The organism is Ensifer sp. VA4, assembly GCF_055710065.1.
Window position 1 is genome coordinate 111,906 of sequence record NZ_JBVQPO010000006.1, and the last position, 113,422, is coordinate 225,327.

Consider the following 113,422-nt stretch of genomic DNA (forward strand, 5'->3'; position numbering starts at 1 on the left):
AGCCGGCCTTCCTGAAGGCCTGCTACCAGGCGGTCGAAAAGCTGGCGACCGAGACGGTCGACGGCGGCCCGGGCGTCATCATCGGCTTCCCGCGGCAGGCCAAGACCGGACGGCACAATTCGGTGGCAGTGCTCGACGACGGCAAGATCATCGCGGTCCGCGACAAGGTCGATCTGCCGAACTATGGCGAGTTCGATGAAAAGCGCGTCTTCGACCAGGGCGAGATGCCGGGGCCGGTGAATTTCCGCGGCGTGCGCATCGGTATTCCGATCTGCGAGGACATCTGGGGCGATCTCGGCGTTTGCGAGACGCTGGCCGAAAGCGGCGCGGAAATCCTGCTGTCGCCAAACGGCTCGCCCTACTATCGCGGCAAGGTGGACGTGCGGCATCAGGTGGTGCTGAAGCAGGTCATCGAGACCGGCCTGCCGATGATCTATGCCAACCAGCTCGGCGGCCAGGACGAACTGGTGTTCGACGGCGCGAGCTTCGCCTTCAATTCCGACAAGTCGCTGGCCTTGCAGATGAGCCAGTTCGAAGACGCCATCAGCATCGTCGAGTGGAAGAAGGGCGAAAACGGCTGGCACTGCGACAGCGGGCTGAAGTCGCGCCTGCCGGAGCGGGAGGAGGCGGACTACCGTGCCTGCATGCTCGGCTTCCGTGACTACGTCAACAAGAACGGCTTCAAGAATGTCGTGCTCGGTCTTTCCGGCGGCATCGATTCGGCGATCTGCGCCGCGCTGGCGGTCGATGCGCTCGGCGAGGAGCGCGTGCGCACCGTCATGCTGCCCTATCGCTACACCTCGCAGGAATCGCTGAAGGACGCCAAGGAATGCGCCGCCGCGCTCGGCTGCCGCTACGACATCGTACCGATCTCAGAACCGGTCGAAGGCTTCCTCAGCGCACTCTCCGACATGTTCGAGGGAACCGAATCCGGCATTACCGAGGAGAACCTCCAGAGCCGTACGCGCGGCACGATCCTGATGGCGATCTCCAACAAGTTCGGCTCGATGGTGGTGACGACGGGCAACAAGTCGGAAATGTCGGTCGGCTATGCCACGCTCTATGGCGACATGAATGGCGGCTTCAATCCGATCAAGGACCTCTACAAGATGCAGGTCTACGCGCTTTCGAGCTGGCGCAACACGACGGTTCCGCCGGGCGCGCTGGGTCCTTCGGGCATCGTCATTCCTGAGAATATCATCGACAAGGCGCCGTCGGCAGAACTTCGCCCCAACCAGACGGACCAGGATTCGCTGCCGCCCTATCCGGTGCTCGACGATATTCTCGAATGCCTGGTCGAAAAGGAGATGGGAACCGACGAGATCGTGGCCCGCGGCCACGAAGAAGCGACGGTTCACCGGGTCGAACACCTGCTCTACATCGCGGAATACAAGCGGCGGCAGTCGGCGCCGGGCGTCAAGATCACCAAGAAGAATTTTGGCCGCGACCGCCGCTACCCGATCACCAACCGCTTCCGCGACCGGGGATAGGCGGTGAGGCCCTCGGTGGGCGGGAGGGCAAGCACGGCGGTCCCGCGTTCACGGATGACGAAATCCGGCTGATCCGGCTGTGGTCGGGAAGCGACGTTTCCGCTGCCAGGCAGCCTTCGGCGCAGATCGCCTACTTCGCGACGCCGCCGGTCTTCGGCGTCTATGGTCGTCATCGTCGGCGTTGCTTTCGTCTGCATCCTGCTGCTGTTGGCCCGGGGCACCGTCTCGATCTGGCGGGAGCAGCGCCATTCCATCTTGATGCAGTCGCTCTGCGGCAAGGTCCTGGCGGCGCGGGCGAAAGAACGCAAACAGCTGCTTGACTGCGGCGGGAGAACGGTATGCGCAGTTCCATCGAAACCTATGACATCGTTACCGGCGAAACGCGTGTCGTCTGGCAGACGGATCGGCTGGTCGAGGCGCCCAACTGGTCGCGGGATGGCGCGCATCTCGTCATCAACGGCGATGGCCGCCTTTATCGCCTCGGCTTCGACGGTTCGGAGCCGACGGAGATCGACACCGGCTTTGCCACGCTCTGCAACAACGATCACGGCATCTCGCCCGATGGCGGCACGATCGCGATCAGCGACAAAACCGAGTTCGGCAAATCGGCGATCTACCTGCTGCCGGCCGAAGGCGGAACGCCGCGGCTGATCACCGGCAACCTGCCATCCTATTGGCATGGCTGGTCGCCCGATGGGCAAGCGGTGACCTATTGCGGCATCCGCGACCAGGTCTTCGACATCTACACGATTTCGGTGGATGGCGGCGAGGAGAGGCGCTTGACCCACGGCGAAGGGCGCAATGACGGGCCCGACTGGTCGGCGGACGGGGAATGGATCTATTTCAACTCGAGCCGCACCGGCCGCATGCAGATCTGGCGCGTCCGTCCCGATGGCAGTGATGTCACGCGGATCACCGACAGCCCCTATGGCGACTGGTTCCCGCATCCGTCGCCGGATGGGAAGCATCTGCTGGTGCTCTCCTATGACGGCGACGTCTTCGATCATCCGCGCGACCTCGATGTCCGCCTGCGGCTGATGGACATGGATGGCGGCAATGCGCGCGTGCTGTTCGAGCTCTTCGGCGGGCAGGGAACGATGAACGTGCCCAACTGGTCTCCCGCCGGCGACCGCTTCGCCTTCGTGCGTTATCAACCGGAAAGCTGAGACGAGGCGGCACTAGGCAGCAATGTCGATATGGCGAAGCTGTTGCTCGATCACGCGCCAACGCAAAACGGCACGCGATCCCTACCGTCGTGCGCCGATCGATAGGCGATCGCGAATATGGGTGAATGCGGCGTCGGCTGGTGCCTGCGCCCCCTTTTGGTTTCGCCTGCGACTGCTGATTGTCAGTCGAATTGTCGATCGATTCAGGCGGTTGAAATCGTTAAGTATTTCAACACCAGCTTATTTAAGCCAAACTTCTAATTTGGTCGCTAGGGTGCCGGCATATTCGGCTGCCGAGCATCGCGCTTGCAGGAGTGCCAAAATGCTCGCCGTGGCCGGTGCGGGTGAGGGGGACTGGCGTGGTGGACAAGACGTTGCGGTTGGCGAAGCGGAGCAGAACGGTTTGGGCGATTCATGCCGCCTGCACTCTGGTCGCCGTCCTGATCATCGCGAGCCTCATCTTCGTTCTTGATCGTTCGGTCGCCGAGGCCGATCGCTTCGGCCTTTCGGCGGAGCGGCGGCTGGTGGCAAACGAACTGCGCCACCAGATGGATGCCGTCGTTCAATTCCAGGCGCAGCTCTCCTTCTGGGACAAAACCTACCAGGAACTCGCCAAAGGGCACGTCAGCGACGCCTTCGTTGCGGACGAACTGGCGGGGTGGCTGTGGAAAGACTACGGTTTCTCCTGGCTGATCTTCACGGACCTCGACCACAACGTTTCGACGGTGTTGAAGGACGGCGTTGCGGTGTCGAGCGAGGCTGCCCGCGTTCCGCTCGAGGAGGTGGACGATCTGCTCGACGAAGCCCGGCGCCGCTACGACAACGCGCTCAGAAACAATCACGGCTCCTATGTGCTGGATTTGGTGACACCGGACCCGCAGTCGGTGATGCCGGCCGTGCCCGGAATTCACGCCGTGGACTTGCGTGAGATCGACGGACGCATGAGCGTCGCGGTCGTGCAGGCGGTCATCCCGGAAACGCTGGCGATACCTGCGGAGCGTCGCGCGCCCGTGCTCATGGTTTCGGTGCGGCCGGTGACGGCGAAGGTGATGCGCGAGATCGCGGCGCGGCTGGGTATCGGTGGACTTGCCTTCGTGCCGCTCACCGCGCGGCCGGAGGGGAGCGTCTACGCGTCGGTCGGGCGCTGCTCCGACGCATCCTGCCTCGTGGCGGCGTGGATGCCGAAGTCACCAGGCGGGTTCGTCCGGGCCGAGCTGTTGCCGAGCGTCATCGTGATGGCGATCGTGGCGGCGCTGCTGATGGCCTTCGTCGCCCTGCGTTTCTCGACGCTCTTTGCCGCCTTGCAGCAGAGCGAGGCGCTCAACCGTCATCTTGCCAAGCACGACCGGCTGACGGGGCTGCTCAACCGGAGCGGTTTCGACGACATGCTGGCGGCGGCGTTGTTGAAGGCAAAGACGCACCCGTTCACGCTCGTCTATGCCGACCTCGACGCGTTCAAGGCGGTCAACGACCGCCATGGTCATGCGGCGGGCGACGCCGTTCTGGTCGCCATGGCCGAGCGCTTCCGGAACCGTGCCGGCCCCAAGGGTACCGTCGCACGGCTCGGCGGTGACGAGTTCGCCATCATTCTCGGCGATTGCAGCGAGGCCGAGGCTCGCGGACTTGCAGCCGGTCTTGTCGCCGATGCGCAGACACCGGTCGCGTTCAACAGCCAGTTGCTCACTGTCGGCGGCAGCGCCGGCATAGCCTTTGCGCCGCGCCACGGGCTGACCGCACGCGCCCTGCTGCTGGCTGCCGACGAAGCGCTCTATCTCGCCAAGCGGCGCGGCCGCAATCGCGTCGAAACGGCTGACGATACGGTCCTGCCGGGCGGAACCTCCGGCAACCGGCTCGTCCCCGGACCGAGTGGCGCCGGCGATCGTCCTACTCCGGCACGTTATAGGGCGTGATGACGACGACCGCCGAAAGCTGAGGGCCGACCGCGCCCGACGGCGCGCGGCCGTGCAGCATGATCGTGCGAAATGCCGTGCGCGCATCGGTCTTCAGATCATGGTGCAGGACGAAATGAACGCGCCGCTCGCGCAGCAGCGCCAGATTGTCCTCGTCGAGGTCGCGAGCCACTGGCCGCGGGAACGAGAGAGCAGGACTTTCATGCGGCACTCGATGCGCAGGCGCGGCGCAAGCTGAGCTGACGGTTCCGTCTCACATTTGACGGTCTCCCGATGCGTTGTGGTTGGGGGCCGTACCTGTTTCACACGATCATTTCCGAGGGAGGAATTCGATGAACGGACAGATGCAAGGCAAGATCACCATCGTCACCGGCGGCACGCAGGGACTGGGCGCCACGATTGCCGGCCTTTTCGCCGAACGCGGTGCCGCCGGCATCGTCATTTGCGGGCGCAATACCGCCAAGGGGCGCGCGAAGGCGGAAGAAATCGGCAAGGCCAGCGGCGCGAAAGTGGTCTATGTCGAGGCCGACCTAGAGAAGGTAGAAGACGCCTGCAAGGTCGTTGCCGCCTGCGATGCCGAGTTCGGCCGGGTTGATGCGCTGGTCAACGCTGCCGCCATTACCGATCGCGGCACGATTCTCGACACGACGCCGGAACTCTTCGACCGGATGTTCGCCATCAATGTAAGGGCGCCTTTCTTCCTAATGCAGGAGACCGTGAAGGTGATGCGGCGCGAGCGGACCGAAGGGACGATCGTCAACATCGGTTCCATGTCGGCGATGGCCGGGCAGCCCTTCATCGCGGCCTATTGCGCGTCGAAAGGGGCTCTCGAAACGTTGACCAAGAACACGGCCTACGCGCTCTTGCGCAACCGCATCCGCGTCAACGGCCTGAATATCGGCTGGATGGCATCCGAGGGCGAAGATCGCATCCAGCGCGAGTTTCACGGGGCTGCCGCGGATTGGCTCGAAAAGGCGGCCGCCAGCCAGCCGTTCGGCAGGCTCGTCGATCCGGCGGAGGTGGCGCGCGCCTGCGCCTATCTATCTTCGGCGGAATCCGGGCTGATGACCGGATCGGTGATCTGCTTCGATCAGTCGGTCTGGGGCGCCTATGACGGTTCGCCGCATCCGATGGCACCCCTCTGACAAGTACTTGTCTTTCCCTGACGGCTGTGCCCTTATGGCGCCGTCAGGTGCCCGCGTGAGCGGGAGAATCGGGAATCCGGTGTCATTCCGGAACGTGCCCAACGCTGTGACGGGGACGGTCGCTTCTCGAAATACCTTGAATTGATTCAAGGTTTTGCCACTGGATCTTCAATCGATCTGGGAAGGTGGGGCGACCGGTTGAACCGAAGTCAGAAGACCGGCCTGGCGAGATAGACCGAACCCCGCGTGGACGGCGGGAGGTTTTCGCATTGTTGGGGATCGAACGATGCTGACTGAACCGAAGGGTGGCCTTGCGGCTGCCGGTGCCTTTTCGCTGCAAGAGCGGGAGGCCGTCTACCGCGCCATCGAAACACGCCGCGACGTGCGTGACGAATTCCTGGACAAGCCTTTGCCTGAGGAACTGGTGAAGCGGCTGCTGACAGCGGCGCACAGCGCGCCGTCCGTGGGCTTCATGCAGCCCTGGAACTTCGTGCTGGTGCGGGCGCCGGAAACGCGCGAACGCGTCTGGCAGGCCTTTCGCCGTGCCAATGACGAGGCGGCGCTGATGTTTGCGGAGGAGCAACAGGCCAAGTACCGCTCGCTGAAGCTCGAAGGCATTCGCAAGGCGCCGCTCAGCATCTGCGTCACCTGTGATCGCACGCGTGGTGGCGCCGTCGTTCTCGGCCGCACGCACAATCCGCAGATGGATGTCTATTCAACGGTTTGCGCCGTGCAGAACCTGTGGCTTGCGGCCCGCGCCGAAGGGGTGGGCGTCGGCTGGGTCAGCATCTTCCACGAGGCGGAAATCAAGGCGATCCTCGGCATCCCCGATCATATCGAGATCGTTGCCTGGCTCTGCCTCGGCTATGTCGATCGCCTCTATCAGCAGCCCGAACTGGCGGTGAAGGGATGGCGCCAGCGCCTGCCGCTTGAAGAACTGGTGTTTGAGGAAGGCTGGGGAACGGCAGCGACGGATCGTACCGCGCTCAATTCTGGACCGGTTGATAGGCCGGTCCCTTCGGGTGCTTGAGGTCGATCGAGGTTTCTTCGTTGGGCAGGAAGGTCGGGCCGACGACGCGCACCTTGCTCTTGGACGGATCGTAGGGGCGCTCCTCGGGGGGCGCCTTTGCGGTCGTGGCATCTGCGGGCTTCTTGGTTTCGATCACCACGATCGACGACTGATCGTCGCCGGTCATCGTACCGGTTGCTTTCGGCGAGGTCGCGGCGGTCCGCGGTATCTGGCAGCCGCACATGCCGGGTTTGCTGATGCCGCGGGTGCGATAGGCGAAAGCATTGGGCATTTCAGTATAGGGCAGGCCGGTCACGGCCGAGACCATCTGCTCGCTCTCCTCCGTGTTGAGATCGTGGAAGTAGAGCTCGGTCTCGGCGCCGGGGCAGCGCGCCCGGCAGGCCTGTTCGTCACGCGGGAAGTCGGCGGGCGTCGCATCCGAAGAGATCGGGAAGAAGGCGCCGTCGCAGGTGCGCACACACATGGTCCGCAGGGTTCCGCGATAGTAGCCGTCCTGCGGCGCATAGCCGTCTTCGCCATGCCCAAGCATCGGCCCGTACGCGTCGTCAGGCGGCAGGTCGGCGATGATGTTGCGGTGCGTCTCCGGCTCTTCGGGTTCGACGCTCGCAAAATAGTCGCGGTCGCTGTAGCAGCCATTGATCTCGAGCGCGGCGACGATACGGCGACGGGTCTCTTCGCTGCCGCCGGCGACGATCTGCTCACGCTCCGATTTCAGCATGCGCAGATTGTCTTCCATCTCGGCGATGAGGCTGTTGAGCTCGCCGCAGGTGTCGGGGTCGCCGCCATCGAAGGTGGCGACGCTGCCGCCACCGCAGCCCGCGCGCCGGCGATCGTTCTTCGCCCGGCGCAGTTCGATATTCTGGCGCGAGATGGCGCTGGCATAGTCGCGGGCATCGGCATTGGTGGCGACCATGTCGGACATTTGCGCAAGCCGGGTATTCAGCCGGTCGCACACGGTCGATGCCAGCGAAGGATCGGCACCGACCAGAGCCAACGGCACAAGCGCCGCAGCGACGTGTTTCAAGCGAGGGAACACGGGCGAAGTCTCTTCCTGCTGCCGCACGATGCCAAGCTTCTGGTGTGGGCGGCTGCCGGCGGCAATTCCTTTTTCACCTCCATCATAGAGCTTGTCGGTGATCGTGCAACAACAAGCGGCGGTTTGCGTTAACGGGTCCGGCCGGCCGAAGCGCTCAGGCGGCGCGGGCGGTTTCCAGCGACATCGGGCGTTCCAGAACGGTGCCTTCGATGGCGGCAACAGCCTTCATGCGCTGAAGCAGGCTTTCGGTCACTTCCCAGGCGACGGCAACGGCGAAGACCGAGCCGATGCGATGCGGTTCGGCGATGCGCTCTCCCGGGCATCCCATGCGGCGGAACATGCGTTCCAGGAACACGTCGGTGACCGTGACGATATGGCTGATGCCGGAGGCGAGGCCGAGTTCGCCAACGCCGCACATCAACTCGGCGGCCGCGACGGTGACCTGGTTCGAGGCGCGGTCCTGCGAAATATCGGGCTCGATGCAGAAGCGACTCGATTCCCAGACCGAAGCGCTGCGGATTTCCGGGTTGTCGCCGAGCAGGATCGGGAAGGTATCGTCCAGCATGTTGGGGCCGAGCGTCGGCAGCAGCCGGAGCGAGCCGCGCAGGCGACCGGTGTCGGGGGCGTAGGACAGCACGTAGAGCGGGTTCGCCTTGTCGTAGTTGTCGATCTCCCACTCGCCGTCGGTCTGAACATCCCATTTCAGGAAATCGTGAAAGACGCGCTTGCGCAGCCGGAACATCTCGTCGACGGCCTGCGGGTGCTGTGCGCGGGTCTTTCCGTTCAGAATCCTGATCATCTTTTTCTCCATCCTTGTTTTGGGATGGGCGGATGCTGTCAGGCTGGCGACGGTCGCGTAACTGTCGGTAGTGACAGTTTAAATCAGTGATATTGTCCACTAGATTTCGAGGGGTTTTGGGAGAGAGCCTACTGCATGTCTCCTTAAGTCGACCTCGATTTAAGGACAAAGACATGCAGCAAATCAAAGTGCTACAGCGACCTTTGCGCGTCTGATAAGACGCTCGGCGCTGTAGGCGCGGCCGGCGTCAAACAGTGGGGATCAGCGCATGGCGCACAGCCTGGGCAACGGCCTGCGTATTGGAGACGACATTCAGCTTGCGTCGCGCATTGGTCATGAAGAAGCGCACGGTGCGTTCGGAAATGCCGAGAATCGTGGCGATTTCCCAATAGCTCTTGCCGGCGGCGGCCCAGGTCAGAACCTCGGTTTCGCGGCCGGTGAGGCGCTCGCGCGCCGAAAACGCTCCGGGCATTGCCGCGTGCTCGAGCATTGCGGCATGGAAGAGGTTGGCCGCGAGCTGGAAATCGCGCAGATGCTGGCGCCGATAGGCCGTCCATTCGTCGGCCGACATGTTGACGTTGAGGGCAAGCAGTGCCATGCGGCCGGCAGGCGAAGGCAGCGGCAAGGCGACGCCTTCGGTCGAAAGGCCGATCTCCTGCGCCGCCTCAAACAGGGGCTCGCAATCCGGAAAGCGATGCCGCGCCATCGTCCACTCCACCGGGCGGACGCCGCCAAGTGCGAGCTTCAGGATGGGATCGATTCTGTGAAGGTTGCGCGACCGGTAGATTTCGGCCGCATAGGCGCCGAAGGTGTGATGCAGGCGGCAGATCTTGAGCTCGTCGGCGTAGGGCTCGGCTTCAAGGTACAGAAGATGAGCGATGCGGAAGGTCCGGCGCATCAGCGTAAAGAAATGAGCGGGCTCGACACAGCCCCCGCATTCCAGGATTTCCAGCATGTCGAGGACAGCCTGTTGCTCAGTCATGCCACAACACCGAATCTCGTCCGAGGTTGCAGCATGGTTAGGGGTTCACCTTTTGTCCAGCGCAAACTTACCCGTTTGGGGTATAATACCAGCTCTGCAATTTTCGGTTGCTGCTGATGGCGGCAGGCGTACGCGCGCAGAACGCGAATGGTGATTCCGCTGCAATCCCCGGGACTTGGAGCGCCGCGCGCGACGATTGCGCGACGCCTGGATATGGCATTGGGGGCGCCGGTCTGGCGCCCGGTATCCGCGAAGATCGATGGCGATCTCCGCGGCTTCATATCAGCCCGGATGGCTGGCTTCGACGACCGCAAGCGCCGCCATGTTGACGACACCGCGCGACGTGACCGAAGGCGAAAGGATGTGTGCGGGCAGCGCCGAGCCGAGCAGGATCGGGCCGACATGCAGGCTGTCGGTCATGGTCTTGACGACGCCGAGCGTGATGTTGGCGGCATCGAGATTGGGGAAGACCAGCAGGTTGGCTTCGCCCGGCAGGCTGCTGTCCGGCATGACACGCTGGCGCAGCGCTTCCGAGATCGCTGCATCGCCGTGCATTTCACCGTCGACTTCGAGGTCGGGCGCGAGTTCCCGCACGAGCTGGAGCGCCTTGCGCATCTTGGTGGCGCTCTCCGAATCGCGCGAGCCGAAGTTCGAATGCGAGACGAGGGCTGCACGCGGCGTGATGCCGAAGCGGCGGATTTCCTGTGCCGCCATGACGGTCGTCTGGGCGATCTCCTCGGCGCTCGGGCAGTAGCTCACATAAGTATCGGTGAAGAAAGTGGCGCCGCGCTGCGAAATCAGCAGGCTGAGCGCGGAGAAGTCGAGCACGCCCTCGCGCTTGCCGATGATCTGCGAAACGTCACGCATGTGGCGGGAATAGCGGCCCTCGACGCCGCAGATCAGCGCATCCGCTTCGCCGCGCTTGACGGCAAGCGCGCCGATCACGGTCGTGTTGGTGCGCACGATCGTACGGGCAGCCTCCGGGATCACGCCCAGGCGGCCGACGAGCGAGAAATAGTCCTCGACATAGTCGCGATAGCGTGGATCGCCTTCGGGGTTGACCACTTCAAAATCGACATCGGGACGGATGCGCAGGCCGTAACGGCGCAGGCGCGTCTCGATGATCTGCGGACGGCCGATCAGGATCGGGCGGGCCGTGCCTTCTTCGAGCAGGACCTGGGCGGCGCGCAGCACCCGTTCGTCTTCGCCTTCGGCAAAGATCACGCGGTTCTTGTGGGCATTCTTCGCCGCGGCGAAGACCGGCTTCATGATGAAGCCGGAGCGGAAGACGAAGCGGTTCAGCTTGTCGAGATAGGCGTCATAGTCCTGGATCGGACGGGTGGCGACGCGGCTTTCCTCGGCCGCCTTGGCGACCGCGGGCGCGATGCGCAGGATGAGGCGCTGATCGAAGGGCGAGGGGATCAGGTAATCCGGGCCGAAGACCGGGGTCTCGCCGGAATAGGCGCGGGCAGCGACATCGGACGGTTCCTCGCGGGCAAGGCCGGCGATGGCGCGGACTGCCGCCATCTTCATTTCTTCGTTGATCGTGCTCGCGCCGCAATCGAGCGCGCCGCGGAAGATGTGCGGGAAGCAGAGAACGTTGTTGACCTGGTTCGGGAAATCCGAGCGGCCGGTGCAGATCATGGCATCCGGGCGGGCGGCACGGGCAGCCTCCGGCATGATTTCCGGCGTCGGGTTGGCCAGCGCCATGATCAGCGGCTTCTCGGCCATCTGCACCAGCAGTTCCGGCTTCAGCACGCCGGCGGCGGAAAGCCCGAGGAACACGTCTGCGCCACCGATGCTGTCGGCGAGAACACGGTTGTCGCTCTCCTGTGCGTAGACGGACTTCCACTCATCCATCAGCACTTCGCGGCCCTTGTAGACGAGGCCTTCGAGGTCGTGCACCCAGATGTTCTCGCGCTTGGCGCCAAGCGTCACCAGCAGGTTGAGACAGGCGAGTGCGGCGGCACCGGCGCCCGACGTGACGATCTTCGCCGTGGCGATATCCTTGCCGGCGAGTTCGAGGCCGTTGAGGATGGCGGCTGCGACGATGATGGCGGTTCCGTGCTGGTCGTCATGGAAGACCGGGATCTGCATCTTTTCGCGCAGGCGACGCTCGACCTCGAAGCACTCGGGCGCCTTGATGTCTTCGAGGTTGATGCCGCCGAAGGTCGGTTCGAGCGCCGAGATGACATCGACCATGCGGTCGATGCTCGAGGCATCGATCTCGATGTCGAAAACGTCGATACCGGCAAACTTCTTAAAGAGAACCGCCTTGCCTTCCATGACCGGCTTCGAAGCCAGCGGCCCGATATTGCCGAGGCCGAGCACGGCGGTGCCGTTGGAGATGACGGCGACCAGGTTGGCGCGGGCGGTGAAATCCGCCGCCGTTTCCGGGTTGTCGCGGATGGCGATGCAGGGGGCGGCGACACCGGGCGAATAGGCGAGCGCCAGGTCGCGCTGGTTGCCGAGCGGCTTGGTGGGTTGGATTTCGAGCTTTCCCGGGCGAGGGTAACGGTGGAAGAAAAGCGCCTGCTGATCGATATCGCCGCTGGCCGGACCGGTTTGGGATTTCGTTTTATCGCCCGTATTCATGCTCTCACATTCCTCATTCGTGGTCGTGCCTTTTGGCATGAATTCGGAGCAAGGTACAGTTTTGCCGTGCCGATTTCGGCGGTCAGATGGGCGGCAAGACGCTCATGTCATCTTCCTGAAACACGAGTCTGGTTTTCACGGGGGCAGAAAGCGTAACTGAAGACGAGGCTGGCATGACGGCGCAGCAAGACAACTCCGTACGAAGGCTCAGGACGTTGTTCATCTCCGACGTCCATCTCGGGTCGAAGGCCGCCAAGACGGACTTCCTGCTCGATTTCCTGCGGCATCATGAAGCGGAGACGATCGTGCTCGTCGGCGACATCGTCGATGGCTGGCGGCTGAAGCGCAGCTGGTACTGGCCGCAGAACTGCAACGACGTTGTGCAGAAGCTGCTGCGAAAGGCGCGCAAAGGCGCCCGCATCGTCTATGTCCCCGGCAATCACGACGAGTTCCTGCGTGATTTTCCGGGCGTGCATTTCGGCGGCATCGAGGTGGCGCAGCGCTACCTTCACGAGGCCGCCGACGGCCGGAACTATCTGGTGCTCCACGGCGACGAGTTCGATGTCGTGGTGCGCAATGCCCGCATGCTCGCCTATCTCGGCGACTGGGCCTACGACACGGCGATCGCCATCAACATCGGCCTGGCGGCAATCCGCCGTCGCCTCGGCATGCCCTATTGGTCATTCTCCTCCTGGGCCAAGCTTCAGGTGAAGCACGCCGTCAACTTCATCGGCGAGTTCCAGAAGGTAGTTGCCGAGGAGGCGCGCCGCCACGACGCGCAGGGCGTGATCTGCGGGCACATCCACCACGCGGTCATCGAGGACATCGGCGACATCCGCTACATCAATACCGGCGACTGGGTGGAAAGCTGCACGGCGATTGCCGAGCATCATGACGGGACGATGGAACTAATCACCTGGCACCAGACGCGTGGCGGCGCCGTTGAAAGCGAAGCCTCCGGTGAAGCCGACAAGCTGCTTGCCCAATTGCTGACCCAGCGCGCCGCCTGACCGGAGTGCGACAGTCCGGCTCCTGTCGCGAAAACTAGGTTATGGCGAGGCCTGCCGGGGCTGTGCTAGAGATCGGGTACAGCCATCAGGTCAGCCGATGATTCCCACCCCAGCGCCCGCATCCGTGGGCCCTCCGCCGCGCCATTTCGCGCTTCGCATCGCCTTGCTCTTCTGCGCGCCGCTGATCGTCAACGGCTTCGCCATGCCGTATTTTCCGATGTGGCTGAGCACGCTGTCGATGACCGACTTCGAGATCGGCGTCGTTCTGGCGTTGCCGATGTTCGTGCGCGTCATCACGGCACCGATCGCGGGCGTCATCGCCGACCGCCTCGGCGAGCGGACGATCGTGCTGATCTGGTCCGGCTTCCTGTCGCTCGCGACCGCACTGGTGCTGTTCTATTTCCGCGACTTCTGGCCGGTGCTGGTCATCTACACGCTGCAATCGGCGGTCTATTCGCCCTACGTGCCGATCGTCGAGGCGATTGCGCTCTCCGGCGTCCGGCGCTGGGGCTTCGACTACGCCCATATGCGGCTCTGGGGCTCGGTCGCCTTCATCGGTGCGACGATGCTCGGCGGCTGGATGGTCGGCATTTTCGGCAGCGACATGGTGCTGCCGGCGATGGCGATCGGCTTCGGCCTCACGATCGCCATGGCCTATGCGGCGCCGCGCGTCGGCAAGCCGCGCCGGCCGTCGCCGATCACCGCGCTCACCGAGCCGCCGCCGAAGTCGCTCAAGCAGCTCGACCTGCAACTGCTGCTGATCGGGGTGACGCTGGTGAACGCCAGCCACGCGATGCTGTTCGCCTTCTCGGCGATCTATTGGCAGCAGATCGGCTACAGCGGCACCGAGATCGGCCTGCTCTGGAGCGCGGGCGTGGCGGCCGAAGTCACGATGTTCATCTTCGCCAAGGCGATCAGCCGCCGCTTCAGCGTGTGGGTGATGATCCTGTCTGGCTGTTCGCTTGCGGTGGTGCGCTGGATCATCTTCCCGATGAATCTCGGCTTCGGCGGCTATTTCATCCTTCAGTGCTTCCACGCCTTCACCTACGCGATCATGCACACCGGCATGCAGCACAAGCTCGTCGAGCGAGTGGTGGAATCCCAGGAAGCGTCCGCCCAGGGGCTCTATTTCTTCTATACCGGCATCTTCACCGCGATTTTCACGTTCCTGTCTGGCTATTTCTACGCCTGGTTCGGGGTAAGCGGTTTCTATTCGATGTCGGTCGTCGCTTTGGCCGGTTGCTGCTTCGCGGTTGCCGCCTGGTATCTTCAGCCCCAGAGACGGGGCTCCGGGGGGAAGACGAGCGAAGCCTCGTAGCGCAGGCCGGGTGTACGATCTTCGGCGAGCAGCAGCGGCCCGTCGAGGTCGACGAAGTCAGCGCCCTGAGCGACGAGGATCGCCGGCGCCATCGCCAGCGAACTGCCGACCATGCAGCCGACCATGACCTTGAGGCCGAGGGCTGCTGCCTGATCGCGCATGCGCAGCGCCTCGGTGAGGCCGCCGGTCTTGTCGAGCTTGATGTTGACCGCGTCATAGCGGCCGACGAGGCCTGCGAGGTCCTCGGTCGCGTGCACGCTTTCATCCGCGCAAATGGGGACGGGGCGGGCGATCGTCGCCAGCGCCTCGTCGCGCCCGGCCGGCAGCGGCTGCTCGATCAGGTCGATCCGTTCCTCGGCGCAGATCGCGAAGTGGTAGGCGAGCGTGTCGGGCGTCCAGCCTTCATTGGCATCGAGGATGATGCGGCTCTCGGGCGCGCCGGCCCGGACAGCGCGGATGCGCCCGGCATCATCCAGTGTACCGACCTTGACCTTGAGGAGCGCACGATGGGCGTATTTCGCCGCCTGTTCGCGCATGGCATCCGGCTCGGCGAGCGACAGCGTGTAGGCGGTCGTCAGTGCCTGAGGTGAAGAAAGTGCCGCAAGCATATGAACGGGCGTATTTTTCTGTTTCGATTCCAGATCCCAGAGCGCACAATCGACGGCGTTGCGAGCCGCGCCCGGCTTCATTTCGCGCTGGAGTTCGGCGCGCGTCAGACCGGCCTCGATGCGTGGGCGAATGTCGGCAATCTCGGCGAGAACCGAATCGATCGTTTCGCCGTAGCGGCCGTAGGGCACGCACTCGCCGGAACCGGTGTGGGCGCCGTCGCTGATTCGGCAGGTAACGACGCTTGCCGTCGTCTTGGAGCCGCGCGAGATCGTGAAGGTGCCTGCAATCGGGAAATGTTCCACTACGGCATCGAGGGAAAGTGACATGAAAGCGTCTCCGGCGCGCAATCTGAGGGTCCGACATAGCCGCCAACCGAACGTGCGGGTGACAGCTACGGTGCGAGCCGTTATGACGGTGTAAGGATTTACGAATCTTTACAGCGCCGCGCGCCGGTCGGACACGCAAAGGTCGCTGTAACACTTTAGGTCCGCTGCATAATTTTGTCCTCAAATCGATTCCGGTTTAAGGAATTATGCAGTCGCAATTCAGGAAACCCGGAGCCACGTGTCGCCATCCGCCCGCAAGCTTACCGCCGACGTTGCGCTGGCCGAAAGTGCCGGCGGGCGAAGCTATGTCTTCACCGGCGCCTGGCGGCATGAAACCGCCGAGGCGATGGCAGCGAAGCTCGACGGTCTTGCAAGCAAAGGCGATGGGGCCGCCCAGTTCGATCTCTCCGGCGTGACGGCAATGGACACGGCCGGTGCGTGGATCATCCGGCGGTTCATGACCCGTATCGCTGGTCCGTCCCGGGATGACATCCATTTCGCCGACGGCGGACAACGCTATGTCGAGCTGATCGATGCCTTGCCGGCGGAATTGCGCGCGCCCGAGAAAGGCAGCGAGCGGCTGCCGTTGTTCCAACGCATTTTCGCTCCGGTCGGCGAGGTGATGGTTGCGACCTGGGACGACGTCGTCGCGGCGATGTACATCCTCGGTTCCGCGGTACGTGGCGCCCAGCTCAAGCTTGGGCGACACAGCGGCGTCTCGCCGGCGGCGATCGTTCATCAGATCGACCGGATGGGCGTGATGGCGGTGCCGATCATCACGCTGATGTCGTTCCTGATCGGTGCGATCATTGCGCAGCAGGGGGCGTTCCAGCTCCGCTACTTCGGCGCGGAAGTCTTCGTCGTCGATCTCGTCGGTATCCTGCAATTGCGCGAGATCGGTGTACTCCTGACGGCGATCATGATCGCCGGTCGCTCCGGCAGCGCCATCACCGCCGAAATCGGCTCGATGAAGATGCGCGAGGAAGTGGACGCGCTGAAGGTGATGGGACTGAGCCCGATCGGCGTTCTCGTCTTTCCGCGCCTCGTCGCGCTGACCGTGGCGCTGCCGCTGCTGACGATCATCGCGAATTTCGCCGCCTTGATCGGCGCCGCGCTCGTCGCCTGGGGCTATTCGGGGATCACGATCCCGACCTTCCTTGCGCGCCTGCAGGAGGCGATCGACTTTTCCTCTGTCGCCGCCGGCATGATCAAGGCACCGTTCATGGCGCTGATCATCGGCGTGGTGGCGGCGGTCGAGGGGCTGAAGGTCGGCGGCAGTGCCGAATCGCTCGGACGTCACGTGACCTCTTCGGTGGTCAAATCGATCTTCGTCGTGATTCTGATCGACGGGCTCTTCGCCATGTTCTACGCGGCAATCGATTTCTGAGGCGAGGAACAGCGTGAGCGCAATCGAGAAGCGACATGAGGAAGATCAGGCAACGGAGGCGAACGGTCGCGAGTCCGTGCTTTCCGTCCGTGACCTGACGGTGGGCTTCGGTTCGAACATCGTGCTCGACAAGCTGAACCTCGAAATCTACCGCGGCGAGATCCTCGGTTTCGTCGGTGCTTCCGGCACGGGCAAGTCGGTGCTGATGCGCACCGTGCTGAGGCTGCTGGCGAAACGAGCCGGCAAGATCGAGATCCTGGGCGCGGATTACGACAAGATCACCGAAACCGAGCGCATAGCGCTCGACATGCGCCTCGGCGTTCTCTTCCAGCATGGCGCGCTCTTTTCGGCGCTGACGGTGCGCGAGAACATCCAGGTGCCGATGCGGGAATATCTCGACCTGCCGCAAAGGCTGATGGACGAACTGGCGCGGGTGAAGATCGAGCTCGTGGGCCTGGCACCGGAAGCGGCGGAAAAATACCCCTCCGAGCTTTCGGGCGGCATGATCAAGCGCGCCGCCCTGGCCCGGGCGCTGGCGCTCGATCCCGACCTGGTTTTCCTTGACGAGCCGACCTCAGGCCTCGACCCGATCGGGGCTGCGGAGTTCGACGAGTTGATCGCCAAGCTGCGCGACACGCTGGGATTGACCGTGTATATGGTGACTCACGACCTCGATAGCCTCTTTTCCGTCTGTGACCGCATTGCGGTTCTCGGCAAGAAACGGGTTCTGGTCGAGGGGACCGTCGAAGACATGCTGGCCTGCGATGATCCCTGGGTGCAGTCCTATTTCCGCGGCAAACGGGCTCGATCGATCGTGCGCCACGATCAATGACCGGAGCATGCCGCGCCCGAGCGAATGGCTTGATGCGGAACATGCGCCTGAAACGAAGTGCTGGAGCGTCCTTCGTGCGTCATTGAACGCACGGCGCTCGAAATGAATGCGGTTTTGGCGCCAAGGCGTCGAGATCGGAGGAAGAGCCGGTGAAGCGGCCACGAAGGTAGTCGGTACGAATGGAAACGAAAGCGAACTACGCCATTGTCGGTTTCTTCACGGTGTTCGTGATCGCGGCCGCCTTCGGCTTCGTCTACTGGATGTCGCAGTACGGGCGCAGTGGCGAGATGGTCGAACTGGTGGTCAACATTCCGGGTTCCGCGAACGGCCTCTCCGTCGGCTCGCCGGTGCGCTTCAACGGCATTGCCGTCGGTACGGTGCGCAATCTTGCGATCGACGCCAATGATCCGCGCTATTCGATTGCCGTTACCGAAGTTTCGGTCGATGCGCCGGTGATGAGATCGACCAAGGCGACGCTGGAAGTGCAGGGGCTGACGGGCGCCGCCTATATCGAACTCAGCGGCGGCCGCAAGGGCGACGAGAACATCCTGAAGACGGCGATCGAAAAGGGCACGCAGGCGCGCATCCTTGCGGATCAGTCGAGCGTCACCAGCCTGCTGGCGACCGCCGACCAGATCATGGACCGGGCCAACAATGCGATCACCGACATCCAGGGCTTCGTGACCGACGTGCGCGGCCCGCTGACGAAAACGATCCGCAATGCGGAGACGTTTTCGACGGCGCTCGCCAACAATTCCGGCGCGATCGATGACTTCCTGCAGAGCGTGACGGAACTCTCCGGCTCGGTGAGTGCCGCTTCGAAGAAACTCGATTCGACCTTGGCGTCCGCCGAGTCCCTGGTGAAGTCCGTCGATCCGGCGAAGATCGATCACATCGTCTCCAACGTCGAGCAGATCAGCAACGATCTGAAGGCGGCCTCAGGCGGCGTATCCGAAACGATCGCCGCCTTCCGGCGCACGGTCGAAACCTACGATCAGTTCGGCAAGAACGCCCAGAAGACGCTGGAGCGGGTCGATACGCTGGTGGCCTCGGTGGACAAGAACAAGGTCGAACTCGTCGTCAACGACATCACCGCAGCGACGGCCGATGCTCGCAGGACCGTCGCCGACATCTCGCAGTTCGCGTCGAAGATTACCGCGCGGCAGGCCGACATCGACCGCACGATCACCAACGTCACAGAGCTCGCGAGCAAGCTCAACAACGCCTCCAATCGCGTCGACAGCATTCTCGTCAAGGTCGATGGTTTCCTCGGCGATGCGGATGCGCCTTCGCTTTCGGCCGAAGCGCGCGCGACGCTCGAATCCTTCCGCAAGGTTGCCAACAATCTCAACGCGCAGATCGGGCCGATCGCCGAAAACCTTCGGCGCTTCTCGGGCTCGGGCTTGCGCGATGTCGAGGCGCTCGTCACCGATACGCGGCGCACGGTCCAGAGCCTGGAAAACACGATCTCTACCTTCGACAAGGACCCGCAGCGTCTTCTTTTTGGCGGCGAAACAGTAAAACAATATGATGGCCGCACGCGGCGCTGAGTCGGGGCGGCAGGAGCGGTGTGGGGCCAGGCGGCGTGCTTTCGATCAAGGGCGCGCCAAGGTGTGTGGGACAAAGGTATTGGCAGTATGAATTTTCCGGGGCTGGTTGGTATGCGAGTAGCGGGAGCGCGGCGCTCCGCCCTGATTTTCATGCTGGCAGCCGGACTTGCCGGATGCGGCACGCGTGCCGCCGTCAACGACACTTTCAGCCTTTCGGCTTCGCCCGTTGTCGAAGGACGCGCGTCAACCGGCAAGCAGATCCTCGTGCCGGAGCCGACGGCGCTGAAGGCGCTCGACGGCGACCAGATCGTCGTCCGTCTGTCCGCTTCCGAGCTGCAATATCTCTCCAAGGCACAATGGAGCGACCGGCTGCCGAAGCTGGTGCAGGCGAAGCTCGTGCAAGCCTTCGAAGACACCGGCAAGATCGGCGGCGTCGGCAAGCCGGGCCAGGGGCTGGCGATCGACTATCAGATCATCACCGAAATCCGCGCCTTCGAGGTTTCGACGGAGGGTGCCGATACGGCCGTCGTGGAAATCTTCGCGAAAATCCTCAACGACCGCAACGGCACGGTGCGGGCGCAAAAGGCGTTTCGCGCCACGGCCGGCGTCAAGGGCGCAGGCAATCCGGCCTTCATCAAGGCGATCGACCAGGCCTTTGCCGGCGTTTCCGCCGAGATCGTCAGCTGGACGCTGGGTACTATCTGACGCCTTCTATTCCACGCCGGCCGTCTCGATCCGGTTGATCACTTCCGCAACGCCTTGCATGCGCCTTGCCGCCTCTTCGGCGCGGGCAATTTCGGCCGCGGTTGCCACGAATCCAGCGAGTATGATCGTGTTGCCCTTGGCGGTCACCGTGATGTCGGCGGCATCGAGACCGGGTGCCACCGCCAGAAAATGGGCAACGCGGCGCTCCAGCTCCGCCGGGTTGTCCGCAGCCTGCCGTTCCGGCTCGTCGCCGAAGAATGTTCGCTTCTTGAAGATCATCGCATCCACCTTGCTCAACGCAGGGGAAACGTCGGATGTCACGCTTTGTTCGCCTGTTTCATCCGAAACAGCGGGAAATTTTCAGCCGTGCCATGTGTCTCTGCAAGCGACGGGATCTGTCGCGGTCACGAACGGCAGGCAGGGGACGCATTCGATGCGCGGCTCTTTTTTCGCCACGGCTCTGGCGATAGCGATGACACTTGCCTTGCGCATGCCGGCCCAGGCCGAAAACTACAGCTATGGCGCCAAGCAGAGCTGCGTCGTCAAAACCGTGAAGACCTACGGCGCCTATGGCAGGGTCATCCTGAAGAAGATGCGGATCTGCAGTTAGCGCGGCGAGAGCCGATCGCGCGTGGCGAACCGCTCTCAAATCTTGCCTTTACGGCCAGCGCACTACAGGCGGCAGAGACGACAGGATCGACTCGACGTTGCCGCCGGTTTTCAGGCCGAAGATGGTGCCGCGGTCGTAGAGCAGGTTGAACTCGACATAGCGACCGCGCCGCACGAGCTGCTCGTCCCGGTCTTCTTCGGTCCAGGGCATGTTGAAGTTGGTGCGGACGATCTTGGGGTAGACGAGGGCAAAGGCCTTGCCGACGTCGCGGGTGAAGGCAAAGTCCGCATCCCAGCCGCCCTGTTCCTCCGACGAATGCAGCCAGTCGTAGAAGATGCCGCCGGTGCCTCGCGGCTCGTTGCGATGCGGCAGGAAGAAGTAATCGTCGCACCACTTCTTGAACTTGGCGTGGTCGGCGACCTGATGACGGCTGCAGGTGATTTCCATGGCGCGATGGAAGAGTTGGGTGTCCGCGTCGGTCATGACGCGGCGGCGGTCGAGCACCGGCGTCAGGTCGGCACCGCCGCCAAACCAGTTGCTCGTCGTCACCACCATGCGCGTGTTCATATGCACGGCGGGCACGTTGGGGTTCACGGGATGGGCGATCAGCGAAATGCCCGATGCCCAGAAGCGAGGATCCTCCGCAGCACCCGGGATCTGGTTGCGGAATTCAGGCGAGAACTCGCCATAGACGGTCGAGGTGTGAACCCCGACCTTTTCGAAGACGCGGCCCTCCATCATCGACATGCGGCCGCCGCCGCCCTTGCCTTCGTCGCGGCTCCAGTCCTTGGCGACGAAACGCCCGGGCGCTTGATCGGAGAGAGGACCGGTCAGTTCATCCTCGATCGCCTCGAAGGCAGCGCAGATGGTGTCGCGCAGCCCTTCGAACCAGGCACGCGCCTCCGCCTTCTTCTTTTCGATATCTGCAGGGAGGCCTGGGGGGAGTTGCGGTCGTTCCATGGAAAATTGCGTCCTGTTGGCGGGTTTCCCGATGAAATTCCGCCGATTCGATTGAAGTCGCCACAGTTCATACTTTCGCGCCGATGGCAACGCCGGTCCAGCGCCTCGGGCGGTCTGTCGCACCACGGCGCCGTGAGTCTGCCAGGACGTGCGAGGGCCGCCATCACGGTCAAGATTGGTGCACGTGTCGGTGCCAATCTATGGAATACATGCAGCGACAGTTTGGCTGTACGACGAAGGCCGCCGCCGAACAAAGCTCTGGCAAAGCTCAAGCGCCGTCACTATCTTAGCGCTTAGAGGTATAGCCCATGGCAAGAATACCTGCAGGCCCGCCGCTCGATGGTTTGCGACGGCAGATCGCCCGGCATCGCCGGGACAATCCGACACGAGGCGATAGCCTTTTCGTGCGGGAGACCTTTCGGCTCAATCGCAGCGCTGCCCGAGCGAAGGCACGGGAATGGTTCGATACCTGGCCGAAGGCCGCCTATTGGACCGAGGTCGAAAGCTGGCGGCAGCTCGAGGGCGACGAGATCGAGTTTACCATGCGCCGCCTGCCGTCTGCGGATTAGCCGGGTTCGGCCCCGCTCTCAACCGTGGCCGTCTTCATCCATCAGGCGTGGTCCGGCGCCTTCCATCGACAGCACGTCGTGCGGGTTGCGCAGCGGGCATTCATGCAGCGACAGGCAGCCGCAGCCGATGCAGCCCGTCAGGTGATCGCGCAGGGCCATCAGGCTGGCAATGCGTTCGTTCAGCTGTTCGCGCCAATTTTCGGACAATCTGCCCCAATCTTCCACCGTCAGCGGACGATCGTCCGGTAGAACCGACAAGGCGTCCTGGATCTCCGACAGGGGGATGCCGGTGCGCTGCGCCACCTTGATCACCGCGACGCGCCGGAGCACGCTGCGCGGATAACGGCGCTGATTGCCGCGGGTGCGGTTGCTGCGGATCAGGCCCTTGGCCTCGTAGAAATGCAAGGTGGAGACGGCGACGCCGCTGCGTTCCGCCACTTCGCCGACCGTCAGTTCGCGGCGCAATTCGCTGCTCTTCACAATTGTCATGATGGCTATTGACCTAAACTATTGTTGAGGTTTTATAGCATTGGCTCCATGATCCAGACAACAGGAGCCAGACCCCATGACTGAGAAAATGACCCTCGCCGTGATCTATGGCAGTGCGCGCCAGGGTCGCTTCTGCGATACGGTCGCCAACTGGCTGATCCGCGAGCTTTCGGATTCCGAGACCTTTAGCCTGACGATCATCGACCCGGCGCGGTTGAGAACCTCGCGCGGCCTGGGTGCCGCGGTCAATCCGGGCGAGTGGCTCGAACGCAAGATCGCCGAGGCTGACGCCTTCATCATCGTCACCCCCGAATACAATCACGGTTACCCGGCTGCGCTGAAGGAGCTGATCGATTCGGTCTACGAGCCCTGGCACGCCAAGCCGGTCTCCTTCGTCTCCTATGGCGGGGCCTCGGGTGGCATTCGCGCCGTCGAGCAGTTGCGCCAGGTTTTCGGCGAGTTGCATACGGTGACGCTGCGCGATGGGATCGCGCTCGCCAAGGCCTGGTCGAAGTTCGACGCCGCCGGCAACCTCTACAAGCCCGAGGAACTGCGCGCGCCGCTGTTCCTGATGATGGACCGGCTGACCTGGTGGGCGCGTGTTCTGAAACAGGCGCGCAAGCGCGCACCGTACAACGAAGTGGCGGCGTAATGCGCCGATCATCCACGGTGGGAGGTACCGCTTCAGCGGCGCCCGCCGGACGCCGATAGCCAGGGAGGCAGCGATGCTTACGCCGTCAGGCTGGAGAGACCTGCCGGATCGCTTCGCCGGCAATCATCGCCGCGGAGATCGCGATGTTCAGCGAGCGCTGGCCCTCGGCCATCGGAATGAGCACGCGGCCGTCGGCACACTCGTGCACGTGGTCCGGCACGCCGGCGCTTTCCCGGCCAAAGAGCAGGATGTCGTCGGGACGGAACGCGAAGCGCGTATAGGGCAGGGCGGCCTTGGTCGAGGCAAGCACGAGCCTTCGGCCGCTTTCCGCTCGCCACGCCTCGAACCGCTCCCAGTTGACATGGCGGGTGAGTGCGACCGAAGCGATATAGTCCATTCCGGCGCGCTTCAGGTTTCGATCGGAAAGGTCGAAACCGGCCGGCTCGATCACGTCGACGGAAAGCCCAAGGCAGGCGGCGAGACGCAGGATCGTGCCGGTATTGCCGGGAATGTCGGGCTGGTAGAGGGCGATGCGCAGATTGCTCACGTCAAGTCACTCGTTTTCGGGGGCATCGTGCCGCGCATCAAACTCCGCAGCCAGGATGCCCATCATGATGTCGTCGTGCCATTCACCGTCGATCAGCGCCGACTCGCGTTCGCGACCCTCGATCGAGAATCCGGACTTGAGATAGGCGGCGATCGCCCGCTCGTTGAAGGCGAGAACCCTCAGCGAGACCCGATGAAGGGCAAGTTCATCGAAGGCATAGGCCAATACCCGCTTGGTGACCGCAGTGCCAAGACCCTTGCCAAGGCGCCCCGGATCGAAAATGGCGATGGCGAAGCTCGCGCGTCGATCAGCGTGATTGATGTTGTCGAGCCTGACTTCACCGACAAGGCCGTCCTGGTCGATGATCCAGGCGGCCGGGTGTGCCGCGATCCGTGCGATCCAGGCGGCTGCTTCGCCGTGACCGAAGAGGCCGGGGAACGACCTGCCCGCACCGAACATCCGGTAGATTTCCGGATCGCGGCCGAGCCTCAGGCGCGCATCCACATCACCGTCACGAGGGCGCCGAAGCACAAAGCCGACACCTTGAAGGTCAGGAGGCGTATCCGATGAAGCGTTCATCCCTGTTCTCCGCTGCGAAAGGTCCGCCACTGCTTGCTTTTGCGGTCGCTGATTTTGCCGGCGCTAATCTGTGCCGAAACGGCAACAGATACGCGAACGATGAAATATTGTGCAAGAAACAGCCTGCGACAATCTGGCATGCCGGCGCGAATAGGGGTAGAGATCAAGCCTCTTCAACGCGAACCGACGGAGGCAAACATGAATGTCTTGATGTTGACACGCCTTCCAGGAGTAGTGGGCCACCGTTTGGCCTGACCGGTTCCGCGACCTATCTTTTGCGAGATCGACGCGCTTCCGGGACTCCGGAAGACGAGGCCCTCTTTCGGGCTGCATTTCCGGACTGGCTTTTTCATCCTAAGAACGCGGGGAAACCCGCTTTCCTTCAAAATACTCTGAAGGAGCAATGCAATGTTTGGCTGGTTTGAATCCCGCCTCAATCCCTATCCGACGGAAGAGCCGACGCTCCCGCCGAAAAGCCTTTTCGGCTTCTGCTGGCATTATTCCAAGCCGGCCGTGCCGTGGCTTCTCATCATGTCCGTCTGCACGATGCTGATTGCCATCGGCGAAGTGGCGCTGTTCCAGTTCCTCGGCAACATGGTCGACTGGCTGTCGAGCGCCAACCGCGAGACTTTCCTTCAGGCCGAGGGCGGCAGGCTCTTCTGGATGGGTGCGCTGGTGCTCATCGGCCTGCCGGGTCTCGTCGCGCTCGACTCGCTGATCATGCACCAGGTGCTGCTCGGCAATTATCCGATGATCGCGCGCTGGCAGATGCACCGCTATCTCTTGCGCCAGAGCATGACCTTCTTTGCCAACGAGTTTGCCGGACGCGTGGCGACGAAGGTGATGCAGACCTCGCTTGCGGTGCGCGAAACGGTGATGAAGATCCTCGACGTCTTCGTCTATGTCGTCAGCTACTTCGTCACCATGCTCGCGGTGGTGGCGACCGCCGACTGGCGGCTGGTGATCCCGCTCGCCATCTGGCTCGCGATCTATATCTGCATCGTCGGCTATTTCGTGCCGCGCCTGCAGAAGATCTCGAAGGAGCAGGCCGATGCGCGCTCGATGATGACCGGCCGGATCGTCGACAGCTATACCAATATCGGCACGGTCAAGCTCTTCTCGCATGCGGGCCGCGAGGAAGGCTATGCGCGGGATGGCATGGACAGCTTCCTCGAAACCGTGCATCGCCAGATGCGCAAGGTGACGCTGTTCCACGTGCTGGTTTACGCCAACAACAGCATTGCGCTCTTCGCCATCAGCGCGCTTGGCATCCATCTGTGGCTGACGAGTGCCATCTCCGTCGGCGCGATTGCGATCGCCGTCGGCCTCGCCATGCGCATCAACGGCATGTCGCAGTGGATCATGTGGGAAGTCTCGGCGCTGTTCGAGAATATCGGCACGGTCTATGACGGCATCGGCATGATGACCAAGGCGCACGACATCGTCGACGAACCGGATGCCAAGGCGCTGAAGGCGGACAAGGGGGCGATCGCCTTCGACAACATCCGCTTCCACTACGGCAAGGCCAAGGGCGTCATCGATCACCTGTCGCTCGACATCAAGCCGGGCGAGAAGATCGGTCTGGTCGGCCGCTCGGGTGCCGGCAAGACGACGCTGATGAACCTGCTGCTGCGCTTTTACGATCTCGAAGAGGGCGCGATCCGGATCGACGACAAGGATATTTCCAGCGTCACCCAGGACAGCCTGCGCGCCCAGATCGGTGTTGTGACGCAGGATACCTCGCTGCTGCACCGTTCCATTCGCGACAACATCGCCTATGGCCATCCGGAAGCGGACGACGAGGCGATCATCGCGGCGGCGAAGAAGGCGAACGCCTGGGAGTTCATCCAGGGCCTCGAGGACAACCAGGGCCGCAAGGGACTGGACGCGCAGGTCGGCGAACGCGGCGTCAAGCTCTCCGGCGGTCAGCGCCAGCGCATCGCGATCGCACGCGTATTCCTCAAGGACGCGCCGATCCTGATCCTCGACGAGGCGACCTCGGCGCTCGATTCGGAAGTCGAAGCGGCGATCCAGGAAAACCTCTTCGCGCTCATGGCCGGCAAGACGGTGATCGCGATCGCCCACCGCCTGTCGACGCTGACGGAGATGGATCGCCTGGTGATTCTCGAAGCGGGCCGGATCGTCGAGACGGGTTCACACGGCGAACTCGTCACCAAGGGCGGCCTCTATGCCGATCTCTGGTCGCGCCAATCCGGCGGCTTCATCGCCGACGACATCGAGAAGGAAGAGGCGGCAGAGTAGGATACCCATCGGCCCATCGTTCGAAAGAGCGGCGGGCTGCGGTCCTGGCCGTTACGTATTTGTAATCAGCAATTGCGTCAAAACCGATTGCTGTTGCCGCCGAACCGCCTATATCGGAACAATGCTCAGCGCCATCGTCAGCCTTTTCGAGAACTGGATCAAGCCCTTCGCGCCGCGCGAGCGCCTGCAGCCGCCCAAATCGCTCTGGGGTTTCGCCTGGTTCTATGCCCGCCAGGCGAAGGGGCCGTTCCTTGCCATGGCGGTGCTCGGCGGTCTCGTCGCCATGCTCGAAGCCGGCCTGTTCTATTTCGTCGGGCGGCTCGTCGACGTTCTCGACACGGTGAAGCCCGAGGCCGGCTGGAGCGGCCTGATCGCCGCCAACGGGCCGGAACTCCTGTTCATGCTGCTGACGGTCATGGTGTTCCGCTTTGTCGCGGTGTCGCTGGCAGCGCTCGTCGAAGAGCAGTCGATCATCACCGGCTTTCTCAACCTGGTGCGCTGGCAGTCCTATGTGCATGTTGCGCGCCAGTCGCTCACCTTCTTCCAGAACGATTTCTCCGGCCGCATCGTCACCAAGGTCTGGGCCGGCGCCCAGGCGACGAGCGATCTCATCGTCTCGCTCCTGCAAGTCGTCTGGTTCATCGTCATCTACACCGCCTCCACCATGGCGCTGGTGGCGCAGCTCGACTGGCGTCTTGCGGCGATGGTCGCCTTCTGGATCGTCGTCTTCCTGTCGCTTGCACGCTACTTCGTTCCGCGCATCCGCAAACATGCCCGTGACACGGCCGAAATGGCATCGATGCTGAATGGCCGCATGGTCGATGCCTATTCCAACATCCAGACGCTGAAGCTCTTCGGTCGCGACGAGGAGAACGATCGCTATATCCGCTCCGGCTTCGACCGGTTCCAGGGAGCGGTCATTCCGTTCACGCGGCTGCTGACGGCGGTGCGCGCGTCGCTGGCGCTGCTTTCCGGCCTGATGATCACGGCCATCGCCGTCTATTCGATCCACCTTTGGCTCGGCGGCGCGATCAGTTCCGGCGCCGTCGCCTTCACGCTGGCGCTGGTGCTCCGGCTCAACATGCTGCTCGGCCGCATGATGACCCAGTTCAATGCGATCATGCGCAACATCGGCACGATCCAGAACTCGGCCGAACTCGTGTCGCAGCCGATCGGTCTCGTCGACCGGCCCGGTGCCGCGGAGCTTGCCGTCAGCCGGCCGGAGATCCGCTTCGAACACGTGCGCTTCCACTACGGCAAGGGTGAGCGCGTCATCGACGATTTTTCGCTGACCGTCCGTCCGGGTGAGAAGGTGGGTATCGTCGGGCGCTCCGGCGCCGGAAAGTCGACCCTGGTCAATCTGCTGCTGCGCTTCTACGACCTCGAGGGCGGGCGGATCCTGATCGATGGGCAGGATATCGCAGCGGTCAAGCAGGAGTCCCTGCGTGCCCAGGTCGGCATGGTCAGCCAGGACACCTCGCTGCTGCACCGCTCGATCCGCGACAACATCCTGTTCGGACGGCCGGATGCGAGCGAGGAGCAACTGATTGCCGCCGCGCGCAAGGCCGAGGCCCACGACTTCATTCTCGGCCTGCAGGACCAGCGCGGCCGCAAGGGGTTCGATGCCCATGTCGGCGAGCGTGGCGTCAAGCTTTCCGGCGGTCAGCGCCAGCGCATCGCCATTGCCCGGGTGATGCTGAAGGACGCGCCGATCCTCGTGCTCGACGAGGCGACGTCGGCGCTCGATTCAGAAGTCGAGGCGGCGATCCAGTCCAACCTCGACCGGTTGATGCAGGGCAAGACCGTGCTCGCGATCGCGCACCGGCTTTCGACGATTGCGGCGCTCGACCGGCTCGTCGTCATGGACAAGGGGCGGATCGTCGAGGAGGGAACCCACGCGGAGCTCGTCGCCCGCGGCGGGCTTTACGCCGGGCTCTGGTCGCGCCAATCGGGCGGATTCCTCGCCCGCGACGAAGCGGCGGAGTAGGGCGCCCCAAGAGCGCTTCGACGCCCACCCGTCCAGCCTGAATTCACCCCAACTGGCGACCGTCAAGTCCTTGTGCCGATTGGCCGCGCTTTTCCCCGCGACAATCTGCCCACATCCCCTTGTCAAGGCTGGACATAATTTGCGATCAAGCATAGAACGCGCCGGATTGACGGGGAATCTGTGTGCCGTGCGCGCGCAGAATTTTTCCGGATTCTGGTGCCGAAGTCGTGTTTGCAGCCGCAAATCGACGGGGGCGACAGCACTATGAATAGGGCGTGGTTCCTTGACCTGGATCAAGTCGCCAGGGGCAGGAATTTCGCCGGGGGCGGATGCGGTTTCCGCAATATTGCGTGAGAGGATGGTTTAGCCGTGAGCGAACACGACACTTCAAGCGAGGCCTTGGGCGAGCCCACTCGCCGCGATTTCCTTTATCTGGCTACCGGTATGGCAGGCGTCGTCGGCGCCGGTGCTGTCGCTTGGCCGTTCATCGACCAGATGCGTCCGGATGCATCGACGCTCGCGCTCGCCTCGATCGAGGTTGACGTTTCGAGCCTGCAGCCCGGCATGTCGCTGACGGCGAAATGGCGCGGCAAGCCGATCTTCATCCGCAACCGTACGGAGAAGGAAGTCGAAGAGGCAAAGGCCGTCAAGCTCGACGAGCTGAAGGACCCGGTTGCGCGCAATGCCAACCTTCCGGCCGAAGCACAGGCAAGCGACGTCGATCGCTCTGCCGGCGAGGGCAAGGAAAACTGGATCGTCATGATCGGTTCCTGCACCCATCTCGGCTGCGTGCCGCTTGGCCAGGCCGGTGACTTCGGTGGCTGGTTCTGTCCCTGCCACGGTTCGCACTACGATACGGCCGGCCGCATCCGCAAGGGTCCGGCGCCGGAGAACCTTCACGTGCCGACCTTCGCGTTCGTTTCCGACACAGTTATCAAGATCGGTTGAGGGGACTACTGATAATGAGTGCTGAACATTCAACCTACACGCCGACGACTGGCATTGAGAAATGGGTTGATTCCCGTCTGCCGTTGCCGCGTCTCGTTCACGATAGCTTCATCAGCTATCCGGTTCCCCGGAACCTGAATTACGCCTACACCTTCGGTGCCATGCTTTCGGTCATGCTGGTCGTGCAGATCCTGACCGGTATCGTGCTGGCGATGCACTACGGCGCCGACACGGGCGTTGCCTTCAACTCCGTCGAAAAGATCATGCGCGACGTCAACCACGGCTGGCTGCTGCGCTACCTGCATGCCAACGGCGCATCCTTCTTCTTCATCGCCGTCTACCTGCACATTGCCCGCGGTCTCTATTACGGCTCCTACAAGGCGCCGCGCGAAATCCTCTGGATCCTCGGCGTGGTCATCTATCTGCTGATGATGGCGACCGGCTTCATGGGCTACGTTCTGCCCTGGGGCCAGATGTCCTTCTGGGGTGCGACCGTCATCACCGGCTTCTTCACCGCGTTTCCGCTGGTGGGTGAGTGGATCCAGCAGTTCCTGCTCGGCGGCTTCGCGGTCGACAACCCGACGCTGAACCGTTTCTTCTCGCTGCACTATCTGCTGCCCTTCATGATCGCCGGCGTCGTCGTCCTGCACATCTGGGCGCTGCACGTCACCGGCCAGACCAACCCGACCGGCGTCGAAGTCAAGTCCAAGACCGACACCGTTCCCTTCACGCCCTATGCGACGCTGAAGGATGCGCTCGGCGTTTCCGTCTTCCTGATCGTCTATGCCTGGTTCGTCTTCTACCAGCCGAACTTCCTCGGCCACCCGGACAACTATATCCCGGCTGACGCCCTGAAGACGCCTGCCCACATCGTTCCGGAATGGTACTACCTGCCATTCTACGCGATGCTGCGCGCCATCACCTTCAACATCGGCCCGATCGACTCCAAGCTCGGCGGCGTTCTGGTGATGTTCGGCTCGATCCTCGTCCTGTTCTTCCTGCCCTGGCTCGACACGTCCAAGGTCCGCTCGGCCGTCTACCGTCCGTGGTACAAGCTGTTCTTCTGGATCTTCGTCGCCAACGCCATCATGCTCGGCTGGCTCGGCTCGCGCCCGGCAGAAGGCCTCTACGTCGTGATGTCGCAGATCGGCACGCTGTACTACTTCGGCTTCTTCCTCGTCATCATGCCGGTTCTCGGCCTGATCGAAACGCCGAAGCGCATTCCGAACTCCATCACCGAAGCGGTCTTGGAAAAGAAGAATGCCAAGGCGCAGCCGGCCGCCGCACGCGCCTGATCAGAACAGCGATTGATAAGGAACCCACAACAATGAAAAAGCTTGTTACAGGCATTCTGTCACTCGCTGTCGTCGCTGGTCTCGGTCTCGGTGCAGCTGTCGCCGAAGAGGCGAAGGGCGGCGAGGAGCATGGCGGCGGTACGCCTCACTATCCGATCCACAAGCCGGAACAGCAGGAATGGAGCTTTGCCGGCCCCTTCGGTCACTATGACAAGGGCCAGCTTCAGCGCGGCCTGAAGGTCTACACCGAAGTCTGTTCGGCTTGCCACTCGATGAACCTGGTGGCCTTCCGTACGCTCGAAGACCTCGGCTACTCGGAAGCGCAGGTGAAGGCGTTTGCGGCGAACTACGAAGTTCAGGACGGCCCGAATGCCGACGGTGAGATGTTCACCCGCAAGGCCCTGCCGTCCGACCACTTCCCGTCGCCCTATCCGAACAAGGAAGCGGCTGCGGCATCGAACAACGGTGCAGCGCCGCCGGACTTCTCGCTGATCGCCAAGGCACGCGGTATCGAGCGCGGCTTCCCGCAGTTCATATTCGACATGTTCTGGCCCTACCAGGAAGGCGGCCCGGACTACATCCACGCGCTGCTGACCGGCTACCAGGATCCGCCGCAGGGCGTCGAAGTCGCGGAAGGCACCCACTACAACCCGTATTTCGCGAACGCTGCCGCTCTGGCGATGGCCCAGCCGATCTCCAACGACCAGGTCACCTACGACGATGGCACGCCGCAGACGGTCGATCAGTACGCCAAGGACGTTGCCTCGTTCCTGATGTGGGCGGCCGAGCCGCACCTCGAAGAGCGCAAGCGCACCGGCTTCATGGTCATGGTGTTCCTGCTGATCTTCACCGGCCTCGTCTACCTCACGAAGAAATCGGTCTACGCCAACAAGGAACATTGACCAGATGCCGGATTAAGCCGGCTCTGATCGAGATCCAGCAAGGGGCCCCGGTTCGTCCGGGGCCCTTTTTCGTTGGGTTGGGCCCGGCGTTCTCTTGACCGGGTGCACCGCGGGCAACAGCGTTGCCGCTGATCCCGAGCCAACTCAGGGGTGATCGCATTTAATTGGCCACGGCTGCAATCTGTACGGACATAGGGTTTGCGTCTGTTCCCGTCTTGGTGAACCAAAGTTCGCCATCGCCAATTATGACGCCTTTCCAGTTGGTAAACAGTGTTTTCGCACTTCTGTTTGGCTTTGAAATTCAGAAGAAAGCTGGAGCGCAGAAGAAAAGTAGACTCGGTCCGGCAGCGGTCTTCCAATGCACCTAACCTATGCTCCTTCCACAAACATTCCCATCAAGGCGTCACGCCATCGGCTATTGGCAGCTTCCGTCGCATTCACTTCGCCGGCAGGACAACGATGTTTGCCATCATGCCATTATCCTCATGCTCCAGGATGTGGCAGTGATAGACAAACTTTCCGGCGATGTTCGGACGCAGGAAGGGGACGATGATTTTCACCTCTCCGGGCTTTCCGTTTCGTTGCTGCGGAATATCAATGACGTCCCGAAGGCCCTTGTAGTCGAGGGCGGCGCCTTCCTGTTCCGTCACGAGGAAATCGGTTTGATGGATGTGGAAGACGTGCCGTTCGCCCGTTACGTTCCTCAACGTCCACTCCTCGACGTCGCCTATTGTCACAGTGGTATCGATGCGGCCCTGGTCGAACATCTTGTTATTAAGGAAGAAGGTCTTTCCGTCGGCCGTTTCTGAAAAGGTGATCGTCCTTCGGTTGGTGATGGGAAGCTTCCTGACTTCCCTGGCGGTTATGTCGCCACTGTCGAGGGCGACCGCCGGCTTCGAAAGATCTGCGCTAGTCGACCCACCATTGACCGGCCCACCTTCGACGATGACCGTTCCTAACTCCACCTGGGGGTTGGGATCTCCCTGCGGACCAGTATCCACTTTCAGCGAGCGCAGTGGATAATGGCCGGCCTTGGCACTCTGTACAAGAACCTCCGCCCGTGCCCCCGGCGAAAGGTACAGGGTCTGTTCCTTGACCGGCAGTTCTGTCGGATTTCCGTCACGACCGAGAACCCAGAACGAGTGGCCGTCGAGCTCAAGGTCGAAATAGGAGTCCGCGCCGAGATTGCCAATTTCCCAGATCTGGAATTCGCCGGGCCTCATTCGAATGGCTGGGTGCTTCTGGCCGTTGATTGTCTTCGTTTTCGGGTCACCATCCTTTGCGCCGGGCAGATCGATGTCACGGAGGATCAGCGTCTGGCGCTGCAGGTCGGCAAATTGCGGATAATGTGTCTCGGTCATGCTCTCAACGACGAGCAGGCCGGAGAGGCCGCTAAGCACCTGATCCTCCACACGCCCGTGGACATGCGGATGATACCAGTGCAGACCCAGCGCATGATCTTCCGGCACGCGCCAGGCATATTCGTAGACGTTGCTGTGATGCCCCACATGTTCATGACCTTTGGGGTGAACTTCGACGAAGATGTCGTCGGCCGGCTCCGTCGGGGGGATGGCCATGCCGTGATAATGAAGATTCGTGGGTTCGGGCTTGCTGATCTCGTTGTCCGCCTTGGCGATTTCGTTGACGAGATGAATCTTGACGAGATCCCCCCGTCTAACCCGTAGCACCGGCGAGAGGTACTTGCCGTTGAACACGTTGGAGCTGAACGAAACGCCCGCTACGTTGATCTTGGCAGGCGCGGCGGTGAGGGCAAGGGTGAGTTCGCCATTGCGACTGTGCACTTCCTCGGGCCTTACAAGCTCCTCGGCCGCCTGCTGAGCGCTGGCAGCGCCTGGTAGTAGCTCGGCGAGACATATGAGTCCGGCCGCAAGTAAGGCATGTCTAGGAACGAAACAACCTTCGGACTGATAGGTCATGCAAAGCTCCTCTTTGATTTGAGAATTGAGGAAGCTGCGTTAAGCCCGAGTTGGGCCACGCTTGCACTCATAATTAGCGATTAAATTTCTGGTAGCAACCGTGTTGGAACGGATCAGGACGGAGAGCGTGCTTGGGATGACAAGGGGATGATGTTGCCGCTGAGAGGCTTGCGTTTTGCATTGGGACTGATGGCGCGCACGGTGGAGAAATCCGCACGCTCTGGTTCATATCCGGAGAGATGGGCGGTAAGGGCAACGTCGTCCTATTGACTTGATCGAGCTCCAAAACAAAGGCTCTGGTCCGTCCGGGCCTTTTGCGTTTGGGGAGCATAGGATCTGTTGGCAGCAGATAAGACTAGCGCCGTTCGCGCATTCAATCCGCGACAGTCCAGTGCGGATTCCAGGCGATCTCCCAAAGGTGGCCGTCGGGGTCGTGGAAGTAGCCAGAATAGCCGCCCCAGAAACGTTCGTGTGGGCGATCGGTAATGATCGCGCCAGCATCTTCGGCCTGTTTCATGACCGCATCGACCTCCTGCCTCGAATTGACGATATGTCCGATTGAGACGGCGCCAAGCCGCGCCTGCGTCGGGGATATCTTTGCGTCTTTGGCAAGCGAAGGCGCGGGAAAGAGCGCCAGTATCAAGTCGTCGCCCATGTGGAAAAAGACCACTGCGCCGTCCTCGAATTCCTGGCCGATAATTCCCTGCGTCGGCAGCCCCATGCCGTCGCGATAGAAGGCCAGTGACCTTTCAAGGTCGTTTACCGCGAGCGTGAGGACTTTCAGCCGTGGTTTCATATCCGCCTCCCGATTTGCTGCAGCGACCTTTGCGCGTCTGACAAGACGCTCGGCGCTGTAGGCGAAGGCGTTGCCACATAGGCCACACCAACCCCTTCCGGGACATTATAGCGGAGGATGGTTGGCTTTTCGCCGGTGGTAGCGCCGGCGGGATCGAGTTCGAGTGCAATTGAAGGGCTTGGCCGTTCCGATCAGTATTGCCGGTCGTGGGCATGCGAAAACGGCCCCGTCAAAAACGGGGCCGTTCGCGAGATTCCTTTGATTTCCGCCGCTTAGCTGAAGCGGCCGGCGGCGTGGGCGAGCATCGTGTAGACCTTGCCGGTATCCGACGTCAGGTAGGTCTGGGTGATGCGCTTGTCCGGGTCGTTGCGGGCAACGTCGGCGAGCAGCTTCTCGAAGTCGGCGATGTAGCGGTCGACGGCGGTGCGGAACTCCGGCTCGCGGTCGTACTTGCGCTTGATCTCGTCAAAGGTCTGCTGGCCCTTCAGCGTGTAGAGGCGACGGGTGAAGACGTCGCGCTCGCCGCGCTGGTAACGGCGCCACAGTTCGACCGAGGCATCGTGATCGATGGCGCGGGCGATGTCGACCGAGAGCGAGTTCAGCGACTCGACGACGTGGCGCGGATTGCGGCTGTCGCCGGTGCGGGCCGCAGGCTGCGCTTCGGCCGGGCGCTGCGGCGCCGGCGAGGGGGCCTCTTCGCGCGATGCCGCACGCAGCAGATCGCGCATCCAGCCACCACCTTCTGCAACCTCGCTGGTCACCGCCTGCGACGGAGCGGGCTGGCGAATGGCCGGCTGCTCGATGCCGAGGCTACCGCGCAGTGCCGGGGCCGGTTCCTGCCGGGCTGGCTGCTGCACGACGGGCTGTTGAGCGACCGGCTGAGGCTGAGCGACCGGCTGCTGCGGCTGCGGCGCAGGCTGCTGCTGCACCGGACGAGAGACCGGAGCGGCGGGCTGCTGGCGCAGCGGCTGAGCCACTTCGAGCTGCGTCGATGACTTGCCGATGATGTCGGACAGTTCCTGCAGCGCCTTGATCTGTTCGCCGACGGCGCGACGCATGACCGCCGCGTTTTCCTTCGCCTCTTCCGGCAGGTCGAAGGCACCGCGCTTCAGTTCTTCGCGGGTCATGTCGAGTTCCTTGCGGATCTCGCCGGCCGAGCGACGGATTTCGTCGGTGGCACCGCTGAAGCGGCCAATCGCCTCGTCGATCGCCACGCGAACCGCGTCGCGCAGTTGGCCTGCCACGCCGTCGGACTTCTTGCCGCTCTCGGCGAGCATGCGCTCAATGTCGGACACCGAGGCCGCGACGCTGCCGCGCAGGCGCGAGGCCACTTCCTTGGAGCGTTCCTCGGCATTGGCGAAGGCGCCTTCGATCGACGCACCGGCATCTTCGCCGATCTTGGCGATCGCCTGGCGCAGGGCTTCCGAAGCGCCGAGCGCACGGCCCTCGACCGAAGAGAGCGTCTTGTTGACGTCGGCAAACGAGGTCTCGACGCCGGAGCGAAGCGTATCGGCGATCTGGCGCGAGCGCTCCTCGGCTCGGCTGAAGACCTGCTCGACCGACGCACCGGCTTCGTCACCTGCCTGGGCGAGCGTGTTGCGCATCGCTTCGGCCGCTTCGGCGGCGCGCTGTTCGGCGCTGGTCAGCAGGCGACCGACATCCGAGAAGGATTGCTGGATACCGCTGCGCAGGTTGCCGGCAACGAGGCCCGAACGCTCTTCTGCGCGCTGGAAGGCGCCATCGACGAAGCCTTCGAGCGCACGCATGGTCCGTTCGATCTCTTCCGAGCGCTGGACGAGGCCCACCGAAAGGGTGCGCAGCGCATCCTGACGTTCCTCGAGCGTGCTGACGAGGTTCGACTGGGCAGCGCCAAGCAGGTCGGAGGCCTGGCTCAGCACCTTCGAGTGATCCTCGAAGCGGCCGACGATGCCGCCGATCTGCGACAGGGTTGAGGCGGACATGTCGGACAGCTTGTCGACCTTGCCTTCGATGAGGCGGGTCGAGGTCGACAGCATGTCGGAGGCCTGACGGGTCGATTCCGACACGCGGGCGATCGTCGATTCCAGACGCTGGTCCATTTCGCCGAGGTTGCTGCTCGCCTGGTCGATGACCGTGGCGATCGCGGCGTTGTTGTTGGCGAGCTGGTCGATCAGGCCCATGGCGGTCGACTGCAGACGGTTCTCGACCATCTTCATCGCCTTTGCCGTTTCTTCGGCCCGGTGCGAGATCGCATTCAGCGTTTCGCCGGTGCGCTCGGCGATGGCGTTGACGAGGGCGGCGTTTTCCGCACGCAGACGATCGGCGCTTTCCTGGGTCACGGCGGCAATGCGCTCGGCGGCCTCGCGGCCGGTCGCGGCATATTGGTCGATGACGGGGCGGGCCTGCTCGTCGATCAGGCGCGACAGCTCCAGCGAACGGCCGGCGAGCATCGAGTTGAGCTCGCGGGTGCGGTCGTCGAGCGTGTTGCGGATCGCTTCGCCACGGGCTTCGAGCGCCTTCTCGGTGTTGGCGAGGCCCTGCTGAATGTTGTCGGCGTGGCTGGCGATCTGGCTGTGCGTGGCCGCGAGCCGTGCCGTTGCAGTATCGGCCGCGTCGGCGATCGAACGGGCAAGATCGGCGTGACGTGCTGCGCTGGCAGCAGCCTTCTGCTCGATCGTATTGGCAAGCTCCGCATGGCGGGCGGCGGTGGCCGCTGCCGTCTGGTCGATCGTGTTGGCAAACTCGGCCTGGCGAGCGGCAAGCGCCGAGGCGAAATCGTCGCCGGCCTTGGAGAGGAGCTCGGCCGAGCGCGCCGCTTCCGCGTCGATCTCCCGAGCGACATCGCTGACGGCGCCGCGAAGCGTGGTCGCGAGGCCTGCAGCCTTGCCTTCGATGCGTGCGGCTTCTGCGTCGAGTTCCTGGGCGACCTCGCCGACCGCGCCGCGAAGCGTGGTTGCAAGGCCTGCAGCCTTGCCTTCAAAGCGCGCGGCTTCTGCGTCGAGTTCCTGGGCAACATCGCCGACCGCGCCACGAAGCGTGGTGACGAGACCGGCGGCCTTGTCCTCGATGCGGACGGCTTCCGCGTCGAACTCCTGGGCCACGTCACCGACGGCGCTGCGCAGGTTGCTGACGAGATCGCTGGTCTTGCCTTCGAGGCGGGCGGCTTCCGCGTCCAGGTTCTGCGTTGCTTCGCTGACCGCACCGCGCAGGCTGCTGACGAGCACGGCGGCCTTGCCCTCGATCGTCCGGTTGACGTTTTCAAGGCCGATGTTGAGGGCACGATCCATGGTGCCGAGGCGCTCGGCAATGTGCTCGGCACCGGCTTCGATGGCGCCGGTGATCCGGCTGGCCGCCATTTGGCTCATGCGATCGATGTCGCCCGCCCGGTCGCCGAGGCTGTTGGCGATCCGCTGGCCGGCGCCATCGACGATCTCGTTGACGCTGCCGACGCTGTCGCGGACGCGTTCCTCGAGCGAGCTGAGGCTGACTTCCAGGCGCAGGCCGGTATCGTCGACCAGGGCGTTGACGTCGTTGACGCTGCCGCGGATGCGATCCTGCAGCGCACCAAGGCTGTTTTCGATGAGGGTGCCGGTGTCGCCGACGACCGAACCGACACTGCTGACGCTGCCACGGATCCGATCTTCCAGCGCATTGAGGCCGCTTTCGACGCGGGCCGCGGCATCGTCGACGACGGAGCCGACATTGGCAACGCTGCCGCGGATGCGGTTTTCAAGCGCGCCGAGATTGCTTTCGATGCGGGCGCCAGTGTCGTCGACGACCGTGCCGACATTGCCGACGGTGTTGCGAATGCGATCTTCGAGCACACCGACGCGGGTTTCGATATGCATGCCCGTTTCGTCGACGATCGAGCCGATGTTGCCGGCGCTTTCGCGCATGCGCTCCTCGAGGGCGCCAAGGCTCGTCTCGATGCGCAGGCCGGTGTCGTCGAGGCGGTCGTTGATGCCGTTGATCGACATGTCGACGCGGTTGGTCAGGCTGTCGGCCGCCAGGCTGATCTGATTGGCGGTTTCGGCCAGGCGCTCGGCAATATTGCCGGTTGTCGAGCGCATGCGGGCTTCGAGCGCTTCACCGCTGCGGTCGATGACGCCGGCAAGCGCGGACTGGCGCTCATCCAGCGACATTTCGAGCATGCTGGCGCTGGTGGCCAGCGTCGTGGCGATTGCGGTCGACTGATCGGCCAGCATGCCTTCGAGCTGGTCGCGGCCCTGGCCGACCGCGAGGTTGATGGCGTCGATGCGGTCGTCCAGCGTGGCGCGGATCTGTTCGTGCGTCGACGACAGGGTATCGCGCAGGTGCTCGGCGCGGCCGCTCAGCGTCTGCTCGATTTCGGCTGCCTTGCCGGCGAGCGAAGCGGTCGCTTCGGTCGTGCGTGCCGTCAGGGCATCGGCGATCTGCGCACTGGTCTCGGTCAGCGTGTCGGAGATCTTGCCGACACGGCCGCTGAGGTCCTCGGCGATGCGGGCGCTCGTCTGGGTGAGGGTGTCGGAGATCTGGCTGACGCGGCCGCCGAGGTTTTCGGCGATCGTGTTGACGCTCTCGGAGAGCTTCTGCTCGATATCGCCGACGCGGTCGGTCATGGTTTCGGCAACGGCGGTCGCGCGGAACGTCAGGCTGTCGGCCACGTCTTCGGCGTGGCGGCTCAGCGTGTTGGCCATTTCATTGGCGCGCGACGACATCGTCGAGGTGATGGCGGCGGCACGTTCGGCAAGAACGCCATCGAGGGCCGAGGTCTGGCTCGTGAGCGCTTCGGAGATCGCCTCGCCACGTTCGGACAGGACGCGCTCCAGCCGATCGGCCGTGCCGCTGACGGCGTTGTCGATCGAGTCGGCGCCCATGGACAGGATAGTCGAAAGGGCGAGCGTGCGCTCGGACAGCGTGTTGTCCAGGCGGTGCTGGCTGGCAGCGATCGCGCTGGTGATCTCGTCGGTCGAGCCGCTGAGCGTCTGTTCGATGCGGGCATGAGCGGCATGCAGGCCGTCAACGAAGGCGGCGGTGCGGGTGTCCAGCCCCTCGGTCAGGCGCTGTTCGCTGCTGGTGAGCGCGCTGGCAAGCGCGTCGGCGCGCTGGCCGAAGCCGTTTTCGATGCGCTCCTGCGCCTGGGAGAGGGCGCCCATGAGGCCGCTGGTCTTCTCGGAGAGAACGGCATCGATGCGGCTGTGGGCATCGCCGACCAGATTGCTGAGTTCCGAGGTGCGGCTGGCGATCGTCTCCTCGATGAAGTCCTGGGTCGCGCCAAGCGTGGTCGCCAGCGTCAGCGACTGATCGGAGAGGGCAGAGCCGATCTTCTCGATGCTGCTGTCGAGCGCGCCGCCGATCGCTTCCGAGCCGCCGGAGACGGTCTCGTTGATGCGGTGCAGGCTCTCCATGAGTTTGGTGTCGAGCATGCTGGCGCGCTTGTCGAAGGCGGAAGCAAACTCGTGGAAGCGCTCGTCGAAGGCGGTCGCGAGCTGGCCGACGGTGGTCTGCAGCTTCTCTTCGAAGAAGCCGCCGCGCAGGTCCAGATCCATGATCGCATCGTCGGCGCTGGAGCGCAGGCTCTGGCGGAAGCTTGCGCCTTTTTCGTCGAGCGTGGCGTTCAGTGACGCGAGGACGTCATCGAGACCGCCGGTGATCGCCTGCTGGCCGACGCTGAGGCTTTCATTGAGGTCACGGGTGCGGGCGATCAGCGTCTCGTTGAGTTGGCGCGCACGGTCGTTGAGCGCCGCGTTCAGCCGTTCGGTGCTGGCGTCGAGCGAGGAGGCGCGTGTCTCGAACTGGCTGAGCAGGTCTTCGCCGCGCTTGGTCAGCGTCTCGCTCAACTGGTCAAGCCGGGTATCGAATTCGGTGCTGAGACCAAGGCCGGCCGCCGTCAGGCCGGAAAGCAGCGCATCGGTGCGGGACGACAGCATGGTGCCGATCGACTGCAGGGCGCTGTCGGATTTTTCGCTGAGGGCTGCGGCGCGCGTGTCGATCAGCGAGGCGAAGGCTTCGCCCGAAATGGCAATGCGCGAGGCGATGTCGTCGCTCGCCTGTTCCAGGTCGTCCTTCAGCTTGCTGTGGGCGCCCGATATCGCCGAGCGGATACGCTCCGAGTGACCGATGATCGCTTCGCGCTCGAGGCCGAGTTCCTGGACCAGCGTGCGGACGCGCAGTTCGTTTTCGCTGTAGCTGCGCTCGAGCGCGTTGACTTCCGAATGCACCAGCGTTTCGAGCTCGGTGGCGCGCGCGATGGTGCGCTCGATCCCCTCGTTCATGGCCGACACTTCGCGGCGAACGGCCTGGCCGACGGTCATCACGCGATCGGCTGCAGCCGTTTCGGGCTCGGCGAGGCGCAGCGCGACCTCGGCCATGGACCGGGCGGCGTTGCGCAGTTCCTGCGCACGGGCGATCATGATGGCGAAGGAGAAGAAGAGCATGACCGGCAGCAGGATGCCGATCGCGACGCCAATGGCGCCCGGCGTCGCGGCGAGATCGCTCAGCGAGCGGATCTGCCAGATTTGCGGCCCATAGAGCAGGTTGGCAATGCCGAGGCCGGCGATGGCCCAGATGACCGACACCAGCGCGGCAACCCGGATCGCGGCGCGATTGGAGCGCACGTCAAGCGCGCGCAGCATCGCAGCCGGAGAGCGACGACCGTCGTCGTTGGCAGCGGAAAGGGCGGGGGATTTCGGCGCAGGTTCCGGGGCGAGCGTTTTGGCCGCTTCGGCAGCACGCGCGGCGCGGGATGGCTCCGGATGAGACTTTGCTCTTTTGTTCTGATCGGGCGCATGCGCCTGATTGCCGGGCTGAGACACATTTTCCTCCGGATCATCCAAGGAAGTCTTGTCGTTCGGGCTCGAGTTAAGCTCGTCGAAATCGATCTTCAGGGCAGCTTCCAAAGCCTGGAAGGCCTTTTCGTCGATTGACTCATTGCTCTTTTTCGTCGCCATAGGGATACGCCTCATTACCTTTTGCCAGCGACAACACTGCCAGCGCTCGCGCACAACGGGCGGCCGGATTTCTTCCTCGCGGGCTGTGACGGCAAGATACGCGCATCGGATCTACGCAATACCCTACTGATCACACACTGCATTGCCTCGACGGATAGTCACATTTGTGGCCGAAAGGGACCACGCGTTGAGCTTATCCACCGGAACGGTTGCCATTTTCGCACGTAGGCAAGTTCCTAAGCGTATCGTAGTGACACATTAGCTGGGTTCTTACAATTAAGAGCGCTCGGGCTTAGTTAAAATCCTAATGAAATCTTAATGCGATAACGGTGCCAAAGCCAGAAAATATAAGGAAATCAGCCGGCTTAATGGCCATTAACCATTTTCCCAGATTCCTGCCCATATTGCGCCCCGATTTAAGCTGATAGCAGCCCGCACCCGCAAAGGATGAGTATCTGAGTTTGCGCGTGTAGGTGCCCGCGACATGGCGGCACCGAAAACAAGACCAACATACAATAAACAATAGGGAATTTGGCTCATGGCGGCCCTCAGGATTGCCTTTGAAGCTCCGGACACCCCGGGAAACTCTGCCGCTGCCGGCAGGCAGCCGATCGACTTCGCCCATCTTGCGGCACAGACGATGGGTGACAAGGCGCTCGAAATCGAAGTGCTGCAGCTTTTTGCGCGCCAGGCGCGCCAGGTCATGAAAGAGATTGTGGAGGGCGAGAGCACGCTTCGCGCTCAGGCCGCCCATCGGCTGAAGGGTGCGGCGCTTGCAGTTGGCGCCGTCGACGTCGCCAGCATTGCCGGCGCGATCGAGCAAAACCCGGCAGACACATCGCTTTCCGACGCGCTTTCGGCCGCCGTGCTCGAGGCCGAGCTCTTCATATTGAAGCTTTGCCGCTAATCCAGTGGCCCAATGGGGCGAGCGGAAGCGGAGAACGCATCCCAACCGCCACCCCATTTCAAGATTGCGGCCTCGCGCCTTTGGCGCGCGAGGCGCGGACTGACGGCCGTTGTTGACTGACCGGCGGATTTGTTGGAAGAACTTTCACTGAATTTGCGCCCGAGCGGCGTGCGTCCTGAAGAGGCTTTGCGCCTTGCCAGTCCCAGCAGTTCATTCCGGAAAGAGACATGACAAAACTTACGATCGTTGCCTTTGACGGCGCGCGCCATGAACTTGATGTCGAAAACGGCTCGACGGTCATGGAGAACGCCGTTCGCAATTCGGTTCCCGGCATCGAAGCCGAATGCGGCGGAGCCTGCGCCTGCGCGACCTGTCATGTCTATGTCGACGACGCCTGGGCGGCTGCCGTCGGCGCTCCGGAAGCCATGGAGGAAGACATGCTGGATTTTGCCTATGACGTGCGGCCGACGTCGCGGCTTTCCTGTCAGATCAAGATGAACGATGCACTCGACGGTCTCGTCGTGCATGTGCCGGAGCGCCAGGCCTAAAACGCGCCGCGATCTTTCGGGTTTGCGCCTTGCGTTATTGATGCTTCGCATGTCGTCGTCGCAAGACGGCTGCGTACTCGTACGCGACATGCGCTTCATACCGCCCAGCGCCGCCTTTCCAATTCATGATTGATGCGCAAAAAAAGCGCCTCGCCGGTCGTTGGACAAGCGAGGCGAGGAGGGCGCATCGCTAACAGATGAGGGAGGGGACATCTGCAGCACCAAGACACGCCAGGAGAACCCATTTTGGCCCCGCTGTTCGGTTTTCTTCTTTTTAATATTGAACAACGTCGCCTAAACTAAAGTAACGGCAACAATTAAGCTCTTCGCACAACTACTGCGCCGCGCTTAACCCGATCGTTCGGCGGAGGCTAGTCTTTAGCCTGGCCCCTCGCTCCATGGTTTCAATATAGATGAGTCGGCGGCCGGCAGCCATCGTTATATTTCACCAATAAAATACTGTGGGTATTTCCACTGAAATCACGTCGGGCCCGACTATAGTCAGGCTCTTCTTCAGGGGCGGGGCGCGGCTACCTATTGTTGCGTTTTCTTCAGCGCTTCGAGCCGATATTGCAGTAGCCGGATCATGCGCTTGTCGAAATTCGCAGCTTCGGTGCGATCGAAGCGCGCCTGATCCTTGTCGTGCGCTTCGATTGCCGTGACACTGACACGCGCGACGGTCGCCTGCATGCGTTCGCAATCCGCTTCCGGCTTCAGGGCCAGGAACGCCTTCTCCATGCGGCGGGCGTGGTTGCGCGCGATTTCCGCGTGCCGCTCCTCATGGCGCTTGATGTCGCTCGAAAGCGTATCCCAAACCAGAGCCAGATCCCGGCCGGCCTGGCGTCGATATTTCCAGCGCGGCAGGATGATGCGAGTGCTGAGCGTCACCCGTGCCGAGCCGACTGCACAACGGCCGCCGCGACTGACGTAAGTGATGGAGCCTCCGAACTTGATACGGGTGGCGCCCGGATGACGCGCGCCGGTGGCTTTCATCATCGGGCCACTGGCCGAGAGCGCCTTGTCGAGTTCCTCCGCAGTGCGCCCACCGATCGAGAAATAGGAAAAGCTCTTGTTGATCACGGTTTCGCCCGACGCAGCGCTGAGGGGAGCGGCGACCAAGAGAGCGAGGAGGGCGGCTTTGAGCGGGACGCGTACTCGGGACATCAATGCGTGGTTCTCTTCAGTTGAACTTCGATCAAGCTTGAGGCATAGCCACGACCGGCGCAACAGCAAATCGAGGGCTCTCGGCCGAGGACGGATCGTGAGGGAAAATGACTTACAATCCATTTCAGAAATTTAGCTGGAAGCTGGCGCATGGGCGCAGCCTCGAACTCGGGCCGCGTGGCGTTTTGATGGCGATCGTCAATGTTACCCCGGATTCTTTCTCCGATGGCGGACGTTTCATCGATGCTGTTGCAGCGGTGGCGCAGGGCGTGCGCTGCCTGCAGGAGGGCGCATTGATCCTCGATATCGGCGGTGAATCGACGCGGCCGGACGCGGCGGCGGTCAGCGCTGAGGAGGAGCAGGGACGTATCCTGCCGGTGATCTCGGCGCTGAGCCGCGATACCGATGCGCTGATCTCGGTCGATACCTACCGGGCCTCGACGGCGCGGCTGGCGGTCGAAGCCGGCGCGCACATCGTCAACGACGTGCACGGTCTTCAGCGCGAGCCGGATATCGCTGCCGTTGCCGCGGATACCGGCGCGGGGCTCTGCATCATGCATACCGGGCGCGACAGGCAGAAGCTCGCCGACGTGATCGACGATCAGTTCCACTTCCTCGATCGATCGCTGGAGATCGCGGCTGAAGCCGGCGTGAAGGGCGAGCAGATCGTGCTGGACCCGGGATTCGGCTTTGCCAAGGATACGGACGAGAACCTCGAACTGATGGCGCGATTTGCCGAATTGCACCGTTTCGGACGTCCGTTCCTGGTCGGAACGTCCCGCAAGCGCTTCATTGGAGCGGTGAGCGGACGTGAGGCGGCCGACCGGGATGTGGCAACGGCGGCGACTACGGCGCTGCTGCGGGCTGCGGGCGCCTCGATTTTCCGTGTACATGATGTCGCAAACAGCAGGGATGCGCTGGCCATGACCGATGCTATGCTGATGGCCAGAGCGGGATGAGGACAAGCGCATGCGGCCCTTCGCCCGCATCCGCGTGCAAATTACCAGAATAGATTACGTCACGATTTTAGGTCGGCTCGACCCAAAACCAGCGTGATCCCAGAATAGCCGATGGGACGGAGAAGCATGAGCCCGACTTACACGATCACTCTCAAGAACTGTGCCTTCTTCGCGCGCCACGGCGTCTTCGACGAAGAGGAGCTCCTCGGGCAGCGCTTCTTCGTGGACGCCGAGCTCGAAGTCGAGCAGGGAACGGCGCTCGTCGATGATTCGATCGAAGACACCGTCCACTATGGCATCGCCTTCCAGGAGATCGAGCGCATCGTCACGGGGCGCCGCCGCTACCTGATCGAGGCGCTGGCGCTGGAAGTCGCAAAGACGCTCTGCGTACGCTTCCCGCAGATCAAGCGCGCCAAGGTTTCGATCCGCAAGCCGAACGCGCCCGTACCCGGCGTGCTCGACTATGTCGAAGTGACGGTCGAACATGTCGTCTGAGCCCGAGTGGCGGGTCGCCACACTCGGGCTTGGCGGCAACCTTGGGGATCCGCGCAAGGCCATGGCAGCGGCGCTTCAGGCGCTCGATCAGCGCGCCGACTGCGTCGTCAAGGCCGTCTCGCGGCTCTACCGCACGCCGCCATGGGGCAAGACCGACCAGGCGTGGTTCTTCAACGCCTGCGCCGCGGTCGGCACGACTTTGGAGCCTGAGGCTTTGCTCGACACCTGTCTCGACATCGAGCGTTCGATGAAGCGGGTGCGTGACGAGCGCTGGGGACCGCGCACGCTGGATATCGACGTGCTGACCTATGAAGGTGTGGCTCAGGCGGAGACACGACTGGAACTGCCGCATCCCAGGATGACGGACCGAGGCTTTGTGCTGAAGCCGCTCGCCGATATCGCCGCCGACATGCCGGTTCGCGGACGCACGGTTAGCGACTGGCTGCGTGGGGCGGATGTGACCGGCATCGAGGTCGCCGATGGCGACATGACCTGGTGGCGTGCCAAGTCCTGATCAATTCCGTTCAGCCGAGGAGCTTTCCCGAAACAGCAAAGCCCCGGCGAAGACGACCGGGGCTTTGTCGCTTGGCTGTGTCCGGAACTACTTGATCGAGCCGACAGCGATCGTGTCGACCTGGCGATTGAGGCTGACGCCGATAACCGGGACCATCGTCTCCTCGACCTTGACGGAGATGGTGATGTTCATCGTCTGGTCGTCCTGAAGGCGGGCGATCATGGCGCCGTTCAGCTTCTTGCGGTTGATGCCGACGACGACCTTGTCCTTGGCGACGTTGCCGGAAACGATATCGAGACCCTTGCCCTCGGCGCCGTCGAGAAACTTGCCCGTATAACTGTTGCCCTTGCTGGTGATCAGCGCCGACATCGGCTGCTTGAACACGCCGACGCGGCAGAAACCGTCGAGCTTGATGCCGGTATCGTCACCGGCGACCGGTTCGCCCGAGAGGTCGCAGGTGAACTTGGTGCCCTTGTATTTGCCGGCGACGATCTCGCCCGGGCCTTTCCACTGGCCGGCGACCTTCTCGAAGAAGGCCTTGTCCTTGACGCCGGAAAAGGCTGGCGTCGCAACGCCGACGGCGGCTGCAAGCGCGATGGCGGCAGTGCCGCGGGCGATCAAAGAAGGGCGCGAGAACATAAACGATCCTTGATGGGTCAACGTCCGAAACTGAAAGCCACATTTGCGCGGAAATGGTTAATGGAGCGTTTCCAGACGGTGGCTATCAAGGCAACTTTGTGGCCGTGACGCCGATTATGCACCGAGCTTTCGGGCCCACCAAGGCCAGCCGCCCCACGTTTTCCGCAAACCGGCTTCAGGACTCCGGCGGAAGGCCAGGAAGGCGGTTCAAGCGAATCGATCGCCGCCTTCGCTGCCGGCGCGCCCGGCGCCGGAACTCAAGTCGGCGAGAAAGTCGCCGATACCCGGGCGTTTCAAAGCGCGGAACGGCATGGGACGGCAGAGATCCATGGCCGCTATGCCGATGCGCGCGGTCATCAGGCCGTTGATGACGCCTTCGCCAAGACGCGCCGAGAGCTTCGAGGCGAGGCCGTGCCCAAGCATCTGCTGGATGAGGCTGTCGCCGGCGGCGATCGAGCCGGTGACGGCAAGGTGGGCGATGACGTCGCGCATCAGCCGCAGCAGGCCGAGCGTGCCGGGGCGGCCGCCGTAGAGCTCGGCCATGGCGCGGATCAGGCGCGCGGATTCGTAGAGCACATATCCAAGGTCGACGAGGGCGCGTGGGCTGACCGCCGTGACGATCGAGACGCGCTTGGAGGCGGCAAGGATGAGACGGCGCGCCTCGCGGTCGAGCGGGCTCAATAGCTCGCGCTCTGTAAGCTCGATCAGATGCGGTCCATCGATGATCTCGCCCTCGGTCTCCTTCAGTCGCGTGCGGCCGCGTGCCGTTCGCGGATTGGCGGCCAGCAGATGCACGAGCTTGGTCTGCGCCGACCGTGCGAGCTTGGTATTGCCGGAAGTCGCCGCAGTCTCCGTTTCCGCTTTCAGCTTCTGGATCGCGGTAAGCTGCATCATGCCGGAAAGCTCCCGGATGACGACGATCAATAGGGCGAGGAGGCCGATGACGACGACCGCGAGGGCGGCGTAGCCAAGCCAGTCAGCACGGGTGAAGAGATCGCGCAGCAGCCGGTCGACCCACAGGCCGGCGGCAAGCGACAGGATGATGCCGAGGGCGCCGATCGCGATCTTGCCGACCGACAGACGGCGCTTGCGCGGGGCCGCCTCCGGGAGCGTCAGTGCCTCGACCACCAGCGTGGTCTCGCGGAACGGGTCTTCCGCATCGGGCGTCAGCACGACGTTGTCGTCGAAGCTCGCGGGCGAACGCGGCGCGCGTGTCTGAGGGCCGGGCTGAACGGGCTTCTCCTCTCCAACCGAAAAGGCACCGGGTCGGCGGCGGCGGCCATTGCTATCGTCACTCATGCGAGCCGGTCTCCGAACAGAAATTGCATGGCCCGGTCGAGGCGGATATGCGGTACCGACAGCTTTAAGCCGCCACTGGTTTCTTCGAGATGCGGCGGACGGAAGCGAACGAAGCTGAGCTCCGGCAGGGGGTGGGCGCTTTCGACGAAGGTAGTCCCGCCCGACTGCATCTCGATTGCTTTGAACAGCACTTCAGGATCTTCCGGCAAGTCACCGGGAAATATCGCAGTTTTCTTTTCGCCGTCAAAGATTTCGCCGTTGATCTTCTCACCGGCGATCGGCGTGCCGACGATGACCGGCAGCGTATGGCCGTCGTGGTTGACGGTTGCTTCCCGGGTCGCCCTGACCGAGGCGAGCGCCATGACCTCGAGGCCGGCGCCACTCATGCCGATGCTCTCGGCCGCGCGATCGACCAGGCGCGCGGCGATGCGCTCCAGACGGTCGTGGCTTTCGTGGTGGAGATGATCCGCCTTGGTTGCGGCGATCAGCACCTTGTCGATCCGGCGCGTCAGGAAAGACGAGAGCCAGTTGTTGGTCCCCGGGCGGAAGCAGGCGAGCACGTCGGCCAGCGCCTGTTCGAGATCGAGCAGCGCCTCCGGGCCGTTGTTGATCGCCTGCAGCGCGTCGACCAGCACGATCTGGCGGTCGAGCCGTGCGAAGTGCTCGCGGAAGAACGGGCTGACCACGTGTTTCTTGTAGGCCTCGTAGCGCCGCTCCATCATCGCCCAGAGCGAACCCTTGGGCGCGCGTCCGTCGGGAAGATCGGGAAGTGGCGAGAAGGTGAGCGCCGGCGACCCTTCGAGATCGCCCGGCATGAGGAAACGACCAGGTGGCAGGGTCGAGGGGGACCGTTCGTCCGCCTTGCAGGCCCTGAGATAGCCGGTGAAGCTCTCGGCAAGCCGGCGGGCGCTCGCCTCGTCGGCAATGGCCGTCGACCCTGCGGAAGAGGCCAGCGTCAGCCATTCCGCCGAAAAGGTGCTCCGGCTGGCGGCGCGGGCGCGCGCCACGGCGTTGTTGCTGAACGTGCGGAAATCCTGCGCCAGCAGCGGCAGGTCGAGCAGCCATTCACCGGGGTAATCGACGATATCGAGCGACAGGCGGCCGGGCGAGAACAGTCGATTCCAGCCGCTGGCGCTCTCATAGTCGAGCGTGATGCGCAGTTGCGAAATGGCGCGGGTCGAATCCGGCCAGATGCGATCGCGGACCAGCGCGGCAATATGATCCTCGTATTGGAAGCGCGGGACGGCATCATCCGGCTGCGGCTCGAGCCTGACCTTCGAAACGCGCCCGGAGCGCACCGGCTCGAACACTGGCAGACGTCCGCCGTTCAGCAGATTGTGCACCAGCGACGAGATGAAAACGGTCTTGCCGGAGCGCGACAGGCCGGTGACGCCGAGGCGGATGGAGGGGTTGACGAGGCCGGAGGCTCGGTCGGCCAGATTGTCGAGCGCAATCAGGGCGTCGTCTTTGAAGCTGGTCAGGTTGGGCGCCAAATCTTGCTCTTTCTTGCGGCGTATGTCCGAAGGTCGATCTTCCGCCGTCGTCCGGCAGAACTGTCGCACGCAGGCAGCCACCGCGATATAGGCAATATTTCCCCGCCCGCAACGAGGCGTGGCAAATCTTCTATTGGTTCGGTAGCAGGATCGAGACCAGTGTCGCGGTCTCAATGCCGTCTTCCGGCGCGACTGCCGGCAGATCGAGGATCGAGAGCCCCGCCGGCGGATAGCCATGGGGCATTGCCTCATGCGCGGCGTCGTCGCCGATCAGGCGGTGAAGCAATTGCTCGATCATCGGATTGTGCCCCACGAGCATCAGGGAATTCAGATGCCGATGAGCGTCGATGAGATCGAAATAGACGCTCATCGGACCCGAATAGAGCGCGTCGATATAGCGGATATCGAGGTTTTCGCTGACGGTGCGAAAGAACGGTTCGGCGGTCTCCCGGCAGCGCACGGCCGTGGAGCAGAGGATGCGTTCAGGGCGGATACCCCGGTCGGCGGCAATCTGTGCGAGCCGTTCCGCATCGACGTAGCCGACATCGTCCAGCGCCCGGTCGAAGTCCCGTTGCCCGGGCAAAGCCCAGCCGGAGCGCGCGTGCCGCAGAAGGTAGAGGCGAAGGACCTTTGGGGCGCTGTCTTGCATCGAGCGGTTTCCGGTGGCTGCCTGCTGCTTGTAACGACAGGGGTCGAATGTTGTTGGCTGGGCAGCTTTCGCGTCGTCCGGCCGACCTTCACCTTTTCCCGCAGGGATCGCAAAGATCAAGCTGCCGGCCGCATTTTTCCGGGGATCGGCGCGCTGCTGCGCTTTGCCGCGGTCGCGATCAGACGATCCAATGACGCAAACACATCAGTCTCACTTTTCAGCGAGGTCTGCCGAACGCAACGGTACGCGCAAGCAGGAAATCAAGTTCCAATGTGTAATTTTGATGAAATATTCGTCAGTTAGCCTGAATCGCGAGCAATATTAAAATACCGTTGAGTGTCTGTTCCGAGGCTTGAATCACGGCTTCCATAGGTCTATACACCGCCGCAATGAGATGTTCTTCAGGAGAATCGCGTTGAGTGAGAAGATCGATCTTAGTACCTTTGTCCTCTCGGAGGACGAGGAATTCATGAATGCCAATCACCGGGCGTATTTCCGGGCCAAGTTGAATGCTTGGAAAAACGACATCCTTCGCGAGGCACGCGAGACACTGGATCACTTGGCGGAGGAGAGCGCCAATCATCCCGATCTCGCAGACAGAGCTTCTTCCGAAACAGATCGGGCAATTGAGCTCAGGGCCCGTGACCGCCAGCGCAAGCTGATCTCCAAGATCGATGCGGCGCTGCAACGGCTCGACGAAGGCACCTATGGCTATTGCGAGGAAACCGGTGAGCCGATCGGCCTGAAGCGGCTGGATGCACGCCCAATCGCAACCCTGTCGATCGAGGCGCAGGAGCGCCACGAGCGTCGGGAAAAGGTCTACCGGGACGAATAAGATATCCGGCTTTCGGAACTGTCTGAAAAAAGGCGCGGGTCAAACCGCGCCTTTTTCTTTGGTCCGAAAGCATGCCAGGGGCGGACGTTTTCGCGCGATGTCGAACGGCGTCACCCCTGAGAGCGAAAGCTACGGTTTCCGGCCGGCGGAGATATCGGCCAGCATGCGGTTCATCTCTTCTTCGATGGTCGGTTCCCTGCGGCCGCCGTCGGCACCGGGCGTGCCAAGCGTCGGCTCCTGCCGGCCGGATGGCGTCAGGGAGCGGCTCTCCGGGGCGACCATGCCCGAGGCGGCAGCCGGGCCCTGGCCAAGGCGCTGAAGGTCGCCGCTGATCTCCGCATCAAGCAGGCGCTCGAAGTCCGTGAGGCCGGCCGTCGGCGCCGGCTGCGGCTGTTGGACGGAGGGGGCTGGGCGCTGCACCTGCACCGGCTGCGACGGGATTGGCTGCGGCGGGACCTGCTGGGCCGCTGCAATGGGCCTGTCCAGGGATACGTCGAAGTTTGCCTGGGGTGCCGAAGCGGCCGCCGCGGCCGGGCTCTCCTGAGCCGGCTGCACGGACGGACGGACAAGCGGACGCTGTTCGGCTGTCAACCCGGGGGCCGCCAGCGGACGCTGCTCGGCGACGACGCGTGGCGGCGCGGCCGGCTCGACACGGGTGGCCGGTTGCTGTTCCTGCGGTCGGGCAACGGGCTGCACGGGCGTGGCCGCAGCGACAGGTTCAGATTGAAGCGAAGGTGCCGTTTGCTGCGGAAGCTCCCTGGCTTCCGGTCGACTCTCCACTCCCTTCGGCTCCGCAATTTTGCGTTCTGCAATGGGCGCACGCTCTTCGGCGCTCCCGATCCGGCTCTCGATGACGATATCCGTCGGACCGCCGATCATGATCAGGTGTTCGACATCGTCGCGGCGCACGAGGACCAGACGGCGGCGGGTGTCGACGGCGGCGGCGTCGAGCACGGCAAGCCGGGGCTGGCGGTTCTTGCCGCCGCGAATGAAGGGCGAGGAGGGGCGGTTGCGCATGATCCAGAGGACGACCACGAGGCAGAGAAGCCCGATCGCGACGGCCGCGGCGGCGATGACGAACCGGCTGCCGTTGTCGGCGATGATCGTTTCCATCATGGACTGAACTCCTTCTGCCTTTCGAGTGCCAGTATTTGACGGCTTTTTTCGGGCTCGGACAAGGACTTCGCCGACATTCCCTGTGAATTGGCCGCAATGCTTCCGCCGAGGTGCTTTTTGCTGTTATCTCTGATTGTTAAAGATGATTCTTGTCCGAGTGATCGAGGGCGTGTCGGGAATGGCCGATTTCGCCCGGCGGATCTTGCGGATGCCGGCCGGAAGGGCTGGGCCGCGCCCGCGCGCGGCGCCGGCCGCATAAGAGGACCCGATGACGAAATTGCGGCAGTCAGGCGACTACCAGATGCCGGTTGTTGACCGTGGCGTCAGGCCGGGCACCGTGCTGCGGATCGTTCTGCTCGCGATCGTCCTCACCGTATCGGCCATCGCCTTCGTGATCTTCAAGAACGAGATGGACAACGAGATCGTTCTCGGCATCCTCGGCGTTCTTGCCATGGTCGGCATCTTCTTCCTCGTCTCCTCCGTCATCGGTTTCATCGAGGTCATGCCGCAGTCGCGCCCGGACGAACTGGCGCGCGCTTTTCTCGACGCGCATGAGGACGGCACCATCGTCACCGATCGCAAGGGCCGGATCATCTATGCCAACGCCGCCTACGGCGCTCTGACAGGCGCCAAGAGTGCAGCCGGCATCCAGTCGCTCGAAACCATCCTGTCGCGCAACCGCGAGGCGACGGAGGCGATCTACCGGCTGACCAACGGTCTGCACGAGGGCAAGCAGGGGCATGAGGAATTTCGCCTGCTGAAGCCGCTGGCGACCACCACCTCCAGCGGTTCCGGTGCCCATTGGTTCCGCTTGAAGGCGCGGGTGCTGCCGCTCGAAGATAACGCACGCAATCCGCTCTATCTCTGGCAGATCGCCGACATCACCGCTGAGCGCGACGATCAGGAGCGCTTCTTCAAGGAATTGCAGAACGCGATCGACTATCTCGACCACGCGCCGGCCGGCTTCTTCTCCGCCGGGCGCAAGGGCGAGATCTTCTACATCAATGCCACGTTGGCCGATTGGCTCGGTATCGACCTGACCAAGTTCCAGCCGGGCTCGATCAGCATCGGCGACCTGGTGGCCGGCGAGGGGCTGACGCTCGTCCAGGCCGTACAGGCCGAGCCCGGCCTGAAGAAGACGAAGATGCTCGACCTCGATCTGCGCAAGATGAACGGGCAGAGCCTGCCGGTGCGCATGATCCACCGCGTCTCCTCGACGCGCGACGGCGCGCCTGGCGAAAGCCGCACCATCGTGATGTCGCGCGAAGGCGGCGAGGACAGCGAGCAATCGGCGTCCAGCGCGGCCATGCGCTTCACCCGCTTCTTCAACAACACGCCGATGGCGATCGCCTCCGTCGACGGCAATGGCCGGATCCTGCGCACCAATGCGCCGTTCCTGAAGCTCTTCTCCGGCCTCGTCTCGCAGGACGACGTCGAGCGCGGAGCGCTGATCGAGGCCGTGGTGCACGAGAACGAGAAGGGTCGCCTGCACGAGGCGCTGGCAGCCGCGAAGGATCGGCAGGGCGACATCGCGCCGATCGATGCGCTGCACCCGACGGACGGAGAGCGTCACTTCCGCTTCTACGTCAATGCCGTGATCGACCAGAGCGATCAGTCGCCGGAGGAAGCGGCGATCATCTATGCGCTTGAAATCACCGAGCAGAAGGCGCTCGAGAACCAGATGGCGCAGACCCAGAAGATGAACGCCGTGGGCACGCTCGCCGGCGGCATCGCGCACGATTTCAACAACGTGCTGACGGCGATCCTGCTCTCGTCCGACCACCTGCTTCTGTCGGCCCGTCCGGCAGATCCGAGCTTTGCCGATCTCATGGAGATCAAGCGCAATGCCAACCGCGCCGCGGTTCTCGTGCGGCAGCTGCTCGCCTTCTCGCGCAAGCAGACGATGCGGCCGACGGTGCTCAACATGACCGACGTCATCGGCGACCTGCGCATGCTGGTCGACCGCATGACTGGAACCAACGTCAAGGTCGAGGTGGACTACGGCCGCGATCTCTGGCCGGTCAGGACCGATCTCGGCCAGTTCGAACAGGTGCTTTTGAACTTGGCGGTCAATGCCCGCGACGCAATGCCCGAGGGCGGCACGATCACGCTTCGCACCCGCAACCTGCCTGCCGCCGAGGTTGCGGCGTTCGGACGACGCGAGTTGCCGGACGAAGATTTCGTGATGGTCGAGGTCGCCGACCAGGGGACCGGCATCCCGCCGGAGATTCTCGACAAGATCTTCGAGCCGTTCTTCACCACCAAGGAAGTCGGCAAGGGCACGGGTCTCGGCCTGTCGATGGTCTATGGCATCGTCAAGCAGTCGGGCGGCTACATCTATCCGGAATCGGAAGTCGGCAAAGGCACCACCTTCCGCATCCTGCTGCCGCGCTACGTCGAGGCGCCGGCAGCGGTCGGAGAGACCGAGGCGGCGACCGCAGCGGCGCAGGCCGCGCCAGCGCCGGCGGCGCAGGCGGTTGCGACACCGACGGCAAAAGCTGAGGAGCCGGCCGATCTCACGGGCGATTCAGCCGTCGTCCTGCTCGTCGAGGACGAGGAGGCGGTGCGCCGCGGCGGCAAGCGCATGCTGGAAACGCGCGGCTACACGGTCTACGAGGCCGGCTCCGGCGTCGAGGCTCTCGATATCATGGATGAGCTCAACGGTGCGGTCGACATCGTCGTTTCCGACGTGGTGATGCCGGAGATGGATGGGCCGACGCTTCTGAGCGAACTCAGAAAGAAGTATCCGGACCTGAAGTTCATCTTCGTCTCCGGCTATGCCGAGGACGCCTTTGCCCGCAACCTGCCGGCGGATGCGAAGTTCGGATTCCTGCCGAAGCCGTTCTCGCTGAAGCAGCTTGCGGTCGCGGTGCGCGAGATGCTGGACTCCTGAATTAGGGCCGCAGATCCAAGGGAGACGGTCCGGATCGATGGGTGCTCCCGCCGTTAATCGCCAATGTAAAAGCCCGGCGCTTGCGTGCCGGGCTTTTCAATTTATCCGCGTCTTTGCGGAGGGGAATTACTTGGCGTTCAACGCGACCGCGATCTCGCCGGCGAGGCGCGCATTGTTCTCGACCAGCGCGATGTTGGTCTCGAGGCTGCGGCCTTCGGTCATGTGGAAGAGATTGTCGAGCAGGTAAGGCGTGACGGCCTTGCCGGTGATCTCGTCGCTCTCGGCATTGTCGAGCGCGCGGGCGATGTAGATTTCCATTTCCTCGCGCGGGATTTCGCTTTCCGCCGGGACCGGATTGGCGACCAGCATGCCGCCGTCGACACCGAGCAGTTCGCGCATGTTCTGGAAGTTTGCGATCGCCGCCGGGCTGTTCAGCATCAGCGGGCTCTTGAGGCCGGAATCGCGCGACCAGAAGGCCGGGAAGATTTCGCTGTCATAGGTGACGACGGGGACGCCGCGGGTTTCGAGCACTTCGAGCGTCTTCGGAATGTCGAGGATCGCCTTGGCGCCGGCGCAGACGACGATGACGGCGGTGCGGGCGAGCTCATCGAGGTCGGCGGAGATGTCGAACGAGAGTTCGGCTCCGCGGTGCACGCCACCGATGCCGCCGGTCGCAAAGACGCGGATGCCGGCGCGGGCGGCTGCAATCATCGTCGCGGCGACGGTGGTCGCGCCGGTGCGGCGTTCGGCGATCGCGAAGGCGAGGTCGGCGCGCGAGACCTTCATCGCCCCTTGCGTCTTCGCCAGTTCTTCGAGCTTGGCGTCATCGAGGCCGATGTGCAGCACGCCATGGATGACGGCGATCGTTGCCGGCACGGCACCCTGTTCGCGGATGATCGCTTCGACGCTGCGGGCCATGTTCAGATTGCCCGGATAGGGCATGCCATGGGTGATGATGGTCGATTCCAGCGCCACGATCGGCGCGCCACGCGCCTTGGCGGCGGCGACCTCGTCGGAAAATTCCATCGGCAGGGAGGGGGAAGCGGGTTTGGTCATGGTCGTTCCTTGGGAGTTCTGCTGGCAAGTGTCATGACAGCATTTGGGGCGCGGACACAAGGGCCAGCGCCTGTTCGAGATTGGCCGCGGACATCTCTTCGGATGCGGCCAAGGGAGAGCGCAACGTGATTCCGGCGGCTGCGATGCCGTGCCGCAGGCACTCGGCAAGATTGCGGCCGGCGAGGCGTGCGGAAAGGAAGCCGGAGGCAAGCGCATCGCCTGCACCGGTGACATCGGCAAGTGCCGGGAGCGCCGGCGGAACGGCGACGCAGGCGCCATCGGCGTCAAAAGCGACGACCGCGCGGCCGCCGCGCGTCACGACACCGCCCTTGAGACCCGCGTTTCTCAGCAACGACGGCCATTCCTCCGCCTCGGCCGTATCCTTGCCGGTCAGCGCCCGAGCCTCGGCTTCGTTCATGAACAGGAACGAGAGATGCGGGAGGCACGGCCGGTAGCGGATGACCTTGGCCGGCGACACGGCAATGCCGGCGACGAGGCGTCCGTTGCCGGCGGCCGACTGGGCGAGCGCCGTGATCGTTTCTTCCGGCAGGTTGGCGTCCGTGAGCACGAGCTTGCTGGCGGCGATGACGTCGCGGAACGCGCGGCGCTGCAATTGCCGCGGCGAAAACAGCCGGTAGAGCTCCATGTCCGCGAGCGCGATGACCAGGTTGCCGTCGTTTTCGAGGATTGCCGTGTAGCTCGGCGTCTGGCGATCGAGAAAGGTGAGGGGGCTGTCGATGACGCCGGCAGCGGCGGCCGCCGCCGTCACCATCTCGCCGGCGGCATCGCCGCCGCGGGTGCTGATCATACGCACCCCGTGGCCAAGGCGAGCGAGGTTGCGGGCCGCGTTGAAGCCGCCGCCGCCGGCCTCCTCGAACCAGGTGCCGGGATTGCTGGAGCCCGGTGCGGTCGCGCCCGATATGCGGCCGCGCCTGTCGATGTGCGCGCCGCCGAAGACGGCGATTTCAGCTTCCGTCATGAATATTCCTCTGCTTGGCCCATCGGCCGAAAAATCTGTTGGCTTTCTGCAATGGCCGAGGCGCGAATTCCAAGGGCCGGATGCGCCCGACGTCTCCGTCTCAGGCGAATCGGCTCAGCCTCGCCGGGCGGGTTCGAAGGCGTGGCGCGCGCATTTCAGAACCTATGGTTTCAATCCGTGAACATGAAAAGAACGAAACAAAGATAATGGTTGTTTTTCAATGTGTTGCCCTGCGGTTGCAAATACGGAACAAAACATGTACAAAAACTCCTGCGGCGGCTTCATTGCCTCGGTAGCTTCAATAACCTAAAGGTGGACCAAATGGCACAAAACTCTTTGCGGCTCGTAGAGGACAAATCGGTGGATAAAAGCAAGGCACTTGAAGCGGCACTTTCCCAGATCGAACGGTCGTTCGGCAAGGGATCGATCATGAAGCTCGGTGGGAAGGACAGCATCATCGAGATCGAAACCGTCTCGACGGGTTCGTTGAGCCTCGATATCGCGCTCGGCATCGGCGGCCTGCCGAAGGGCCGCATCATTGAAATCTACGGCCCGGAAAGCTCGGGCAAGACGACGCTGGCGTTGCAGACCGTCGCGGAAGCACAGAAGAAGGGCGGCATCTGCGCCTTCGTCGACGCCGAACACGCGCTCGATCCGGTTTACGCCCGCAAGCTCGGCGTCGATCTCGAAAACCTCCTGATCTCGCAGCCGGACACCGGTGAGCAGGCGCTGGAAATCACCGACACGCTGGTACGCTCGGGCGCGATCGACGTTCTCGTCGTCGACTCGGTTGCAGCGCTCGTGCCGCGCGCCGAAATCGAAGGCGAAATGGGCGACAACCTGCCGGGCATGCAGGCCCGTCTGATGAGCCAGGCGCTGCGCAAGCTGACCGCTTCGATCTCCAAGTCGAACTGCATGGTCATCTTCATCAACCAGATCCGCATGAAGATCGGCGTTATGTTCGGTTCGCCGGAAACCACCACCGGCGGCAACGCGCTGAAGTTCTACGCTTCGGTTCGCCTCGACATCCGCCGCATCGGCTCGGTCAAGGAGCGCGAAGAGGTCGTCGGCAACCAGACCCGTGTCAAGGTCGTCAAGAACAAGATGGCGCCCCCCTTCAAGCAGGTCGAATTCGACATCATGTATGGTGAAGGCGTATCGAAAACCGGCGAACTCGTCGACCTCGGCGTCAAGGCCGGCATCGTCGAGAAGTCGGGCGCCTGGTTCTCCTACAACAGCCAGCGCCTCGGCCAGGGCCGTGAAAATGCCAAGCTGTTCCTGCGCGACAATCCGGATCTCGCCCGCGAGATCGAGATGGCGCTTCGCCAGAACGCCGGCCTGATCGCCGATCGGTTCCTCGAAAACGGCGGCCCGGAAGCGGACGACGGCGACGAGGCTCCCGAAGCGTAAGCCGCTGCGGCCCACGGAAGCTGCCTGGAAACCGGTCGTCCCATGGCGGCCGGTTTTTGCTGCCGTCTGGACAGTATGGTACGTGAACGATAAAAGCCTTTGGTTCCGGCGACCGAGGGCGTTGGAGGGCGCAGCCATCAAGGGTGGCTGCGGGGTTTAAGGACAACGGCTGATGGCGCGGCGATGGCCGCGGCCGGGCCGGAATTGGTGCTAAGAATAGGACGCAAGATGAGCGGCGTGAATGAAATCCGGTCGACCTTTCTCGACTATTTCCGCAGGAACGGTCATGAGGTCGTGTCGTCGAGCCCGTTGGTGCCGCGCAACGACCCGACATTGATGTTCACCAATGCCGGCATGGTGCAGTTCAAGAACGTCTTCACCGGGCTGGAGCAGCGTCCCTATTCGACGGCGGTGACCGCGCAGAAATGCGTGCGCGCCGGCGGCAAGCACAACGACCTCGACAATGTCGGCTACACCGCGCGCCATCACACCTTCTTCGAAATGCTCGGCAACTTCTCCTTCGGCGACTATTTCAAGGAGCGCGCGATCGAGCTTGCCTGGAACCTGATCACCAAGGAATACGGTCTCGACGCCAAGCGCCTGCTGGTCACCGTCTACCACACCGACGACGAAGCCTTCGGCCTCTGGAAGAAAATCGCCGGCTTCTCCGACGACCGCATCATCCGCATTCCGACCAGCGACAATTTCTGGGCCATGGGCGATACCGGCCCCTGCGGCCCGTGCTCGGAAATCTTCTATGACCACGGCGACCAGATCTGGGGCGGACCGCCCGGTTCGACCAATGAAGACGGCGACCGCTTCATCGAGATCTGGAATCTCGTCTTCATGCAGTACGAGCAGGTCACCAAGGAAGAGCGAGTCAACCTGCCGCGTCCTTCGATCGACACCGGCATGGGCCTCGAGCGTCTTGCGGCCGTGCTGCAGGGCGAGCACGACAACTACGACATTGACTTGTTCCGTGCGCTGATTGCCGCTTCGGAAGAAGCGACCGGCGTCAAGGCGGAGGGTGACCGCCGCGCCAGCCACCGCGTGATCGCCGACCACCTGCGTTCGTCCGCCTTCCTGATCGCCGACGGCGTGCTGCCGTCGAACGAAGGCCGCGGCTACGTTCTGCGCCGCATCATGCGCCGCGCCATGCGCCACGCCCAGCTGCTCGGTGCGCAGGATCCGTTGATGTGGAAGCTCTTGCCGGCTCTCGTCGGCCAGATGGGCCGCGCCTATCCGGAACTGATGCGCGCCGAAGCGCTGATTTCCGAGACGCTGAAGCTCGAGGAAACCCGTTTCCGCAAGACCCTGGAGCGCGGCCTGAACCTCCTGTCGGAAGCCTCGGCCGACCTTTCCGAAGGCGACCAGTTCAGCGGCGAGACCGCTTTCAAGCTCTACGACACCTACGGCTTCCCGCTTGACCTCACCCAGGATGCGCTGCGCGCCAAGGGCATCACCGTCGACACCGATGCCTTTTCGGCAGCGATGGAACGGCAGAAGGCCGAAGCCCGCGCCAACTGGGCAGGCTCCGGCGAGGCAGCGACCGAGACGATCTGGTTCGAGCTCAAGGAAAAGCATGGTGCCACCGACTTCCTCGGTTATGACACCGAGACGGCCGAAGGCGTGATCCAGGCGATCGTGCGCGATGGCGCCGTCGTCGCTTCCGCGGCCAAGGGCGACACCGTTCAGGTGGTGCTCAACCAGACGCCGTTCTACGGCGAATCGGGCGGCCAGATGGGCGACACCGGTACGATCACCACCGAAGGCGGCAAGCTCACCGTGACGGATACGCAGAAGCGCGGCGAGGGGCTCTTCGTCCACTACGCGGTCGTCGCCGAAGGTTCGATCAAGACGGGCGATGCCGCCCAGCTCGACGTCGACCATGCGCGCCGCACCCGTCTTCGCGCCAACCACTCGGCAACCCACCTGCTGCACGAGGCGCTGCGCGAAGTGCTCGGCACCCATGTCGCCCAGAAGGGCTCGCTGGTGGCACCGGAGCGGCTCCGCTTCGACGTTTCACATCCGAAGCCGATGACGGCCGAGGAGCTGAGGGTCGTGGAAGACATGGCCAACGAGATCATCGTGCAGAACACGCCGGTGACCACGCGCCTGATGAGCGTCGACGATGCGATCGCCGAGGGCGCCATGGCACTCTTTGGCGAGAAGTATGGCGACGAGGTCCGCGTCGTCTCGATGGGCCGCGGCATTCATGGTTCCAAGGCCAACCGGCCTTACTCCGTCGAACTTTGCGGCGGCACCCACGTGTCGGCCACCGGTGACATCGGCCTCGTCCGCGTCGTCTCGGAAAGCGCCGTCGGCGCCGGCGTCCGCCGCATCGAGGCGCTGACCGGCGAAGCTGCGCGCGCTTATCTCAACGAGCAGGACGAGCGTGTGAAGACGCTTGCCAGCACGTTGAAGGTTCAGCCGGCCGACGTGCTCGGCCGCGTCGAGGCGCTGCTCGACGAGCGCCGCAAGCTGGAACGCGAGCTGACCGAGGCGAAGAAGAAGCTGGCGCTCGGCGGTGGCGGCGAGGCCGGTTCTGCCGATGCGGCCCGCGACATCGCCGGCGTTCGCTTCCTCGGCAAGGTCGTCTCGGGCGTCGAGCCCAAGGACCTGAAGAGCCTTGCTGACGATGGCAAGAAGAGCCTCGGCTCCGGCGTCGTTGCCTTCGTCGGCGTTTCCGGCGACGGCAAGGCGAGCGCCGTCGTGGCCGTCACCGACGACCTGACCTCGAAGCTCAGCGCCGTCGACCTGGTTCGCGTGGCCTCTGCCGCACTCGGCGGCAAGGGCGGCGGCGGACGCCCGGACATGGCGCAGGCCGGCGGTCCGGATGGCGGCCGCGCGGCGGAGGCCATCGAGGCCGTCGCGGTAGCGCTGGCGGGCTGAGCGTCTGTAGAGAACAATGAAAAGGGCGCTGCGGGCGCCCTTTTTTATGCCGCCTTTTCGCTTGCGGCCTTTTCGCTCCGGATGGTCTGGAGCGCCGCCTCGACCGAGGCGCGCATCAAAACCCGCGGAGGCCGGACGTCATGCTGGTAGAGCGTGCGGCGCACCTGTGACCTGGCGCCCGTGATGATGAATCGAACCCCCGTCCGCTCGGCTTTCCGCAGCGTTCCCTCGATGACGTTGGCGGCGGTCGAATCCATGAAAGGCACTTCCGAGCAATCGAGGACGAAATTCTGCCGCTGGTCGGCGATGCGGTCGAGGACCGTACCGACGGTTGCGGCCGAGCCGAAGAAGAAAATGCCGGATATCCGATAGATCACCGTATCCGGATCGTCGGCGATGAGGGGATGTTCCTCCTCGCTGTTCTCCGGCTTGCCGGGCGCCAGCGGTTTGGTTTCACCGATGGAGATGCTCTTGGCCATGCGGTCGATGAAGAGAACCGCGCCCAGCGCGAAACCGATGACGATGCCCTCCGTCAACTCACGGAAGACGACGATGAGGAAGGTTGCGAGCAGTACGACCGCATCGCCGTAGGAGGAGCGCAGCAGCGCCATGAAAGCCGGCTTCTCGATCATGTTCCAGGCAACGATCGCGAGCACGCCGGCAAGCGAGGCGAGCGGGATGTAGCTCGCGAGCGGCGCCGCGAGGAGCATGAAGAGCAGCAGAAAGACGGAATGCAGCATCCCGGAGACCGGGCTGGTGGCGCCGGCCCGGACATTCGTCGCCGTCCGCGCGATCGTGCCGGTGACGCAGATGCCGCCGAAGAGTGCTGAACCGATATTCGCGATGCCCTGGGCGATCAACTCGACGCTGGAACGATGCCTGCGCCCGGTCATGCCATCGGCAACGACGGCCGACAGCAGCGACTCGATCGCACCGAGCAGAGCAAACGAAACCGCATCCGGAAAAACCGCCATTGCCTTTTCGAGCGAAAGCGGCGGCAGGGCGGGAAGCGGCAGGCCGCGCGGAATGCCGCCGAACCGCGTGCCGATCGTTTCCGCCGGGAGTTGCAGGAGGGCGACTAAGGCCGATGCCGCGGCCACGGCAATCAGCATGCCGGGCCAATGCGGTCTCAACCGACGCAGGCCGAGAATGATGCCGATGGTCAGGCCCGCCGTCAGCACCGCCGCCCCGTTGAGCGTACCGGCGGCGTGGGCGAGCACCGCGACCTTGTCGACGATCGGACCGGGCTCGGGGCCGCCGAGCGTCAGGCCGAAAAGGTCACGCAACTGGCTGGCGAAGATGATGACGGCGATGCCGGCGGTGAAGCCGACCGTGACGGGGTAGGGTATGAACTTGATGTATTGCCCGAGCCGGAGATAGCCTGCCGCAACCAGCATGATCCCGGACATGGCGGTCGCGAGCAGCAGGCCGTCGAGGCCGTGCCGGGCACCGGTTGCCGCAACGAGCACGATGAAGGCCCCGGCGGGACCGCCGATCTGCACCCGGCTGCCGCCGAGAAGCGAAACGAGGAAGCCGCCGACGATCGCGGTATAGAGTCCACGGTCGGGCGTCACCCCCGAGGCGATCGCGATCGCCATGGAGAGTGGCAGTGCGACGATCGCGACGGTCAAACCAGCGAGCGCGTCTGCTTTCAAGCGGGTAAAGCCATATCCTTCCGCAAGAACGCTGATTGTTTTCGGAACAAGAGAATCGGGCATCGGACTCTCCAGAGGCACCGCGTTGGCTGGATCGAACGTGGCGGGCATGCTCAGCCTATCTGAGTCGCGATGCGGTACAAGCGGGCGCGGCAGAGGTCCGCAGGATTTGTCAATTCGATCTGTGATTTGAAGGGTTTCGAGCGAAACGCGAGCGGTTCGACAGGGAGCACGACATGGGTGACGATACATGGGCAATCTACGAGGCGCGGCTCCACCGCGTCTCGGCCTATATTTACGCACATCTCGACGGCGATCTCGATCTCGATCGTCTTTCCGAGATCGCCTGCCTGTCGCCGCACCATTGGCACCGGATTTACCGGGCCGTTCACGGTGAGACGCTGGCGGCCACGGTGAAGCGGTTGCGGCTGCAGCGGGCCGCGGCCGACCTTGCCCAGTCCGATCTTCCTGTCGAAACGATCGCGCAGCGCTCTGGCTATCCCAATCTGCAGTCCTTTAACCGCACGTTCAAGGCGTCCTATGGGCTGCCGCCGGCGCGCTATCGCAAGGAGGGAAGCCATGTGGCCTTTGAAACCGACTCAACGGAAGGAATTACGGATATGTATGAAGTCACCCTCAGGGATGTCGAAGCCATCGACCTCGTCGGCGTCGCCCATAGCGGCTCCTATATGGAAATCGGGCGAGCGTTTGAGACGCTTTACGGCACCCTATTTTCACGGCAATTGTTCCGGCCGGACATGGAAATGATCGGCATTTATCTCGACGATCCGGAACTGGTGCCAGTCGAGAATCTGCGCTCCTTCGCCTGCGTTAGTGCGCGTGAACAGATGCCGACTGACGCTCCATTGACACGACAGCACATCGACGGCGGCCACTACGCGGTACTGCGCCACAAAGGCCCCTATGCGGATATGCCGAAGGCCTATCAATGGCTCTACGGTACCTGGCTGCCGCAATCCGGCCGTGAGATCCGCGACAGCCTGATGTTCGAGAAATATCTCAACAATCCCCGCGAGGTTCCGCCGACGGAACTGTTGAGCGAGATCTATCTGCCGTTGAAATGACAGGCGTCGGGTCGCCGCGTTGGAATTGACGAATCGGCGGCTCAGCGGCACCTTTGGTTCGGCGTGGCCTGCGCCGAACCTCCAAAGATCGTCCCCAGCACGGTCCTTTCACGGGGGGCAAAGGGACTTCAGTCTCGGGTCTGCAAACCTCGGTCCCACCGTTTCGGGTCCGGTTGCTGGGGAACTTGCCCGAGACGCGAAAGGCCTTCGCTATGACTGAAAACCGAAATTTCAAACGGCGCGTTCGCGCCCGCGCCGCCAAGACCGGCGAATCCTATACGACCGCGCTCATGCATCTTCGCGATGCGAAGGCGCGTGGCGCGCCTCGTCAATCAAAGTCGCTGCGCTTGGCCGTGGCGCAATCCGGCTATTTCGACGACCCCCGCGACGCGGCAGCACTTCGGCTTGCCGGAGAAAAAATCCGGAACCTGATGCAGGAGGCGCATCGGGCACGAGCCCGCGTAGTGCATTTCCCGGAGGGAGCGACGTGTTTTCCGAACAAGCGCATTATGTCCGCTATCGGTCCCCGCGAAATAGGTCCATCCGATTGGCACCGGTTCGATTGGGCAGTTCTGCGCGAGGAGCTTGATGCCACGCGAACGCTGGCGCGGGAACTCGGCCTATGGACAGTCCTCGGGTCAGTACATCCGCTCACCGAACCTCATCGCCCGCACAACAGCCTGTATGTAATCTCGGACAAGGGAACGGTCGCAACACGCTACGACGAGCGCATGCTGTCGAACACGAAGATCTCGTTCATGTACACGCCCGGATCGATCCCGCTGACATTCGACGTCGACGATGTCCGCTTCGGCTGCACGCTTGGTATCGAGTGCCACTTTCCCGAGCTTTTCATCGAATACGAGCGGCTGAATGTCGATTGCGTCCTGTTCTCGACTTCCGGCGGCCCTATGCCAATCGATCTGGCTTTTGCCGCCGAGGTGCAAGGGCATGCGTCGAGCAATTGCTATTGGGCGAGTTTCGCCGTTCTCGCACAGCCGGGCCTCGCGGCTCCCTCGGGTATCGTTGCCCCCGACGGCCAATGGGCCGCGCGATGCGCCGGAGACGGCCTTCGATTGTCGTGGCCGATATCGGCAACGATCCCGGCGATCCGGCCCGGCCATGGCGTCGACAGGCCTGAGACGGAATCTACGCTCCGCATATCGTGGACGACGATCCGCGAAGCAACAGCCGTGACATGTTCTAGGCGATTCTGGGAAGCTCGGCTCTAGCGGATGCGAGCGCAGGCCGCGGAACGGTGATCGGGGCTTCGGAATTGCGATCAGCCAAAAAGAAACCCGGCTCGAGGCCGGGTTTCGTTGCCTTCGGGTCTGGCGCCTTATCAGGCGGCCATCGCCTTCTTCAGGTTCTCGTCGATCTTGTCGAGGAAGCCGGTGGTCGAGAGCCAGGGCTGATCGGGACCGATGAGCAGTGCCAGGTCCTTGGTCATGAAACCGGCTTCGACGGTGTCGACGCAGACCTTCTCGAGCGTATCGGCGAACTTCGCGAGTTCGGCATTGCCGTCGAGCTTGGCGCGGTGGGCGAGGCCACGGGTCCAGGCGAAGATCGAGGCGATCGAGTTGGTCGAGGTTTCCTCACCCTTCTGGTGCTGGCGGTAGTGACGGGTGACCGTGCCGTGGGCGGCTTCGGCTTCGACCGTCTTGCCGTCCGGCGTCATCAGAACCGAGGTCATCAGGCCGAGCGAGCCGAAGCCCTGGGCAACGATATCCGACTGGACGTCGCCGTCGTAGTTCTTGCACGCCCAGACATAGCCGCCGGACCACTTCAGCGCCGAGGCAACCATGTCGTCGATCAGGCGGTGTTCGTACCACAGCTTTTCGGCCTTGAACTTCTCGGCGAATTCTTCCTCGAAGACCTTCTGGAAGATGTCCTTGAAGCGGCCGTCATAGGCCTTGAGGATGGTGTTCTTGGTCGAGAGGTAGACCGGAACCTTGCGCTGCAGGCCGTAGTTGAACGAGGCGCGGGCGAATTCGGTGATCGATTCGTCGAGGTTGTACATGGCCATCGCGACGCCGGCGCCGGGGGCGTCATAGACGTCGTGTTCGATCGTCTGGCCGTCTTCGCCGACGAACTTGATCGACAGCTTGCCCTTGCCCGGGAACTTGAAGTCGGTGGCGCGGTACTGGTCGCCGAAGGCATGACGGCCGACGATGATCGGCTTGGTCCAGCCCGGAACCAGGCGCGGAACGTTTTTGCAGATGATCGGCTCGCGGAAGATGACGCCGCCGAGGATGTTGCGGATCGTGCCGTTCGGCGACTTCCACATCTTCTTCAGCTTGAATTCCTCGACGCGGGCTTCATCCGGCGTGATCGTGGCGCACTTGACGCCGACGCCATGCTTCTTGATCGCGTTGGCGGCGTCGACCGTCACCTGGTCTTCGGTGGCATCGCGGTTTTCGACGCTGAGGTCGTAATATTCCAGATCGATGTCGAGGTAGGGATGGATCAGCTTGTCCTTGATGAACTGCCAGATGATGCGGGTCATCTCATCGCCGTCGAGCTCGACGACCGGATTGGCGACCTTGATCTTTGCCATGAATATGCCTCGTAGCTTATGCGGGACAGCGGGAGCGATGTCCCTTCCTCTCTGAAAAATCCTGTGCCCTATAGCACTCAGAACCGGCAAGGCAAAGCATGCTTGGCTGAAACTTTGGATCGAGGCGAAGGCTCGCGTCGACCGAGCGTTCGGCAACGCTTTGCAGGGCGGCCCAGGACGCCATCGGCCTTGCAAAGATCGCTTCTGTCGTTATGCAGGAAGGAACCGGCGAGGCGGCGCCCGTTTGAGGCGAGCGCAAACAAGCAATAGGCGTCCGATGGCATTTCGCTCCCGCGTGCGTGACTGGCTTCTTGCCAACGATCCCGCTTTCTCCCGCCTGCGGCAGGCCTCCCGCATCACCACGACGGTCGTCGTTTCCGTCCTGATCCTGATGGCGGTCCATTACCTGATCGCGCTCTTGCCGCCGGCGGCCTATGGTCTTGCCGCATCGCTTTCCATCGAGGGCGGGCTGGCAGTCCGCGACCACACCGTGGCCGGCCAGCGCCTCACGCGCATCATCGCCGTTCTCGTCGGTGTTTCGATGGTCGGGCTCGCCTCGCTCCTGGAAGATCATCGCTACGTCTCGGACGTCGTCTTCCTGCTGATCATCTTTCTCGCCGTCTACGGCCGATCCTTCGGTCCCCGCGGATTTGCCGTCGGCATGTTTGCTTTCATGTCCTACTTTACCGGCGCCTACCTCCAGCCGACCGCGGGCCAGTTGCCGGCACTGTTCTTTGGGGCGGCGGTGTCCGCGACGGTCGCGCATCTCGTTCGCACGCGGCTGCTGCCGGACGACCGCTACCGTGACCTGCTGCGCGCTGCAGCGAGCGTGCAGCGTCGTGTCGACCGCATGCTTCTCGAATTGGCGGAGATTGCCCGCAAGCCGGTTCTTTCCGAGGTCGATCGGCGGAGGCTGCACACGGCGGAAGAGCGGCTGAAGGAAGCCGTGCTGATGGCCGAGAGCTTCATTCCGACCGAGAACCGACGGCCGCAACCCGAGCCCGGAGTGGCGTCCGCCGATCTCGTCGTCAATCTTTTCGATCTGCATCTCGCGGCCGAAAGCGTCATCGTCCTAAGCTTCCAGTCGATGCCGCCGCCGGCGTTGGTGGAGGCGATGATCGCGCGCGACGGCGAGAGGATCGACGAGGAGATGGCCCGGCTTGGCGATGCCGCACCGCGCCGCCAAGAAACGGTGAAGGCGCTGCTCTGGCTTCGGAATGTCAGGCAGAGGCTCGCCCGCAGTCTGGCGAAGCTGACACCGGCCGATCTCGAAGAGCCGCTGGCGCAATCAGGTGGCGCGGCAAGCCGATGGAAACCGTCGCTTGCCGAACCGGCGCTGAAGGCCGCGATCCAGATCACCCTTGCCTCCGGCATCGCCATGGTGTTCGGGCTGATGCTATCGCGCGAGCGCTGGTTCTGGGCGGTGCTTGCGGCGTTTCTGGTCTTCACGAACACGCGCTCGCGCGGCGATACGGCGGTGAAGGCCCTGCAGCGCTCTGCCGGCACGCTCTTCGGCATCGTGGTCGGCATCGTCGTCGGCACGCTGGTCGGCGGCAACATCTATCTGGTGCTGCCGCTGAGCGCGCTCTGCGTCTTTCTCGCCTTCTATTTCCTCGCCGTGTCCTATGCGACGATGACCCTCTTCATCTCCGTCGTGCTGTCGCTGGTCTACAGTCTCATGGGCGTGCTGACGCCGCATCTGCTGCAATTGCGTCTCGAGGAAACCATGATCGGCTCGATCGCCGGTGCGGCCGTTGCCTTCGTCGTGTTTCCGACCCGGACCCGCACCACGCTCGATGCGGCCGTCGCTGCCTGGTGCGACGAACTGACGGGTCTGCTGCAGGCGGCGAGGGACGGGGCTTCGGGCTTGGCGCTCATCACCCGATCGCAGGCGCTCGATCGCGCCTATCGCGATCTGGCGGCGGCGGCAAAACCGCTCGGGCTGCCCTGGCAACTCGTCACCCGCCCTGGCCATGTTCGTCAGGCACTGGCGATCTTCATGGCCTGTACCTATTGGGCACGGGTCTTCGCGCGGCGCGTCGGCACGGATGCCGAACTGGAGGGGGGCGATTTCAACGACGACATCGACGCCAATCTCGAACTCGTCCAGTCGGTTCGCGACAAGGCTTCGGCCTATTTCTATCAAGTCGGCCGGATCGGCGCGCCGGTCGATCGTCACCTGCCGATATCGAAGGACGACGCCGAGCTTGGCCTGGAGATGATTGGAATCTCTCTCAACCGTCTTCACCTGTAGCTGCATGGCCCAAACCCAAGCCGGACTTTAATTTCGCCGACATTTGTGCAAGGGAAGCGCCGAACGACAGGCAAAAGGCTAAGGAAATGGCAGGCACGAACAGCGAGCGCGAACTTCTGGCGGAAGGACCGGCCATCATTCTCGCCTATCCGCAGCTCGGCGAAAACATCGGCATGGTCGCCCGCGCGATGGCGAATTTCGGCTTGGCCGAGCTTCGGCTCGTCAATCCGCGCGACGGCTGGCCGAGCGAGAAGGCGCGTTCTGCCGCGAGCCGCGCCGATCACGTCATCGACGCGGCCAAGCTCTACGGCTCGCTCGAGGAGGCGATCGCCGACCTCAATTTCGTCTATGCGACCACGGCCCGCGATCGCGACGGCTACAAGCCAGTGCGCTCGCCGATCGTTGCCGCGCGCACGCTTCGCCAGCGCTTCAACGGCGGTGAAAAGATCGGGATCGTCTTCGGGCGCGAGCGTACCGGACTTACCAACGAGGAAGTCGCGCTTGCCGACGAGATCGTGACCTTTCCGGTCAATCCGGCCTTCGCGTCGCTCAACCTCGCCCAGGCCGTGCTGCTGATGTCCTACGAGTGGATGAAGACCGGCATGGAATCGGAGGACCAGACCTCGTTCCAGGCGATCGAGCAGCGACCGGCGACCAAGGAGCATCTGCAGGGGCTCTTCGACCATATCGAGGATGCACTCGATGCGCGCAACTATTTCCGCTCCGCCGACAAAAAGCCGAAATTGGTCGAGAACCTGCGCGCCGTTCTGACCAGACCATCCTTTACCGAATCGGAAATCCAGGTGCTGCGCGGCGTCATTTCTTCGCTCGACCGGTTCACGCGGGAAAATCCGCGCGGCTCCGGCGCTCCGAGTGATCACAGCAGGGGCGAGCACGGCAGGAAAGTGCGGGACAACGGTGACAGCGAGTGAACTGAAACCCATCCTCGTCTTCGACAGCGGCATCGGCGGCTTGACCGTGCTGCGCGAGGCGAGGGTGCTGATGCCCGAGCGGCATTTCATCTATGTCGCCGACGATGCCGGCTTTCCCTATGGCGGCTGGGAAGAGGCGGCGCTGAAGGAAAGGGTGATCGCGCTCTTCGGCCGGCTGCTTTCCGAGCATGATCCGGAAATCTGCGTGATCGCCTGTAACACCGCCTTCACGCTCGTCGGCGCCGATCTGCGCGCAGCCTATCCGCAGATGACCTTCGTCGGGACGGTGCCTGCGATCAAGCCGGCGGCCGAGCGCACGCGCTCCGGGCTCGTTTCGGTCCTGGCGACGCCGGGCACGGTCAAGCGCGCCTATACGCGCGATCTCATCCAGTCCTTCGCCAGCCAGTGCCATGTGCGGCTCGTCGGCTCGGAGAACCTCGCCAAGATGGCAGAGGCCTATATCCGAGGCGACAAGCTGGACGACGAGACCGTGCTTGCCGAAATCGCCCCGTGCTTCGTCGAGATGGACAGCAAGAAGACCGATATCGTCGTGCTCGCCTGCACGCACTATCCCTTCATGGCCAACGTCTTCCGCAGGCTTGCACCCTGGCCGGTCGACTGGCTGGACCCGGCGGAAGCCATTGCCCGGCGGGCGCGGTCACTGGTGCCGCTGCCAAACGGTTTTGAGCCGCTGAACGGGCAGGATCCGGCGATCTTCACCTCGGGTAAGCCGGATTTTGCCACCCGACGGCTGATGCAGGGTTTCGGTTTGACGGTGGCACCTAATGCCACCGCCGATGGGCGCGTGGGACAGGCAGAAGCGATCGGCTAGGGCGCTCTTGATGCCTTCGTATGACCGCCCCGCTCCCTAAAAGTAGATCGCCAGCAAGAGGCCGATCAGAACGGCCAACACGCAGGCGGCGAGAAAGCGCAGGCGGCTGGCGCGCGCCGCGTCGCCTTTCGAGGCGACCCGTTGCGTCTCCTTGTAAGCATCGCGCATACGCTGATCGAGACTATTCAGCTCCATTTGCTGTTCGGTCTCGTAATGTTCCATTGCTGCCCCGGGCAAATCGCTTCGACCCAAAACCATATGGGCATCCCTCTTTGCTCGTAAAAGTACGATCTTTGGTCGGCCTCAATTCAGTCTTGCGGCGATCGGGTTCTGCATTCGGCTCTCTCCCGGGTGACGCTCCTGTACGTATTCCCTGTGGGTTTTTTTGTCGGCGGCACGATTTTCCGGGAAACCGTGCTAGGTGTCGCCTGATCGGCGGTCTCCATATGACCGCGAATCAGTCCAGAGCATTTCAAAAGTGAGCAGCGATTTTGCGTCCGGAAATGCGCGAGCGTAGCGCGAAGAGGTGGAAATGAAGGTCGGCATCGACATGGGAACGACGTCCGAAGGGACCTCGGCCTCGCTCGATATCGAGGAGCTTCTGGCCACCCGTCTCCTGGTGCAGGGCAATTCCGGTTCGGGCAAGTCGCACCTTCTGCGCCGGCTGCTGGAGCAATCGGCACCCTGGGTGCAGCAGTGCATCATCGATCCGGAAGGCGATTTCGTCACGCTTGCCGACAAGTTCGGCCATGTGGTCGTCGAGGGCGAGCGGACCGATGCGGAACTGATCGGCATTGCCACCCGCATCCGCCAGCACCGCGTTTCCTGCGTGCTGTCGCTGGAAGGTCTCGATATCGAGCAGCAGATGCGCAATGCCGGCGTGTTCCTCAACGCCATGTTCGATGCGGATCGCGAATATTGGTATCCGGTTCTCGTCGTCGTCGACGAGGCCCAGATGTTTGCGCCGTCGGTCGCCGGCGACGTTACGGAAGAGGTGCGCAAGATCTCGCTCGGCGCCATGACGAACCTCATGTGCCGCGGCCGCAAGCGCGGCCTTGCCGGTGTCATCGCCACCCAGCGCCTGGCAAAGCTTGCCAAGAACGTCGCGGCGGAAGCCTCGAATTTCCTGATGGGCCGTACCTTCCTCGACATCGACATGCTGCGCGCAGCCGATCTGCTCGGCATGGACCGGCGCACGGCGGAAATGTTCCGCGACCTGAAGCGCGGCTCCTTCGTCGCACTCGGCCCTGCGCTGTCGCGCCGCCCGCTCAAGGTGACGATCGGTACGGTCGAGACGTCGGCCCGTTCGACAAGCCCGAAGCTCATGCCGCTGCCGGAGGCGCCGCAGGACGTCGAGGACCTGATCTTCACCCCGGATCCGGACGAGTTGACGCGGCCGATCATGCGCCGCACGGTCGCTCCGCCGCGTCCGACGACCGACATCCTCGCCGAATTGTCACGTCCGCGACCGGAAGCGGCGGCCCCGATCGAGCCGAAGCCGGCCCAGCCGGAAATGACCGCCGAAGAGAAAGAGAACCTGCTCGACAGCGTGTTTGCGGAAATCCTCGCCAATCCCGAGGCAGCCTTCCGGCCCGATGCGGAATTGTTCCAGGATTTCCTGGTGCGTTGCCGCATACGCCGCCTGCCATCGGGTGCGGCCCTGTCACTCAGTGCCTTCCGCCGCAAGATGGCGGTCGCGCGTTCGGGCGTCGACGCGGAGACGGCAGCGACCGAAACCTGGGCGCAGGCGCTGCAGCTTGCCGATCGTGTGACCGAAGATCTTCAGGCGGTGTTCCTGATGATGGCGCAGGCTGCTGTCCGCGGCCTGCCGTGTCCTTCGGACGCGATGATTGCGCGCGCCTATGGCACGCATTCGGCCCGCCGCGCCCGGCGTCTGCTCGGCTATTTCGAGGAGCATGGGCTGATCGTCATCCATGCCGATTTTTCCGGCAAACGGATCGTCGCCTTTCCGGATCTCGGCAGCGAAACCGCGCCGGGCGACGCGAACGGGCCCGACATGGCAAACCCAGCTGCGACCGCTGCCGAGTAGACCCGCCTGGCAAGAGGGAATATTCCTTATTCAGACTGGCGCCGCAGGCTGCGGCGCCGCACCCCTTCGGGTAGCCGGCGTCAGACCCAGCTTTGAATGACCCGGTCGGACGCATGGATGCAGGTCATCTGCAACCGGCTGGTGCCGGTATTGACGAAGCGGTGCGGCGTTTCCGGGGCTACGACGATGATGTCGCCGGCCTTGCCCGTGATGGTCTGTCTGCCGACGGTGAACTCAGCCTCGCCAGAGTGGATGATCCAGGTCTCCGGGTAAGGATGGACATGAAGCGCCGGTCCCTGGCCTGGCTCGGCATCCATCAGGAAGAGCGTAATCGGCGTACCGTATTGGCCGCCTTCGAAGAGGATCGTTCGGTTGGGGCTTTGCTTCTGCTCCGCACGCGGAATGACGTGAAACATTCTGGCCTCCATCTTCGGTCCGGTTGGCTTTAGGCGCGGCGTGATTTATCTTCGTGAGAAGATATTATTCAAAACTATCTTCTCGTCAAGATATATCGGGAGACCCGGAGTGAACGATGCAGAATGAGGAAGCGGAGAGGGACCACGTCGACCGCTTGCAGGCGCAGTGGGCGCGGGAATTGCCCGATCTCGACACCGAGCCGATGACGATCCTGGGGCGGGCCTACCGCCTTTCGAATCTCGTACGTCCGTCAATCGAGGAGACCTTCGCCGCCTTCGGCCTCGACCGCGGCGAGTTCGACGTGATCTCGACGCTGAGACGATCCGGTCCGCCCTACCGGCTGACGCCGACCGATCTCTATAGGTTTCTGATGATTTCGTCGGGCGGGCTCACGCACCGGCTCGACCGGCTGCAGAAGGCCGGGCTGATCGTGCGCGAGCGCTCGGCATCCGATGGCCGCAGCAGCGTCGTCGGACTGACCGAGAAGGGAATGGCGCTTGCGGAAGCGGCGATTCGTGCGGATATGGCCAGCGAAGCGCGGTATCTCGAAGGGCTGAGCAAGGAGGACCGCGCCGCATTGGCTGGGCTCCTCAGGAAACTGCTCGTCTCGCTGGAGCGGGCAGACGCCGTTGGTCCGGCATGAATGGATGCCGATTGCCACGATTTCGTTTGACAAGAGGGGCCGGACCCACTAAAGCCGCCCCAACGCCGGGCAGAAATGTCCGGTGTTTCATTTGACATGTCCCGTGGCTTCTCCGTCAGCGTGATCGTGAGAAACCTGTCAGAACCCCGAAAATGGGTTCAGAGGAGGGCGTGTTTCCTTGATCCGGTTTGGAAACAGGCCGGTGTAACTGTTTGAAAGGAAATGCGATGAGCAAGCGCGAATCGTCCAAGTACAAAATTGACCGCCGTATGGGCGAAAACATCTGGGGCCGTCCGAAGTCTCCGGTGAACCGCCGCGAATACGGCCCGGGCCAGCACGGCCAGCGCCGCAAGTCCAAGCTCTCGGACTTCGGTGTACAGCTGCGCGCCAAGCAGAAGCTGAAGGGCTACTACGGCGACATCCGCGAGAAGCAGTTCCGCGCGATCTTCGCTGAAGCTGCCCGCCGCAAGGGCGACACCCCGGAAAACCTGATCGGCCTGCTCGAGTCGCGCCTCGACGCGATCGTCTACCGCGCCAAGTTCGTTCCGACGGTCTTCGCTGCCCGTCAGTTCGTCAACCACGGCCACGTCAAGGTTAACGGCGTCCGCGTCAACATCGGTTCCTACCGCTGCAAGCCGGGCGACGTCATCGAAGTCAAGGAAAAGTCCAAGCAGCTCGTAACCGTTCTGGAATCGGTTTCGCTCGCTGAGCGCGACGTTCCGGACTACATCGAAGTCGACCACAACAAGATGGTTGCGACCTATGTCCGCGTTCCGGTTCTCTCCGACGTTCCGTACCCGGTCGTCATGGAACCGCACCTGGTCGTCGAATTCTATTCGCGTTAATCCGGGGCTTACGCCTTGTGACGTATCGAAAACCGCCCGGAAACGGGCGGTTTTTTTGTCGGCGGCGGTCACCATTGCGCTGCCGTCCATGGCGCGATTTCATCCCTTCTACAGGCGATGAGTGAGAGGGAAGCCGATGCCCGAGCAGAACGCTCCGCAAGACCTGCAGGCGATCATCGAGGATATCCATCAGGAGCTGAGCCCGAGGTTCGGCCAGGGCAAGGTCGCCGACTACATCCCGCAGCTCGCTCGCGTCGACCCCAAACATTTCGGCATGGCGATCGTAACGACCGATGGCAAGGTGCATCGGGTCGGCGACGCAGAAGTGCCGTTTTCGATCCAGAGCGTCTCCAAGGTCTTCACGCTGACGCTGGCACTCGGCAAGCACGGTGAGAACATCTGGCACCGTGTCGGCCGCGAGCCGTCCGGCTCGGCGTTCAATTCGATCGTCCAGCTCGAGCATGAGGGCGGAAAGCCGCGCAATCCCTTCATCAATGCCGGTGCCATTACCATCAGCGACCTAATCCTCGCGGGTCATACGCCGCGGGAACTGATCGGCGAGATCGTGCAGTTCATCCGCTACCTTGCCGACGACGACCAGATCGTCATCGATCACGAAGTGGCGCGTTCCGAGACGGCCACAGGCTACAGGAACTTCGCGCTTGCTAATTTCATGCGTTCCTATGGCCGGCTCGACCATCCGGTAGAGCATGTGCTCGGCGTCTACTTCCACCATTGCGCGCTTTCGATGACGTGCAGCCAGTTGGCCAAGGCCGGGCTGTTCCTGGCCGCCGGCGGCAGCAATCCGCTGACGGGTCACAACGTCGTCTCGCGCCAGCGGGCACGACGCATCAACGCGCTGATGCTCACCTGCGGCCACTATGACGGCTCGGGCGACTTTGCCTACCGCGTCGGCCTGCCCGGAAAGAGCGGCGTCGGCGGCGGCATTCTGGCGGTGGCACCGGGCAAGGCGTCCGTTGCCGTCTGGTCGCCGGGGCTCAATGAAAACGGCAATTCGCTGCTCGGCTCGCTGGCGCTCGAAATGCTCGCGGCGCGCACCGGCTGGTCGGTGTTCGGCCCCTAGAACGAGCTCCGTGTCCGTCAGTCTCCTTCATCCGGCCGATTTCCCTTGATCTTGACGGCCGGAGCGGGCAAGTGCTGGCCCAAGATTTGCCGGGCGCCGGTTGCGCCCGCGCCTGCCGCACAGGATCCCCGCCATGGACCTTTCGCTCAACGCGTCGCAAGACCAGGCCGAAACCGCTTTCGATGAGGGCGAGTTCGACGCCGGCACACACCCGCTGTTCAGCCGCATGCCGTCCTCCGTCTCGTTCAACAAGCTGCGCAAGCGGCTCCTTCGCCAGACCCGCCAGGCGCTCGACGATTTCGGCATGCTGAAGGGGGCGAAGCGCTGGCTGATCGGCCTTTCCGGCGGCAAGGACAGCTACAGCCTGCTGGCACTGTTGATGGACCTGCAATGGCGCGGGCTGCTGCCGGTGGAACTCATCGCCTGCAATCTCGACCAGGGGCAGCCGAACTTCCCGAAGCACATCCTGCCGGAATATCTGCAGTCGATCGGCGTCAAGCATCGCATCGAGTACCGCGACACCTATTCGATCGTGAAGGAGAAGGTGCCGACGGGAGCCACCTACTGTTCGCTCTGTTCGCGGCTGCGCCGCGGCAATCTCTACCGCATCGCTCGGGAGGAGGGTTGCGACGCGCTGGTGCTCGGCCACCACCGCGAGGACATTCTCGAAACCTTCTTCATGAACCTCTTCCACGGCGGGAGGCTCGCCTCGATGCCGGCAAAGCTTCTCAACGACGAGGGCGACCTGATGGTGCTCCGTCCGCTCGCCTATGCGGCCGAGGACGATCTCGCCAAGTTTGCTGCGGCCATGGAGTTCCCGATCATCCCCTGCGATCTCTGCGGCTCGCAGGACGGCCTCGAGCGCAACGCGATGAAGGCGATGCTCTCCGATATCGAGCGGCGCATGCCCGGCCGCAAGGACACGATGCTACGCGCGCTCGGCCACGTGAACCCGTCGCATCTGCTCGATCCCAAGCTGTTCGATTTCCTGTCCCTCGCTCCGGAGCCCAAAGAATGAGCCATTCCGTCGATATCGCCGGCCTTGCCAACCTCATGCAGGAGGCGGCGGTCAAAGAGATCCTGCCGCGGTTCCGCAATCTCGGGGCAGACGACGTCCGGATGAAGACGGAGGCGATCGATCTCGTGACCGAAGGCGACGAGGCCGCGGAGCGGCTGATGAAGTCGCGTATCGAGGAGGTGGCTCCGGGCGCTCTGTTCGTCGGCGAAGAATCGGTTGCGGCCGATCCGGCGCTGCTCGACAAGCTCACCGATGCCGATCTCGCCGTGGTCATCGACCCGATCGACGGCACCTTCAACTTCGCCGCGGGCCTGCCGCTCTTCGGCGTTATGGCAAGCGTCGTCTCGAAGGGTGAGACGGTCGCCGGCATCATCTACGATCCGCTCGGCAACGACTGGGTGATCGCCGAGAAAGGCTCTGGCGCCTGGATGTGCCGTCCGGATGGATCGCAGGAGCGTCTCTCGGTCACGGCCGGCGTGCCGCTCGAAGCCATGGTCGGGGTTGCATCGACAGGCTTCTACAAGCAGGAAGCACGGCGCGAAGTCATGGCCAATATGGCGAAGGTCCGCATGGCCACCAGCTACCGCTGCGCCGCCCACGAGTACCGTATCTTCGCCGCCGGTCACATCCACTTTCTGATGTACCAGAAGCTGATGCCCTGGGATCACCTGGCGGGAACGTTGATCGCGCAGGAGGCCGGTGCCTATGCCGCCCGCTTTGACGGTTCGCCCTACCTGCCGGCGCATCTCAATGGCGGACTGCTGCTCGCGACCGACAAGGAAAGCTGGGAGACGCTTCGCCGCGAGGTCTTCACGGTCTGATTTCGACAGCCGATCCTGAATCAAAAGGCCCGCCCGGGATCGTTCCGGGCGGGCCTTTTCATGTCATGCGGCAACTGAAAGTGACCTTTTGCGCATCTCAAGCGACGCGCGGCGCTGCAGTTACATGTGGCCACCGTGATCCATGGCGACATCCTTGTCGCCGGGATGGGTGAAGAGCTTGCCCTTCTCCGCCCAGAGCGTCGCCAGGATCGTCAGGATGCCGAAGAGGGCGAAACCGCCGAAGAGCGGCTGCAGCGTGCCGTTGAAGAGTTGGCCGACGGCGCCGCCGATCAAAGCTCCGCCCGTGGTGGAGACGAAGCCGGTGATCGCCGTCGCTGTGCCTGCGAGGTGCCCCATCGGTTCCAGGCTGATCGCGGTGAAGTTCGTCGCGATCACCGCAAAGAACATCAGGAGCACCGAGAACATCAGGTAGCTGACGACGAAAGCCGGCGTGCCGGATAGCGACATCACGAAGCCTGCGACCGAGATCAGCGTGAACAGCATCATCGCGACGTGCGAGATGCGGCGCATGCCGAAGCTGCGGACGAAGAAGCCGTTGGCGAAGTTCGCCACCGCAATGCCGCCGGCCGTGCCGGCGAAAGCGATCGGCAGCCAGTCACCGAGGCCGTAGACCTCGCCGAAGATCTGCTGGACCGTGACGATGTAGGCGCAGATGACCGCGGTGAAAAGCGTCATGCCGATCATGTAGCCGCAGGTGATGCGGTTGGTGAGAACGGTCTTGAAACCCGAAGCGACGGCGCCAACGGAGAGCGGCATACGCTCCTCGCGGGGCAGGGACTCCTTCATGCGGGACAGGGCCCAGGCGAACAGGACCGCGCCGATGACGCCGATCAGGATGAAGATCCAGTGCCAGTTGGCATAGAGGATCACGAGCTGGCCGATCGAGGGCGCAACGATCGGCACGATCATGAAGACGATCATTACATAGGACATGACGCGCGCCATCTCGCGGCCGCCGAAGCAGTCGCGCACGATCGCCATGGTGGTGATGCGGATTGCGGCAGCACCGATGCCCTGGATGAAGCGCAGGACAAGCAGCGTCTCGAAGCTTTCGGTGAGGGCAGCCGCAAACATCGACACGGTGAAGAAGGCAAGGCCACCGAGCAGCACCTTGCGGCGGCCGAAGGCATCGGAAAGACTGCCGAAGAAGATCTGCGAAATGCCGAAGCCGAGGAAGAAGACACCGATCACCAACTGGCTGTCGTTGGTGCTGGCGACGTTCAAGGACTGGCCAATGGCCGGTAGCGCCGGCAGCATGCTGTCGATGGCGATCGCAACACTCGCCGTCATGACGGCGATGGTGATGATGAATTCGAAGAGGCCCATGTTGAGGCGCTCTGCTCCGGAAACTCCGTCGATATGTTCGGATTGATTGGTGATGGTGGACATTGGGAAACCCGTAAATTCAATCTTGAAAAAGACTGGCCGGCTCGACTGCATGTTTCCTGGAGGCGTCCCCGATAGGGACAAAACATGCAGCATTTCAAAGCGCTACAGCGATCTTTTCGAGTCGATGAGACACGCCTCGCTGTAGCGATCAGCCGGCCGGCTGATGGTGTGGTTTGAAGAGCTTGCCGCCTTCGGCGATGAAAACGAAAACGAGACCGATTACGGCGACGGTGAAGTAGCCGGTTGCAAGAGGTGTCGCGGTTCCATCGAACAACTGGCCGATGACAGCGCCGATCACGCTTCCTCCGATCGTCTGCGTGAAACCGAGTACCGAGGAGGCTGTGCCGGCAACGTGGCCGAGGGGCTCCATGGCCATGGCGTTGAAGTTCGGCGCGATCAGCCCGAACTGGAACATCGTGGCGCAGTAGAGGACCACGAAGACCGGGAAGGGCAGCGGCGCATAGAGCGAGGCCGACATCCAGACGAAACTCGCCAGCGTGAAGCCGATGAGTGCCGCATGGGACAACGGCCGCATGCCGAAGCGGCGGACGAGGCGGGAATTGGTGAAGGAAGCGACCGCCATCATACTGGCAAATGCCGCGAAGACAAGCGGAAACCACACGCCGAGGTCGTAGACGCCGACGAGCACCTGCTGCGCCGAATTGATGAAGCCGAAAAGCGCGCCGAGAATGACGGAGGTCGCAAGCGTATAGAGCAGCGACAGCCGGTTCGTCAGCACGATACGAAATCCGCTGAGTATGACCGACGGCGTAAAATCGCGGCGATGGGCCGGATCGAGCGTCTCGCCGAGTTTTGAGGAGACGATCGCAATGTTCATCACGGCATAGAGCGCGACGACCACGAAGATCATGTGCCACTCGGTAAGGCTGATGATGAGCTGGCCGATCGAGGGGGCGATGACCGGCACGATCATGAAGACCATCATGACCAGCGACATCACCTCTGCCATCTGCCGGCCGCCATAGACGTCACGGACGATCGAGATGGTGATGACGCGCGTGGCCGCAGCACCGGCACCCTGTACGAAGCGCAGCGCCAGCAGGAGGCCGAAGCTCGGCACGATTGCGATCGCCAACGCACAGACGGCGTAGAGAATGAGGCCGGCGAGAAGCGACGGCTTGCGCCCGAAGCGATCCGAAAGGGGGCCGAAGAACAGCTGCGCCACGCCCATGCCGAGCAGATAGGCGGTGATGATGTATTGCCGCTCATTTTCAGAGGCAACGCCGAGGCTGGCGCCGATCTCCTGCAGACCGGGCAACATGATGTCGATCGAGATCGCGTTGGTCGCCATCAGCATGGCCATCAGCGCGATGAACTGAGATTTGCTGAGGCCTGGCAGGGCGTCGTCGTTGGTCGTGCTTGTCATTTTCAAAAAGTCCTAACGGCGCACGGGGCGCAAGCGGAACAGGTTGATCCGGAGAGATCCGGAAAAGAAGGTGCCGGTTGGCGTCATGCCGACTGGCTTTTCAAATCTCGAGCGGGGGCAGCCGGGGCGATTTGAAACCGCGCGGACCGGGCCGGCATGAAGCAAGGGAAGCGTCGACGGGCAGGGAACCGGACTTTCCGGCGCCAAAGGGCGAGGCGAGAGCCTCTCGCAGGCAGCTTATGCCGAACGATCGCAACCGATTCATGACAGGCCGGGCCCCGACCCTTCGCTCCACACTCGAACGCTGGAATGCGTTCATGAAGGAAGCACGCTCTGAACGTATCTTGGCGGCACCTGCGCGAACCGCACGCGCAAGGCCTTCAGAAGGACAACGAAAATTAGGCAATCCGGAAGTACGGCCGGAATCAAAAAAGGCGGTTGCCCGCCTTCTCCGATGGATCGGGACGAGGCGTCCTTAGATCAGGCGACGGCGCCCTTGACGGCAATGCCCTGCGCCTCGAGGTGCGACTGCAGCTCGCCGGCCTGGAACATTTCACGCACGATGTCGCAACCGCCGACGAATTCGCCCTTGACGTAGAGCTGCGGGATCGTCGGCCAGTTGGAGTAATCCTTGATGCCCTGGCGCAGGTCCGCATCGGCGAGCACGTTGATGCCCTTGTAGTCGACGCCGATGTAATCGAGAATCTGGACCACCTGACCGGAGAAGCCACACTGCGGGAACTGCGGCGTACCCTTCATGAAGAGTACCACATCGTTCGTCTTGACTTCGTTGTCGATGAATTCGTGAATTCCGCTCATCTTGTCTTCCTTCCTGCGCCGGCTTCAAGGGCCGGATATCGATTGGGTCTTAGATAGCATGCATATCGGTGATTTTCACCACCCAATCGCAACAAATATTGATGGTCCTCAAGATGTGGTTTTATTACCACTACCGCTTCACGCGTCGTACCAGACGCGGAAAGATCGCTGCAGCACCATGATCTGCTGCATGTTTATCCTTAAATCGGCTAGGAATTAAGGAAACATGCAGTCGTCAGGCCGTGCGGCGCCGGGTCTTGCTGCGGGCCGCGGCCGTTCGACGACGGCTGACCTGCTTCTTCGCCGGTTTACGAATGGCCGCCTCGAGGATATCCCCGAGGATACCGCCGCCGGCGGACGAGGTTGTCCGTGCCCGGCGCTTTGTCCGCTTGGTCGAAGTTCGCTTGACGCCGGTCTTCTTGAGGATTTCCTTCAGCGCGCTGTCAACGACGCCGCTGACAAGTTCCTTGATCAGATCAGCCATTCCGGCTCACTCCGGCGCGCTTGTCTGCAGGGCGAGGGCGTGCAGAACACCACCCATGTTGCCCTTGAGCGCATTGTAGACCATCTGGTGCTGCTGCACGCGGGTCTTGCCGCGAAACGCTTCGGCCACGACTTCGGCGGCATAGTGGTCGCCGTCACCGGCCAGATCGCGGATCGTGACCTTGGCACCGGGAATCCCGGCCTTGATCATGTCTTCGATGTCGCCTGGTGTCATGGGCATGATACGCCAACTCCTTGTTTTTCTGCAGTGCCGGCAGCGTCGCCTGCACCGCTCCATACTATCAGGGAACCACGATTCAGGGGCGGAACGCAAATGCTGAATCAGGTGAGCAGCAACGAGGTGTCGACAGCAATCGCCGTTCTGCAAATCTGCAGAGGGTCGCTGCGACAAAGCTGATAGCAGCGAAATGCGGGTTCCTCTCTAATGCGCGACGGGGCGGCAAGACGAGGCGAAAGGCCATTACCGCCCCGTCGTTTCAATAGCGCCCGTGCCGATGTGCCGGGCGCCGGCAGGGAGGTCATATGCCACGAGATCAGGCGAACAGGGCGACGGTCAAAGCCTATGTGCAGGCGATGAATGCGGGGGACATCGAGGCGTTGCGCCCGCTCTTTACCGCCGACGCGGAGATCCAGGGAGTGGTGGGCGCCGGTGCCTTCGATTTTGCGGCACGCGTCTGGCACGACCTTCATCATGGGCTGAACATGAGGCTGGAGGTCCTGTCCATGGTTGCCGACGGCGACACCGTCGTGGTTCGCCTGCGCGAAAGCGGCAAATGGACCGGGCCGTTTCTAGACTTCGAGCAACCGACCGGCCGTTCCTACGAGCTGCAGGCGATCGAATGGTTCGAGCTCGCCGACGGCAAGATCGCCCGGCGTTGGGGCGCACGGGACGGCGGCTCGCAGGCGCGGTAACTGGGCTTTCCAGGCTCGGCGAGCCATTGTCCGGCCGCAACGGAAGATAGGTCAGAAACCGCCTAGGCCCTCGAACCGGTGGCGAACGGCTTCGAAGCGAGCCGTCACCGCTTCGCGGAACAGCCGCACGTGCGGGCTCTCGCGCAGGCTTTCGTGATAGAGGAGCCAGATATCCGAACGGGCCTCGAGTTCGGGAATGGGACAGCGCAGCAAGTCGTCGTCCGCGGAAGCGGCCCAGCACGGAAGCGGGCCAACGGCGACCCCGGAGCGGACCGCCGCGATCAGATTGGGCACGGAATTGCAGTGGATCCCGATCGAGGCGTCAGGTGCCGCTTTCCGCAAGGCGATGAGAGGTCCCAATCCCGCGAGGCCGCCGGTGCCGCCGACGATCTCATGTCGGCCGAGGTCGGTGATGGCGCCGGGCAAGCCGTGGCGCGCGGCGTAGGATTTGGCGCAATGAAGTGCCCACACGCTGGTCGCAAGCCGGCGCCGCACGATGCCCGGCTCTTCCGGGCAGGAGCCGACGCGCAGCGCGACATCCACTTCACCGCGCGACAGATCGAGCCTGCGATCATCGGCGATCAATTCAATGGACAATGACGGGTGCTGGCTGCGCAGTTCGGAGACCAGCGGCGCCACCACGTCGATCGCAAGAATCTCCGTCGTGGTCACACGCACGGTTCCGGCGATCGCCCGGTTCCACCCGCGTGCGGTGTCGGCCAGCGTGCTCGCGCCTTGCTCGACCTGTTCGGCGAGCGCGATGGTCGCTTCCCCGCGCTCCGTCAGGCGATAACCGTTCGGGAGGCGCACGAAGAGGGCAAGGCCGAGACCGCGCTCAAGAGCATCGATCCGGCGAGCGACGGTCGTCTGATTGACCCTGAGGCTACGTGCAGCGGCAAGCGTGGAGCCGGTGCGCGCCACGGCGAGAAAATATTTCAGGTCGTTCCAATCGAACATGGCGCGTCCGGAAAATCATCCGCCGTGATGGCGCTGTTCCTGTCTCAGTTCTCCGGCGCGAGGTCGCCCTGCATGAACTCCGGGAACCAGGCTTCGTGGGCAGCACGCAGATCGGCGACCGGAACCGCCCCGGCGTCGCCGAGCTTGACGGCATCGCCGCCGGTCTTGCCGATGACCGGGAGCGAGACGCCAGCGGCTTTCGCCCGTGCTGCAACCGCGTCGAGCGCGCCGGCAGCAACGGTGACGACGTAACGGCCCTGGTCTTCGCCATAGAAGGTCGCAATCGGGTCGTGACCGGCAACCGTGTCGACGGTAGCGCCAATGCCCGAGGCCATCGCCATTTCGGCGACGGCAAGCGCCAGGCCACCCGACGAGCAGTCGTGCACGGCCGTCGCAAGGCCGTCGACGATCAGGCCGCGGACGAAGTCGCCGACCTTGCGCTCGTGGGCGAGATCGACATGCGGCGCCGGACCGTCGGTGCGGCCATGGATGTCACGCATGTAGACCGACTGGGCGATGTGCGAACCGAGGCCTTCCGGCGCGCCGGCGAGCAGGATCGTCTCGCCTTCCGCCGCGAAGCGGATGCGCGCCATCTTCGACCAGTCCTTGATCAGGCCCACCCCGCCGATCGTCGGGGTCGGCAGGATCGCCTGACCGTTGGTCTCGTTGTAGAGCGAGACGTTGCCGGAGACGATCGGGAAATCGAGCGCCGTGCAGGCTTCGCCGATGCCTTTGATCGCATGGACGAACTGGCTCATGATCTCCGGACGCTCCGGGTTGCCGAAATTGAGGTTGTCGGTGGCCGCCAGCGGCAGCGCGCCGGTTGCCGTCAGGTTGCGCCAGCACTCGGCGACGGCCTGCTTGCCGCCTTCGTAAGGATCCGCCTCGACATAACGCGGCGTCACGTCGGACGAGAAGGCGAGCGCCTTGGAGGCGTGGCCCTCGACGCGGACGACGCCGGCGTCACCGCCGGGAAGCTGCAGCGAGTTGCCCTGGATCAGCGTGTCGTACTGCTCGTAGACCCAGCGGCGCGACGAGTTGTTGGCCGAACCGACGAGCTTGACGAGCGCGTCTGCGACATCGGCAGCCGGGATGTCGTTGGTTGCCAGCGGAGCAGGGGTCTTTGCCGGGGTCCAGGGGCGGTCATATTCCGGTGCCTGGTCGCCCAGTTCCTTGATCGGCAGATCGGCGACCTGTTCGCCCTGGTGCAGGATGCGGAAGCGCAGGTCGTCGGTGGTCTTGCCGACGATCGCGAAATCGAGGCCCCACTTGACGAAGATCGCCTTGGCAACCTCTTCCTTGGCGGGCTCCAGCACCATGAGCATGCGCTCCTGGCTTTCCGACAGCATCATTTCGTAGGCGGTCATGCGCTCTTCACGCACCGGCACCTTGTCGAGATCGAGCTCGATGCCGAGGTCGCCCTTGGCGCCCATTTCGACCGCCGAGCAGGTAAGGCCGGCTGCACCCATGTCCTGGATGGCGATGACGGCGCCGGTCTGCATCAGTTCGAGGCAGGCTTCGAGCAGGCACTTTTCGGTGAAGGGGTCGCCGACCTGAACGGTCGGGCGCTTCTCTTCGATCGACTCGTCGAACTCGGCGGACGCCATGGTCGCGCCGCCGACACCATCACGGCCGGTCTTGGCGCCGAGATAGACGACCGGAAGGCCGACGCCTTCGGCCTTGGAATAGAAGATAGCGTCGCTCTTGGCGAGGCCGGCGGCAAAGGCGTTGACGAGGATGTTGCCGTTGTAGCGGGCGTCGAACTCGACCTCACCGCCGACGGTCGGAACGCCGAAGGAGTTGCCGTAACCGCCGACGCCGGCAACGACGCCCGAAACCAGGTGGCGGGTCTTCGGATGATCCGGCGAGCCGAAGCGAAGCGCGTTCATCGCCGCAACCGGGCGCGCGCCCATGGTGAAGACGTCGCGCAGGATGCCGCCGACGCCGGTCGCGGCACCCTGGTAGGGCTCGATATAGGATGGGTGGTTGTGGCTCTCCATCTTGAAGACGACGCAGTCGCCGTCATCGATGTCGACGACGCCGGCGTTTTCGCCCGGGCCCTGGATGACGCGCGGTCCCTTGGTCGGCAGCGTGCGCAGCCACTTCTTCGAAGACTTGTAGGAGCAGTGCTCGTTCCACATCGCCGAGAAGATGCCGAGTTCGGTAAAGGTCGGCTCGCGCCCGATCAGGCTCAGGATGCGCTCGTATTCGTCGGGCTTCAGCCCGTGCGATGCGATGAGGTCCGGGGTGATGGGGCGGGTGTTGGAAATCGTCATCGTCGACCGTCAAATCCTTCGGGCGGCGCGCAATTCACTTAAGAGGAATATGGCGCGTGCGAACCGCAACAGAAACAGGGGGCGCTTTGCGGCTTCTTTAGCCTATGCTGCGGCGCGGCGCGACAGAAAAATACGGGCGATCAACAGCGGCTGACGCCCGTGGAGAGAGCTTTCCCGAAGGCTCGTGCGGCGGCCGCCGTCAGAACTTGTAACCGAGCGCGAGGCCGGCGCGTGTCAAGCCATTGTTCGGACCGTCGCACAGATTGGCATGCGAAGCATGTTCCACGGTTGCCGAGACGTTCCAGTGCTCATCGAGACGGACACCGGCAGCGGCGTATTCGCGGAAGAGGAAGCGGCAGCCGAGCTCCGGCCCGGAACCATTCGGATTGTCGAGGTCGCCGTCATGAACCGTACCGCCGGCGCCGAACTCGACGAACAGGCGCTTCGTCATGTCGAAGGTCCAGCTCAAACCGGCATAGGCCTGATTGACGCCGTTGGACGACGTCGCAACCGCTGCGCCCGCATGGATGCGCGGCCGCAGCAGCTTTTCGCCGAGGTCGATCGCCCCATCGGCATCGAGCGGATCGAAATACACGGTGAACGACGGAAACACCCCGTCCTCCTGCTTGTCGCCGGAAGCGATCGACGTCGTGACGCCGAAGCGCATCTCATCGAAAACGCCATCCGCAGCCAAGGCCGGTGCAGCGGTGGTCAACGTGGTCGTAGCGAGAAGAAGAGATGCGAGGCGAAGCGACGAGGCGGCGTTGACGGGTAGCGGCATGCGGAATCCTTACGAGCGAATCATGTGCGCAAAACTGCTAAAGTAGTATGTTGCGCAACCTTGCACGAAAGTCACTCCATGGATTTCCATAGTTACTCGAAACTGTCGTAACCGGCGCGCCCGCTGTCGAGCAGCCGCTTCAGCGTCTGAAAACCTGCTCTCACCTGGGCCCGGTCCGGCGGCGAGGAAAAGCCGACGCGAATCCGATGGAAGACGCGGTCGGTGCGTCCGCCCTTGAACTCGTCCTCGTCATCGACGAGCACGCCTTCCTGCAGTGCCGCTTGCTTGAACGTGCCGGAGAGCCACGGATCCGGCAACTTCATCCAGAGGAACGGAATGCAGGGGTGCGAGGTGAACTCGATGCCCTCGAAGATTTCGCGAGCCATCGCCTCGCGGGCACGCACCTCTTCGATGCCCTTGCTGCGCAGGATTGCAGCCGAGCCGGAAAGCACGAGCCGTGCGCAAAGCTCAGCCAGGATGAACGGCAGGCCGCCGCTCACCATCTTGTGCGCAATGCGGATGCGCTGGCTGAAATGCGGAGGGCAGGCGACCCAGCCGCCGCGAACACCGGCTGCCACCGACTTAGAAAGACCGCCGACCAGGAAGGTGCGTTCCGGCGCAAGCTCAGCCAAGAGCGGCGTCTGATCACCGGTCATCGCGCCATAGAGATCGTCCTCCACCAGCCAGACGCCATATTTGCGGGCGATCTCGGCGATCGCCTGGCGGCGGGCAAGCGGCATGACGGCGACGGTCGGGTTCTGTGCGCTCGGCATCAGGAAGGCGAGCTTCGGATGCTGTTGGGCGCAGACGCGCTCGAAATCCTCCGGGATCATGCCGAACTCGTCGGATTCGACCAGCGTCGTGCGGCGGCCGACGAGGCCGGCGCTGCGACTCACCTGCGAATAGGTGAGCGTCTCGAAAGCGATGCGGTCGCCGGGCGCCGTGACCGCAGTGATGACCGCGACGACGGCCGCATGGGCACCGAGCGTCGGCACGATGTTTTCCGGCTTCGGGCGGAAGCCGCCGCGCGCCAGCCACAGGCAACCCGCCTCGAACCAATGGTCCGGAAAGTTGCGTGCGTAGCTTGCAATGTCCGCATGGTGGTCGTGGCTGATTTCGCCAAGCAACTCGCTCAACACCGTGCCTTGGCCGATATCAGGTGCCGCCGTGCTGTCAAATCGCAATTTTCCGGCAGGTGCCACGAGCGGCCGGGTGCCGGCGAGAGAGGTCGTCAGCGGATCCGCCTGTTCCGGCGGGCGGCTCTCGGGATGATCGAGCACATAGGTGCCGCGGCCGACTTCGCCGCTCACCAGTCCGCGTTCGCGCACGATGTTGTAGGCGCGCCCAATCGTACCGATTGTCACGCCGATATCGTAGGCGAGGTTGCGCTGGGGTGGCAATTTGGCGCCGACGGGAAGGGCGCCACTGCCGATTGCCTGTTCGATCTGGTCGGCAATCCGCGCATAGAGCGGACCGTGACCCTGCTGAATGTCCGGGAGCCAATTTGTCATAGTGACAATTCTTTAGATTACAGCGCGAAATATGTCAATTATCACCAAGACAACGATAGCAATCGCTGCATTGGGGTTATCAATGAGTACAATCGATACAATTTGTTTGTCCCGCCCGGGTGCTAAGTCCGTCGCGTGCAGCAGCGCATTGCTGGGCGGCGATTATTCGCAACAGCGCGAGAGCGTGCTTAGGCGACTTTGGGGTTTTTATTGCGAACTGGCGGCGAAGCGGCGCGGCCGTCTGGCCCTCGGGGAAATGAGCGACTGGCAACTTAAGGATATCGGCGTTTCCGCGAAGGATGCGCGCCGGGAGTCGGCTGTGCCGTTCTGGCGCTGAGAATGTCGACAAAGCTGCGCAACCGTTTTGCGACAACGGCATGCTTTACCTTATTGGGTCGGAAACGACTGACGGACAATACACCAAGGGCCGGCGCCCTCAGGACGGCCGGCCCTTGCATCGATTCGACAATTCGCCTTGGGGCTATTTGCAGCCCTGGCCGCCGGCGGCCCAGCGCTTGATATCGGTGGCCATGCGCGTGCCGACCGGTTCGCTCATCAACGGCCCGAAGGCCTGCAGGCGTGCCGGGTTACCCTCGGCCTGAACAACGGCGAGCGGTCGGGCCTCCGGCGACTTGCGCGGCACGATCAGAACGCGGGGGCGGCCGGAGAAGGAATTGAGCTCGGGCGCCAGGCGATAGGACTTGAACTCCGGATCGCCCGATTTGAACCAGCAGCTGTTGGCACCAAGCGCCACGCGCTCCATCGTCGGCAGCGCGGCCGTATTCGGGCTTGGCGCCGGCGGCTTTGGCGACTGGCAGGCTGCGAGCAGGGTCAGGCCAAGCGTCGCACAGGCGAGGCCGGTCAGGCGTCCAGGGAAGAATGAAGGCATCGACGGTCTCGATCGCATTTGGGGATGGGTCGGAGATGCCTTCTATCAGCCGGATGGTTAAGCGGCGATTACTTCGAGCGCCGATGCGAAGAGACCGCGGCCGTCAGAGCCGCCATGTGCCGCTTCGATCAGGTTTTCCGGATGCGGCATCATGCCGAGCACGTTGCCCCCGGCATTCATCACGCCGGCGATATCGTTCATCGAGCCGTTCGGGTTGGTGCCTTCGGCATAGCGGAACACCACCTGGCCGTTGCCTTCGATCGTCTTCAGCGTCTCGGCATCGGCAAAATAGTTGCCGTCATGGTGGGCGACCGGCGAGCGGATGATCTGGCCCTTCGAATAGGCGCGGGTGAAGTCAGTCTCGGCATTGACCACTTCGAGCTTGATCTCGCGGCAGACGAACTTGAGCGAGGCGTTGCGCATCAGCGCGCCGGGCAGGAGGCCGGCCTCGACGAGGATCTGGAAGCCGTTGCAGACGCCGAGAACCTTGACGCCCTTTTCCGCCTTGGCCTTGATCGCCTGCATGACCGGCATGCGCGCCGCGATCGCGCCACAGCGCAGATAGTCGCCATAGGAGAAGCCGCCGGGAATGACGATCAGATCGACATCCGGAATGTCGGTCTCCGTCTGCCAGACGGTGACCGGAGCCTTGCCGGAAATCTTGGTGAGGGCCGCGATCATGTCGCGGTCGCGGTTGAGGCCCGGAAGCTGGACGACGGCTGACTTCATATCTCTGTCTCCGTTAGCGGCGAGATGTCATCTTGATGCCGCGCCCCGAAGAGCCAGGCACCTTCTACGACGAGAACAGCAGCGCACCCTGCGGCGCTCGCGCTGTTCCGGCGTCTCTTAACGTCTGGTTCCGCGCCTCAAAGCGCGGAACGATTTCGATGCCTGACCGATCAGGCGAACGAGATGCTGTAGTTCTCGATCACCGTGTTGGCGAGCAGCTTTTCGCACATGGCCTTGAGGTCTTCCTCGGCCTTGGCCTTGTCTGCGGATTCGATCTGCAGATCGAAGACCTTGCCCTGGCGGACCTGGCCGATGCCGTCGAAGCCGAGCGCGCCGAGAGCGCCTTCGATTGCCTTGCCCTGCGGATCGAGAACGCCGTTTTTCAGCGTCACGGTTACACGTGCCTTGATCACTTTGATTTTCCCCGAAGTTATTTCACCAGAACCGGACCGGTGCCGCGCACAGGTTCGTTCTCGTTCATGATGCCGAGACGGCGGGCGACTTCCTGGTAGGCCTCGACGAGGCCGCCGAGGTCGCGGCGGAAGCGGTCCTTGTCGAGCTTCTCGCGAGTCTCGATGTCCCAGAGCCGGCAGCTATCCGGCGAGATCTCGTCGGCCAGCACGATACGCATCATGTCGCCCTCGAACAGGCGGCCGCACTCGATCTTGAAATCGACGAGCTGGATGCCGACGCCCAGGAACAGGCCCGAAAGGAAGTCGTTGATGCGGATGGCAAGCGCCATGATGTCGTCGAGTTCCTGGGGGCTTGCCCAGCCGAAGGCGGTGATGTGCTCTTCGGAGACCATCGGATCATCGAGCGCGTCGGCCTTATAGTAGAACTCGATGATCGAGCGGGGCAGGACGGTGCCTTCCTCGATGCCGAGGCGCTTGGCCAGCGAGCCGGCGGCGACGTTGCGCACGACGATTTCGAGCGGGATGATCTCGACTTCCTTGATCAACTGCTCGCGCATATTGAGGCGGCGGATGAAGTGCGTCGGGATGCCGATCTTGTTGAGATGCGTGAAGATGTACTCGGAAATGCGGTTGTTCAGCACGCCCTTGCCGTCGATGACGTCATGTTTTTTCTTGTTGAAGGCGGTCGCGTCGTCCTTGAAGAACTGGATGAGCGTGCCCGGCTCCGGACCCTCATAGAGGATCTTGGCCTTGCCCTCGTAGATACGGCGGCGACGATTCATGGATTCTGTCTCTGTGGTTGTTGGCGCTCTTGGGTCGCGCTCGTGGAATATCTCCCGGGGTCCATAGCTGAAAAGAACGGATTTCACAATCGGCGTATCTTTTCCGTCCCCCTGATTTGCAGAGGGTAGCATGAAAGTCGCGAAACCCGAAAACGACGCAATTCAGTTTGACCTCCATTTTGGTTATGGCGATAACTGTTCAAGGCACCGAATTCTCAGGGAGATCAATCGATGACCACTATCCAGGATCGCGAAAAAGCCTTTGAAGCGAAGTTTGCGCTGGACGAAGAACAGAAGTTCAAAGCTGAGGCGCGCCGCAACAGACTGCTTGGTCTCTGGGCTGCCGGCCTGCTCGGCAAGCCCGATGCCGAAGCCTATGCCGCGGAGGTGGTGACCGCTGACTTCGAGCGTGCCGGTCATGAAGAGATCATCCGCAAGCTCAAGGCGGATTTTGACGCCGCGGGGGTTGCCCAAACGGAAGAGCAAATCCGCAAGCGCATGCTCGAGCTTCTCGCCGAAGCGATCCAGCAGATACAGAACAGCTGATAGACGAGCACGCTCGCGGCGACCGCCCGGCCATCGGGCCGGGCTACCTGTCGGCTTTGCCGAAGATCGGCTTCCATCCGCGCCGCAGGCGCCGCTCGAGTTCCAGCCGGTCCATCGGCCGGGCCAGCGCATACCCCTGCAGCACATCGCAGCCGAGATCGCGCAACATTGCCGCATGCTCCCAGGTCTCGACGCCTTCCCCGACGACATCGATGTTGAGCGAGTGGCCAATGTCGATGATTGCGCGGACGAGCTTGGCCTGTTTCGCACTCTCTGTGATCGGCCCGACCAGCGCCCGGTCGATCTTGAGCCGCGCCGGGTTGAGGTTGAGCAGGCCGATGATCGAGGCGTGCCCGGTGCCGAAGTCGTCGATCTCCACCTCGATGCCAAGAGCGCCGAGGGCCGAGATCGTCTCGGCGATTTCATCCTCCGGATCGTCGAGGAAGATGGATTCGAGCAATTCGAACGAGAGGACGCCAGGCGGAATCCGCAGATCCCGCAGGTCGGCGATCAGGCCGGGATCGCGCAGGCGTGGCGACGACATGTTGACTGAGATCTTGGGAATGGCGAAGCCGGCCTGCCGCCACGACTGAAAATCGGCATAGGCAAGCTCCACGACCTTGCGGTCGATCGCCGGCAGGACATTGATCTCCTCCGCGACCTTCAGGAAGTGGAAGGGCGCGAGCACGCCGCGCTCCGGATGGTTCCACCGCACCAGCGCCTCGACGCCGGTGATCTCGAGCGAAGTCGCATCGAACTGCGGCTGATAGTAAACCGTGAACTGCCCTTCCTCGATCGCCAGGCGGATGTCGTCGCCAATCCGCTTGGCCGTCAGGATCTGTGTCTGGATCTGCTCGGAGAAGACCTCGACGCGGTCGCGGCCGAGGCTCTTTGCCCGGTAGAGCGCGATGTCGGCATTCATCAACAATTGCTTCGCATCGAAATCGTCGTGCCCTTTCCAGGCGATGCCGATGCTTGCGCCCAGGCGGCAGAGCTGGCCCTCATAGGGAATGGGGCGACGGAAGGCGTGGACGATGCGCTCGGCGAGTTCGGAGAGCTGCGGCAGGTTTCGTCCCCCGCGGCATAGAATGACGAATTCGTCGCCGCCGATCCGGGCAATGAAATCGTCGTGTCGGGCATGCGCGCGAAGGATGGCTGCCGCGTGGCTCAGCATGGCATCGCCGGCCTGGTGCCCGAGTGTGTCGTTGATCTGCTTGAAACGATCGAGATCGATATGCAGGATGGCGTTGACCGCGACATTCTCCGCCAGCATCTGATCGAGGTAGCGCCGGTTGGGCAGATCCGTCAGATAGTCATGCAGGGCGTTGTATTCGATCCTGACCCGCGCCTGCTCGAGCTCGCGGTTGCGCGCCTCGGCGGAGGCCTGAGCCTGGCGCAACTCCTCCTGCAAGGCGACGTCTTCGGTGACATCCCAATTCGCCCCGATGAGCTTTCGCGTGCCGCGATGATCGACATAGGTCGCGGCATTGGAGCGGATATGCCGGATCGAGCCGTCCGGCCGCACGATTCGAAAGGCATTGCTGTAGGGCTTGCCGGAGGCGATCCCTTCGATCGTCCGGGCGATGGCCTTGTCGCGGTCGTCGGGATGCAGCATGTTTTCCCAAGCCTCGGAGTTCGGCGGACCGTCGCTTGGATCGAGGCCGTAGATCTCGAACATGCGCTCGTCCCAGTCATCACGCTCAGCGTCGAGGTTGAAGTCGAACACGCCGATCTTCGAGACGTCGAGCGCGAGTCTCAGGCGGCGCGAGACCTCTTCGAGCCGCGCCTCCGCCTCCTTGCGGGCGGTAATGTCCGTGTCGGTGCCGATGATGCGGCTGGGCCGGCCATCCGGCCAATAGCCAACGGACGCACCGCGGCTCTCGATCCAAACCCAATGCCCGTCCGCGTGGCGCTCGCGGTACTCGAAGGTGTTGAATACAGCCTCGCCGGAATCCTGCCGCTCGATTGCGGCCCGCACATGCGCGCGGTCGTCGGGATGGACGTTCTGGATCCACGTCTCAAGGGTCCCGTCGACCTCGGCATCGTCAGGCAGGCCACGGAGCCGCTTCCAGGTGGTGGAGTAAAACAGGTTACCGGTTTCGAAGTCGTGGTCCCAGACGCCTTCAAGCGCGCTGTCGAGCGCATATTTCCAGCGGGTTTCGTCATTGCGCAGACCGGCGATTTCGTCGACGAGATCTTGGACCGGGAGCATCAGCAGGAAAAAGGCGTCCTGTTCGGCGAAAGACACCGGCGACCAGGAGACGAGCATCGGCAAGGGGCCGGAGAGGCTTTCGAAGCGGAGCGTCGTGCACGACGTAGCCGCCGGCGGCAATCTATCCCGGCCCGGCAACAGGGGCTGGTCTTCATCCAGGACGAGATCTCCGAGGAGGGCTCTCCGCAGCGAAGCTGGCGTCCTTAGCAGCAATTCACCGGCGCGCGCATTGGTCGTTATGATCCGGCCCAGATCATTGGCAATGATTGCCCCGGCCGGCAAGCGCTCCAGGGCGGCCTGCGTGAGGACATCCAAATTTGCCGGCGCACCACGCGCACCTTTGGTGAGACCTTCGTTGACGGCCACGTATCCCATATCCAGCGTTTGCGGCCGCAAATTCCAAGGCACTGAGGGCCGGAAATCAGGCTGCAAATCAAGATTCTACAGCGCTCGACGCCCCTTCGAGGACGAGTCGCGCTGCCATGCCGACCGATGATGACGGCGGACAATGAACGTCGGATTAACGGGAAGTTGCAGGATTAAGGGGCCATCAACCAGCTCGCCGAAGGGTCAGGGCTTCAGGCGGCTCAGGAACTGGGCGAACACCATCGTGCCTTCCGGCCAGGGACCATGTCCGGACTCGGTGTTGATATGGCCGGATTCGCCGGCGTCGACGAGCAGCGAACCCCAGGCGTTGGCAATGTCGTCGGCGTGATCGTAGGAGCCGAAAGGATCGTTGCGGCTCGCGACCATCAGCGACGGGAACGGCAAGGGATCACGCGGATAGGGGCCGAACGTCATCAGATGTTTCGGGCGGATCGTCGGATTGGCCACGTCCGGTGGCGCGACGAGGAAGGCGCCGGCGATCGGCTTGTTGATATGGGGCAGGGCGTGCACCGCAGTCGCGACGCCAAGCGAATGGGCGACGATGACGACCGGCTTCTCGGCGGCGTTGACCTCTTCGACCATGCGCGCCACCCAATCTTCGCGCACGGGCTTTGCCCACTCGGCCTGCTCGACGCGGCGCGCGGTGGACATCTTGCGCTCCCAGCGGGTCTGCCAGTGCTCCGGTCCGGAGTTGGTATAGCCAGGGACGATGAGGATATGGGCGTCGGATACTTTCATGATCGCCGCGATGTGGCGCTGAAAGCGGCCGAAGTCAAGGCCCGCGGCGCCGCGGGCCACTTGAGAGGCGCTATGGTCGCGGCAAGATTTCGGAAGTGATGCATGTTTTCTCCGAAATCGGCGACGATCCAATGAAACATGCGGCAGGCGACAGCGCCTTCATTTTCTGTATAATCGGCGTGACGGTCGCGGTTGGTGCGACTTTGTTTCGTCGCATCGCTGTTCCGTGGCCGCTCGGGTTCGTTGAGGAGTGTGAGCCATGACAACATTCCATGTTCTGTCGGGGCCGGACGCGAGTGTCGCCCACCCCGGGATAAAAAAGATCGGCGTCTCGGATGTGTTCGACGCCCTGCGTCTCGGATTTGACGATTTTCGCGAGAAGCCGTCGCATTACGTCTTCCTTTGCCTGATTTACCCGATTGCCGGCGTCGTGCTGATCACCTGGAGCGCCGGCGCGAACATGTTGCCGCTGCTTTATCCGCTGGTCTCGGGCTTTGCCCTCATAGGCCCCATCGCGGCGATCGGCCTTTACGAGATCAGCCGACGGCGTGAACTCGGTATGGACTATTCATGGCCGCATGCGCTTCGACTGCATCGCTCCCCGGCCTTGCCATCGATCATGGCCGTCGCTGCCATGCTCTTCGTGGTCTTCATCCTCTGGCTGCTGGTAGCCCAGGCGCTCTACGTACAAATCTTCGGAGCCGAACCGCCGGCTTCGATCACCGCCTTCTGGAATGGCATCATCGGTACCGAGCAGGGTTGGAACCTGATCCTCGTCGGCAATGCCGTCGGCTTCGTCTTCGCCGTCATCGTGCTGTCGACGACGGTCGTATCCTTCCCGTTGCTGATCGATCGTGACGTCGGCGCGGTCGCGGCAGTCGAGACATCGATCCGCGCGACCCTGGTCAATCCGGTACCCGTTGCGCTCTGGGGCTTCATCATCGCGGCTGGCCTGGTGATCGGATCGATCCCGATCTTCGTCGGCCTCGCCGTCATCATGCCGATCTTCGGCCATGCCACATGGCATCTCTATCGCAAGATTGTGGAACCCGGTCCGCGCCCCCGTACACGATAGGCCTGGCGCCGCCCGGCGAAGACAGACGCAGCCTCTCAAAGCGAAAAGCGCCGCAGGTCAATTGACTTGCGGCGCTTGACGGTGTCGGCGTCGACCGGTCTAGCGAAAGTGCTTGTAATAGGATGATATCTGGGCCGCCGTGTTGGACGACAGATTGAGCTTGATGCCGATCCTGTCGCCGCGGCACCAGCGCACCATGCCGGTCAGGAAGCCCAGTTCTTCGCTCCGGATCGTCACTTCCTGTCCGGTTCTGGCGCCGATGTCGAAATAGAGCTGGAAGCAGATGCCTTCGTCCGAAAGGTCCTTGACGACGCCGTTGCTTGACCCGGTCTTGCAGGTGACCATGCCGGTGATCTTGGTCTGTGTGCGTACCCCCGTACGCTCCGTGCTGTCCTTGTAGGCCATGTGTTCCCCGAACCTGAATTGACCGGCCTACAGCGCCGCGCGTCTTATCAGATGCGCAAAGGTCGCTGTAGCACTTTGATTTGCTGCATGTCTTCGTCCCCAAATCGAGGTCGATTTAAGGAGACATGCAGTAGATCGTCGCACGCGATCACTGAACATCGCGCTAAAAGAAATGCCCGCATTTGAGCGATCTGCGCCAAATGCGGGCATATTCATGAGACGCAACGCGGGCGCGTGACCCGCACGTTGTCAGGCTCAGCCGAAGACACGCTTGAAAATCGTGTCGACGTGCTTGGTGTGGTACCCGAGATCGAACTTCTCGCGGATGTCTTCCTCGGAAAGCGCTGCGCGGACTTCCGTATCGGCCAGCAGTTCTTCGAGGAAGTCCTTGCCCTGTTCCCAGACCTTCATGGCGTTGCGCTGCACGAGGCGGTAGGCATCCTCACGCGAAACGCCGGCCTGGGTCAGCGCCAGCAGCACGCGCTGCGAATGCACGAGACCGCGGAACTTGTTCATGTTCTTGATCATGTTCTCGGGGTAGACGAGCAGCTTGTCGATCACGCCGGTCAGGCGAGCGAGCGCGAAGTCGAGCGTCACCGTCGCGTCCGGTCCGATCATGCGCTCGACGGACGAATGCGAAATGTCACGCTCGTGCCAGAGGGCAACGTTTTCCATGGCGGGTACCGAGAAGGCGCGGACCATGCGGGCAAGGCCCGTCAGGTTCTCGGTCAGAACCGGGTTACGCTTGTGCGGCATTGCCGACGAACCCTTCTGGCCCGGCGAGAAATACTCTTCGGCTTCGAGGACCTCGGTGCGCTGCAGGTGACGGATTTCCGTCGCCAGGCGCTCGATCGACGAGGCGATGACGCCGAGGGTCGCGAAGTACATGGCATGACGGTCGCGCGGGATGACCTGGGTCGAAACCGGTTCCGGCTTCAGGCCGAGCGCCTTGGCGACGTGTTCTTCCACGCGCGGGTCGATGTTGGCGAAGGTGCCGACGGCGCCGGAGATCGCGCAGGTGGCGACTTCCTCGCGCGCGGCCAGCAGGCGCTGCTTGCAGCGGTCGAACTCGGCATAGGCAAGCGCCAGCTTGACGCCGAAGGTGGTTGGCTCGGCATGGATGCCGTGCGAGCGGCCGATCGTCACCGTGTCCTTGTGTTCGAAGGCGCGGCGCTTCAGCGCTTCGAGCAGCTTGTCGAGGTCCGCAAGCAGCAGATCGGTCGCGCGGACGAGCTGCACGTTGAAGCAGGTGTCGAGCACGTCGGACGACGTCATGCCCTGGTGGATGAAGCGGCTGTCCGGGCCGACGAATTCGGCAAGGTGCGTCAGGAAGGCGATGACGTCATGCTTGGTGACGGCTTCGATCTCGTCGATGCGCGCGACGTCGAAGGTGGCAGCGCCGCCCTTTTCCCAGATCGTGCGGGCGGCATCCTTCGGGATCACGCCGATTTCGGCAAGCGCATCGCAGGCATGGGCCTCGATCTCGAACCAGATGCGGAACTTGGTTTCCGGCGACCAGATGGCCACCATTTCCGGACGGGAGTAGCGCGGGATCATGGGCTTTAGCTTTCGTCGTCAGTGGAGGATGGCCGTGCCTCTAGCAAAGATAGCCGTGAAGCTCAACGCCATTGGCGCCGGCCTTTTGCCAGCCACAGGCTGACGCCGACGAGTATAGCACCGCCGATGGGCAGATAGAGGCGAAGCCCGAGCACCAGAAACTGGTAGAAAGCGATGAGCGAGGTGAAGGCGAACTGGAAAAACCAGGTCCTGCTGCCGGCAGGCGCATGCCACTGGGCGTAGAACTGCCGGTAGTCGAGGGCGTAGAGCATTGCCGTCATCGCGACGGTTCCGAGCGAAAGGAAGAAGAGGTAGGCCGCAAAACGTGTTTCGGGCCCGCGGCCCAGGGCTGCCAATCGGGCGAGCAACAGCGATGGCGCCCAGGCCAGAAGCGCCCCGGAGCCAAAGATCAGAAGCAGTTCGGACAGATGAAACGTGAGAGCACGCTCACGAAGCCAGAGCCCGCACCAGGCCGAAAGCATCATCGCGCCGCCCCAGAGCGGCGCACCGATGAGAAGCTCCCGCATTGTCGGAAGGGATTGTGCGAGCCGGCCGCGCTGCAGGGCGCCGTGCGGCACCAGATCTGCTTTTGCCTCGACGCCGGCGGCCGCGTCGTTCATTTCGCGATCCGGGTAGGGATCGCGATCCAGCGTCCATCGGTCGTGCCTTCGAAGCCGAGCGACTTGACGAGAACCATGATGACATGGGTTTCGGAGCCGTCGTCATTCCTGTGGGTGACGGCGCCACCGACCTGGTAGCCGGTCGGGCAGCGGCGGCTCTCCGGTATGCGGTTATCGTCCTGCAGGACATCAGTCGCCGGCGTGCCCGCCTTCATCGTCATCGACAGGCGAAAGCCCTTCACTTCCTTGAGGAAATCCTTGCAGATGCCTTCCGGCTCGAAGGTCTTCTCTTCGAGCGCCACCGAATAGGTCTCGCGGAACCCTTCGTCGGCCGCAAAGGAATCGTAAGTCAATCCCAGCGGCTCGGCGTTCGCCTCGGTGATCGGATTGAAGGCAGCGAGCAATCCGGGTGCGTCGGCCAGGCGATAGGCGTCGATCAACGGTGCCGCGCGGCGGCGGGCCTCATGACGCGCCTTGGAGAGCGGACTGCCATCCTCGCGGCCGACGGCACGCACCGGCGCGCTAGGCAGGAAGCTGTCGTTGCGCGTGTCGATCACGTAGATGGTCGAATAGGGAAAGCCGGAGCCATCCTGAACACCATACTCCTCGAAGGCGAAGATATTGCCGTCGGCCGAAAAGCCGATCGGCTGGAGCGCGGCATAATCGCCCGCTAAGGCCGGCGCTGCGACGGCCGCAGCGCCCGCGAAAAGCACGCCGGATACTGCCGCGCGTGTCTTCATCGATAGGCTTTCTCTGCCGGCTTACGGATCGCCTCGATCGCCGCGCGATAGGCTTCGACGGAGCCGCCCTTGAAGATCGCCGAACCGGCAACGAGGACGTTGGCGCCGGCGCCGGTGGCAATGGCCGCCGTATCGGGCGCGATGCCGCCATCGACTTCGATCTCGATCGGCCGGTCGCCGATCATCGCCTTGATGCGGCGGATCTTCTCAGCCGTGGCGTCGATGAACTTCTGTCCGCCAAAGCCCGGGTTGACCGTCATCACGAGGATGAGATCGACCTGATCGAGCACGTATTCGATCGCGCTTTCCGGCGTTGCCGGGTTGAGCGAAACGCCGGCCTTCTTGCCGAGCGAGCGAACGGTCTGCAGCGAGCGATGAAGATGCGGGCCCGCTTCGGCATGCACGGTCAGGATATCGCAGCCGGCTTTCGCAAAGGCTTCGAGGAACGGGTCCGCCGGCGAAATCATCAGGTGGCAATCGAAGGTCGCGTCGGTGTAGCGGCGCAGCGACTTGATCACATCGGGCCCGAAGGTGATGTTCGGCACGAAATGACCGTCCATGACGTCGAGGTGGATCCAGTCGGCGCCGGCATCGACGACATCGCGGACTTCCTGTCCGAGCTTGGAGAAATCGGCCGCCAGGATCGACGGGGCAATGCGGATGGGATGGGTCATGGCGCACTCCAGCGTGTTTTCCGCGCAATAGCACCGGCGGACCGCGCAAACAACATGTCGGCGATCAAAGCTGCGTCAGGCGCCTTCAGACCAGGAGCGCATGAGGTCGTTATCCGCCGGCGTCGCATCGTGCACGCCACGGGCAATGGCGCGCGCCATGGTCGACGCCGCCACCGCGCCGAGGTCGATGAAATCCTCGAGCGTCGGGGTCTTGCCGCTGGCGCCGGTGGCAAGCGCGAAGATCAGGTCGCCGTCGAGCGGTGTGTGCGCCGGCCAGAGACCCCGGGAGAAACCGTCGTGGGCGGCGATTGCCAAGCGCTTTGCTTCGGCCTTGGTGAGCACGGCATCCGTCGCGATCACGGCGATGGTCGTATTCGCCGCCGCGGACTGCCGGTCGCGGAACTTGATGCGAATGTCAGCGGCGTCGGCGGGCAGGGGATGCGGCAGGCCAAGCGCACCGAATTCACCGTCCATCTCGAAGGGCGCGGACCAGAAGTGCCTGCCGTCACCGACGGTTGCCGAACCGAGCGCGTTGACGGCAACGAGCGCGCCAATGGTGATACCGTTTGGCAGGACGGTCGACGCCGAGCCGAGACCGCCCTTGAAGGTGGCGGTCAGGGCGCCGGTTCCGGCGCCCGCGGTCCCGGTTGCGAACTTGGGGCCGGCGCGGCGAACCGCCTCGAAGCCGAGCTCGCGATAGGGCGGGTAGCGTCCCCAATCCTTGTCGCCGCCATTGATCAGGTCGAACAGGATGGCGGTCGGCACGATCGGTATCCGGTGCGGACCGACGGCAAAGCCACGGCCCATTTCTCTCAGCGCTGCCTGGGCCCCGGACGCGGCGTCGAGGCCGAAGGCCGAACCACCCGAAAGCACGAGGGCGTCGACCGTCTGCACCGTGTTGTGCGGGTCGAGCAGATCGGTCTCACGCGTTCCCGGCGCACCGCCCAGGACCTGAACCGCAGCCGTCGCCGGCGGGTCGCAGACGATGGCGGTGACGCCCGATTTCAGCCGGTGATCCTCGGCATTGCCGACCGCCAGGCCCGCGACGTCGGTAATCAGGTTCAGCGGTCCGGTACGCATCATCGGGCGGCTCCTTCGGCGGGCGCCAGCACGAAGCGGCTGCCTTGCCACTGCATCAGGCGATAGGGATTTTCGGCGCGCTCGTGCTGCGCATTGAAGGCAATGGGGCCGAGCACGGTCGGGTAGGGTCCCTTGGCGAATGCGTCGAGCAGGGGCTTGTCGTCCTTCTCGGCCTGGTCCTTGGCCTGTTCGAGCAGGGAGACGGCGGCAAAGGCCGGCAAGACGTAGCCATCCGGCTCGGTTCCGGCGGCGCGAAGCGCATCCGCGACCGGCTTGCCCTCCGGCGATTGCGATGCGTCCGGCAGGGTTACGGCAAGCACGCCATCGGCAAGCGGCACAGTGAGATCGGCGGCGTTCAGCGTGTCGCCGCCGAGCAGAGTGAGGCTCGCGCCTTGGCCCTGCGCATCGCGCGCGATCACCGCCGTGTCCTGTCTGTCGCCACCAGTAAAGACATGCGTCGCGCCGCTCTTCACCAGTCGCCGCACCAGGCTGATCTGCTGCTCCTGAGCGGGCCGATAGGTGTCGGTGAAGACCGGGGTCAGTCCTATGTCGCCGAGGGCAGAACGAACGCTCTCGACCAGTTCCCTGCTGTGGATGGTGCCGTCGTCGATCAATGCGATCGGCTTGCCCTTCCAACGTTGAGTGATGGTGTCGACGATGCTCGAAGCCTCGGCATTACCGCTCGGCGCAAGGCGGAAGAGCGGCCACTTCTTCTTCAGCGCATCTTCCATCAGGATGTCGGAACGCACGCTGAGAGTGATGGCGGGAAGGCCCGCTTCGGCGAGCGCCGGAAGCGTGGCGTCGAGGCTTTCGGTGCAGAGGAACCCGATCGCCGCTTCGGCGCCGGCCGCAAGCAACGCCTTCGTCAGTGCCTCGTTGCCGGCGGTATCGCAGGTCTCGGGAATGACGATGATCTCACTGCCGCGATCACCGGCCTGGAACGCGGCACCATCGATAATCTGCTTGCCGAGAAGCGCAAACGGACCTTCGACCGGTGCGACGACCGCGACCTTGATACCGGCTGCCGCGGCAGGTGCGGCCTGTACCAGTCCGGCCACGACAAGGCTGGCGACGATCGATCGAAGCATTCACTTTCTCCGCTGCCGCATCTTCCGGATCGGGGGGACCCTGAACCCACGGCGAGCCCAAACATTGCCTTATCCGTGCCGGTTACCACGGGCGCGCGGCACGGTAGTGGCCGCATGTTTTAAGGATGTGCCCTGCCGCGTCAAAGGAAAAGATGTGACTTCGGATGCGGATGGCACTATCCGCGTCGCAGCCATGTCGCAGATCTGCAAGATTCTCCTTGCAGCGGGTTTCATATTTTCCGGTACTGTCTATGTATGTGGCTGACTTCGCTCGGAGAAAGAAGTGTTGGACAAGACCAGGCTGGACCCCATCAGTTTCCGCGACGCGATGAGTCGCCTGGCCGGTCACGTGCAGATCATCACCGTGGCGGACGGCGCCGAGCGCCGCGGTGTCACCGTCACCGCATCCTGCTCCGTGTCCGACAGTCCGCCGACGGTTCTCGCCTGCCTGAACGGCGCCAACCCGCGCAACGAGATCTTCACGCGCAGCGACAGTTTCGCGCTCAACCTGCTGGGTGACGAGCATCGCGCCGTGGCACACGCCTTTTCAGGCCGTGACCAGCTCGACATGGAATTGCGCTTTGCCCTTGCGCGGTGGACCAAGTTGACGACAGGCTCTCCGATCCTCGCCAACGCGATCGCTTCGTTCGATTGCCGGCTCATCGAAGTAAAGACGATCGCCACACATCTGGTGCTCTTCGGCGAGGTCGTTGATGTCGCGATCGGGCCGCCGCGGCCACCGCTCATTTATGTGGACCGCGGATACCACTCGCTATAAGTTTTACGTGGCGAGGTTTCGTGCCCATCGAGGTATGAAAAGATCGCCGTAAGTCTTTGAGTTGGCCGGGCGAATTCATTCTCTCGCCAGCATCGAGCGATCGATTCGAGCCATCGCGGAGGAGACATGGCGACACAGGCGACAACAGGCCTGCCGCAGTCCATCGAAGAGACGATGGCGCTTCTGGAGGCGCACGACTATCTTGCCGGCACGGCGCTCGCGACCGTGCTGTTTCTCGCGCTCAGGATGAAGCGCCCGCTATTTCTCGAGGGCGAAGCCGGCGTCGGCAAGACCGAGATCGCCAAGGTTCTGGCAAAGGCGCTCGATCGGCCGCTGATCCGGCTGCAATGCTACGAGGGCCTCGATGTCGCCTCGGCCGTCTACGAATGGAACTATCCGGCACAGATGCTGGAAATCCGCCTGTCGGAAGCAACCGGCAAGGTCGACCGCAAACGCGTCGAAAGCGATATCTTTTCCGAACGTTTCCTGATCCGCCGCCCGGTTCTCCAGGCAATTTCGTCCAATGCGGGCCGCGCACCGGTCTTTCTCATCGACGAGCTCGACCGGACAGATGAAGCCTTCGAAGCCTTCCTGCTGGAAGTTTTGTCCGATTTCCAGGTCACCATACCGGAACTCGGCACGATCCGGGCGGACGAACCGCCAATCGTCATCATCACGACCAACCGCACGCGCGAAATCCATGACGCGCTCAAGCGGCGCTGCCTCTATCATTGGGTCGATTACCCCAAGGCGGCGCAGGAGCTGGAAATCATTCGCCGCAAGGTTCCCGGCTGCAACGCGACACTCTCGCGGGAAGTCATCGCCTATGTGCAGCGGCTGCGCACGATCGATCTTTTCAAGAACCCGGGCGTCGCCGAAACGATCGATTGGGCAACGGCGCTGACGGAGCTCGACCGGCTGGCGCTCGATCCGGAGACGATTGCCGATACGCTCGGAACATTGCTCAAGTACCAGGACGACATCGCCAGGATAGAGGGGGCCGAAGGGCGCAAGCTGCTCGCCGAAGTCAAGGCGGAATTGCTGGCGGCGGGCTGACATGGAGGAGCGGGAGCAGCACAGGGATGGCGCCGTTCTCCCGCCGATGGGGGGAGGCGACGGGCGGCTCGCCGACAACATCGTCTTCTTTGCGCGGGCTCTGCGTCGCGCCGGCATCAAGATCGGGCCCGGGGCGATTGCCGACGCCATCGATGCGGTGGCGCTGATCGGCATCGGCGGCCGGGACGCCTTCTACGCCGCGCTGCAATGTGTCTTCGTGAAGCGCCACGAGGACCAGCCGGTGTTCGATGAGGCTTTTCGGCTGTTCTGGCGCTCACGTGGCCTCGTCGAGAAGATGATCGCGATGATGTCGCCGCTGGCGCCCGAGCGCGAGAGCGAGCGGCAACAGCGGCGGGCGGGTGAGACCCGCGTCAGTGATGCGCTGCTTTCCGGGCACGAAATGGATCGGCCATCGCGTGACGAGCCCGAGATCGATATCGACGCACGCTTCACGGTTTCGGGCCGCGAACTGTTGCGCAGGGCCGATTTCGCCCAGATGAGCGCCGCCGAGCTCGCCGAGGCGAAGCGCGCGCTTGCGGCGCTGACGCTGCCGCTGGACCGGGTCGTCACGCGCCGCTTTCGTCCGTCGACGCGGCAGATCCGCATCGACCCTCGCACCACCATGCGCGACGCCATGCGTTTCGGCGGGGAACTGATCCTTCCGCGCTTCCGGGAGCGGCGTGTCGTGCACCCGCCGCTCGTCGTGCTTGCCGATATCTCCGGCTCGATGAGCCAGTACACCCGCATCTTTCTGCATTTCCTGCACGCGCTGACCGAGGAGCGGCGGCGGGTGCACACCTTCCTGTTCGGCACACGGCTGACGAACGTCACCCGCCAGTTACGCAATCGCGATCCCGATGCCGCAATCGACGACTGCGTTGCCGCAGTCAGGGACTGGTCGGGCGGCACGCGCATCGGCGAAACGCTGCATGAATTCAACAGACGCTGGTCGCGGCGTGTGCTTGGGCAAGGCGCCATCGTGCTGATGATCACCGATGGCCTCGAGCGTGACGACGTCGGCGATCTTGAAGTCGAAATCGACCGGTTGCACCGGTCCTGCCGTCGGCTGATCTGGCTCAATCCGTTGCTGCGCTTCGAGGGCTTCGAGGCCCGCGCTCGCGGCGTCAGGGCGATGCTGCCGCATGTTGACGAATTCCGGGCGGTGCACAATCTTGAATCGATTGGGGAACTGGTGAAGGCGCTTTCCGGGCGAAGCTCCCGGCAGGCAGACCCGCGGCGGTTCCTCGGATCACGGTGATCGATCCGGCGGGAGGGTGGAAGATGCTGGCAGCTAAAAATGTTCTGGATCCCCTCGATATCGCCGAAGCCTGGGTGAGGGAGGGGCGGGAGGTGGCGATTGCGACCGTGATCGAAACCTGGGGTTCGGCGCCGCGTCCCGTCGGCAGCCATCTGGTGATCGACGGCGAGGGCAATTTTCAGGGCTCGGTTTCCGGCGGCTGCGTCGAAGGCGCCGTCATCACCGAAGCGGCAGACGTGATCGCTTCGGGCGCGCCAAAGGTTCTCGATTTCGGCGTCGCCGATGAAACCGCCTGGCGCGTCGGCCTCTCCTGCGGCGGCCGAATCCGGGTCCTTGTCGAACGGGTCGATGGTTAGCAATGGAACGGAAGATCCTCGTGGCACTCAATGCGGCGCGTTCGGCGCGTCGGGCCGCCGTTACCGTCAGCGACCTCGCCGGCGGCAGCGGCCTGATCTATCTTGAGGGCGATGACTGTCCCGACACCTGGCGCGCCGCGGTCGGGCGCGCTCTGCAATCCGGCAAGGCCGGGATCGTGGACACGGAGCAGGGCTCCTTCTTTCTCAACGTCTATTTGCCGCCGCCACGCATTGTCGTCATCGGCGCTGTCCATATTTCGCAAGCCTTGGCGCAACTGGCGCCGGTTGCCGGTTTCGACCTGACGATCATCGACCCGCGCACGGCCTTCGCAACGCCGGAGCGCTTCGCCGGCGTCGAACTCATCGCCGAATGGCCCGAGGATGCCTTGAAGGAGAGGCCGCTTGATCGCTTCACTGCGGTCGTGGCCGTCACCCATGATCCGAAGATCGACGACGAGCCGATCCGCGCGGCCCTTGCAGCGGGCTGCTTCTACGTCGGCGCGCTCGGAAGCCGGAAAACCCATGCGACACGGGTCGAGCGGTTGCGGCGGGCCGGCGTTTCCGATGCCGAGATCGACCGCATCCATGCGCCGATCGGCCTTGATATCGCTGCGGTGAGCCCGGCCGAGATCGCCGTCGCAATCCTCGCCGAGATCATCGAAGCGCTAAGGCGCCGTGATACCAGCCAGATCAAAGGAACGATCGCGTGAGGTTCGGGCCGGTCAAGACCAGCGAAGCGGAGGGCGCCATCCTGGCGCATGCGGTGAAAACCGATGAATCCCGGCTGGCGAAGGGCCGCCGGCTTTCGTCCGCCGATGTCGCCGCCTTGACCGCTTGCGGCACGCTGGAAGTGGTCGTCGCGCGCCTCGATGCCGGCGACCTCATGGAAGACGAGGCCGCCACGCGCATTGCAGCGGCAATTGCACCCGATCACCTGCGTTTCTCCCAGGCGGCGACCGGGCGGGTCAACGTCTACTCACGGGTTGCCGGCCTCTTCGTCGCCATACGCGAGACCGTCGACCGATTGAACCGCATCGATCCGGCGATCACGCTTGCCTGCCTTGCCGACCATGTGCCGGTGCAGGCCGGCGATATGGTTGCGACGATCAAGATCATTCCGCTCGCAGTCGCCGGTCGTTTCGTCGAGGAAGCGCAGAAGCTGCTGCGGAACCATGCGGCCATTGAAGTGAAACCCTTCGCGGCGCGGCGTGCGGCTCTGATTGCAACTCAGTTGCCGACACTGAAGCCTCAAGTGATGGACAAGACGAAAGCCATCCTGGCAGCGCGCCTGCGGCAATCTGGAAGCGAGCTTCTGACCGAGCGGCGCGTCGCCCACACCGAGAGCGCGGTCGCCGCGGCAATCGACGAGTTGCAGGCGGATCATGACCTGCTGGTGGTCTTCGGCGCTTCCGCCGTCGCCGACCCGGACGATGTGATTCCCGCGGCCGTCCGGCGGGTAGGCGGCATCGTCGATCACGTCGGCATGCCCGTCGATCCGGGCAATCTTCTCGTACTTGGCCGTGTCGGCGAGATCCCGGTGATCGGCGCGCCCGGATGCGCCCGCAGCCCGCGTGAAAACGGTTTCGACTGGATTCTCGGCCGCATTCTCGCAGGCGAGTGGCCGAGCTTCGACGACATTACCGGCCTTGGCGTCGGCGGTCTGCTGGGCGAAATCCCGACCCGACCGCAACCGCGCGAAAAGGCAACGGCGTTGCCGACAGGGCCGGTCGAGATCGTGGTTCTGGCCGCCGGCCGCGCCAGCCGCATGGGAGCGGACTGTGGACACAAGCTGCTGGCGACCTTTGACGGCGTGCCGCTGGTGCGCCGCAGCGTCGAGGCGGCGATCGCAGCCGCGCCCGGCAGGGTTATCGTGGTCACCGGCCATCGCGAGACCGATATCCGCGCCGCGCTGGAGAACCTGCCGGCGAAGTTCGTCTCGAATCCCGACTACCTATCCGGAATGGCCTCCTCTCTGACGGCCGGCCTTTCGGCGATCGACGAGCGGGCCGCTGGCATGTTGGTTATGCTTGCCGACATGCCAGATGTCACCACCGACGACCTGCGTAAGCTCCTCGATCGTTTTTCTGCCGAAGGCGGCCGTGCCGTCATTCGGGCAACGGCCGACGGCCAACGCGGCAATCCGGTCGTCCTGCCGAGACAAACCTTCTCCGCCGTCAGGCAGTTGGTTGGAGACGTTGGCGCAAGGCACATCATCGAGAAATGCGGCCTGCCGGTCATCGATGTCGAGCTGGGTCCGGCCGCCCGCCTTGACCTCGACACGCCGGAGCAAATCATGGCTGCGGGCGGTATCCTGGAGGAATGAACGCGTGGACAATGCTGCGATCGAGGAGATGTTCGAGACGCTCGGCCCGGTGACCATCAAACGGATGTTTGGTGGCAAGGGTATCTATTGCCAAGGCGTGATCTTCGCCCTCGAAGTCGACGGTGAAATCCTGCTGAAAGGCGACGAGCAGACGGCCCCAACCTTCGAAGCGGCCGGTTCCCGGCAATGGGCCTATGAAGGCAAGGGGAAGCCGGTGAAGATGCCCTATTGGAGCATCCCGGACGACGCCCTCGACGATCCCGACGAAATGGCGCGCTGGGCACGGCTTGCCTATGACGCGGCGTTGCGATCGAAAAAGTAGAGCGATCAGCCGCGCAAGCTTTCGGCCCGGTTCCCGGAAAGCTATTGGCTCAGACAACGTCTGGTTAGGCGGTGGCGCCGCGTTCCGTCTTCCGCAGCGCATCGACGGCATCGGCCGCAAAACGTGACAGCGGCTGGGGCAGGGCATCGAGGTCGAACCAGCCGAAAGCGGAGAGCTTGTGCGGCTCGGTAAGTTCAGGCTCGCCGGCAAAATCCCGGGACACGTAGATCATCGAAATCCAGTGCTGGCGGTCAGCCTCGATCACCTGTTCGCTGAGGCACAGGAACTCGCTCGAACGGATATTGAGGCCGCTTTCCTCTTCGGCCTCGCGCCGCGCGGCGGCGTCCGAGCGCTCCATATGATCGACCTTGCCGCCGACGATGTTCCAATGTTCGGCTTCCGGCGCGTTAACGCGCTTGTAAAGCAGGATTTTGCCATCGCGCACGATCGCAAGTCCGCAGCCGAAACCCGGAAAATCGATGCCCGGCAGGCCCATGGGATCAATCAGGCCTTGCCGGCAATCAGCATGAAGGCGGGGATTTCGTCGCCGAATCCGACCGGAGTCGGGCCGTCGTCATAGTCGCGGCGGTGACGGTTGCGGCGGTCGCGATTGTCATCATTGGCAGGGTTCGATGCGCGCACCGGACGATCGGCGCGGTTGTTCTGTCCCTGCTTGTTTTCTGTGCTGCGTGCCGGTTTCACCGATTCCGCCCTTTCCGCGACTGTTTCAATTTCGGCCTCACTATCGGCACGCACGGTATCGGATTTATGATCGGGACGGCCCTTCGAGCCGCGATCCCCATCTTTTTTCCGGTCCCTGCGACCATCGCGGCCGCGATCACGCCGGCCGGTGTCGTGGCTTTCCATCGGCTCGGGCAGATTGGAAAGGTCGCCGTTCAGCCATTCGACCTTCTGGCCGATCAGCTTCTCGATGGCGTCGGAGAACTTCGTGTCGCGCTTCGTCACCAGCGTGAAGGAGGCGCCCGAACGACCGGCACGGCCGGTGCGGCCGATGCGGTGAACATAGTCTTCCGCATGGATCGGAACGTCGAAATTGAAGACGTGACTGACATCGGGGATATCGAGACCGCGGGCTGCGACGTCGGAGGCGACCAACAGCTTGATGTTGCCGTCCTTGAAGTTCGCGAGCATCGTCATGCGCGAACGCTGGTCCATGTCGCCGTGCAGCGCGCCCACGGAGAAGCCGTGGCGGTCGAGCGAACGGAAGAGGTCGGCGACATCCTTCTTGCGGTTGCAGAAGATGATCGCGTTCTTCAGTTCGTCCTGGGCGCGAATCAGATCGCGCAGCACCGCACGCTTCTCATAGTCTTTGGCGTGCGCCGCCACGAAGCGCTGCGTCACCGTCTGCGCCGTCGAAGACGGGCGGGCGACTTCGATGCGTTCCGGGTTCTGCAGGAAGCGGTCGGCGAGCTTCTGGATTTCCGGCGGCATCGTCGCCGAGAAGAACAGCGTCTGGCGCGTGAACGGAATAAGCTTGGCGATGCGCTCGATATCGGGAATGAAGCCCATGTCGAGCATGCGGTCGGCTTCGTCGATGACCAGGATTTCGACGCCGGTCATCAGGAGCTTGCCGCGTTCGAAATGATCGAGCAGACGGCCGGGCGTGCAGATCAGCACGTCGGCGCCGCGCTCGAGCTTGCGATCCTGCTCGTCGAACGAAACGCCGCCGATCAGAAGCGCGATGTTGAGCTTGTGGTTCTTGCCGTACTTGTCGAAGTTCTCTGCGACCTGGGCGGCGAGCTCGCGCGTCGGCTCCAGGATGAGCGTGCGCGGCATGCGGGCGCGAGCGCGGCCCTTTTCGAGCAGCGTCAGCATCGGCAGCACGAACGAAGCCGTCTTGCCCGTACCCGTCTGGGCGATGCCCAGAATGTCACGACGCTGCAGGGCCGGCGGGATGGCGCCAGCCTGGATCGGGGTCGGGGTTGTGTAGCCCGCATCGGTGACAGCGGAGAGAACTTTTTGGCTCAGGCCAAGGTCAGCAAAATTGGTCAAAGGGAAATCTGTTTCCGTTCCGGTTCAATAGAACACTGATCGATCGATGGAAAACGCACGAGCACGTGGCCGCGCTCTTAAGCTGAACGTCGCTGAAAGTCAAGAAATCCAGCACGTTGAAGCAGCAAAAGGTAAATAGTGGCGAATCTGTCGCATTTCTTGTCAAGCCGCGCAAGACCCGCGCACAGCCGAACGAGCGGTCAGTTCATGTAGGAGGCGAGCTTCCGGCTGGCGTCGAGAAACCGCGTGGGATCCACCGCCTCGCCATTCAGGCGGATTTCATAGTGCAGGTGCGGACCGGTGGAGCGACCCGTATTGCCGGACTTGGCAATGACCTCGCCTTCCGTCACCTGGTCGCCGACCTTCACCAGGACCGTGGAGAGGTGGGCATAGCGGCTCGACACACCGTTGCCGTGGTCGATCTCGACCATGTTTCCATAACCACCGGTCAAGCCGGCATTCGTCACGGTGCCGGGCGCGGTCGCGCGGATGCGCGTGCCGACGGTCGCGCGGAAGTCGATGCCGGCATGGAGCGCCAGGCGACCGAGGAACGGATCGAGACGGTTGCCGAAGTCGCTGGTGATGTCGCTCGCCGGCGAAGGGTTGCCGAAGGGCAGAGCGCGGACCTGCGCCCGCGTCCGCTCCAGTTCCAGAAGCGCGGTATCGAGGGCAGCCAGGGAACGGCCGAATTCGTCATCGGCTGCCGGTTCGACGAAGGGGCCGCCAATGGCGGTCTCGGAAGAGCCCGAAGGCGCGGCAGCCGGGACCATTTCGGCAACGTCGCTGACGGGCAGGTCGACGCCGACCCTCCCGACGATCGAGCGAATCGCGTCCGACGTCCTTGCTGCGCCATCCGTCAGTTGTTTCAGTCGCGCCATTTGCTCCAGCTCGACGTCCTTCAACGAGAGCGTCACCTTCGAGAAGATCCGGTCGGCGCGGTCGGAGGTCGATTCGCCGGCGTCGGGTGCGGCATAGGCGAGGGGGGTGGCCCGAGCGGCAGCTGACAAGGAGGCGCTGTTCAGCCCCATCAGCTTCTCGATCGCCTTCACGCCGCCGGTGTTCGCGTCGGCTCGTTTCTCATAGGCGAGAGGTTCGATCTCCGGGGTCTCGCTGCTTTCCGTCGTCAGGCCGGAATTTTCGGCCCTTTCGACCAGAGCGCCGAACTTTCCGTTGCGCGAGGTTAATGCCATCTGCTGGCGAAGCAGCTTCTCGACTTTCTCCTCGACCACTTGCTGGTCGAGCAACTGACGGCTGGTAACGCGATCGACCTGCGCCCTAAGCGCCGTGATTCGATCCTCGTATTCGTGCTGCATCCGCGCCTGGCGCGCAATCGTGCCGCCAATGAGATCGTCGCGCAGGACGAGGTAGGATGTGGCCGCGAGATAGCCGATGCTGCAGACGCCGGCGAAGGATAGGGCTATTGCCGCCATCCAGGGGCGAACCGTCATATGGCGGACCTTGTCGCCACTGGCCAATATCAGAACGTGATGTTCCTTACGTTTTCCGAAGGCACGATTTGCCGAACGTCCAGACACCCGTTCTCTCCCGCCATGTGCGCGTTGCCTCGCATCACCTGCGGATCATTACACTTCGTTAGGGTTAACAATTGGTTAGGCTGAGTGCGGTGCGCGATGCGGCTATCGGTTGGTCGAGGCGGTCATCGAGCGATAGAAGGACGGCGTCAGTCCGGCCTCGGCGCGGGCAATGTCGTTGAACGGCGCCTTCAGTGGTCCACGGAAATTGGCGCGCACCAGCGCCTGGAAAGTCGCCGCCGGGTCCTTCTTCTCTCGGGCGCAGAGAAAGCGGAACCATTTGGCGCCGACGGCGACGTGGCCCTTTTCGTCCTCATAGATGACATCGAGCACCGCGGCACTCTCGAAGTCGCCGGTTTCGCGCATCTTCGCCTGCAGCGCCGGCGTCACGTCGAGACCGCGCGCTTCGAGAATGAGCGGCACCACGGCAAGGCGCGCCGTGAGGTCATTGCGGGTATCGTGCGCCGCCTGCCAGAGCCCGTCATGGGCAGGCAGGTCGCCATAGTCCGCACCGAGATCGTTCAGTCGCTGGCGGACCAGCCGGAAGTGCTTGGCCTCTTCGAAGGCCACACGCATCCAGCCATCGAAGAAGGAATTGGGCACCGGCTCCGTGGCAAAGCGGGCAACGATATCGAGGGCAAGGTCGACGGCGTTCAACTCGATATGGGCGATCGAGTGCAGCAAGGCGATGCGCCCCTTGAGGGAGCCGAGCGATCGCCGTTTCACCTGCGTCGGCGGGGTCAGCACCGGCTTGTCGGGCCGCCCGGGGCGAACCGGCACGGGTCGGTCGAGCGGCGAGCGCAGCGACAGGGTGCGGCGCTGCCAGCGCCTGGCCGCCTCCTGCGCGAGCGCCGTCTTGACCTCGAGGTCCGCCGCGCGAATCGCTTCGACGGCACCGCCTCGCAGGCTGTGAAACACGGGCAATTCGATCATGGCTTTCCTCAGAGCGCCTTCGCCGCGGCTAGGACCTCCTGGGCATGGCCATCGACCTTCACCTTTTCCCATACCCTGACGACAACGCCGTCGGCGCCGATCAGGAAAGTGCTGCGTTCGACGCCCATGTATTTCCTGCCGTACATCATCTTCTCGACCCAGACGCCGTAGGCGTTCACGACCGCCTTTTCCTCGTCGGCGGCGAGCGTCACCGTGAGGTTGTGCTTCTTGGCGAAGCGATCGTGCTTCTTCACCGAATCAGGCGAGAGCCCGATCAGCGTGATGCCGGCCGCGGCAAATTCGTCGGCAAGCTCGGAAAACGAGATCGCTTCCAGCGTGCAAGCCTGGGTGTCGTCCTTCGGATAGAAGAAGAGCACCACGGGGCGACCGCGAAAGGCCGAAAGCGAGATCGTACCGCCGCCATCACGCGGCAACGTGAAGTCGGGAGCGACATCTCCGGGAGCGGGTCTTGCCATGATTAAACCTTCCTTCTGCCAAGTTTTGCAGACAATCGGACGCTACTGCATGCTGACCTGGCCGTCGCCGATCGATGGGCAAAACATGCGGTAACTCAAGCGCTGCAGCGAGCTTTACACGTCTCGCAAAGACTTGCGGCGCTTAAGGGCATATCGAAAATCGTCGACTGCCGTCCAGCGCATTTGTGCTAGATTCGACAGCTTTCGGACGGCACAGGCCGCTACGAAACATTGCTGTCGCCCGCACGCGCAATTCCCGTTGCAGGTGGTGGCTTTCCACAGCAACTCCCGGGTCGCTTGGTGACTCGGTACGACGATATGTGGTCTACAAGAAGCGAGAAACGGCCGTCCCAAAGCATCAGCAAAAGGGGACGGCGAACAAGCTCGTATCGAACGGAGGACGTCCGCGCTGATGAGTGAGATCCGCGGCGAAAAAGTCGGCTTTCGCAAGAAAGACATCGTCGCGCTGCATGCGTTGCCTTCGGCGCAGGCTCACGATCCCATTATCGTG

General features: G+C 63.2%; 103 protein-coding genes, 2 pseudogenes and 1 riboswitch (2 of these 106 only partly in view). Of the genes and pseudogenes, 52 read left to right on the forward strand and 53 right to left on the reverse strand.

Annotated features, from left to right (window positions below):
* The 3 genes from AC0C6X_RS11975 to AC0C6X_RS11985 all read left to right on the forward strand — a co-directional run.
* Positions 1–1,490, forward strand: the 3' portion of a protein-coding gene (locus tag AC0C6X_RS11975) for an NAD+ synthase (RefSeq protein ID WP_472953288.1). The gene continues 193 nt to the left of window position 1, outside the view; the window shows 1,490 of its 1,683 coding nt (coding positions 194–1,683); its start codon lies beyond the left edge, outside the window; it ends in the stop codon at positions 1,488–1,490.
* A gap of 338 nt (positions 1,491–1,828) precedes the next feature.
* Positions 1,829–2,656, forward strand: a complete 828-nt coding sequence (locus AC0C6X_RS11980; protein WP_472953291.1) for a TolB family protein — start codon at positions 1,829–1,831, stop codon at positions 2,654–2,656.
* 359 nt (positions 2,657–3,015) lie between these two features.
* Positions 3,016–4,566 (forward strand): sensor domain-containing diguanylate cyclase, encoded by a 1,551-nt coding sequence (locus AC0C6X_RS11985; protein ID WP_247958903.1) that lies wholly within the window; start codon positions 3,016–3,018, stop codon positions 4,564–4,566.
* Here AC0C6X_RS11985 and AC0C6X_RS11990 read toward each other — a convergent pair.
* Positions 4,541–4,738, reverse strand: a pseudogene (locus AC0C6X_RS11990) (LacI family transcriptional regulator); the annotation flags it as partial. The gene AC0C6X_RS11985 and the pseudogene AC0C6X_RS11990 sit on opposite strands and share 26 nt — an antisense overlap.
* Positions 4,739–4,898: 160 nt before the next feature.
* On the opposite strand from AC0C6X_RS11990, the gene AC0C6X_RS11995 reads away from it, so the two are divergent.
* Together AC0C6X_RS11995 and bluB are read left to right on the forward strand one after the other, a co-directional pair.
* Positions 4,899–5,711, forward strand: coding sequence for an SDR family oxidoreductase (locus AC0C6X_RS11995; protein ID WP_472953295.1), 813 nt, complete (start codon positions 4,899–4,901; stop codon positions 5,709–5,711).
* 28 nt (positions 5,712–5,739) lie between these two features.
* A riboswitch (cobalamin riboswitch) is annotated at positions 5,740–5,951 on the forward strand.
* A 46-nt stretch (positions 5,952–5,997) separates the two neighbouring features.
* Positions 5,998–6,741, forward strand: coding sequence for a 5,6-dimethylbenzimidazole synthase (bluB, locus tag AC0C6X_RS12000; RefSeq protein WP_173516677.1), 744 nt, complete (start codon positions 5,998–6,000; stop codon positions 6,739–6,741).
* Here bluB and AC0C6X_RS12005 read toward each other — a convergent pair.
* From AC0C6X_RS12005 to AC0C6X_RS12020, 4 genes are all read right to left on the reverse strand, one after another.
* On the reverse strand, positions 6,698–7,777 hold the full coding sequence (locus AC0C6X_RS12005) for a DUF2865 domain-containing protein (protein ID WP_312033019.1): 1,080 nt from the start codon (positions 7,775–7,777) through the stop codon (positions 6,698–6,700). The two genes, bluB and AC0C6X_RS12005, sit on opposite strands and share 44 nt — an antisense overlap.
* A gap of 154 nt (positions 7,778–7,931) precedes the next feature.
* On the reverse strand, positions 7,932–8,576 hold the full coding sequence (locus AC0C6X_RS12010) for an acyl-homoserine-lactone synthase (protein WP_173516676.1): 645 nt from the start codon (positions 8,574–8,576) through the stop codon (positions 7,932–7,934).
* A 247-nt stretch (positions 8,577–8,823) separates the two neighbouring features.
* The gene (locus AC0C6X_RS12015) at positions 8,824–9,558 is read right to left on the reverse strand and encodes a helix-turn-helix transcriptional regulator (RefSeq protein ID WP_173516675.1); all 735 of its coding nucleotides are present in this window, start codon (positions 9,556–9,558) and stop codon (positions 8,824–8,826) included.
* Positions 9,559–9,840: 282 nt separating this feature from the next.
* On the reverse strand, positions 9,841–12,153 hold the full coding sequence (locus tag AC0C6X_RS12020) for an NADP-dependent malic enzyme (RefSeq protein WP_472953300.1): 2,313 nt from the start codon (positions 12,151–12,153) through the stop codon (positions 9,841–9,843).
* A 173-nt stretch (positions 12,154–12,326) separates the two neighbouring features.
* Here AC0C6X_RS12020 and AC0C6X_RS12025 point away from each other — a divergent pair, with 173 nt between their 5' ends.
* Positions 12,327–13,163: a UDP-2,3-diacylglucosamine diphosphatase gene (locus tag AC0C6X_RS12025; protein ID WP_472953302.1), complete on the forward strand. Its 837-nt coding sequence runs from the start codon at positions 12,327–12,329 to the stop codon at positions 13,161–13,163.
* Positions 13,164–13,260: 97 nt separating this feature from the next.
* Complete coding sequence (locus tag AC0C6X_RS12030) at positions 13,261–14,481, forward strand: MFS transporter (protein WP_472953305.1); 1,221 nt, start codon at positions 13,261–13,263, stop codon at positions 14,479–14,481.
* Here the strand turns inward: AC0C6X_RS12030 and dgcA are convergent.
* Complete coding sequence (gene dgcA, locus AC0C6X_RS12035) at positions 14,433–15,416, reverse strand: N-acetyl-D-Glu racemase DgcA (protein WP_472953307.1); 984 nt, start codon at positions 15,414–15,416, stop codon at positions 14,433–14,435. The two genes, AC0C6X_RS12030 and dgcA, sit on opposite strands and share 49 nt — an antisense overlap.
* Before the next feature lie 238 nt (positions 15,417–15,654).
* On the opposite strand from dgcA, the gene AC0C6X_RS12040 reads away from it, so the two are divergent.
* The 4 genes from AC0C6X_RS12040 to AC0C6X_RS12055 all read left to right on the forward strand — a co-directional run bounded on the left by AC0C6X_RS12040 (position 15,655) and on the right by AC0C6X_RS12055 (position 19,890).
* The gene (locus tag AC0C6X_RS12040) at positions 15,655–16,803 is read left to right on the forward strand and encodes an ABC transporter permease (protein WP_173516670.1); all 1,149 of its coding nucleotides are present in this window, start codon (positions 15,655–15,657) and stop codon (positions 16,801–16,803) included.
* A 22-nt stretch (positions 16,804–16,825) separates the two neighbouring features.
* Complete coding sequence (locus AC0C6X_RS12045) at positions 16,826–17,635, forward strand: ABC transporter ATP-binding protein (protein WP_472953522.1); 810 nt, start codon at positions 16,826–16,828, stop codon at positions 17,633–17,635.
* Positions 17,636–17,814: 179 nt separating this feature from the next.
* Positions 17,815–19,185 (forward strand): MlaD family protein, encoded by a 1,371-nt coding sequence (locus AC0C6X_RS12050; RefSeq protein ID WP_472953311.1) that lies wholly within the window; start codon positions 17,815–17,817, stop codon positions 19,183–19,185.
* Between the two features lie 87 nt (positions 19,186–19,272).
* Positions 19,273–19,890 (forward strand): ABC-type transport auxiliary lipoprotein family protein, encoded by a 618-nt coding sequence (locus AC0C6X_RS12055; protein WP_173516668.1) that lies wholly within the window; start codon positions 19,273–19,275, stop codon positions 19,888–19,890.
* 6 nt (positions 19,891–19,896) lie between these two features.
* Here the strand turns inward: AC0C6X_RS12055 and AC0C6X_RS12060 are convergent, their stop codons facing one another.
* The gene (locus tag AC0C6X_RS12060; RefSeq protein ID WP_173518139.1) at positions 19,897–20,169 is read right to left on the reverse strand and encodes a BON domain-containing protein; all 273 of its coding nucleotides are present in this window, start codon (positions 20,167–20,169) and stop codon (positions 19,897–19,899) included.
* Between the two features lie 193 nt (positions 20,170–20,362).
* Here AC0C6X_RS12060 and AC0C6X_RS12065 point away from each other — a divergent pair, with 193 nt between their 5' ends.
* On the forward strand, positions 20,363–20,500 hold the full coding sequence (locus AC0C6X_RS12065) for a hypothetical protein (RefSeq protein ID WP_472953314.1): 138 nt from the start codon (positions 20,363–20,365) through the stop codon (positions 20,498–20,500).
* A 48-nt stretch (positions 20,501–20,548) separates the two neighbouring features.
* On the opposite strand, the gene hemF is transcribed toward AC0C6X_RS12065, so the two are convergent.
* Positions 20,549–21,460: an oxygen-dependent coproporphyrinogen oxidase gene (gene hemF, locus AC0C6X_RS12070; RefSeq protein WP_472953316.1), complete on the reverse strand. Its 912-nt coding sequence runs from the start codon at positions 21,458–21,460 to the stop codon at positions 20,549–20,551.
* A gap of 308 nt (positions 21,461–21,768) precedes the next feature.
* On the opposite strand from hemF, the gene AC0C6X_RS12075 reads away from it, so the two are divergent.
* The gene (locus AC0C6X_RS12075) at positions 21,769–22,029 is read left to right on the forward strand and encodes a hypothetical protein (protein ID WP_173516665.1); all 261 of its coding nucleotides are present in this window, start codon (positions 21,769–21,771) and stop codon (positions 22,027–22,029) included.
* Positions 22,030–22,047: 18 nt separating this feature from the next.
* On the opposite strand, the gene soxR is transcribed toward AC0C6X_RS12075, so the two are convergent.
* Positions 22,048–22,518, reverse strand: a complete 471-nt coding sequence (gene soxR, locus AC0C6X_RS12080) for a redox-sensitive transcriptional activator SoxR (RefSeq protein WP_472953319.1) — start codon at positions 22,516–22,518, stop codon at positions 22,048–22,050.
* Positions 22,519–22,594: 76 nt separating this feature from the next.
* Here soxR and AC0C6X_RS12085 point away from each other — a divergent pair, with 76 nt between their 5' ends.
* Positions 22,595–23,170, forward strand: coding sequence for an NADPH-dependent FMN reductase (locus AC0C6X_RS12085; protein ID WP_173516663.1), 576 nt, complete (start codon positions 22,595–22,597; stop codon positions 23,168–23,170).
* An 85-nt stretch (positions 23,171–23,255) separates the two neighbouring features.
* Here AC0C6X_RS12085 and AC0C6X_RS12090 read toward each other — a convergent pair whose 3' ends face one another.
* Together AC0C6X_RS12090 and AC0C6X_RS12095 are read right to left on the reverse strand one after the other, a co-directional pair.
* Positions 23,256–23,717, reverse strand: coding sequence for a tRNA (cytidine(34)-2'-O)-methyltransferase (locus AC0C6X_RS12090; RefSeq protein WP_173516662.1), 462 nt, complete (start codon positions 23,715–23,717; stop codon positions 23,256–23,258).
* 6 nt (positions 23,718–23,723) lie between these two features.
* Positions 23,724–24,296, reverse strand: coding sequence for a GNAT family N-acetyltransferase (locus AC0C6X_RS12095; protein ID WP_472953322.1), 573 nt, complete (start codon positions 24,294–24,296; stop codon positions 23,724–23,726).
* Between the two features lie 408 nt (positions 24,297–24,704).
* On the opposite strand from AC0C6X_RS12095, the gene AC0C6X_RS12100 reads away from it, so the two are divergent.
* The 5 genes from AC0C6X_RS12100 to AC0C6X_RS12120 all read left to right on the forward strand — a co-directional run bounded on the left by AC0C6X_RS12100 (position 24,705) and on the right by AC0C6X_RS12120 (position 31,690).
* Positions 24,705–26,558 (forward strand): ABC transporter ATP-binding protein, encoded by a 1,854-nt coding sequence (locus tag AC0C6X_RS12100; protein ID WP_472953325.1) that lies wholly within the window; start codon positions 24,705–24,707, stop codon positions 26,556–26,558.
* A gap of 121 nt (positions 26,559–26,679) precedes the next feature.
* A complete protein-coding gene (locus AC0C6X_RS12105) occupies positions 26,680–28,545 on the forward strand; it encodes an ABC transporter ATP-binding protein (protein ID WP_173516658.1) in 1,866 nt (621 codons plus the stop codon).
* Positions 28,546–28,914: 369 nt separating this feature from the next.
* Positions 28,915–29,493: a ubiquinol-cytochrome c reductase iron-sulfur subunit gene (petA, locus tag AC0C6X_RS12110; RefSeq protein WP_173516657.1), complete on the forward strand. Its 579-nt coding sequence runs from the start codon at positions 28,915–28,917 to the stop codon at positions 29,491–29,493.
* A gap of 14 nt (positions 29,494–29,507) precedes the next feature.
* A complete protein-coding gene (locus AC0C6X_RS12115; RefSeq protein WP_247958913.1) occupies positions 29,508–30,788 on the forward strand; it encodes a cytochrome b in 1,281 nt (426 codons plus the stop codon).
* 32 nt (positions 30,789–30,820) lie between these two features.
* Positions 30,821–31,690 (forward strand): cytochrome c1, encoded by an 870-nt coding sequence (locus AC0C6X_RS12120; RefSeq protein ID WP_173516655.1) that lies wholly within the window; start codon positions 30,821–30,823, stop codon positions 31,688–31,690.
* Between the two features lie 437 nt (positions 31,691–32,127).
* Here the strand turns inward: AC0C6X_RS12120 and AC0C6X_RS12125 are convergent, their stop codons facing one another.
* From AC0C6X_RS12125 to AC0C6X_RS12135, 3 genes are all read right to left on the reverse strand, one after another.
* Positions 32,128–33,627, reverse strand: a complete 1,500-nt coding sequence (locus tag AC0C6X_RS12125) for a multicopper oxidase family protein (protein ID WP_173516654.1) — start codon at positions 33,625–33,627, stop codon at positions 32,128–32,130.
* 373 nt (positions 33,628–34,000) lie between these two features.
* A complete protein-coding gene (locus AC0C6X_RS12130) occupies positions 34,001–34,423 on the reverse strand; it encodes a VOC family protein (RefSeq protein WP_173516653.1) in 423 nt (140 codons plus the stop codon).
* 272 nt (positions 34,424–34,695) lie between these two features.
* On the reverse strand, positions 34,696–41,331 hold the full coding sequence (locus tag AC0C6X_RS12135; protein ID WP_472953332.1) for an apolipoprotein A-IV repeat region-like domain-containing protein: 6,636 nt from the start codon (positions 41,329–41,331) through the stop codon (positions 34,696–34,698).
* Positions 41,332–41,869: 538 nt separating this feature from the next.
* Here AC0C6X_RS12135 and AC0C6X_RS12140 point away from each other — a divergent pair.
* Positions 41,870–42,238 carry an Hpt domain-containing protein gene (locus AC0C6X_RS12140; RefSeq protein ID WP_472953334.1) on the forward strand — a complete coding sequence of 123 codons (369 nt, stop codon included), beginning with the start codon at positions 41,870–41,872 and terminating at the stop codon, positions 42,236–42,238.
* 227 nt (positions 42,239–42,465) lie between these two features.
* The gene (locus AC0C6X_RS12145) at positions 42,466–42,786 is read left to right on the forward strand and encodes a 2Fe-2S iron-sulfur cluster-binding protein (protein WP_173516650.1); all 321 of its coding nucleotides are present in this window, start codon (positions 42,466–42,468) and stop codon (positions 42,784–42,786) included.
* A 534-nt stretch (positions 42,787–43,320) separates the two neighbouring features.
* Here the strand turns inward: AC0C6X_RS12145 and AC0C6X_RS12150 are convergent.
* Positions 43,321–43,950 carry a DUF922 domain-containing Zn-dependent protease gene (locus AC0C6X_RS12150; protein WP_173516649.1) on the reverse strand — a complete coding sequence of 210 codons (630 nt, stop codon included), beginning with the start codon at positions 43,948–43,950 and terminating at the stop codon, positions 43,321–43,323.
* 107 nt (positions 43,951–44,057) lie between these two features.
* Between AC0C6X_RS12150 and folP the strand changes: the two genes are divergently transcribed.
* From folP to folK, 3 genes are all read left to right on the forward strand, one after another.
* A complete protein-coding gene (gene folP / locus AC0C6X_RS12155) occupies positions 44,058–44,909 on the forward strand; it encodes a dihydropteroate synthase (RefSeq protein ID WP_247958918.1) in 852 nt (283 codons plus the stop codon).
* A 126-nt stretch (positions 44,910–45,035) separates the two neighbouring features.
* Positions 45,036–45,404, forward strand: coding sequence for a dihydroneopterin aldolase (folB, locus tag AC0C6X_RS12160; RefSeq protein ID WP_057248908.1), 369 nt, complete (start codon positions 45,036–45,038; stop codon positions 45,402–45,404).
* Entirely contained in the window at positions 45,394–45,918 is a 525-nt protein-coding gene (gene folK, locus AC0C6X_RS12165) for a 2-amino-4-hydroxy-6-hydroxymethyldihydropteridine diphosphokinase (protein ID WP_173516647.1), read from the forward strand. The genes folB and folK overlap by 11 nt, the downstream gene beginning before the upstream one ends.
* Before the next feature lie 87 nt (positions 45,919–46,005).
* Here the strand turns inward: folK and AC0C6X_RS12170 are convergent, their stop codons facing one another.
* From AC0C6X_RS12170 to AC0C6X_RS12185, 4 genes are all read right to left on the reverse strand, one after another.
* Positions 46,006–46,557, reverse strand: a complete 552-nt coding sequence (locus tag AC0C6X_RS12170) for a hypothetical protein (RefSeq protein ID WP_247958919.1) — start codon at positions 46,555–46,557, stop codon at positions 46,006–46,008.
* Positions 46,558–46,764: 207 nt separating this feature from the next.
* The gene (locus AC0C6X_RS12175; protein ID WP_472953341.1) at positions 46,765–47,856 is read right to left on the reverse strand and encodes a YcjF family protein; all 1,092 of its coding nucleotides are present in this window, start codon (positions 47,854–47,856) and stop codon (positions 46,765–46,767) included.
* On the reverse strand, positions 47,853–49,349 hold the full coding sequence (locus AC0C6X_RS12180) for a YcjX family GTP-binding protein (protein WP_173516644.1): 1,497 nt from the start codon (positions 49,347–49,349) through the stop codon (positions 47,853–47,855). Before AC0C6X_RS12180 ends, AC0C6X_RS12175 begins: the two co-directional genes overlap by 4 nt.
* A gap of 130 nt (positions 49,350–49,479) precedes the next feature.
* Positions 49,480–49,998 (reverse strand): SixA phosphatase family protein, encoded by a 519-nt coding sequence (locus AC0C6X_RS12185; protein ID WP_173516643.1) that lies wholly within the window; start codon positions 49,996–49,998, stop codon positions 49,480–49,482.
* 415 nt (positions 49,999–50,413) lie between these two features.
* Here AC0C6X_RS12185 and dksA point away from each other — a divergent pair, with 415 nt between their 5' ends.
* Complete coding sequence (dksA, locus tag AC0C6X_RS12190; protein ID WP_043614592.1) at positions 50,414–50,833, forward strand: RNA polymerase-binding protein DksA; 420 nt, start codon at positions 50,414–50,416, stop codon at positions 50,831–50,833.
* A 129-nt stretch (positions 50,834–50,962) separates the two neighbouring features.
* Here dksA and AC0C6X_RS12195 read toward each other — a convergent pair whose 3' ends face one another.
* Positions 50,963–51,949, reverse strand: a complete 987-nt coding sequence (locus tag AC0C6X_RS12195) for a flagellar biosynthetic protein FliO (RefSeq protein ID WP_472953345.1) — start codon at positions 51,947–51,949, stop codon at positions 50,963–50,965.
* Between the two features lie 268 nt (positions 51,950–52,217).
* Between AC0C6X_RS12195 and cckA the strand changes: the two genes are divergently transcribed.
* Positions 52,218–54,842, forward strand: coding sequence for a cell cycle histidine kinase CckA (cckA, locus tag AC0C6X_RS12200; RefSeq protein WP_472953347.1), 2,625 nt, complete (start codon positions 52,218–52,220; stop codon positions 54,840–54,842).
* A gap of 126 nt (positions 54,843–54,968) precedes the next feature.
* Here cckA and AC0C6X_RS12205 read toward each other — a convergent pair whose 3' ends face one another.
* A complete protein-coding gene (locus AC0C6X_RS12205; protein ID WP_173516640.1) occupies positions 54,969–55,898 on the reverse strand; it encodes a pseudouridine-5'-phosphate glycosidase in 930 nt (309 codons plus the stop codon).
* Between the two features lie 31 nt (positions 55,899–55,929).
* Complete coding sequence (locus AC0C6X_RS12210) at positions 55,930–56,877, reverse strand: carbohydrate kinase family protein (protein WP_173516639.1); 948 nt, start codon at positions 56,875–56,877, stop codon at positions 55,930–55,932.
* A gap of 321 nt (positions 56,878–57,198) precedes the next feature.
* On the opposite strand from AC0C6X_RS12210, the gene recA reads away from it, so the two are divergent.
* Together recA and alaS are read left to right on the forward strand one after the other, a co-directional pair.
* Positions 57,199–58,287, forward strand: a complete 1,089-nt coding sequence (gene recA, locus AC0C6X_RS12215; protein WP_173516638.1) for a recombinase RecA — start codon at positions 57,199–57,201, stop codon at positions 58,285–58,287.
* Positions 58,288–58,515: 228 nt separating this feature from the next.
* On the forward strand, positions 58,516–61,179 hold the full coding sequence (gene alaS, locus AC0C6X_RS12220; RefSeq protein WP_472953349.1) for an alanine--tRNA ligase: 2,664 nt from the start codon (positions 58,516–58,518) through the stop codon (positions 61,177–61,179).
* Between the two features lie 44 nt (positions 61,180–61,223).
* On the opposite strand, the gene AC0C6X_RS12225 is transcribed toward alaS, so the two are convergent.
* On the reverse strand, positions 61,224–62,897 hold the full coding sequence (locus AC0C6X_RS12225) for a SulP family inorganic anion transporter (RefSeq protein ID WP_472953350.1): 1,674 nt from the start codon (positions 62,895–62,897) through the stop codon (positions 61,224–61,226).
* Between the two features lie 173 nt (positions 62,898–63,070).
* Between AC0C6X_RS12225 and AC0C6X_RS12230 the strand changes: the two genes are divergently transcribed.
* Both AC0C6X_RS12230 and AC0C6X_RS12235 read left to right on the forward strand, forming a co-directional pair.
* Entirely contained in the window at positions 63,071–63,919 is an 849-nt protein-coding gene (locus tag AC0C6X_RS12230) for an AraC family transcriptional regulator (RefSeq protein WP_472953351.1), read from the forward strand.
* A 212-nt stretch (positions 63,920–64,131) separates the two neighbouring features.
* Positions 64,132–65,126: pseudogene (locus tag AC0C6X_RS12235) on the forward strand (carbon-nitrogen hydrolase family protein).
* 135 nt (positions 65,127–65,261) lie between these two features.
* Here the strand turns inward: AC0C6X_RS12235 and AC0C6X_RS12240 are convergent.
* Positions 65,262–66,476 carry an NADP-dependent isocitrate dehydrogenase gene (locus AC0C6X_RS12240; RefSeq protein WP_247958926.1) on the reverse strand — a complete coding sequence of 405 codons (1,215 nt, stop codon included), beginning with the start codon at positions 66,474–66,476 and terminating at the stop codon, positions 65,262–65,264.
* A gap of 277 nt (positions 66,477–66,753) precedes the next feature.
* On the opposite strand from AC0C6X_RS12240, the gene AC0C6X_RS12245 reads away from it, so the two are divergent.
* The 3 genes from AC0C6X_RS12245 to murI all read left to right on the forward strand — a co-directional run bounded on the left by AC0C6X_RS12245 (position 66,754) and on the right by murI (position 70,494).
* Positions 66,754–68,730, forward strand: coding sequence for an FUSC family protein (locus tag AC0C6X_RS12245; protein ID WP_472953354.1), 1,977 nt, complete (start codon positions 66,754–66,756; stop codon positions 68,728–68,730).
* An 86-nt stretch (positions 68,731–68,816) separates the two neighbouring features.
* Positions 68,817–69,662, forward strand: a complete 846-nt coding sequence (locus tag AC0C6X_RS12250) for an RNA methyltransferase (protein WP_247958928.1) — start codon at positions 68,817–68,819, stop codon at positions 69,660–69,662.
* Positions 69,649–70,494 (forward strand): glutamate racemase, encoded by an 846-nt coding sequence (murI, locus tag AC0C6X_RS12255; protein ID WP_173516630.1) that lies wholly within the window; start codon positions 69,649–69,651, stop codon positions 70,492–70,494. The genes AC0C6X_RS12250 and murI overlap by 14 nt, the downstream gene beginning before the upstream one ends.
* Before the next feature lie 36 nt (positions 70,495–70,530).
* Here murI and AC0C6X_RS12260 read toward each other — a convergent pair whose 3' ends face one another.
* Positions 70,531–70,716, reverse strand: coding sequence for a hypothetical protein (locus tag AC0C6X_RS12260; RefSeq protein WP_472953356.1), 186 nt, complete (start codon positions 70,714–70,716; stop codon positions 70,531–70,533).
* 310 nt (positions 70,717–71,026) lie between these two features.
* Between AC0C6X_RS12260 and AC0C6X_RS12265 the strand changes: the two genes are divergently transcribed.
* The gene (locus AC0C6X_RS12265; protein WP_173516628.1) at positions 71,027–72,544 is read left to right on the forward strand and encodes a helicase HerA domain-containing protein; all 1,518 of its coding nucleotides are present in this window, start codon (positions 71,027–71,029) and stop codon (positions 72,542–72,544) included.
* 80 nt (positions 72,545–72,624) lie between these two features.
* Here the strand turns inward: AC0C6X_RS12265 and AC0C6X_RS12270 are convergent, their stop codons facing one another.
* On the reverse strand, positions 72,625–72,960 hold the full coding sequence (locus AC0C6X_RS12270; RefSeq protein WP_173516627.1) for a cupin domain-containing protein: 336 nt from the start codon (positions 72,958–72,960) through the stop codon (positions 72,625–72,627).
* A 116-nt stretch (positions 72,961–73,076) separates the two neighbouring features.
* Between AC0C6X_RS12270 and AC0C6X_RS12275 the strand changes: the two genes are divergently transcribed.
* The 5 genes from AC0C6X_RS12275 to AC0C6X_RS12295 all read left to right on the forward strand — a co-directional run bounded on the left by AC0C6X_RS12275 (position 73,077) and on the right by AC0C6X_RS12295 (position 77,372).
* Complete coding sequence (locus tag AC0C6X_RS12275) at positions 73,077–73,604, forward strand: MarR family winged helix-turn-helix transcriptional regulator (RefSeq protein WP_247958931.1); 528 nt, start codon at positions 73,077–73,079, stop codon at positions 73,602–73,604.
* 227 nt (positions 73,605–73,831) lie between these two features.
* Positions 73,832–74,449, forward strand: a complete 618-nt coding sequence (gene rpsD, locus AC0C6X_RS12280; RefSeq protein WP_173516625.1) for a 30S ribosomal protein S4 — start codon at positions 73,832–73,834, stop codon at positions 74,447–74,449.
* A gap of 136 nt (positions 74,450–74,585) precedes the next feature.
* On the forward strand, positions 74,586–75,533 hold the full coding sequence (locus AC0C6X_RS12285; RefSeq protein ID WP_472953361.1) for a glutaminase: 948 nt from the start codon (positions 74,586–74,588) through the stop codon (positions 75,531–75,533).
* Positions 75,534–75,666: 133 nt separating this feature from the next.
* Complete coding sequence (ttcA, locus tag AC0C6X_RS12290) at positions 75,667–76,551, forward strand: tRNA 2-thiocytidine(32) synthetase TtcA (RefSeq protein WP_173516623.1); 885 nt, start codon at positions 75,667–75,669, stop codon at positions 76,549–76,551.
* A complete protein-coding gene (locus AC0C6X_RS12295; protein ID WP_247958932.1) occupies positions 76,548–77,372 on the forward strand; it encodes an inositol monophosphatase family protein in 825 nt (274 codons plus the stop codon). The genes ttcA and AC0C6X_RS12295 overlap by 4 nt, the downstream gene beginning before the upstream one ends.
* Before the next feature lie 120 nt (positions 77,373–77,492).
* Here AC0C6X_RS12295 and AC0C6X_RS12300 read toward each other — a convergent pair whose 3' ends face one another.
* The 5 genes from AC0C6X_RS12300 to AC0C6X_RS12320 all read right to left on the reverse strand — a co-directional run bounded on the left by AC0C6X_RS12300 (position 77,493) and on the right by AC0C6X_RS12320 (position 81,712).
* Positions 77,493–78,782: a multidrug effflux MFS transporter gene (locus AC0C6X_RS12300; protein ID WP_472953363.1), complete on the reverse strand. Its 1,290-nt coding sequence runs from the start codon at positions 78,780–78,782 to the stop codon at positions 77,493–77,495.
* Between the two features lie 148 nt (positions 78,783–78,930).
* A complete protein-coding gene (locus AC0C6X_RS12305) occupies positions 78,931–80,169 on the reverse strand; it encodes a multidrug effflux MFS transporter (RefSeq protein ID WP_472953364.1) in 1,239 nt (412 codons plus the stop codon).
* A gap of 480 nt (positions 80,170–80,649) precedes the next feature.
* Positions 80,650–80,988 (reverse strand): Grx4 family monothiol glutaredoxin, encoded by a 339-nt coding sequence (gene grxD, locus AC0C6X_RS12310; RefSeq protein ID WP_173516619.1) that lies wholly within the window; start codon positions 80,986–80,988, stop codon positions 80,650–80,652.
* A gap of 235 nt (positions 80,989–81,223) precedes the next feature.
* Positions 81,224–81,472 (reverse strand): hypothetical protein, encoded by a 249-nt coding sequence (locus AC0C6X_RS12315; protein ID WP_173516618.1) that lies wholly within the window; start codon positions 81,470–81,472, stop codon positions 81,224–81,226.
* A gap of 6 nt (positions 81,473–81,478) precedes the next feature.
* Positions 81,479–81,712: a BolA family protein gene (locus tag AC0C6X_RS12320; RefSeq protein WP_057248940.1), complete on the reverse strand. Its 234-nt coding sequence runs from the start codon at positions 81,710–81,712 to the stop codon at positions 81,479–81,481.
* A gap of 302 nt (positions 81,713–82,014) precedes the next feature.
* Here AC0C6X_RS12320 and AC0C6X_RS12325 point away from each other — a divergent pair, with 302 nt between their 5' ends.
* Positions 82,015–82,404: an ester cyclase gene (locus AC0C6X_RS12325; RefSeq protein ID WP_472953366.1), complete on the forward strand. Its 390-nt coding sequence runs from the start codon at positions 82,015–82,017 to the stop codon at positions 82,402–82,404.
* A 51-nt stretch (positions 82,405–82,455) separates the two neighbouring features.
* Here the strand turns inward: AC0C6X_RS12325 and AC0C6X_RS12330 are convergent, their stop codons facing one another.
* Positions 82,456–83,361, reverse strand: coding sequence for a LysR family transcriptional regulator (locus AC0C6X_RS12330; RefSeq protein WP_173516616.1), 906 nt, complete (start codon positions 83,359–83,361; stop codon positions 82,456–82,458).
* A 44-nt stretch (positions 83,362–83,405) separates the two neighbouring features.
* Entirely contained in the window at positions 83,406–85,637 is a 2,232-nt protein-coding gene (gene purL / locus AC0C6X_RS12335; RefSeq protein WP_173516615.1) for a phosphoribosylformylglycinamidine synthase subunit PurL, read from the reverse strand.
* On the opposite strand from purL, the gene AC0C6X_RS12340 reads away from it, so the two are divergent.
* Positions 85,624–85,791 (forward strand): hypothetical protein, encoded by a 168-nt coding sequence (locus tag AC0C6X_RS12340; RefSeq protein WP_173516614.1) that lies wholly within the window; start codon positions 85,624–85,626, stop codon positions 85,789–85,791. The two genes, purL and AC0C6X_RS12340, sit on opposite strands and share 14 nt — an antisense overlap.
* Before the next feature lie 45 nt (positions 85,792–85,836).
* On the opposite strand, the gene AC0C6X_RS12345 is transcribed toward AC0C6X_RS12340, so the two are convergent.
* Together AC0C6X_RS12345 and AC0C6X_RS12350 are read right to left on the reverse strand one after the other, a co-directional pair.
* A complete protein-coding gene (locus AC0C6X_RS12345) occupies positions 85,837–86,418 on the reverse strand; it encodes an acyloxyacyl hydrolase (RefSeq protein WP_472953369.1) in 582 nt (193 codons plus the stop codon).
* A 92-nt stretch (positions 86,419–86,510) separates the two neighbouring features.
* Entirely contained in the window at positions 86,511–87,929 is a 1,419-nt protein-coding gene (locus AC0C6X_RS12350) for an aminotransferase-like domain-containing protein (RefSeq protein WP_472953371.1), read from the reverse strand.
* Positions 87,930–88,011: 82 nt separating this feature from the next.
* Here AC0C6X_RS12350 and AC0C6X_RS12355 point away from each other — a divergent pair, with 82 nt between their 5' ends.
* Complete coding sequence (locus AC0C6X_RS12355; protein ID WP_173516611.1) at positions 88,012–88,266, forward strand: DUF1127 domain-containing protein; 255 nt, start codon at positions 88,012–88,014, stop codon at positions 88,264–88,266.
* 144 nt (positions 88,267–88,410) lie between these two features.
* On the opposite strand, the gene AC0C6X_RS12360 is transcribed toward AC0C6X_RS12355, so the two are convergent.
* From AC0C6X_RS12360 to purC, 4 genes are all read right to left on the reverse strand, one after another.
* The gene (locus tag AC0C6X_RS12360; protein WP_173516610.1) at positions 88,411–88,818 is read right to left on the reverse strand and encodes a hypothetical protein; all 408 of its coding nucleotides are present in this window, start codon (positions 88,816–88,818) and stop codon (positions 88,411–88,413) included.
* Positions 88,819–88,875: 57 nt separating this feature from the next.
* On the reverse strand, positions 88,876–89,547 hold the full coding sequence (purQ, locus tag AC0C6X_RS12365; protein WP_173516609.1) for a phosphoribosylformylglycinamidine synthase subunit PurQ: 672 nt from the start codon (positions 89,545–89,547) through the stop codon (positions 88,876–88,878).
* A gap of 170 nt (positions 89,548–89,717) precedes the next feature.
* A complete protein-coding gene (purS, locus tag AC0C6X_RS12370; RefSeq protein ID WP_034794427.1) occupies positions 89,718–89,960 on the reverse strand; it encodes a phosphoribosylformylglycinamidine synthase subunit PurS in 243 nt (80 codons plus the stop codon).
* Between the two features lie 17 nt (positions 89,961–89,977).
* Positions 89,978–90,742 (reverse strand): phosphoribosylaminoimidazolesuccinocarboxamide synthase, encoded by a 765-nt coding sequence (purC, locus tag AC0C6X_RS12375; protein WP_173516607.1) that lies wholly within the window; start codon positions 90,740–90,742, stop codon positions 89,978–89,980.
* Between the two features lie 231 nt (positions 90,743–90,973).
* On the opposite strand from purC, the gene AC0C6X_RS12380 reads away from it, so the two are divergent.
* A complete protein-coding gene (locus AC0C6X_RS12380) occupies positions 90,974–91,288 on the forward strand; it encodes a DUF1476 domain-containing protein (protein WP_173516606.1) in 315 nt (104 codons plus the stop codon).
* A 43-nt stretch (positions 91,289–91,331) separates the two neighbouring features.
* On the opposite strand, the gene AC0C6X_RS12385 is transcribed toward AC0C6X_RS12380, so the two are convergent.
* Positions 91,332–93,866, reverse strand: coding sequence for an EAL domain-containing protein (locus AC0C6X_RS12385; protein ID WP_247958937.1), 2,535 nt, complete (start codon positions 93,864–93,866; stop codon positions 91,332–91,334).
* Between the two features lie 204 nt (positions 93,867–94,070).
* On the reverse strand, positions 94,071–94,625 hold the full coding sequence (locus AC0C6X_RS12390; RefSeq protein WP_173516604.1) for an RBBP9/YdeN family alpha/beta hydrolase: 555 nt from the start codon (positions 94,623–94,625) through the stop codon (positions 94,071–94,073).
* A gap of 259 nt (positions 94,626–94,884) precedes the next feature.
* Between AC0C6X_RS12390 and AC0C6X_RS12395 the strand changes: the two genes are divergently transcribed.
* The gene (locus AC0C6X_RS12395; RefSeq protein ID WP_173516603.1) at positions 94,885–95,700 is read left to right on the forward strand and encodes a DUF2189 domain-containing protein; all 816 of its coding nucleotides are present in this window, start codon (positions 94,885–94,887) and stop codon (positions 95,698–95,700) included.
* A 99-nt stretch (positions 95,701–95,799) separates the two neighbouring features.
* Here the strand turns inward: AC0C6X_RS12395 and AC0C6X_RS12400 are convergent, their stop codons facing one another.
* From AC0C6X_RS12400 to AC0C6X_RS12430, 7 genes are all read right to left on the reverse strand, one after another.
* A complete protein-coding gene (locus tag AC0C6X_RS12400) occupies positions 95,800–96,105 on the reverse strand; it encodes a PilZ domain-containing protein (protein WP_173516602.1) in 306 nt (101 codons plus the stop codon).
* Between the two features lie 255 nt (positions 96,106–96,360).
* Positions 96,361–97,662 (reverse strand): adenylosuccinate lyase, encoded by a 1,302-nt coding sequence (purB, locus tag AC0C6X_RS12405; RefSeq protein WP_065373606.1) that lies wholly within the window; start codon positions 97,660–97,662, stop codon positions 96,361–96,363.
* A gap of 62 nt (positions 97,663–97,724) precedes the next feature.
* Positions 97,725–98,282 carry a hypothetical protein gene (locus tag AC0C6X_RS12410; RefSeq protein WP_173516601.1) on the reverse strand — a complete coding sequence of 186 codons (558 nt, stop codon included), beginning with the start codon at positions 98,280–98,282 and terminating at the stop codon, positions 97,725–97,727.
* Entirely contained in the window at positions 98,279–99,022 is a 744-nt protein-coding gene (locus AC0C6X_RS12415) for a DUF2259 domain-containing protein (RefSeq protein ID WP_173516600.1), read from the reverse strand. The genes AC0C6X_RS12410 and AC0C6X_RS12415 overlap by 4 nt, the downstream gene beginning before the upstream one ends.
* Complete coding sequence (gene rpe, locus AC0C6X_RS12420; RefSeq protein ID WP_173516599.1) at positions 99,019–99,696, reverse strand: ribulose-phosphate 3-epimerase; 678 nt, start codon at positions 99,694–99,696, stop codon at positions 99,019–99,021. The genes AC0C6X_RS12415 and rpe overlap by 4 nt, the downstream gene beginning before the upstream one ends.
* A gap of 75 nt (positions 99,697–99,771) precedes the next feature.
* The gene (locus AC0C6X_RS12425; protein WP_173516598.1) at positions 99,772–100,779 is read right to left on the reverse strand and encodes a P1 family peptidase; all 1,008 of its coding nucleotides are present in this window, start codon (positions 100,777–100,779) and stop codon (positions 99,772–99,774) included.
* On the reverse strand, positions 100,776–101,864 hold the full coding sequence (locus tag AC0C6X_RS12430; RefSeq protein ID WP_472953376.1) for a branched-chain amino acid ABC transporter substrate-binding protein: 1,089 nt from the start codon (positions 101,862–101,864) through the stop codon (positions 100,776–100,778). Before AC0C6X_RS12430 ends, AC0C6X_RS12425 begins: the two co-directional genes overlap by 4 nt.
* Before the next feature lie 328 nt (positions 101,865–102,192).
* Between AC0C6X_RS12430 and AC0C6X_RS12435 the strand changes: the two genes are divergently transcribed.
* The 7 genes from AC0C6X_RS12435 (at position 102,193) to AC0C6X_RS12465 (ending at position 107,957) form a co-directional block, all read left to right on the forward strand.
* Positions 102,193–102,642: a flavin reductase family protein gene (locus AC0C6X_RS12435; RefSeq protein ID WP_173518138.1), complete on the forward strand. Its 450-nt coding sequence runs from the start codon at positions 102,193–102,195 to the stop codon at positions 102,640–102,642.
* A gap of 126 nt (positions 102,643–102,768) precedes the next feature.
* A complete protein-coding gene (locus AC0C6X_RS12440) occupies positions 102,769–103,698 on the forward strand; it encodes an AAA family ATPase (RefSeq protein ID WP_173516596.1) in 930 nt (309 codons plus the stop codon).
* Position 103,699: 1 nt separating this feature from the next.
* Complete coding sequence (locus AC0C6X_RS12445) at positions 103,700–104,956, forward strand: vWA domain-containing protein (protein WP_472953379.1); 1,257 nt, start codon at positions 103,700–103,702, stop codon at positions 104,954–104,956.
* Positions 104,957–104,979: 23 nt separating this feature from the next.
* Positions 104,980–105,312: an XdhC family protein gene (locus AC0C6X_RS12450; protein WP_173516595.1), complete on the forward strand. Its 333-nt coding sequence runs from the start codon at positions 104,980–104,982 to the stop codon at positions 105,310–105,312.
* A gap of 2 nt (positions 105,313–105,314) precedes the next feature.
* Positions 105,315–106,022 (forward strand): XdhC family protein, encoded by a 708-nt coding sequence (locus tag AC0C6X_RS12455; protein ID WP_472953381.1) that lies wholly within the window; start codon positions 105,315–105,317, stop codon positions 106,020–106,022.
* The gene (locus AC0C6X_RS12460; protein WP_472953383.1) at positions 106,019–107,635 is read left to right on the forward strand and encodes an NTP transferase domain-containing protein; all 1,617 of its coding nucleotides are present in this window, start codon (positions 106,019–106,021) and stop codon (positions 107,633–107,635) included. The genes AC0C6X_RS12455 and AC0C6X_RS12460 overlap by 4 nt, the downstream gene beginning before the upstream one ends.
* Before the next feature lie 4 nt (positions 107,636–107,639).
* A complete protein-coding gene (locus tag AC0C6X_RS12465; protein ID WP_472953384.1) occupies positions 107,640–107,957 on the forward strand; it encodes a TfoX/Sxy family protein in 318 nt (105 codons plus the stop codon).
* A 64-nt stretch (positions 107,958–108,021) separates the two neighbouring features.
* On the opposite strand, the gene AC0C6X_RS12470 is transcribed toward AC0C6X_RS12465, so the two are convergent.
* The 5 genes from AC0C6X_RS12470 to AC0C6X_RS12490 form a co-directional block, all read right to left on the reverse strand.
* On the reverse strand, positions 108,022–108,453 hold the full coding sequence (locus tag AC0C6X_RS12470; RefSeq protein ID WP_472953386.1) for an NUDIX domain-containing protein: 432 nt from the start codon (positions 108,451–108,453) through the stop codon (positions 108,022–108,024).
* Positions 108,454–108,461: 8 nt separating this feature from the next.
* Positions 108,462–109,970, reverse strand: coding sequence for a DEAD/DEAH box helicase (locus AC0C6X_RS12475; protein WP_173516590.1), 1,509 nt, complete (start codon positions 109,968–109,970; stop codon positions 108,462–108,464).
* Between the two features lie 200 nt (positions 109,971–110,170).
* The gene (locus tag AC0C6X_RS12480) at positions 110,171–111,505 is read right to left on the reverse strand and encodes a M23 family metallopeptidase (RefSeq protein ID WP_247958946.1); all 1,335 of its coding nucleotides are present in this window, start codon (positions 111,503–111,505) and stop codon (positions 110,171–110,173) included.
* A 102-nt stretch (positions 111,506–111,607) separates the two neighbouring features.
* Positions 111,608–112,435, reverse strand: coding sequence for a ferritin-like domain-containing protein (locus AC0C6X_RS12485; protein ID WP_472953389.1), 828 nt, complete (start codon positions 112,433–112,435; stop codon positions 111,608–111,610).
* 8 nt (positions 112,436–112,443) lie between these two features.
* A complete protein-coding gene (locus AC0C6X_RS12490) occupies positions 112,444–112,911 on the reverse strand; it encodes a peroxiredoxin (protein ID WP_429815409.1) in 468 nt (155 codons plus the stop codon).
* A gap of 412 nt (positions 112,912–113,323) precedes the next feature.
* On the opposite strand from AC0C6X_RS12490, the gene AC0C6X_RS12495 reads away from it, so the two are divergent.
* Positions 113,324–113,422 carry the beginning of a DUF3971 domain-containing protein gene (locus AC0C6X_RS12495; protein WP_247958948.1) on the forward strand. Its footprint extends 3,294 nt past the window's final position, so 99 of the gene's 3,393 nt are visible here — the first part of the coding sequence; its start codon is at positions 113,324–113,326; the stop codon falls past the right edge of the window.

Excerpts from the sequence above, each read along its gene's own strand:
- AC0C6X_RS11980 (WP_472953291.1), top strand. The coding sequence starts at position 1,829 with ATGCGCAGTTCCATCGAAACCTATGACATCGTTACCGGCGAAACGCGT.
- AC0C6X_RS11995 (WP_472953295.1), top strand. The coding sequence starts at position 4,899 with ATGAACGGACAGATGCAAGGCAAGATCACCATCGTCACCGGCGGCACG.
- bluB (WP_173516677.1), top strand. The coding sequence starts at position 5,998 with ATGCTGACTGAACCGAAGGGTGGCCTTGCGGCTGCCGGTGCCTTTTCG.
- AC0C6X_RS12010 (WP_173516676.1), bottom strand. The coding sequence starts at position 8,576 with ATGATCAGGATTCTGAACGGAAAGACCCGCGCACAGCACCCGCAGGCC.
- AC0C6X_RS12015 (WP_173516675.1), bottom strand. The coding sequence starts at position 9,558 with ATGACTGAGCAACAGGCTGTCCTCGACATGCTGGAAATCCTGGAATGC.
- AC0C6X_RS12020 (WP_472953300.1), bottom strand. The coding sequence starts at position 12,153 with ATGAATACGGGCGATAAAACGAAATCCCAAACCGGTCCGGCCAGCGGC.
- AC0C6X_RS12025 (WP_472953302.1), top strand. The coding sequence starts at position 12,327 with ATGACGGCGCAGCAAGACAACTCCGTACGAAGGCTCAGGACGTTGTTC.
- AC0C6X_RS12030 (WP_472953305.1), top strand. The coding sequence starts at position 13,261 with ATGATTCCCACCCCAGCGCCCGCATCCGTGGGCCCTCCGCCGCGCCAT.
- dgcA (WP_472953307.1), bottom strand. The coding sequence starts at position 15,416 with ATGTCACTTTCCCTCGATGCCGTAGTGGAACATTTCCCGATTGCAGGC.
- AC0C6X_RS12050 (WP_472953311.1), top strand. The coding sequence starts at position 17,815 with ATGGAAACGAAAGCGAACTACGCCATTGTCGGTTTCTTCACGGTGTTC.
- AC0C6X_RS12055 (WP_173516668.1), top strand. The coding sequence starts at position 19,273 with ATGAATTTTCCGGGGCTGGTTGGTATGCGAGTAGCGGGAGCGCGGCGC.
- AC0C6X_RS12060 (WP_173518139.1), bottom strand. The coding sequence starts at position 20,169 with ATGATCTTCAAGAAGCGAACATTCTTCGGCGACGAGCCGGAACGGCAG.
- AC0C6X_RS12065 (WP_472953314.1), top strand. The coding sequence starts at position 20,363 with ATGACACTTGCCTTGCGCATGCCGGCCCAGGCCGAAAACTACAGCTAT.
- hemF (WP_472953316.1), bottom strand. The coding sequence starts at position 21,460 with ATGGAACGACCGCAACTCCCCCCAGGCCTCCCTGCAGATATCGAAAAG.
- AC0C6X_RS12075 (WP_173516665.1), top strand. The coding sequence starts at position 21,769 with ATGGCAAGAATACCTGCAGGCCCGCCGCTCGATGGTTTGCGACGGCAG.
- soxR (WP_472953319.1), bottom strand. The coding sequence starts at position 22,518 with ATGACAATTGTGAAGAGCAGCGAATTGCGCCGCGAACTGACGGTCGGC.
- AC0C6X_RS12085 (WP_173516663.1), top strand. The coding sequence starts at position 22,595 with ATGACTGAGAAAATGACCCTCGCCGTGATCTATGGCAGTGCGCGCCAG.
- AC0C6X_RS12095 (WP_472953322.1), bottom strand. The coding sequence starts at position 24,296 with ATGAACGCTTCATCGGATACGCCTCCTGACCTTCAAGGTGTCGGCTTT.
- AC0C6X_RS12100 (WP_472953325.1), top strand. The coding sequence starts at position 24,705 with ATGTTTGGCTGGTTTGAATCCCGCCTCAATCCCTATCCGACGGAAGAG.
- AC0C6X_RS12105 (WP_173516658.1), top strand. The coding sequence starts at position 26,680 with ATGCTCAGCGCCATCGTCAGCCTTTTCGAGAACTGGATCAAGCCCTTC.
- AC0C6X_RS12115 (WP_247958913.1), top strand. The coding sequence starts at position 29,508 with ATGAGTGCTGAACATTCAACCTACACGCCGACGACTGGCATTGAGAAA.
- AC0C6X_RS12120 (WP_173516655.1), top strand. The coding sequence starts at position 30,821 with ATGAAAAAGCTTGTTACAGGCATTCTGTCACTCGCTGTCGTCGCTGGT.
- AC0C6X_RS12125 (WP_173516654.1), bottom strand. The coding sequence starts at position 33,627 with ATGACCTATCAGTCCGAAGGTTGTTTCGTTCCTAGACATGCCTTACTT.
- AC0C6X_RS12130 (WP_173516653.1), bottom strand. The coding sequence starts at position 34,423 with ATGAAACCACGGCTGAAAGTCCTCACGCTCGCGGTAAACGACCTTGAA.
- AC0C6X_RS12135 (WP_472953332.1), bottom strand. The coding sequence starts at position 41,331 with ATGGCGACGAAAAAGAGCAATGAGTCAATCGACGAAAAGGCCTTCCAG.
- AC0C6X_RS12140 (WP_472953334.1), top strand. The coding sequence starts at position 41,870 with ATGGCGGCCCTCAGGATTGCCTTTGAAGCTCCGGACACCCCGGGAAAC.
- AC0C6X_RS12145 (WP_173516650.1), top strand. The coding sequence starts at position 42,466 with ATGACAAAACTTACGATCGTTGCCTTTGACGGCGCGCGCCATGAACTT.
- AC0C6X_RS12150 (WP_173516649.1), bottom strand. The coding sequence starts at position 43,950 with ATGTCCCGAGTACGCGTCCCGCTCAAAGCCGCCCTCCTCGCTCTCTTG.
- folP (WP_247958918.1), top strand. The coding sequence starts at position 44,058 with ATGACTTACAATCCATTTCAGAAATTTAGCTGGAAGCTGGCGCATGGG.
- folB (WP_057248908.1), top strand. The coding sequence starts at position 45,036 with ATGAGCCCGACTTACACGATCACTCTCAAGAACTGTGCCTTCTTCGCG.
- folK (WP_173516647.1), top strand. The coding sequence starts at position 45,394 with ATGTCGTCTGAGCCCGAGTGGCGGGTCGCCACACTCGGGCTTGGCGGC.
- AC0C6X_RS12170 (WP_247958919.1), bottom strand. The coding sequence starts at position 46,557 with ATGTTCTCGCGCCCTTCTTTGATCGCCCGCGGCACTGCCGCCATCGCG.
- AC0C6X_RS12175 (WP_472953341.1), bottom strand. The coding sequence starts at position 47,856 with ATGAGTGACGATAGCAATGGCCGCCGCCGCCGACCCGGTGCCTTTTCG.
- AC0C6X_RS12185 (WP_173516643.1), bottom strand. The coding sequence starts at position 49,998 with ATGCAAGACAGCGCCCCAAAGGTCCTTCGCCTCTACCTTCTGCGGCAC.
- AC0C6X_RS12195 (WP_472953345.1), bottom strand. The coding sequence starts at position 51,949 with ATGATGGAAACGATCATCGCCGACAACGGCAGCCGGTTCGTCATCGCC.
- cckA (WP_472953347.1), top strand. The coding sequence starts at position 52,218 with ATGACGAAATTGCGGCAGTCAGGCGACTACCAGATGCCGGTTGTTGAC.
- AC0C6X_RS12205 (WP_173516640.1), bottom strand. The coding sequence starts at position 55,898 with ATGACCAAACCCGCTTCCCCCTCCCTGCCGATGGAATTTTCCGACGAG.
- AC0C6X_RS12210 (WP_173516639.1), bottom strand. The coding sequence starts at position 56,877 with ATGACGGAAGCTGAAATCGCCGTCTTCGGCGGCGCGCACATCGACAGG.
- recA (WP_173516638.1), top strand. The coding sequence starts at position 57,199 with ATGGCACAAAACTCTTTGCGGCTCGTAGAGGACAAATCGGTGGATAAA.
- alaS (WP_472953349.1), top strand. The coding sequence starts at position 58,516 with ATGAGCGGCGTGAATGAAATCCGGTCGACCTTTCTCGACTATTTCCGC.
- AC0C6X_RS12225 (WP_472953350.1), bottom strand. The coding sequence starts at position 62,897 with ATGCCCGATTCTCTTGTTCCGAAAACAATCAGCGTTCTTGCGGAAGGA.
- AC0C6X_RS12230 (WP_472953351.1), top strand. The coding sequence starts at position 63,071 with ATGGGTGACGATACATGGGCAATCTACGAGGCGCGGCTCCACCGCGTC.
- AC0C6X_RS12240 (WP_247958926.1), bottom strand. The coding sequence starts at position 66,476 with ATGGCAAAGATCAAGGTCGCCAATCCGGTCGTCGAGCTCGACGGCGAT.
- AC0C6X_RS12245 (WP_472953354.1), top strand. The coding sequence starts at position 66,754 with ATGGCATTTCGCTCCCGCGTGCGTGACTGGCTTCTTGCCAACGATCCC.
- AC0C6X_RS12250 (WP_247958928.1), top strand. The coding sequence starts at position 68,817 with ATGGCAGGCACGAACAGCGAGCGCGAACTTCTGGCGGAAGGACCGGCC.
- AC0C6X_RS12260 (WP_472953356.1), bottom strand. The coding sequence starts at position 70,716 with ATGGAACATTACGAGACCGAACAGCAAATGGAGCTGAATAGTCTCGAT.
- AC0C6X_RS12265 (WP_173516628.1), top strand. The coding sequence starts at position 71,027 with ATGAAGGTCGGCATCGACATGGGAACGACGTCCGAAGGGACCTCGGCC.
- AC0C6X_RS12270 (WP_173516627.1), bottom strand. The coding sequence starts at position 72,960 with ATGTTTCACGTCATTCCGCGTGCGGAGCAGAAGCAAAGCCCCAACCGA.
- AC0C6X_RS12275 (WP_247958931.1), top strand. The coding sequence starts at position 73,077 with ATGCAGAATGAGGAAGCGGAGAGGGACCACGTCGACCGCTTGCAGGCG.
- rpsD (WP_173516625.1), top strand. The coding sequence starts at position 73,832 with ATGAGCAAGCGCGAATCGTCCAAGTACAAAATTGACCGCCGTATGGGC.
- AC0C6X_RS12285 (WP_472953361.1), top strand. The coding sequence starts at position 74,586 with ATGCCCGAGCAGAACGCTCCGCAAGACCTGCAGGCGATCATCGAGGAT.
- ttcA (WP_173516623.1), top strand. The coding sequence starts at position 75,667 with ATGGACCTTTCGCTCAACGCGTCGCAAGACCAGGCCGAAACCGCTTTC.
- AC0C6X_RS12295 (WP_247958932.1), top strand. The coding sequence starts at position 76,548 with ATGAGCCATTCCGTCGATATCGCCGGCCTTGCCAACCTCATGCAGGAG.
- AC0C6X_RS12300 (WP_472953363.1), bottom strand. The coding sequence starts at position 78,782 with ATGTCCACCATCACCAATCAATCCGAACATATCGACGGAGTTTCCGGA.
- AC0C6X_RS12305 (WP_472953364.1), bottom strand. The coding sequence starts at position 80,169 with ATGACAAGCACGACCAACGACGACGCCCTGCCAGGCCTCAGCAAATCT.
- grxD (WP_173516619.1), bottom strand. The coding sequence starts at position 80,988 with ATGAGCGGAATTCACGAATTCATCGACAACGAAGTCAAGACGAACGAT.
- AC0C6X_RS12315 (WP_173516618.1), bottom strand. The coding sequence starts at position 81,472 with ATGGCTGATCTGATCAAGGAACTTGTCAGCGGCGTCGTTGACAGCGCG.
- AC0C6X_RS12320 (WP_057248940.1), bottom strand. The coding sequence starts at position 81,712 with ATGCCCATGACACCAGGCGACATCGAAGACATGATCAAGGCCGGGATT.
- AC0C6X_RS12325 (WP_472953366.1), top strand. The coding sequence starts at position 82,015 with ATGCCACGAGATCAGGCGAACAGGGCGACGGTCAAAGCCTATGTGCAG.
- AC0C6X_RS12330 (WP_173516616.1), bottom strand. The coding sequence starts at position 83,361 with ATGTTCGATTGGAACGACCTGAAATATTTTCTCGCCGTGGCGCGCACC.
- purL (WP_173516615.1), bottom strand. The coding sequence starts at position 85,637 with ATGACGATTTCCAACACCCGCCCCATCACCCCGGACCTCATCGCATCG.
- AC0C6X_RS12345 (WP_472953369.1), bottom strand. The coding sequence starts at position 86,418 with ATGCCGCTACCCGTCAACGCCGCCTCGTCGCTTCGCCTCGCATCTCTT.
- AC0C6X_RS12350 (WP_472953371.1), bottom strand. The coding sequence starts at position 87,929 with ATGACAAATTGGCTCCCGGACATTCAGCAGGGTCACGGTCCGCTCTAT.
- AC0C6X_RS12355 (WP_173516611.1), top strand. The coding sequence starts at position 88,012 with ATGAGTACAATCGATACAATTTGTTTGTCCCGCCCGGGTGCTAAGTCC.
- AC0C6X_RS12360 (WP_173516610.1), bottom strand. The coding sequence starts at position 88,818 with ATGCCTTCATTCTTCCCTGGACGCCTGACCGGCCTCGCCTGTGCGACG.
- purQ (WP_173516609.1), bottom strand. The coding sequence starts at position 89,547 with ATGAAGTCAGCCGTCGTCCAGCTTCCGGGCCTCAACCGCGACCGCGAC.
- purC (WP_173516607.1), bottom strand. The coding sequence starts at position 90,742 with ATGAATCGTCGCCGCCGTATCTACGAGGGCAAGGCCAAGATCCTCTAT.
- AC0C6X_RS12380 (WP_173516606.1), top strand. The coding sequence starts at position 90,974 with ATGACCACTATCCAGGATCGCGAAAAAGCCTTTGAAGCGAAGTTTGCG.
- AC0C6X_RS12390 (WP_173516604.1), bottom strand. The coding sequence starts at position 94,625 with ATGAAAGTATCCGACGCCCATATCCTCATCGTCCCTGGCTATACCAAC.
- AC0C6X_RS12395 (WP_173516603.1), top strand. The coding sequence starts at position 94,885 with ATGACAACATTCCATGTTCTGTCGGGGCCGGACGCGAGTGTCGCCCAC.
- AC0C6X_RS12400 (WP_173516602.1), bottom strand. The coding sequence starts at position 96,105 with ATGGCCTACAAGGACAGCACGGAGCGTACGGGGGTACGCACACAGACC.
- purB (WP_065373606.1), bottom strand. The coding sequence starts at position 97,662 with ATGATCCCGCGCTACTCCCGTCCGGAAATGGTGGCCATCTGGTCGCCG.
- AC0C6X_RS12410 (WP_173516601.1), bottom strand. The coding sequence starts at position 98,282 with ATGAACGACGCGGCCGCCGGCGTCGAGGCAAAAGCAGATCTGGTGCCG.
- AC0C6X_RS12415 (WP_173516600.1), bottom strand. The coding sequence starts at position 99,022 with ATGAAGACACGCGCGGCAGTATCCGGCGTGCTTTTCGCGGGCGCTGCG.
- rpe (WP_173516599.1), bottom strand. The coding sequence starts at position 99,696 with ATGACCCATCCCATCCGCATTGCCCCGTCGATCCTGGCGGCCGATTTC.
- AC0C6X_RS12425 (WP_173516598.1), bottom strand. The coding sequence starts at position 100,779 with ATGATGCGTACCGGACCGCTGAACCTGATTACCGACGTCGCGGGCCTG.
- AC0C6X_RS12430 (WP_472953376.1), bottom strand. The coding sequence starts at position 101,864 with ATGCTTCGATCGATCGTCGCCAGCCTTGTCGTGGCCGGACTGGTACAG.
- AC0C6X_RS12435 (WP_173518138.1), top strand. The coding sequence starts at position 102,193 with ATGAGTCGCCTGGCCGGTCACGTGCAGATCATCACCGTGGCGGACGGC.
- AC0C6X_RS12440 (WP_173516596.1), top strand. The coding sequence starts at position 102,769 with ATGGCGACACAGGCGACAACAGGCCTGCCGCAGTCCATCGAAGAGACG.
- AC0C6X_RS12445 (WP_472953379.1), top strand. The coding sequence starts at position 103,700 with ATGGAGGAGCGGGAGCAGCACAGGGATGGCGCCGTTCTCCCGCCGATG.
- AC0C6X_RS12450 (WP_173516595.1), top strand. The coding sequence starts at position 104,980 with ATGCTGGCAGCTAAAAATGTTCTGGATCCCCTCGATATCGCCGAAGCC.
- AC0C6X_RS12455 (WP_472953381.1), top strand. The coding sequence starts at position 105,315 with ATGGAACGGAAGATCCTCGTGGCACTCAATGCGGCGCGTTCGGCGCGT.
- AC0C6X_RS12470 (WP_472953386.1), bottom strand. The coding sequence starts at position 108,453 with ATGGGCCTGCCGGGCATCGATTTTCCGGGTTTCGGCTGCGGACTTGCG.
- AC0C6X_RS12485 (WP_472953389.1), bottom strand. The coding sequence starts at position 112,435 with ATGATCGAATTGCCCGTGTTTCACAGCCTGCGAGGCGGTGCCGTCGAA.
- AC0C6X_RS12490 (WP_429815409.1), bottom strand. The coding sequence starts at position 112,911 with ATGGCAAGACCCGCTCCCGGAGATGTCGCTCCCGACTTCACGTTGCCG.